This window comes from Pantoea stewartii, from assembly GCF_011044475.1.
Taxonomy (GTDB): Bacteria; Pseudomonadota; Gammaproteobacteria; order Enterobacterales; family Enterobacteriaceae; genus Pantoea; species Pantoea stewartii.
The window spans coordinates 115,343-230,685 of the sequence record NZ_CP049116.1 but is presented as its reverse complement, the minus strand read 5'-3'; the positions used below and the strand labels follow the sequence as shown (position 1 = coordinate 230,685).

The following is a 115,343-nucleotide window of genomic DNA, read 5'->3' as shown; positions in this document are numbered from 1 at the left end:
CGCTGTTGCAGAAGATTAAATCACCGGTCATTGCGGGTTTCCTGTTAAGCAAAATTAATCGTGTGACGGATGAAGGCCATCAGCTAATCCTGAGCGAAGCCAGCTACCTGCCAGACAGCGGCAGTGAACAGCAAATTGCCGCATTAATAACGGTGCTGGGTAACCTGATCGAAAACGCCCTTGAGGCGCTTGACCCGGATATGGACGGTGAAATTCACGTCATGCTGCACTACCAAAACGGCTGGTTGTCATGTGAGGTCAGCGACGATGGTCCCGGCATTCCTGCCGATCAGCTGGCAACCATTTTCGAACGTGGCGTTTCCACCAAAGGTGAAGATCGTGGCGTTGGACTGTTTTTACTCAAGCAACAAACGGAAAGTCTGGGCGGTAACGTCAGCGTCGAATCCGAGCCAGGCGTGTACACGCAGTTTTTAGTACAGCTTCCGTGGGAAAGAGGAAATATTAACGAATGATCAATGTGTTAGTTGTAGACGATGATGCCATGGTGGCCGAGCTGAACCGATGCTACATCGGTCAGATAGACGGTTTTACCTGTTGTGGCACTGCGTCCACGTTACTGCAAGCCAAAGAACGCCTGTTGCAGACCGATCCGGCCGTTGATCTTATTTTGCTGGATATCTATATGCAGCAGGAAAACGGACTGGATTTGCTGCCGGAGCTGCGCAGCGCCGGTCGTCCGATTGACGTGATTATCATCTCGTCAGCAGCGGATGCGGCAACCATCAAAACCTCGCTGAATTATGGTGTTGTGGATTACCTGATTAAACCGTTTCAGTTTTCGCGCTTTGAAGAAGCATTGACCGGCTGGCGACAAAAAAAACGGCTCATGGATAATCATCAGTTTTATCAACAATCTGATGTCGACCAGTTGCTGCACGGCAACCCGGCGAACGCCAACGAGACAAAACGTCTGCCTAAAGGACTGACACCGCAAACACTGCGTACGCTTTGCCTGTGGATTGATGCGCATCCCGGAACGGAATTTTCCACCGATGAGCTGGCAACGGAGGTCAATATTTCTCGTGTATCTTGCCGCAAATACCTGATTTGGCTGGCGCAAAGCAATATTTTATTTACGAGCATTCATTACGGTGTGACAGGTCGTCCGGTTTATCGTTACCGTCTCCAGCCTGAGTATCACGCACTTTTACGTCAGTACTGCCAGTGATGTAGCGGAAGCTGTGATCCAGCAATGTAAAATCAAAGTGACGTTGTGACGAGCAGATGATGCGTTTGTCGCGCGTCACGAAGATAGCCTCTATGCCGGGATAGGCTTTCAGATAGTCGCTCCCCTTTTCAATGCCCATGCCATAGATCAGCGTGGTAAAAATATCCCCATCAATTGAGTGATCTGAAACGATGGTTACGCTGAGTAGCGCGTTATCCAGCGGATAGCCGGTATGCCTGTCCAGGATATGGTGGTAGCAGACCCCTTCCTGTTCAAAGTAACGTTCGTAAATCCCGGAAGTCACTACGGATTTATTCGTTACGTTAATCACCCCAAGCAGCGCGTCCGAAGCGGCAAAGGGTTTTTTTAAACCAATTGCCCAGCCTTCCTGCGGTGCATCAGGCGGCGCGCCGAGCGTTTGCACATTGCCGCCAAGATTGATGAGCGCGCTGTCCACACCATGCTCATGTAAAAATGCCTGCACCCGATCGGCAATATAGCCCTTGGCAATCGCACCCAGATCAATCTCCATGCCCGCTTGCTTCAGAAAGACCGAACGGTTCGCCGCATCAAGTTCAATGTTCTCAGGATGGGTTAAAGCGAGTTTTGCCTGTATCTCTGCCCGCGCCGGCACGCTTTTCCCCTGAAAGCCGATCTTCCAGCATTTGACCAGCGGTCCGATGGCCAGATTAAAACTACTTTCAGGCAGCAGGCTGACCGCAAGTGCACGCTCGATTAGCGTAAACACGGGCTGGCTGACGCTGACGGGACGCTGACCGGCCGCATGATTAATCGCCATCACTTCGGAGTGCTCGCGATTGACGGTAAGCACATTCTCATACTGTTTGATCAAGCGAAAAACCTGACCTGCCAGCGCCTCATTATGCTCATACAGCTTAAGCAGAATGGGCGAGCCCATCAGGACGGCGGAATAGGCGTACACGTGTGAATCAGTTTGCATAAGCGACAGGACTCGGGGAGAAAGAAGAACCGGCATCCGATGTTATACGGATGCCGGATATCACGGCTTAGCGTTTGGCAAAAGCCGCTGCGTTTGCGCCAGCAAGAATACCAAAGATGATGATATCGGCAACCGCGTTTCCACCGATACGGTTTGCACCGTGGATACCACCGACGACCTCACCACAAGCCCAGGCACCGTTAATAACCTGCTTATTGGTGTCCAGTACTGCAGTCGCCGTGTTGATAGTCACGCCGCCCATTGTGTGATGGACGCCGGGCGCGATGCGAATGGCATAGAAAGGCCCTTCGCTTAACGGATGACGCAGCGCGGTTTGACGGCCAAAATCCTCGTCTTTCTGTTTAATCACAAAACCGTTGTAGCGTTGCAGTGTCTCTTCCAGCGTACGGTGTTCCATATTCAGCTTAACCGCCAGCTCCGCTACGCTCGGGGCGCTGATCACAAAGCCTTTCGCAATATATTCATCAGCGGCCTTGTTGTTCATACGGACCTGCTCGTCAAAGATAATCCAGGCACTTTTTTCTGGCAGCGCAATAATCTGCGCCGAAACTTTATCGCGAGTTTCCATTTCGTTGTAGAAGCGCTGGCCTGCCTGGCTGACCAGGATCGCCCCGCCACCGCGAATCGATTCTGAGACCAGGTAAGATGTCGTCTGCTCGACTGTCGGGTGAATCTGAATCTCGCCCATATCGACTGTATCCGCCCCAATTTTTTGCAGCATTGCAATGCCTGCACCGGTAGCGCCTTTATGGTTGGTGGTGACAAAACCATCCAGTTCCGGGCGATATTTCACCACCATTTCCCGGTTAGCACTGAAACCGCCTGTCGCCACAATCACGCTTTTTGCGTTCAGAATACGGCTGTCATTGTATTCATCCACCACCTTCACGCCGCTGACCGCGCCATTTTCAAACAGGATCTCTTCAACTGCGGTTTCAAGCAGCACGTCGATATTACGGCTGTTGATATTTTTCACCAGACCACTAATCAGGAAGCCGCCGACAGCGGAGCGGTCTGCAGGGCGATGCGTACGGTCGATACTCATACCGCCTGTGATAGTGATATCGTTAAGCTCAATGCCGTGATCTGCCAGCCAGTCGATGGCTTCCGGCGCTAAGTCAACAAACTCACGCAACAGCGCGGGATTATTTTTAAATTTACCGCCTTTGAGGGTTTCTTCATAAAACAGCTCCTTGCTGTCCTGAATCCCTTTCAGCTTCTGAAAACGCGTTTCTGCGGCGTTCATCCCGACAGAGGCTTTAATGGTGTTGCCGCCAATGGTCGGCATCTTCTCAATGACCACCACTTTAGCGCCTTCATCGTGGGCCTGAATGGCGGCGGCCAGCCCTGCACCACCACTGCCAACAACCACAACGTCATACTGCTGTGGCGCGTTGGGATTGCCGCCCTCTTCAATGACGTGTGCTTTGTTCGATGTGGTCATTGCGCGTGAGACCGCTTTTTTCAGCGCTTCACTCTGTGTCGTCGCACCGGTAATCGCGTCAACATGTGGGCTGTTTGCCACCAGAATACGATTACGCAGACTTTCAAACGTGGTGGTGAAGTCCACATCCAGCGTGTCATCAGGAACCAGGGAAATATCGGTAATACGATCGGTATCCAGCGTAACGTTGATTTTCAGCTTCAGTGCTTCAGCCTCAACTTTCTCCTGATAAACGCCCGCTTTGTATTTACGACCGGTTTCGCTCATGTCACGAATCATGGCGTCAACCAGTGAGAAACGCCACAGAGGCTCGGGGATGAGTAAAGCTTCACGTTTGTTGCTGTCGATATAGAGTTCAAGGTGCTCGTTATTGATGATGCGGTCAGTCCAGTCTGGATAAGCGATGCAGGCTTTACCGACGGCGACCAGGTCATAGCCTTTTTCCAGTGCCTTTTCTGCATCCTCTTTGTTAACCACGCCGCCGACACCTATTACCGGGACCTTCGCCAGGGTTTCTGACCGCATGGCAATAAACTTCTCAATAAGCGGTGTAGGATCGGTGGTATCCACGATGGATGGGCGCATCAACTGCCCGACAGAGAAGTGCACATAATCCAGGCCCCGTGCTGCAAGTTTCTCCAGTAAGTACATTGTGTCGTCAAAGCGGATGCCGGGCACTTCGAGTTCTTCAGGCGAAAAACGATAACCGATGATGAACGAGTTATGCGCAAAGCGCTCGGCCATCTTATGCGTGATATCCAGCACTTCCAGCGGGAAGCGGGCGCGGTTATCACGACTGCCGCCCCATTTGTCTTCACGCTGATTTGAGTTAGGTGAGTAGAATTGCTGAATAAGATAGGTGTTAGCGCCATGGATTTCTACGCCATCGAAACCCGCTTTGATGGCGCGGTTAACGGCATCACCAAATTTGGTGATCATGGTATCCACTTCTTCTGCCGTTAAGGCGCGGGGCGTCGTTGCCCCTTCACGGGGTGCCGCAATTGCGCTGGGCGCGATAGGGGTTTTACCGCCAATCAGTTCAGGCTCAACCATGCGTCCGCCGTGATAGATTTGAAGAATCGCGGTGGATCCTTTTTCCTTGATGGCGTCAGCGATGCGTTTTAAGCCGGGTATTTTGTTGTCGCTGTCGATGGCGATCGCACCCGGAAAAGCCGGGCCTTTTGGATCGATAAAGCAGCACTCAACAATCACTGTTCCGATACTGCCCGCACGTGCACGGTAATATTCAACCAACTCGCTGGTCACCGTACCATCATAAAATCCGGTACAGGTTGTCATTGGTGCCATGATCAGACGATTTTTTAAAACTGCACCACGCGGCAAGGTGAGGGGATTAAGAATTGGGGTGAGTGTATTCATTGCGATTAACTCCAAAATATCAAAAACCGGGAATTCTTTCTGGACGTTTTTAATTTAATTTAAGTGGTCCGATGTCATGCTTCTAATATATCAGTTAATTTAGTTTCATAAGATATAATTTTAATTATTTAACTTTTAAATATCTTTAGACTTTTTGTTTTATTGGAGTGATTTCGTGATGTATGGTTATTGTTAATCAATAGTTACCAAAAAGCAATAGTGAAACAGCAGTAAAATAAACACAATAAAAACAATAATTTAAAATTAACGCTCTGTGTTTTTTCTTCCTGATGTGGTTGCAAAAAGTATTCAATGCTATCTTACTCACCTGTTCCTCATTGATTATCGTTTAATTTGTTAAAACATAAAAAATACAATTTAACTTGTTTGATCCAGATCAAAATTTTATTTTCCAGAAGTCGCATCATATTCACATGGTTTCTTAAATTTTCTGCATCGCACGAGTAGAAACGTTAAAAGAATATAAAACACCACGGGTTATTCTTATAATGTAGAATAAATAAAATGTCTTGAAGAATTCGCCGGGGCGTTAATCGTATTATCCTTAACTCGTAGAAAAACACTATGAAAACACTCTCAAACATGAAAGAGCCCCCTAAAGCAGCCCCTGCAGCTGCGGGCAAAAAAAATAAAGCACTGATGCTAGCCCTGCCTGTCATCGTCGCAGTGCTTTTATTACTTGTCCCCGTACCGTCCGGTCTTGAACCCTATGCATGGCATTTCTTCGCCATCTTTGTTGGGGTGATTGTAGGCTTGATTTTTGAGCCGCTGCCCGGTGCCGTAATTGGTCTGACAGGCGTCGTCGTCATCGCCCTCTTCAGTCAGTTTTTGCTTTTTAGCCCGACAGAACTGGCCAATCCGACATTTAAACTGGCAACGGAGTCCTTTAAATGGGCCGTCAGCGGCTTTGGTAATTCAACCGTGTGGCTGATCTTTGGCGCATTCATGTTTGCTGCTGGCTACGATAAAACGCAGTTTGGTCGTCGTCTGGCCCTGATTCTGGTGAAATATCTGGGCCGCCGCAGCTTAACATTAGGTTATGCCATCACTTTTGCTGACCTGCTTTTAGCACCCTTTACTCCGTCTAACACCGCGCGCAGTGGCGGTACCATCTACCCGATTATCGCCAACCTGCCACCGCTGTATGGCTCTAAACCCAACGATCCCAGCGCGCGCAAAATCGGATCCTACTTAATGTGGGTTGCCATCACGGCGGCCTGTATTACCAGCTCCATGTTCCTGTCTGCACTGGCGCCGAATCTGTTAGCCCTTGCTTTAGTCAAAAGCGTCATTGGCTTCGATATTTCCTGGGGAATGTGGTTTCTTGCCTTTATTCCTTTAGGTCTGCTGCTGATTCTGACCATGCCGCTGCTGGCTTACTGGTTCTATCCACCTGAAGTCAAAGTGAATGATGAGGTGCCACGCTGGGCGATGGCAGAGCTTGAAAAACTGGGTAAACTGACCCGCAATGAAATCCTGTTACTGGTGTTTGTGGTCTGTGCGCTGTTGATGTGGATTTTTGCTACTGCCTGGATCGAACCGGCCATGGCGGCACTGTTAGTCATCATCCTGATGCTGTGGACTGGTGTGCTTAACTGGAATGATATCACCAGCAACAAAGCGGCCTGGAACACTTTTGCCTGGTTTGCCACGCTGGTAGCCCTGGCTGACGGTCTGGCCAGAGTGGGCTTTATCGCCTGGCTGGGTAAAGAAGGAGGAATATTACTGCAAGGCTATGATCCACAGATCTCGGCGGTCGTGTTGTTAATTGCCTTTTTCCTGCTGCATTACCTGTTCGCCAGTACCACCGCGCACACAACGGCGTTACTGCCTGCCATGTTGACGATTGCCGCCTCGATTCCTGGCATCAATATGCCCGTGTTCTGTCTGATGCTGTGTACCTCTCTGGGCGTGATGGGCATCATCACACCTTACGGTACAGGTCCAAGCCCTATTTATTACGGCAGCGGCTACTTACCCACTAAGGATTACTGGCGACTGGGAACTATCTTCGGCGCTATCTTCCTGATTGCAATGATGCTGATTGCTTATCCCTGGATGGTGTGGATGTTCTGACCGCGCCCTGTGCAATCCAGCGCGTCATACGATAACATGCCATTACTTGCCAGCCTGCGCTTACGGCTGGCAAGCATAATAAACAACGAATTCGCCTGTGATGTTGCTCCTGTCAGCCTGTCTCAAAAGGAGCCAGCACGTCATTAAGTGAGATACCATGTCGAACAAACCTTTTTATTATCAGAACCCCTTCCCTCTTACCCACGAGGATACCGAATACTACCTGCTCAGCCCTGACTATGTTTCCGTTGCTGAATTTGACGGGCAGGAGGTGCTGAAAGTAGAACCTCAGGCGTTAACCTTACTCGCGCAACAGGCTTTTCATGATGCTTCCTTTATGTTGCGCCCGGCCCACCAGCAGCAGGTGGCCTCTATTCTTGATGATCCTGAAGCCAGCGATAACGACAAGTATGTGGCACTCCAGTTCCTGCGCAATTCAGAAATCGCGGCCAAAGGTGTGCTGCCAACCTGCCAGGACACCGGTACAGCCATCATTATGGGGAAAAAAGGTCAGCGCGTGTGGACAGGTGGAGGTGATGAGGCCGCCCTGTCAAAGGGGATTTACAATACCTATATCGAAGACAATCTGCGTTACTCACAGAACGCGGCGCTGGACATGTATAAAGAGGTCAACACCGGGACTAACCTGCCCGCCCAGATCGATCTCTACAGCGTGGATGGTGACGAATACAAATTTCTCTGCATCGCCAAAGGGGGCGGTTCAGCCAACAAAACCTATCTGTACCAGGAAACCAAAGCCCTGCTCAGCCCGGGTAAGCTGAAGAATTATCTTGTCGATAAAATGCGCACCCTGGGCACCGCCGCCTGTCCGCCTTACCATATCGCCTTTGTCATTGGCGGTACCTCTGCTGAAAGCACGCTGAAAACCGTGAAGCTGGCGTCAACGCACTACTACGATGGCTTGCCAACAGAAGGCAACGAGCATGGCCAGGCATTCCGCGATGTTCAGCTGGAACAGGAATTACTTGAAGCCGCACAGCAGTTAGGGCTGGGCGCACAGTTTGGCGGAAAATATTTCGCCCACGATATCCGCGTTATCCGTCTGCCACGCCACGGCGCATCCTGCCCCGTCGGTATGGGCGTCTCCTGCTCCGCTGACCGCAATATCAAAGCCAAAATCAACCGCGACGGTATCTGGATTGAGAAGCTGGAAGCCAATCCTGGACGCTATATTCCTGAAGCGCTGCGCAAACAGGGTGAGGGCGAGGTGGTGCATATTGACCTGAATCGCCCAATGAATGAGATTCTTGCACAGCTTTCTGAGTATCCGGTGTCCACCCGTCTGTCCCTGACCGGCACCATTATCGTGGCCCGCGATATTGCGCATGCGAAATTGAAAGAACGTATTGATAACGGCGAAGGCCTGCCGCAGTACATCAAGGATCACCCGGTATACTATGCCGGACCGGCAAAAACGCCTGAAGGCTATGCATCGGGTTCACTGGGCCCGACAACAGCAGGCCGCATGGATTCCTATGTTGACCTTCTGCAGGCAAATGGTGGCAGCAAAGTGATGCTGGCAAAAGGCAACCGCAGCCAGCAGGTTACTGATGCCTGTCATAAACACGGCGGGTTTTACCTGGGCAGTATTGGCGGACCCGCGGCAGTTCTGGCGCAACAGAGCATCAAGAGCCTGGAGTGTGTGGAATACGCTGAGTTAGGAATGGAAGCAATCTGGAAAATCGAAGTAGAAAATTTCCCGGCCTTCATTCTGGTCGATGACAAAGGAAATGACTTTTTCCAGCATATCGAACGTGAACACTGCTCGCGCTGTGTAAAATAAGCTGGCAGTAACAGAAAACGGCCCCCTGACAGGGGCCGTTTTTTTTAGCGCTGCAAACGTTGCAGAGCGTGACTGATGCTTTCATCACCTGCGGTCAGTTCAATGATTTTGTGATTCAGTTGCGGTGTTTCAACGAGCGCCACCAGCGTGGCGGCAACGTCTTCACGTGGAACCGCTCCGTAGGGGATGGCGTAACCGGCTCGTACGGTGCCACTGCCCGCCGTATCCGTTAACGTCCCGGGACGCAGGATTACCCAGTCAAGCTGACTTTCCACCAGGCGAACATCCGCCAGCCGCTTCACATGCATGTAGTTCTCGAAGCCTTCAGACGTTTTTTCGCCCCGCGCCGCATCCGGAAAAACCGACACCAGCAAAAAACGGTTAACCCCCGCCTTCTCTGCTGCAGCAACCGCCAGCGCCAGACCCTGACCATCAATAGCATTGGTGAGTTCAATGCCAGCACCACCCGCCCCTGCGCTGAAAATCACCACCTCATGACCGGTCATTTTCTGCGCCAGCGTCTCAACACTGAGTTTTTGAAGATCGCCCATGATCGGTGTCGCGCCCACAGCGGTGATGGCTTCGGCCTGCTCCGGTTTACGGTGCAGCGCCGAGACCGCATGCTGTCTGGCGCAGAGCTGTTTCGTCAGGTGAGTGCCCACTTTTCCCGCCGCGCCAATGATAAAACACGTTGCCATCGTCCTGATCCTTATTTCACGTCAGTCAGACTACAAGTATAACCCTTAGCGCAGCGGCGATGGCCTTGCGCTGACAGGGCCGAATCCCGTTACTGCGGGATGATTTTTTCCTGCTTCAGCTTATCGAACAGCTGGATGAATGAATCCAGCGTGCTGCGGTAGCCGGTAAACCCCGCTTTACGGCTTTTACTCATATCGGTAAAGGCTTCCATTGGACGGCCCAGATCGGCGTCAGTGTGCCACCATGACGCCAGTCGGGTGACGTCGCTCTCGCGCAGGTTTTCGCGCCCGGCAATGGCCTGCCATACGCTGGCAGCGTCCTGCATACGGCCATCGAGCGGCATCATTTTTGCCGGATAAGCAGCGGCTTCAATACCAAAATATTCAGCCAGTTTCGGCCACATCCAGTTCCAGCGGAACACATCACCATTGACAGCGTTAAAATCCTGATTGGCCGCGTCTGGACTGGTTGCCGCCCACTCAAGTTGTTCAGCCAGGAGATCCGCATCGGTCATATCCACAACGCCGTTCCACTGTTCAGGTGAGCCCGGGAAGATAAACGGCCAGCCTTTTTCTTTACACAAGGTCGCGTAAACGGCCAGCGTCTGCCCCATGTTCATGGCATTGCCGAGCGCATAGCCAATGATGGTATGGGGACGATGGACACTCCAGCGGTAGCCGTACTTGTCAGCGCCTGCAAAAACCTCATCTTCCTGCGCGTAATAAAAGTTATCAACGGGCTGACGACCTTGTTCTTCACGGAAAGGCGTAACCGGCACCGCACCTTTACCGTAAGCCTCGAACGGCCCCAGATAGTGCTTCAGTCCGGTGACAAGGGCAACATGCGCCCCCTGTAAGCGCTCGCCGAGTGCCTCAATGACATTACGGATCATCCCGCCATTGACGCGGATATTCTCTTTTTCGGTGTCCTGACGCGCCCACACGCTGAAGAATACCGCATCGGGTTTCGTATCTTTCAGGGTAGCGCGCACCGCATCGGGATCGGTCAAATCGGCCGTCAGACTGTGGCAGCCTTGCGGAACAGCGCCGCGACCGCGGGATAATCCGCTGACCTGCCATCCGTCTTTCATTAACCTTTCAGCCAGCGCTCGTCCGATAACCCCGCTGATTCCGACAATCAAAGCCTGTTTTTGCATGTTAATTCTCCTCGTTTTGCGTAATGCTAAGCGTAATAGAGAATTTAATTCCTATTATTGGTAATTATTCACAGCATTCTCAACCTGAGTTCATCAATCATGCACGATCAACGTCTTAAGGATATTGTTCCCTTTGTTGCCAGTGTTGAAAGCGGCAGTTTTACTGCTGCGGCAGCACGTCTGCATGTCACCGGCTCCGCCGTCAGTAAAAGCGTCAGTCGGCTGGAAGCGCGGCTGGGCTCGCGCCTGCTGGAGCGCACAACACGCAGGCTGCAGCTCACCGATGCCGGTAACGCCTATTACCAAACCTGCATACGCATCATGGAGGAGCTTGCTGAAGCTGAGTCAGTTCTGGCAGCACAACGTATTATTCCGTCAGGACGCCTGCGACTCGCTGTGCCGCATACGTATGGTCGCCTGAATGTGATGCCGTTGCTGATTCCGTTTTGCCAGCAGCATCCCGAGCTTGAGCTCAGAGTGAGCTTTTCAGATCGTTTTATTGATCTCTTCGACGAAGGTATTGATGTCGCGGTCAGGATTGGCGGATCCGCCGATTTACCAGCCTCAATGGGTAGTCGCTACCTGGGACGAGAGAGAATGGTGTTTTGTGCATCGCCAGCCTGGCTGGATCGCGAAGGCCGGCCACAGGACGAACAGGCGCTGATGCAACATCGGGCCATTCTTTACGAACGCGCGGATAACACGCCCAAACCCTGGTTATTCCCCCGTGAAGAAGGACATGTCCAGTGGCGAGATATGCCGTTTCGGATGGCATTGGGTGATGTAGATGCGCAACTCCAGGCGGTCATAGCCGGACTTGGCATAGCGCAAATGCCCTCCTGGCTGGTAAACAGTGCCGTAGCTAAAGGCGAACTGGAGATTATCCTGCCACAATTACAGCCTGATGGTCTGGCCCTGAGCGTCATCTGGCCACGCCGTAAGCAACTGCTGCCGAAGGTAGATGCCTTGTTATCCGCACTGACACAGCTGGTGATTCGCTAAGTGATCAAAGATCTCACCTCTGCGGCCGATGGGCGTTCGGCACGGCCAGCGCAGAAACACGCGCGGGATGATCTTCTGTCACACACGCTGTGGCCTTTATTGTGGCGTGGCGCTAATTTATTGTGTAGCCGGTGGAACGGATAAGCCTGTAAGGACAAATAAGGTATGGCATTTCAGAACGCGAACACTTCGGATTATGCACATAGCACGGCGCCACGCGGCACGTTAACACCGGCGGCAGTCTGATGGCTCTCCTGCCCCTTCTGTGCCGTCTGTGTATTCTGGCAGGGATAGCTTTTGCGCTGTCAGGCTGTGCGCGCCAGGATGTGTTGTGGATGGTGACGAACGACGTTTGCAGGGTGAACTACGCGTACACTGGCTATCCTGCCCCCTGCCAGCAAGTCTATCTTGCAAAAGGGGAACAGCAGGGCTTCAGCGTTATTCAAAATCCACGTTATCCGTATCATTTTATTCTGGTGCCCACACTTTTGTTATCTGGTATCGAAAGCCCCTTATTGTCGTATACGACCCGCACAGACTATTTCGGTTATGCGTGGCTGATGCGTTATCGCGTAATGGCGGCGTATGGCGGAACGGTGCCGGAAGACAGGCTGGGCATGGCTGTCAATTCCGCCTGGGGGCGCAGCCAGAATCAACTGCATATTCATCTCACCTGCCTGCGGGAAGATGTCTATCGCCAGTTACAGGCTGAACGCCCTTATATTCTGGATGACTGGCATCCCCTGCCAGACAAATTGTTAACGCACACTTATTATGCGCGACGCGTCCTGCAGCCCAGTGTGATGGGCATTTATCCTGTTGCATCCGTTGCCCGCGATTTTCATCTGTCTCCGACTCAGTTGGCGGAATACGGGATTGCCGTTGTTCCTGCCACGTTTTCAGGAAAAAACGGCTTTATCCTGCTGGTGACGCGACGAGGCTGGGATAAAGGGAACCGGGCATCCGTCGAATCGCTTCTGGATAAAAATTGTGAAATTCTGCACGACCCAACACTGCTCCCTCCGCAGGCCTCCCCAGTGGCAACGATGAAGACAGTGCCGCATCAATAAGGGGATGGCACGCTATGGCATAAAGCCTGACCGCTGGCAGCCTCAGAGCCCCTCACACAGTCAGCCAGTCATTAGACTAAATTACACAAAACGTGAATTTTTTCATTTTGTAACTTTAACGTTATGTTACTGAGTATTTTTACTGCCATGATGCATTGCGTTACGCATTGAAATGTGGTCGTTACCCACACCTTCTTATCAGCTACAGGGAAAAGCACATGTCACAACGGTCACTTCAGGCGCTGTGCCTGATGAGTTTTTTTCTGGCCGACGTCAGAGACGGCCTTGGGCCCTTTTTAGGCATTTTTTTGACAGAACGCCACTGGAGCCCGGATGAAATAGGCCTGGTGATGACCTCAGGCGGTATCGCCGGACTGCTCTCAACGTTACCGGCGGGTGTGGTTGCCGACGCCACACGTTACAAACGCTTTATTATCCTGGCGGGTTGTGTCGTGATTACGGTCGCTACCTTACTGCTCTGGTACAGCAATCAGTCATGGACGGCGATTATTTCGCAAATCGTCGCGGGCATCGCTGCCGCCTTCATCGGTCCGACGGTGGCAGGTATAACGCTGGGCCTGACCGGGCAAAAAGGTTTCAACCGTCAGATGGGACGCAACGAAGCCTATAACCATGCGGGTAATACGCTGGCGGCTGTCCTTGCAGGTTTTGCCGCCTGGAAATGGGGGCTGGGTGCGGTGTTCATCCTGATGATGGTCATGGCGGTATTTGCGGCTATCGCCACCCTGGCTATTCGTGCAGACGATATTGACCATGATGTGGCGCGCGGCCTGGACGATAAATCGTCGGATAAACCTACGCTCAGCCTGTGGATACTGGCGCGCAAACCGGCGTTGCTGGTGGCCGGATTGACGCTGCTGCTGTTCCATCTGGCTAACGCTGCGCTGTTGCCCATGCTGAGCATGCGTGTGGCCTCCTCAACCGGACCTGATACGGTGGATCCCGGCCTGTATGCTGCCGCAACGGTCGTAATTTCCCAGTTAGTGATGATCCCTGTCGCGATCTTTGTCTCTAAACGTGTCGATCACATTGGCTATCGCCGTTTAATCATGACCGCACTGTTAATGATGCCACTGCGCGCGGTTATTGCAGCAGAATTTCCGGAGACCTTTTTCGTGGTTCCCGTACAAATCCTGGACGGTATTGCGGCCGGGATACTGGGCGTCGCCGTGCCGGGCTATATCGTGTCGCTGTTGCGCGGCAGTGGGCACGTGAACGCTGGCCAAAGTGTGGTAATGCTGATGCAGGGCGTTGGGGCGTCCATGAGCCCAGCCATGACAGGCCTGATTGTGGCCCGTTACTCTTACAGTATTGCCTTTAGCGCATTAGGCTGCATTGCCCTGGTAGCCTTGATGTTGTGGTGGTTCTCGGGCCGGACACCCGAGGCGAAGCCTGCCTGATGTGCCCTTCTCTGCCAGCCCTGGCTGGCAGAGAGTCTTCGCGCACCACTTTTAACGGGCTCCCGGGTCACTCTCAGTGCCTTTTCGAAAACATGGCAAAATGTAAATAAAAGTAAAAACTCATTTTCTGCTATCTCATTTATAAGACAGTCTTTTTTCCCAGAGACTTGCAAAAAATGACATTCATCGACTATGTTTCTACGCTGCGGTTAAGAACGCTCTATCATTAAAGTTACTGGCCTCTTATAGCTTTCACTTCCTTCTCTTCCGTTAACCTCGCTGACTGGCTGCGAAAGCTATAGGTCGTCCCATTTAAGTCGTATGAGGAAAATATGGATACTAACCATTCATCGTCAACCAGGCCAAAAAAGCATTTCTGGAATAAAAGGCCAAAAAAACTCACTGTTGATGATATTACCGTTATTGATAATGACATGCTGAAGCGGGCAGTAGGGGCCGCGGCATTAGGCAATGCCATGGAGTGGTTCGACTTCGGGGTTTACAGCTATCTGGCGGTGATCATCGGTAAGGTTTTCTTTCCCGATGCCAATAACGCGATTCAGCTTATCGCCACCTTTGGTACTTTTGCGGCCGCCTTTTTAGTGCGTCCACTGGGTGGGATGGTCTTTGGTCCACTTGGCGATCGGATTGGACGCCAGAAGGTGTTGGCGATAACGATGATCATGATGTCGATTGGCACATTTTGTATCGGCATTATCCCTTCTTATGCCTCTATCGGGATCATGGCACCCATCCTCTTGTTGGTCGCCCGCCTGGTGCAGGGGTTCTCAACGGGTGGCGAATACGGCGGTGCAGCCACCTTCATCGCAGAATATTCAACAGACAAACGTCGCGGTTTCATGGGCAGCTTCCTGGAGTTTGGAACGCTTGGCGGTTACCTGCTGGGCGCGTGTCTGGTGACGGTCATGACTTCGGTAATCTCGTCCGAGGCGATGATGTCGTGGGGCTGGCGCGTGCCTTTTTTTATCGCCGCACCGTTGGGCTTGTTCGGCCTGTATGTGCGTCTGAAACTGGAAGAAACGCCGGCCTTCAAACAGCATATGCAAAAGCAGGAGGAACTGGAGCAAAGCAAACCGCGCCTGAGCCTGTTTAAGATGCTAAGTAAGCATCGTGTCCCGATGATGAAATGTATCGGCCTGGTCCTGTTATTTAACGTGTCGAACTATATGCTGACGTCATATATGCCCAGCTATCTGACCGGCGTGCTGGGTTTACCTGAACTGAGCGGTCTGTTACTGGTCATGGTTGTCATGTTTGTGATGATGCCGCTCACGCTGATGTGGGGCCGCTGGACCGATCGCATTGGGCGCCGCCCGGTGATTGGTTTCGGTGCGGTAGGGCTGATTTTGCTCTCCATCCCCTGCTTTATGTTGATCGGGACACATAATATGTGGGCCGTATTTGCGGGACTGTTGATTCTGGGCGTGCTCCATACCTGCTTCAGCGGCACAATGCCCTCGACATTACCGGCACTGTTTACCACGGATATTCGTTACAGTGCGCTCGCCATCGGCTTTAATCTGTCTGTATCGTTGTTTGGCGGGACAACCCCGTTACTGACAGCATGGCTGGTCGATACCACGCAGAATACCATGATGCCAGCGTACTATATGATGGTGGCGGGTGTGATTGGATTACTGACGATTCTGACGGTCAGGGAAACCGCCCGTAAGCCGTTAAGCGGTTCATCCCCCGCTGTGGCAACTGAAGCTGAAGCGCATAGCCTGATTAGAAAACTGGATAAAAGCGCAGAACCAGTGCCACCCTCACCAGCCGACGCGAAATAAAGCAAACTAACCAAAAACACCCTGCACATGCAGGGTGTTTTTTTGATCGCATAGCACGTTAGTCATTGCCGAAACGGGCGACGGTGCTTGCAGCAGCCAGCGCATGCCCTTTAAGTTTACTCAGCAGTTGATCATGCGTTAAACCGGCTTTGAGCGCAGACGGCGGCAGGTCTGTGGCAATAAGCACAAAGTTGTAGTGATGAAGCCCAGATCCCACAGGGGGACAAGGACCATAATAGTGCGCCGTACCCGGTGAATTCTTACCGCCGGTATAGCCTTTCCCCTGCGTCAGTTCGCCCTGAGCAAATGCGCTGCGTTCAGCGGCAATATTGTATGCCACCATATGCGTAACCCCGAGCCCTTTTGCGCCAACAGGATCGGTCATCAGCAAGGCAAAGCTTTTTGTTCCCGCCGGTGTTTCGGACCAGTTGAGTTCAGGAGAAACATTCTGCCCGGTACAGGCTGGCTTACTTTTATCTGCGCCCGCGAACTTCTTATCCAGCACGCCATTATCACTAAAATCTTTTGACTGCAGCGTCAAAGCCAATGCCGCAGGACTCAAACAAATTAATAGCAGAGAAATCAGTTTATTCACCGGGTACTCCTGTGCGAAACCGTATTGAGAGGAGGTAAGCGTGAGGCACGTTGCCGTAAACAGTATATGTCGCAAAGCCTGGCTGTGCAGAAGCATGAGGCGCTATGAAAGCGAGGGCTGTCATTAGCCTGAAGGCTTACGGTAAGCGCGAGCATGCTGTTACATAATCGCCTGAACTTTCGACGATTTCAGCATGAAATCGCCAGCTCACCTTGTCTGCTCTACGGTTTACCTTCTTAGAAAGGCATTGTTTTTTTATTTACACAAAAGGTCTGATACTTGATCTAAGTCACAAAAAACCGCATGATCGTAACAAATCATGAATCAGGGATAAGGGCTCAAATGACACTTTATCAACACATGTTGGTTTTCTACGGCGTGGTTGCTTTTGTTGCCGCGCTCATTACGTTTTTTATCGCCCGCGACAAACTCAGCATTAAATTACTGAGTGCCTTTCTGGTGGGTGCAACCTGGCCGATGAGTTTCCCCGTCGCCCTTATGTTCGCGTTGTTTTAAGGCCTTTCTCCTGCCCGTGCCGGCTGGCTTTTCCTGATCGCTTTTCTCTCTGCCAGACGTTTCCCTGCACAAGCCTGCGTGATATCGCACCTGTTCCGCGCAGTCTGCTTTACATACGGACGCCATCCTTTTACAGATGGCGCGCGCCCTGCCTGCCGTAATCGGGATGCTTTTACCGCGCCGTTGCCCCCTCCTCCTGAGGTTGTTGTTTTGCCAGCGTACGTGCCAGTATCGTTGAATACAGCGGTGTACCGCCGAAATACTGTGCAGAGAGTGTCGCACCGAGACAGGTAATAATCATCGGCAGGATCAACTGATAATTGTTGGTCATCTCCAGTACCAGAATAATTCCGGTGAGCGGTGCCCGAACAGAAGCGGCAAACAAGGCGCCCATGCCTGCTACGGCAAACGTCGCGGCTTCAAGATGATAGGCTGGGAACAGGTTAACGCACAGTTGCCCCACGCAGGTACCCAGTAAGGTGCCCAGCGTCAGCATGGGGGCGAAAATGCCCCCTGGGGCGCCAGAGGCAAAACACAGTAGCGTGACGACCGCCCGCAATAAAAATAAGGACAGTAAGGCAATCGACGTATAGTTTCCTGCGGTAAAGTCGGGGATGAGCGTAATCCCGCCGGTTACGCCCTGGGGCAATATCAGCCCCAGTAAGCCACATAAGCCGCCCAATAACGCCCCACCCAGGACCCAGCGTGATGTCCGTCCCTGATGCAGCCTTTGAAACAGATCCTGAAGGGTAAATATCAGGCGATTAAAAGCGACGCCACAACCGCCAAATAAAATCCCCAGCAGTAAATATAACCAGAGCGTCTGGATCGGAGCGTCTTTTAACTGACCAATATTGATAATGGGCTGATTACCGTTCAGCGCAAGAAAAACGATGCTTGACGTACTGACGCCCACAAACACGGCTTTAATGGAGATAAGGCTAAAGCGGAACTGCAGGCGCATTTCTTCAATGATAAACAGAATGCCCGCCAGCGGTGCATTAAAGGCTGCGGCCAGACCTGATGCGGCCCCGGTAGCCAAAATAGTGTGGCGGGATTCAGAGGAGCGCATGCGAAAGATATCGAGGCACATACGCCCGATGTTACCACCAATCTGAACCGTCGGGCCTTCACGACCCAGCACCATGCCAGAACCAATTGCGCCAAGTCCGCCAAAGAATTTAACCGGCAACACGCGCCACCAGCGCACCGGCCTCAGTTCTTCCAGCGCACCTTCGATTTCAGGAATGCCCGAACCGCCTGCTTCCGGCGCAAAGCGCCTGACAAGAAAATAGCCTGTCGCGGCCAGCACGGCGGAAAAAATAAAAGCGTAGCAGCCAAGAAGAAAGACATTATTTTCATGCTGGCTCAGCCAGTTGACCCGCGAATGAATCACCCAGCCAACGGCTTTATCAAACGCCACCGCGGTCAGGCCAGTCAGCACACCCACCAGCGCGGCCATCAGCAGCAACGCGGCCGGTGTTTTGTCTCGACGTATAATATATTGCAACAGACGGAGCCGACGAGGCCGAAAAATCCCGTGTCGGTTTGAAACAGAAGCGCGCATGCCTGACCTCAAATATCCTGCTGAAAACTGACCACCCAAATTAAATCGAGAGGTTAGCGTATTTGCAGCATTATTCCTCGCTTTTATTTATCTCTGGATTTTACTACGCCAGCAACGCCTGCTGTTCTGCCGCTCGCCACCCGCGAAGAACATGATTTGAGGATGTGCACGGCAATTTTATCCATAAACCATTGATTTGCGCCTGAAGGGCGCTCATCATCCTGCGCCATCATCGCTTATTCTGGAGTGAAACGTGTGACCACGCTGAGTAATGCCTTGCTGGAAGAGGTTCTTGAACAGGTTCGTCCCTTAATTCATCGCGGTAAGGTAGCCGATTATATTCCGGCACTGGCCGACGTGGCTGCCGATCATTTAGGTATTGCCGTCTGTCTGCGTGACGGCACAGTCTTTCAGGCGGGTGATGCTGAAACGCGCTTTTCCATCCAGTCGATTTCTAAAGTCCTCTCCTTAACTGTTGCACTGACGCGCTATGAGGATGCGGAGATCTGGCAACGCGTGGGTAAAGAGCCCTCAGGTCAGCCGTTCAATTCACTGGTTCAGCTTGAACTTGAACAGGGAAAACCGCGTAATCCTTTTATTAACGCCGGCGCGCTGGTGATCTGTGATTTGCTTGAAACGCGTCTTACAGCACCGCGCCAGCGTATGCTTGAGATTATCCGTCAACTGAGCCAGCAACCTGATATTCAGTACGATCGTCATGTCGCGCGTTCAGAGTTTGAACACTCAGCCCGCAACGCGGCTATTGCCTGGTTAATGAAGTCATTTGGCAATTTTGACAACGACGTGACCAACGTGATGCAGACCTACTTTCACTACTGCTCATTGTCCATGAACTGTATTGAACTGGCCCGCAGTTTTATTTACCTGGCAAACCAGGGAAAAACGCTTGACGGCTCGGCGCTCATCACCTCCCGTCAGGCCCGGCAAATCAATGCCTTGATGATCACCAGTGGCATGTACGATGGGGCGGGTGAATTTGCCTGGCGTGTCGGCATGCCCGCAAAATCGGGCGTTGGTGGCGGTATTATTGCCGTGGTCCCGGGCGAAATGAGTATAGCGGTATGGTCACCCGGGCTGGACAGTGCAGGCAACTCGCTGGCAGGCACTGCTGCGCTGGAGTGCCTGACTGACAGGCTGGGCCGCTCAATATTCTGACTCAGCTGACAACATTTACAGGCCGGTTTTGCTCAAAGCCAGCCAGATTGACCATGATGCCTTGCAACAAATTGTGCATACCACTTTTGCTTGCCCAGGCAATATGCGGCGTGACAAGCAGATTCGGCACATCGGCCTGAAGCAGAGGATGATCGGCTGGCGGCGGCTCACTGCTCAGTACATCCAGTGCCGCTCCGGCTATCGTGCCCTGTTGCAATGCCTCCGCCAAATCAGCTTCATGAATCAGACCGCCACGCGCTGTGTTGATCAACAGCGCATGGGGTTGCATCTTATTCAGGGTTTCACTGTAAATCAGATGCCGGGTTTGTTCGCTCAGGGGACAATGCAGCGAAATCACATCGCTTGCGGCCAGCATCTCGTCAAAACTTACATAGCCCTCACGCACCCTGGTGCTGCCCCTGCGTTCGGCAAAGCACACCTTCATGCCGAGCGCCTGTGCCAGCCTGCCCACGGCGATACCAATGTCTCCTTTTCCCACAATGCCTAATGTTGCCCCCGCAATATCCTGAATGGGTGAACGGTGAAAACAAAAATGAGAAGAGGCAGGCCATACTTCACGCGTGAGCGTCGCGTATTCCACTATCTGGCGACGCAACGCAAAAATAAAGGCGATCACGCATTCTGAAACGCTTTGCGTTGAATAGCCGGGGATATTACTCACGACGATTCCACGTTCCCGACACGCCGGAATATCAATGCAATCAAAGCCCGTGGCGGTGACGCAGATGTAGCGCAGGTCAGGAAGGTGCGCCAGCGTCGCCGCACGCAGCGGGACTTTATTAGTGATGGCAATCGTTGCGCCCTTTAACGCCTCAATAATCTCATTGTCGTGCGTTTCTTCACGAAAACACCAGTCGCTGCACCAGTCAGGTTGAGAAGGAGGGACGGGCAGCGTGCCGCCATCAAGCGTTACGATTTTCATGACGTATCCTTTATCACGTTTTGCGGATGAATAATGTTGCTCAAATGTATGGCAGCAGTAACAGATAAGTTATTCTTAATATCTAATTAAGTGAAGGTGTTCAAAAGGTGCTAATTTTTTGGGGCAAAAAGGCATTTCTTTTAACCCTAAACTCTCTGACGCGTTACACTGCCGCCTCTATCGTGTACCCGACTACCGCCGTTCAGATGATTAACGCCACCCATTATAATCGACAACGTTTTACCGCCTGTCTTGCGATACTGGCGGTGCTGCTGTTGTTCATTGCACCGATGGTATCCAAAAATCTGGCTGAAAATCGTGACGCGATGGCGATGTCCGACATGACGATGCTGGATCAGCATAACGATATGATCATGGCCGACATGCCGATGGGGGATCACCATAGCGATATGGCCATGGGCGATCACAGCATGATGATGAGTGCCTGTGGTTATTGCGATCTGCTGGTCCATATCCCCTTTATGCTGTGGGTGTTTATTCCGTTCATCTGGTTAATGTGTTTAATTAGCCGGGCCCCACCGACTCCCGATACGTTTTGCCCTCTGTTACCGCGCCACAAGCGGGTTTACCGGCAGCGCGCCCCACCATTGCAAATGCGCGCCTCAGCTTAATGTGATCTTTTCTTCTTCGTCATCCACGAAGAAGAAAAGCCCGGTATTCTCGAAATATGGAATCGCTATGAGTGTTTCACAAGAAATAACATCGCCGCCGCGCGGCACGGTACTGAATGTTTTGCGCCGTTTGCATTTTTACATTGGCCTGTTTATTGCGCCGTTTATTTTTATTGCGGCATTAACCGGCACGCTTTATGTCCTGACGCCACAGATAGAAAACGTAATTTATAAAGATGCGTTAACCGCGGAACCTGTGGGTGCCGCTCAGCCGCTGTCCGCTCAGATTGCTGCGGCGCGGCGATATGTTGGTGATGCGCGGATTTATGCGGTACGGCCTGCGCCCGGCGCTCATGACACCACTCGCGTGCAATTTACGGATGCACAGTCAGGCCCCTCAGAGTCACGCTCTGTTTTCATCGATCCTTATACGCTTCGCGTCAAAGGTGATATGACCGTATACGGCACCAGCGGCGTGTTACCTCTGCGGATGTGGCTTGACCAGATGCATCGTGGACTGCTGCTGGGGGATGTTGGCCGCAACTACAGTGAACTCGCGGCGTCGTGGTTGTGGGTAGCGGCGCTGGGCGGGATCGTGTTGTGGTCTGGTACCCGGCCCCGGCGTCAGGTAAAAACGCGCAAGACGGGTTTTGCACTGACACGATACTGGCATATTACGCTGGGCCTGGTGTTATCTCTGGGGTTGATCTTTTTCTCCGTTACGGGATTGACCTGGTCGCAGTGGGCCGGGAGCAATATTGATAAAATGCGTAGCGATCTTGGCTGGCTGACACCGCAGGTCAGAACGGCGTTAAACGGGGCTGCACCCTCTGCGCCTGCCGATCCCCACGCCGATCATCATCCCGACATGGACGGCATGGTGATGGAGACTTCAATGCCGGGTCATCATGCCAGTATGCCCGCCGTATTCAATCAGCCGGACGCGGACTGGGACAGCGTTGAACACGCCGCGCGCCTGGCCGGTTTACACGCTGCCAAAATTGAGCTGCGCCAGCCCAAAAACCCTGACCAGGCCTGGACGGTCAGTGAGATAGATCGTCGCTGGCCGACGCAGGTCGACTCGGTATCCGTAAATCCGCATGACTTCAGCATTGTTGATCACGTTGAGTTTGCCCGTTTCCCGCTGGTCGCAAAACTTACGCGCTGGGGCGTGGATGCGCATATGGGCGTGCTGTTTGGCTTACCCAATCAGTTGCTTCTCGCGTTCTTTGGTTTTGGTTTGTGCGCCATGATCGTGCTCGGCTACCGCATGTGGTGGATTCGACGCCCGGCACTGCCGCAGGCCAATCCAGTGCAAACGCTGCTCGCGGCCTGGCTGGCGTTACCCCGCTATCTTCAGGGCTCAAGCCTGATTCTCGCCCTGGCTCTGGGTTATGCGTTGCCGCTGATGGGCGTCAGTTTAGTGGTCTTTGTGCTGCTGGATCTGCAACGCTGGCGTAAAGCGCAGCGTGCGGTACGCCAGGTGGTCGCTACGCCGGAAGATCAACAATCGCCGCTGGCGATTGTGCAGTCCCGTTTTGCAGTAAAGCGTAAAGAGATGCGCTATTTCCTGCGCAGTGTCGCCATTCTCGCCATTATTGTCGGAACGGTGATGGCTCGCGCCATGGTGAGTGGTGTAATTGAGCAATACAATATTCCGTTCAGCGACTGGACCGCGATGATGTATATCACGCAGGCCTTGATGATTTTGCTTTATACAACAGTGTTTACAGGCTTAATGTCCATTCCGCTCTGGTACTTCTTCCTGGGTGAAAGCGACGAGCAAGGTAAATAAACAATGTCGCCCGCTAAAAGCGGGCGACAGTGCTGTCAGGCATAATAACGTTTTGTCCGTTCAGTGATGATGGATAACATGGGCACGTTGTAGCGCATGTTTAAACTGCCGCACATCCTCGCGTAACCAGTGACGCTGCGTCAAAGGCAGATGCTCCAGCCCCTCAGGCAATGGTACCCCATATAACGCCCCACGATTGCAAAGCGCTCTGACCAGGCTTGTTTGCGAAATACCCAGATAGGTCGCCATTTCGGGTAATGTCATAAACTCTGCATGCATGTTCACCTCCCAACCTGTCGTTAATGCTGCATTTTTGTTCAATTCAGGGCAGTTCTTATTGATCTGCGTCATATACACGCATTAAACAGACGAAAGAGGGAGAAAGTTGCTAAGCTGGAAGTTCTCCTGAATACAACATGAGAAGACCACGTGCAACGTTATGGATTGATGGTGCTTTTTCTTGTTTCCTGTTGGTCTGATGCTCACACATTTACGATGGGCAAACCTGTTCCGGCCGTTTCTGTCGCAGATAAAGGTGAAATGCAGTTACGCAACGGTCAAATTCACTACCAAACCTGGAACAGTCAGTCACTTACAGGAAAAGCCCGTTTACTTATTCATGTGGCTGGCCGGTTATCGGCTAAAGAGCAGTCCGCAGGCCTCATCAGCGCCATTCAGCAGGCCAGTCTGCCGGAAAAGACCTTTCAGACAACCACCATCGTTAATACCGACGATGCGCTGCCGGGCAGCAGTATTTTTGTGGTTAACAGCATTCGCGCCAGTAAAAAAGCGTCGCCGTGGCAGCAGTTCATCATTGACAGCAGTGGCCTTGCCCGCCATCGCTGGCAGCTTAAACCGGGCGGGGCGGCGGCAATTGTTCTTGACGCACAAGGCAATGTGCAATTTGCCAAAGACACTCCCCTGAGCGCGGATGACATTTCGCAGATTATTTCGCTATTACGGGTGCTGACGCGCTGAAGAACGATCCAGGTGATTAAGGCCAGTCCGGCAGAGGGCAGTGACGGAGGTTGATGAATTTCCCCTCTTTTCTTAAAGCTCAACTAGTATTAATTATATGGGTTTAGCCCAATAAAAACTGAAAACCCGAACGGTAAAAAAACGGGTAGCCCTGCCAACGATGCTCTGGCAGTTAAAGTGTCTTTTAAAATGGCATCGCACGTTTTAGCGTTGTCGTAAATGTATCCGTTAATAAGGACAGCCCGAATGACGGTCTGCGCAAAAAAACACGTTCACCTTACTGGCATTTCGGCTGAGCAGTTGCTGGCTGATATTGATAGCCGCCTTGATCAGTTACTGCCGGTTCAGGGTGAGCGGGATTGTGTGGGTGCCGCGATGCGTGAAGGCACGCTGGCACCGGGCAAACGTATTCGTCCGATGCTGCTGTTATTAACAGCGCGCGATCTTGGCTGTGCGATCAGTCACGGGGGATTACTGGATTTAGCCTGCGCGGTTGAAATGGTGCATGCTGCCTCGCTGATTCTGGATGATATGCCCTGCATGGACGATGCGCAGATGCGTCGGGGGCGTCCCACCATTCACACGCAGTACGGTGAACATGTGGCGATTCTGGCGGCGGTCGCTTTACTCAGCAAAGCGTTTGGGGTGATTGCCGAGGCTGAAGGTCTGACGCCGATAGCCAAAACTCGCGCGGTGTCGGAGCTGTCCACTGCGATTGGCATGCAGGGTCTGGTTCAGGGCCAGTTTAAGGACCTCTCGGAAGGCGATAAACCCCGCAGCGCCGATGCCATACTGCTAACCAATCAGTTTAAAACCAGCACGCTGTTTTGCGCTTCAACGCAAATGGCGTCCATTGCGGCCAACGCGTCCTGCGAAGCGCGTGAGAACCTGCATCGTTTCTCGCTCGATCTCGGCCAGGCCTTTCAGTTGCTTGACGATCTTACCGATGGCATGACCGATACCGGCAAAGACATCAATCAGGATGCAGGTAAATCAACGCTGGTCAATTTATTAGGCTCAGGCGCGGTCGAAGAACGCCTGCGACAGCATTTGCGCCTGGCCAGTGAACACCTTTCCGCGGCATGCCAAAACGGCCATTCCACCACCCAACTTTTTATTCAGGCCTGGTTTGACAAAAAACTCGCTGCCGTCAGTTAAGGATGCTGCATGAGCCATTTTGCGGTGATCGCACCGCCCTTTTTCAGCCATGTTCGCGCTCTGCAAAACCTTGCTCAGGAATTAGTGGCCCGCGGTCATCGTGTTACGTTTTTTCAGCAACATGACTGCAAAGCGCTGGTAACGGGCAGCGATATCGGATTCCAGACCGTCGGACTGCAAACGCATCCTCCCGGTTCCTTATCGCACCTGCTGCACCTGGCCGCGCACCCGCTCGGACCCTCGATGTTACGACTGATCAATGAAATGGCACGTACCAGCGATATGCTTTGCCGGGAACTGCCCGCCGCTTTTCATGCGTTGCAGATAGAGGGCGTGATCGTTGATCAAATGGAACCGGCAGGTGCAGTAATCGCAGAAGCGTCAGGCCTGCCGTTTGTTTCGGTGGCCTGCGCGCTGCCGCTCAACCGCGAACCGGGTTTGCCTCTGGCGGTGATGCCTTTCGAATACGGCACCAGCGATGCGGCTCGGGAACGCTATACCACCAGCGAAAAAATTTATGACTGGCTGATGCGACGTCACGATCGTGTGATCGCGCATCATGCCTGCAGAATGGGTTTAGCCCCGCGTGAAAAACTGCATCACTGCTTTTCTCCACTGGCACAAATCAGCCAGTTGATCCCCGAACTGGATTTTCCCCGCAAAGCGCTGCCCGACTGCTTTCATGCGGTTGGACCGTTACGGCAACCTCAGGGGAGGCCGGGGTCATCAACTTCTTATTTTCCGTCCCCGGACAAACCCCGTATTTTTGCCTCGCTGGGCACCCTGCAGGGGCATCGTTATGGCCTGTTCAGGACCATCGCCAAAGCCTGCGAAGAAGTGGATGCGCAGTTACTGTTGGCACACTGTGGCGGCCTCTCAGCCACGCAGGCAGGTGAACTGGCCCGGGGCGGGGACATTCAGGTTGTGGATTTTGCCGATCAATCCGCAGCACTTTCACAGGCACAGTTGGCAATCACACATGGTGGGATGAATACGGTACTGGATGCTATTGCTTCCCGCACACCGCTACTGGCGCTGCCGCTGGCATTTGATCAACCTGGCGTGGCATCACGAATTGTTTATCATGGCATCGGCAAGCGTGCGTCTCGGTTTACCACCAGCCATGCGCTGGCGCGGCAGATTCGATCGCTGCTGACTAACACCGATTACCCGCAGCGTATGACAAAAATTCAGGCCGCATTGCGTCTGGCAGGCGGCACACCAGCCGCCGCCGATATTGTTGAACAGGCGATGCGGACCTGTCAGCCAGTACTCAGTGGGCAGGATTATGCAACCGCACTATGATCTCATTCTGGTCGGTGCCGGTCTGGCTAACGGCCTTATCGCGCTCCGGCTTCAGCAACAGCATCCGGATATGCGGATCTTGCTTATTGAGGCGGGTCCTGAGGCGGGAGGGAACCATACCTGGTCCTTTCACGAAGAGGATTTAACGCTGAACCAGCATCGCTGGATAGCGCCGCTTGTGGTCCATCACTGGCCCGACTACCAGGTTCGTTTCCCCCAACGCCGTCGCCATGTGAACAGTGGCTACTACTGCGTGACCTCCCGGCATTTCGCCGGGATACTCCGGCAACAGTTTGGACAACATTTATGGCTGCATACCGCGGTTTCAGCCGTTCATGCTGAATCGGTCCAGTTAGCGGATGGCCGGATTATTCATGCCAGTACAGTGATCGACGGACGGGGTTACACGCCTGATTCTGCACTACGCGTAGGATTCCAGGCATTTATCGGTCAGGAGTGGCAACTGAGCGCGCCGCATGGTTTATCGTCACCGATTATCATGGATGCGACGGTCGATCAGCAAAATGGCTACCGCTTTGTTTATACCCTGCCGCTTTCCGCAACCGCACTGCTGATCGAAGACACACACTACATTGACAAGGCTAATCTTCAGGCCGAACGGGCGCGTCAGAACATTCGCGATTATGCTGCGCGACAGGGTTGGCCGTTACAGACGTTGCTGCGGGAAGAACAGGGTGCATTGCCCATTACGTTAACGGGCGATAATCGTCAGTTTTGGCAACAGCAACCACAAGCCTGTAGCGGATTACGCGCCGGGCTGTTTCATCCGACAACCGGCTACTCCCTACCGCTCGCGGTGGCACTCGCCGATCGTCTCAGCGCGCTGGATGTGTTTACCTCTTCCTCTGTTCACCAGACGATTGCTCACTTCGCCCAGCAACGTTGGCAGCAACAGGGGTTTTTCCGCATGCTGAATCGCATGTTGTTTTTAGCCGGACCGGCCGAGTCACGCTGGCGTGTGATGCAGCGTTTCTATGGCTTACCCGAGGATTTGATTGCCCGCTTTTATGCGGGAAAACTCACCGTGACCGATCGGCTACGCATTCTGAGCGGCAAGCCGCCCGTTCCCGTTTTCGCGGCATTGCAGGCAATTATGACGACTCATCGTTGAAGAGCGACTACATGAAACCAACTACGGTAATTGGTGCGGGCTTTGGTGGCCTGGCACTGGCAATTCGTTTACAGGCCGCAGGTATTCCTGTTTTGCTGCTTGAGCAGCGCGACAAGCCGGGTGGCCGGGCTTATGTTTATCAGGAGCAGGGCTTTACTTTTGATGCAGGCCCTACCGTTATCACCGATCCCAGCGCGATTGAAGAACTGTTTGCTCTGGCCGGTAAACAGCTTAAGGATTACGTCGAGCTGTTGCCGGTCACGCCGTTTTATCGCCTGTGCTGGGAGTCCGGCAAGGTCTTCAATTACGATAACGACCAGGCCCAGTTAGAAGCGCAGATACAGCAGTTTAATCCGCGCGATGTTGCGGGTTATCGAGCGTTCCTTGACTATTCGCGTGCCGTATTCAATGAGGGCTATCTGAAGCTCGGCACTGTGCCTTTTTTATCGTTCAAAGACATGCTTCGGGCCGCGCCCCAGTTGGCAAAGCTGCAGGCGTGGCGTAGCGTTTACAGTAAAGTTGCCGGCTACATTGAGGATGAGCATCTTCGGCAGGCGTTTTCTTTTCACTCGCTCTTAGTGGGGGGGAATCCGTTTGCAACCTCGTCCATTTATACGCTGATTCACGCGTTAGAACGGGAATGGGGCGTCTGGTTTCCACGCGGTGGCACCGGTGCGCTGGTCAATGGCATGATCAAGCTGTTTCAGGATCTGGGCGGCGAAGTCGTGCTTAACGCCCGGGTCAGTCATATGGAAACCGTTGGGGACAAGATTCAGGCCGTGCAGTTGGAAGACGGCAGACGGTTTGAAACCTGCGCGGTGGCGTCGAACGCTGATGTTGTACATACCTATCGCGATCTGCTGTCTCAGCATCCCGCAGCCGCTAAGCAGGCGAAAAAACTGCAATCCAAGCGTATGAGTAACTCACTGTTTGTACTCTATTTTGGTCTCAACCATCATCACGATCAACTCGCCCATCATACCGTCTGTTTTGGGCCACGCTACCGTGAACTGATTCACGAAATTTTTAACCATGATGGTCTGGCTGAGGATTTTTCGCTTTATTTACACGCACCTTGTGTCACGGATCCGTCACTGGCACCGGAAGGTTGCGGCAGCTATTATGTGCTGGCGCCTGTTCCACACTTAGGCACGGCGAACCTCGACTGGGCGGTAGAAGGACCCCGACTGCGCGATCGTATTTTTGACTACCTTGAGCAACATTACATGCCTGGCTTGCGAAGCCAGTTGGTGACGCACCGTATGTTTACGCCGTTCGATTTCCGCGACGAGCTCAATGCCTGGCAAGGTTCGGCCTTCTCGGTTGAACCTATTCTGACCCAGAGCGCCTGGTTCCGACCACATAACCGCGATAAGCACATTGATAATCTTTATCTGGTTGGCGCAGGCACCCATCCTGGCGCGGGCATTCCCGGCGTAATCGGCTCGGCGAAGGCGACGGCAGGCTTAATGCTGGAGGACCTGATTTGACGAATACGTCATTACTGAATCATGCCGTCGAAACCATGGCGGTTGGCTCGAAAAGCTTTGCGACTGCATCGTCGCTTTTCGACGCCAAAACCCGTCGCAGCGTGCTGATGCTTTACGCATGGTGCCGCCACTGCGACGACGTCATTGACGATCAAACACTGGGCTTTCATGCCGACCAGCCCTCTTCGCAGATGCCTGAGCAGCGCCTGCAGCAGCTTGAAATGAAAACGCGTCAGGCCTACGCCGGTTCGCAAATGCACGAGCCCGCTTTTGCCGCGTTTCAGGAGGTCGCGATGGCGCATGATATCGCTCCCGCCTACGCGTTCGACCATCTGGAAGGTTTTGCCATGGATGTGCGCGAAACGCGCTACCTTACACTGGACGATACGCTGCGTTATTGCTATCACGTCGCCGGTGTTGTGGGCCTGATGATGGCGCAAATTATGGGCGTTCGCGATAACGCCACGCTCGATCGCGCCTGCGATCTCGGGCTGGCTTTCCAGCTGACCAACATTGCGCGTGATATTGTCGACGATGCTCAGGTGGGCCGCTGTTATCTGCCTGAAAGCTGGCTGGAACAGGAAGGACTGACGAAAGCGAATTATGCTGCGCCAGAAAACCGGCAGGCCTTAAGCCGTATCGCCGGGCGACTGGTACGGGAAGCGGAACCCTATTACGTCTCATCAATGGCCGGTCTGGCACAATTACCCTTACGCTCGGCCTGGGCCATCGCGACAGCGAAGCAGGTGTACCGTAAAATTGGCGTGAAAGTTGAACTGGCCGGTAAGCAGGCCTGGGATCATCGCCAGTCCACGTCCACCGCCGAAAAATTAACGCTTTTGCTGACGGCATCCGGTCAGGCAGTTACTTCCCGGATGAAGACGTATCCACCCCGTCCTGCTCATCTCTGGCAGCGCCCGATCTAGCCGCATGCCTTTCTCTCAGCGTCGCCTGAAGTTTAGATAACGGTGGCGCGTACAGAAAACCAAAGGACACGCAGCCCTCTTTTCCCCTTACAGCATGATGCATACGGTGGGCCATGTATAACCGTTTCAGGTAGCCTTTGCGCGGTATGTAGCGGAACGGCCAGCGCTGGTGTACCAGTCCGTCGTGGACCATAAAATACAGTAAACCATAAGCGGTCATGCCTGCACCAATCCACTGGAGCGGCCAGATTCCTGTACTGCCGAAGTAAATCAGGGCAATCGACACAATGGCGAATACCACGGCATAGAGATCGTTAACTTCAAATGCGCCTTTACGCGGTTCATGATGTGAAAGATGCCAGCCCCAACCCCAGCCGTGCATGATGTATTTATGTGCCAGTGCAGCAACCACTTCCATGCCGACCACGGTGATAAACACGATCAGGGCATTCCAAATCCACAACATAATCTCTCCAGTACAGACGTCCGGCATCAAGCGTGAGGAGTTAATTTTAACAGAGATTAGCCCGTCTACTTACGGGAAAGAGAAAAGGCGCGCCAGAAAGGCGCGCCTGGCATCAGAAATCCGCCTTCAGAACCACGCGGTAATTGGCTTTACCCGCGCGTACGTGCGCCAGCGCATCGTTAATTTTGGACATTGGGAAGTACTCTACCGTCGGGGCGATATCTGCACGACCAGCCAGCTTCAGCAGTGAACGTAACTGAGCCGGAGAACCCGTTGACGAGCCAGTAACGGCACGGTCGCCCAGAATCAGACTAAAAGCCGGGACATCGAAAGGTTTCAGCACCGCGCCGACCGTATGGAACTTGCCGCGAGGAGCCAGTGCCGCAAAGTACGGCTGCCAGTCAAGATCGACCGCGACAGTGCTGATAATCAGATCGAACTGACCGGCCAGCGCTTTCAGCGCCTCGGGATCGCGACTGTTCACCACATGGTCTGCCCCCATGTCGAGGATAGCCTGCTTTTTGCTTTCAGATGAACTGAACGCCGTTACTTCCGCCCCCATGGCATGCAGGATTTTAATGGCGATATGACCCAGTCCACCAATTCCGATCACACCAACCCGGCTCATCGCCGTGATGTTGTGCATCAGCAGAGGCTTAAATACCGTGATACCGCCGCAGAGCAGTGGGCCTGCCGTGGCAGGATCCAGTTTTTCCGGCAGCGGAATGACCCATTGCCAGTTAGCACGCAGCTTCTCAGCGAAACCGCCGTGGTTGCCGATGGTCGTCGTCGTACCCTGTGCACAGTTAACGTGATCGCCACTGATGCAGGGATCGCAGTGCTGGCAGCTCTTGGCCGTCCAGCCAATGCCCACGCGCTGACCGACTTTCAGCCCTTTATTTTTTGCACTGTCGCCCAGTGCGGCTACGCGTCCGATGACCTCATGGCCAGCAACCACGGGATAAGCCGAAATTCCCCACTCGTTATCGATCATCGACAGGTCGGAGTGACAGACACCACAATACTCAACCTCGACTTCAACATCTTCAGCGTCCAACGGGCCGGGATCATAGTCGTAACGCTCCAGCGCTTGTCCCGCCTGCATGGCTGCGTAACTCTTAATTGTCATTCTGTACCTCTTTTAACGCGTTGATTTGGCAGTCAGCGTATTCGCAACGGTCACGAACTGACCACCGCCAAGATGATGTAATGTATGGAGCGCGGGATCCACGGCCTCGAAATGCCAGCGGCCGTCATAAAATACCCGGCTGTCAGCCGCCGCAGTGAGCACCTCACCAAACAGCGTGTCATAGGCCTGCTGCGCTTCCGTTTCAGGCAGCAGACGGCACTCCATCCACGCGACACAGCTCTCTTCCAGCAACGGCACGCCATAGTGCAGACTTTCGTGTGCCTGAATAGCGAAGTCGGCAAACTTGTCCTGATCGCGCCCGGACGTGCTGCCCACCGCATAAGCCATATCAACAAAACCCGCCGCCGGTACACAAATGCCAAATGCCCCGCTGGCTTCAATGATCTCACGTGACAATGTGGATTTATCCACAACGATAGCCATTCTTGCTGGTGTGAACTCAACGGGTACCGACCAGGCTGCGGCCATGATGTTGCGGCGCTTTGACTGACTGTCGCGACTGGTAATTAACACCGTGGGACCGTGATTAAGCAGACGGCTTGCGTGTTCCAGCGCTACCGGACGAAAATGCGACATGCAGTGTTCCTCAGACCTGAACCAGGCATAAATGACGCGACTGAACCCCAATATCAGGGAATAAAGCGCGTTACCTTAGCGGCTTTTATTTCGCTTCAGTTTGCCGCTTTGTGCCTTAACGTTAAAAATAATGTTTAATATCATGATTTAACATTGATGAAATCTGATAGTGCTGGCCTTTAAAGCGAAACCGCCGGATAGCTAATTCTAGTTTGGTTTGGTTTGATGTGGGAGAAATGAGATTAATCCTTATCAGTTTAAAATAAGGTCTGCACTGGCAGAACCTGGCTAAGTTTGTCACAGTCATTGAAGCCAACTTTCATGCTTTACAACAGGAGCCGCTATGAACACTGAAACACTACGGGCAGAACCACTGACCTGGGGTCATGGGCCTCATCTTTTTGAAGTTTTTATCGAGCCCACCTGCCCTTTCTCCGTTCGGGCTTTCAATAAGCTGGATGCGCTCCTGAGCCTGGTCGGAGAAGATAAGATGACGCTTAAAGTCCATCTTCAGTCCCAGCCCTGGCATATGTATTCCGGGGTTATTGTGCGCTATATTCTTGCCGCCTCAGTACAAGGTAAAGCGGCGGCTAAAGCCGTCCTCCAGGCGGTGGCCGATCACCGCGAAGCGTTTGAGTTCACTGACCACTGCCGTGGTCCTAACATGGACACCACGCCTAACCAACTCCTGGCACGGCTCAGGGATTACAGCGGCATTGATGCTTATGCGGCTTTCGATCGCCCTGACTTACAAAATCTGGTGAAATGGCACTGTAAGTATGCCCGTCAGAACGGGATTCATGTTTCGCCAACCTTCATGATTAATGGTCTGGTCCAGCCCGATATCGGCAGCGGCGATTCGGTTGAACAGTGGGCAGAACGCCTTCTGGCCTGATATTCCCCTGCGATGCACACAAACTGAGTGGATAACCCATAAACGGACGTAATATTCCCATGACAATGAATGTGGAACAATTAAAGGCTAAATATCCTGGCGCACTGTCGTGGTCATTTGGCGATTCACCTGAGCTGGCGAATGAACTGGCGACCCTGGTCCTGACCGGGAAGAAAATTGCCACCTGCAGCTCGTTGCAGGGCTGGTACGATGACGACGTCAGGCCGCTGCCTGGCGGTTACAACATTATTTTAGATGGCGAGAAAAAACCGCTGTGCGTCGTCAGAACGACCGGGCTTTTTCTGACGCGCTTTGATCGCGTCACGCCGGAAATGGCCATGATGGAAGGAGAAGGCGACCTGAGTCTTGAATACTGGCAGCGTGAACATCAACGCTTCTTCCAGCGCAACGGCGGATTCAGTCCCGAAATGGAGCTGATCTTTGAAACCTTCCAGCTGGTGGAAGTCATCTGACAAACCGCCCGTTCGCGCCCGTATTACATCCGAACGGGCGTTTTCATTCCGGGGCAGCAGGCCAAATCAACGGTGCAGCGCCATTGACCATCACGGTCCCGGCGAAACACATAGGTGGCGCGCCGGGTCGTTTCAACATGGTTTTCTGCTGACAGGAATAACGCAGCACGGTTTCCATGATCACCAGCGCCGTTTCCCCCCTCAGTGACCGCCATTCTGCCCTGCTCAACCACCCGCTTATCCTGAACAATGGCCTTAAAAGCACGACGCATGGCGGCCTTGCCCGTTACCGTCATTCCCGGCTTTATCATCAGGCCGGCATCCTCTGCATAGTGCTGCATAATCACGGGAAGTCATCGCCCTGTCGCTTCGTCTGACAACCTGTAAAACAGGTAGCTCATTCATCAGCTCTTCCGCACGCATTGCGGGTATGTTAAGTATATGCTTACCGATGTTAAAAGGAGTTAATCATGTTTAGTCATATGGTTGTTGGTACAGACGATATTGAGCAGACAAAAAAATTCTATGACGCCATTTTTGCCGTAATAGCGTGTGAAGAGCAGGGAATTGATGCCATAGGCCGCCCTTTTTATTCGAAAAATAACCAGCGTTTTATTGTCACTAAGCCCATTAATGGTCAACCCGCCACCTTTGCCAATGGCGGAACCATTGGCTTTGCGATGCCCTCATCTGACGCCGTCTTCCGCTGGCATCAGCAGGGTCTCGAAAACGGCGGAACCTCGGCTGAATCCCCACCGCATATCAGAGAAACCGATGGTCGCTGTGTCGCTTATCTCAGAGATCCCACCGGTAATAAGCTGTGTGCTTTTTACAATCCGTCATAGTGTATGACCGGTTCTGTACACGCAGCGAAAAAGCCTTGTAAACGGAGAGCCGTTGGATATTAATCTCGCTGGCTTTCTGCCTGCACTGTTGCCGATTGCGCTGTCACCTGGGGCGAGTTTCACTCTGGCGATGAACAGTGCACTTACATCAGGCTACAGAGGCTTGTTTAAAACACTGTTCGGCACTGCGCTGGGTATTTACACGCACGCGCTGCTGATTGGACTGGGGCTGTCGACGGCGCTGGTGGCGTCATCCACACTGTTCACCTGGTTAAAAATCGTGGGGGGCGTTTATTTACTGTGGCTTGGCGGACTGCTGTTTATCACCGGGATAAAGACAAAAACCTTTACGCTGAACGCCATGGACAGCGCGGTTACGATAAAAGGCGCCTGGCTGGCCAACGTCATTAACCCTAAAGCTATCCTGTTTTACCTGACGGTGGTTTCCCAGTTTACAGGCGACAGAACCGATTTGGCTGCCTTCCTGAGCCTGGCCACCGTGCACATTGTAGTGATGTGTCTCTGGCTCACGCTTATCAGCCAGCTACTGGTTTTTTCAGCGCAAAGCGTGAATCCCGTTGTTCTGAAACGCTATGTAAACATGGCAGGGGGTCTTTTGCTGATAGTGATTGCCGTACACAACCTGGTATCCTGATCGTGCGTTCAACGCGGTCATCATAACTTTCATTCATATCGGAAGGCAGGGGAAAACAGATGGTAACCGTTCAGCAATGGTATAAAGACGATTATCTGATCACGACAGATCGCGCAAGAATGGATATTGAGGCGATTCATCGCTATCTTACCCGCTCAACATGAGCAGCCGGTTGAAATATCGCGAATGGATGTGGCCGTACGTCTCTATCCAGTTGTTTGCGGCGTGTAACGTTCAGTGCCAGTCATTCTCGTACAAGGTCGAGTGCACTGAGTGTGTAGCGGCCTTCGCTGTTGCACTTAACAGCCTGGCGAAAGGTAACCATGATTTCGTAGTCTCGGGGCATCAATCTGCCCTTCAATTTTTGCTATGTGTAATTACAGTAATATCAGTACGTGATAATGATCAAGCCGCTACGGTTGGGAATTTGTAAAACCTATGAAAAATAATTATTTTTATTGACAAGACTTTTATCAAGACAATTTTCCGATTTACTTAATAAGTTAATAGCATTACATTGTACCTGGTTAAACATTTCTCGTTAATCTCGCGTTTCATCAGTGACGATGAACCGTTAAAACAAACATGAAAGGACGTCGAAAAGGATAGAAGGATGTATTACAGGGAAGAGATAATAAATTATTTTCAAGCCAATAACATATTAGCTTCTAAATTAGATCGTGCGTTAACAGGTGTCATGGATTTAGTTTCAAACCAGATAGATACGATTGGCGCTGGTGCCAGGCGTGCGCTTTATTATACCTCGTATTTTACCGATGAATATAACGATGTTTGCCAGCAGCAAAAAAACGAAGATGTTCGATTCAAAAATGGCGTCATTTATCTTTTGCGACATGAAAATATTGCTTATCAAATGCTAAAGATATATTTCGAAGAAATATTTAAGGATAAGACCTCCGAACAACTTGAACACATCAAGCAAAAGCTAATGACTGTTAACATACATATTGCCGCCAGCTCACTGACAAACGTTGGATTTGCTTTAGCAACAGCAACTTCTGTTGCAGCAGGCATGAATCTGAGTTTTCAACTCAGCGCGCTGGTGGGACGTAGGGCGGGACAGTTAGCCGGAGCGATTGGCATATATGGCATAGTCCAGAAAGCGGCAGATAGCGCATACCGTCTTCACGTGTCTAATCCGGTTTATTATTCAGCGCTATACACCCAAGAGCTCGAAATGATGTATTTCCTGATAGAACCTTTATTCGAGCGGGCGGAGGCATTTAATGCTCATTGGGCATCAGATAATAAAATTGCAGATATCATTACTAAGATGATTAGATAAATGACGACTTTAACTAAAAGGGTTTTCAGCCGTATATTCAGATCATTAATTTCGGTTTATGGCCCGGCAGCATTGACCATAGCATTTGCTGTCATTCAGGGCTTATTTTTCCCGAATAGTCCAATCTGGCTAATCCCCTTATTCTTTATATTCGTGATGGTTGGTTTATCAATATATGAAATTGTGAAGTTCAAACGAAAGCAATAACACAGATTTATAAGGAAATAATATGTCTACACCAGCTCATTTATGGCTTGAAGATGAAAACGGTTCGCCTATTATTGGTGGCTGCACAATGCCAATGCGTTTGGGTTCTATAGAGTTAAAAAATTTTTCTCACGCCGTGACAATTCCGGTTGATCCCAGCTGGGGAAAATTAACAGGAACACGTATTCACCGACCCATTACTGTAGTGAAAGAATTCGACAGAACTACACCCATTTTATATCGTGCCGTATGTCAGGGCCGTCCTATGAAGAAGGCTACGATTAAAATGTATCATATACTGGAGTCTGGTACAGAGGCCGAATATTTCAATATTATTTTAGAAAATGTCAAAATAACGACTATTTCGCCTTATCTTACACCTAATGGGATGAGCAGCACTCACCAGGAAACGCTGGAGATTCGATATGAAGCGATTACATGGAAATATATAGATGGCAATATTATCTTCCGCGACTCATGGAATGATCGCGCAACTGCTTAAATGAAAAAAGCCTGGTCTTGCCGGGCTTGCTGGTGTTGGCGTTAACATTCACATTAAAATCATGTTAAAAACTTTATTAAATAAGCCATTATTAATTTCCAGGCACTCATGCATCCAGCTTACATCCCTAACCATACATTTCTCCTTTTCATCATCAATTAACTCCCGGCATTTGTAATAAAAGTACACCGTGTTTGATGCTGTCTCTCATTGGCTGTTCCGATCAATTCGCCCTGATTGTCTGGAGAAGCAGACAGACGTGCTTAAGCCATTAATTGCTATAAGATATAAACTGATCTTGCCATTGAAAATGTTGGTGCACAACTAGCCAGTGCAATCTTCGGTCTCAATGCCACACTGCAAAGCATCATCGCTGTTAACACCAGCGTTAGTTATCCTGCATGGTGGCAACATCAAATCCGGCGCTATGGTTGGCCGCATCCATAGCGCGCTGCCGTATACGGACAACTTCAGGATCAAAATTGCATTTACCCTTTCTGGTTTAGAAAAATATTTAACGACGTCTCTGTAAACGGTTTTATAAATCATCTGCTTTTTGCGGTGGATACTGCAGCGTTTTTTCGAAAGCCAGCATGAAGGTGGTCGCGCGTTCGCGTTTCATCTGAGCCTGTTGATTCAGCTTATCGGCATGTTCATACCAGCCGGCCCGATTACGCCTGGACGATTACCCGACCCGATATCTATCAGGCCCGTCGTTCAGACCGGGCCTGATAAGCCTGCTTTTCCGTCAGATTTAGCGGTCGGCGATGATGGCCAGCCGCTCACAGCCACGCGCCTCCAGTGCCTGCGCGGCCTGAGCGGCACGCATGCCGCTGGCGCAGACCAGAACAATGCGCTTATCCGCGGGCGGCTGCCAGCAGGCAATATCCTGTGGCAGTAGCCTCTCAGCATTCGTGCTGACGCTCACGGGGGCTTCATCCATCCCACGTAGCTCCACCACGCAGTCGTCTGGCGTCAACAAGGCAGGGTCAATAAACGGAATCCCGGGTTTTTCCGGTTCCGGTGCCGCGTCAAAGCGGAACTGACGCAGTTGCCATGACACAAAATCACAGTTAATCATGCACCCTAACGGTGACGGCGACAGCGTTAGCAGTATGCTGAGCGCCATCTGAGCCTGCATTGCGCCTAAGGTGGCGACCGCCGGGCCTAAAACCCCCGCAGTGTTGCAGTTGCCTGATGCTTTGGGTAAACGGGGAAACAGCGCGCGATAGCTGGGCGCTCCGCCGCAGAATCCGCCAACATAGCCTTGTCTTCCCAGCACTGAGGCACTCACCAGGGGAATTCGTCGGGCATAGCAGTTGTCGGAGAGCAGATAGGTCACTGCAAAATTGTCTGCGGCGTCAATGACCAAATCAATCCCTGCCATTGCCGTATCGATAATGCTGGCACGCAGGGCATCAACATGCGGCTCGATGAGTATGTCAGGATTGCGTTGCGCCAGCGCACGCTGCGCGCAGAAAACCTTGGGCTCGCCAATGTCGGCAACGGTAAACAACGTCTGGCGATGCAAATTATGCAGCGTCACGACATCATGATCATACAGCCGGATATAGCCCACGCCGGCACCTGCGAGCAGGGGCAACAGGGTTGACGCGAGTCCACCCGCGCCCACGACCAGAACGCGGGCTGCAGCCAGCGCCTGCTGCCCCTCATCCCCGACTTCGGGCAACATAGTCTGTCGTTGATATCGCGACATTTTCGCTCCTTAACTGAACTGCGCCAGACCAAAAACGGGCGTGGAGGCGACCGCCATATCCCGACGTTCCATCATGCCGGCCAACCGCGCCTGATGTCCTGACTGAATGGCACTGGCAAACGCTCCCGCCATGCGTACCGGATCGTGGGATTTCGCGACGGCGGTATTCAGCAACACGGCATCAAAGCCCAGCTCCATCGCCTGCGCCGCCTGGCTGGGAGCACCGATCCCCGCGTCAATGATCAGCGGAACGTCTTTAAACCAGGCACGCATGGTGCGTAAACCGTCAATATTGCGTAGCCCCTGCCCCGAGCCAATGGGCGCGCCCCAGGGCATCAGCACCTGACAGCCCGCTTCCAGCAGTTTTTCGCCCACAATCAGATCTTCTGTGGTGTAAGGAAAAACATAAAAACCTTCGGCACATAAAATACGGGCGGCCTCCACCAGGGCGAAAGGATCCGGTTGCAGGGTATCCGCGTGCCCGATCACTTCCAGTTTGATCCACGGCGTGGCAAACAGTTCGCGCGCCATATGCGCCGTCGTGACGGCTTCCCTGACGGTATGGCAACCCGCCGTATTGGGTAACACGCGCTTATTCAGCGTTTTCAGTAAATCGCGAAAGGCCCCACCCTGACTTCCTTCCCGACGCAGACTGACCGTGATGATATCCGCACCGGAGGCCACAACAGCCTGCTGAAGAATATCCGGTGAGGGATAACCGGCCGTACCCAGTAAAAAACGGGAGTCGCCCTTGTAGTCGTAAAACATGATCAACCTCCCTGCATTGGCGACAGCACTTCCAGACGGCAGTTGGCCTCAAGCAACTGTGAGGCATAGCGCTCTCTGGGAACAAAGGTTCCATCGAGGGCACTGGCCACACAGCCAGCGTCAATGCCCTGCTCTTCTAACAACTCCGCAAGCGTCCCGGCTTTCGTCTCGATAGCACGACCATTTAGTTCGATTCGCATAGTAGTCTCTCTGTTGCAAGTTGATGCATGAGCTTTTCGGCCATAACCGGTGCCAGCAAAAAGCCATGGCGATACATGCCGTTAATGGAAAAGACACCGTTTTCATAACGCACGTCGGGCAGGTTGTCGTGATAAGCAGGACGTAACCCCGTCCCGCTTTCGATAATGCGCGCTTCGGCAAGCGCAGGATGAATGCTGTAAGCAGCGCTCAGCAGCTCCATCATGGCGCGCGCGCTGATGGGGCTGGTATCCTGACTCTCAACCATGGTGGCCCCGAGCATAAAGTGCCCCTGCGCCCGGGGAACCAGATAGCAAGGAAAACGGGGATGCAGCAGGCGTAAAGGTCGGGAAAACGTGATCTCATCCGTTTGCAGGATTAGCATTTCGCCCCGCACCGCACGCAAGGCTGGCTGTGCCTCACGCGCATGAATACCGCGGCAATCAATAATGCGTCCGCTGGGATTGCCAGCGTGAATACTGACGCCCGCGCTGACCAGACGTGCACGTAACTGTTGCATTGCCTGACGCGGATCGAGATGCGCTTCAGCCGGGAAAAATAATCCCCGGGCGAAGCGGTTTTCCAGCGCGGGTTCGATGTCACCTGGCGCAACCCACTGATGCGCTAGGGTCATGCTGGCAAACCGGGTAAGTTCGGCGCTGTCACGCGGTGGCGTGAGTACGAGTGTGCCCTGCTGTTCAACGCCACTTACGCGGGCTGCCCACCACGCTGCAGCGTGCTGTCCCCATTCAACGACCTGCTGAGGCGCACTTTCTGCCTCACACCAGGGTGCCAGCATGCCGCCAGCCCAGTAGGACGCCGCCTGACAATTCGGTTGCGTAATGACTTCAACCTTTTCGCCGTGTTCGGCCAGTAACGTCGCGATACAGAGTCCGGATACACCGCTGCCCAGCACTGACCAGCGGCTCATTGTCCGCCATCCTGATGGGGTAAAAACGGAATAAGGATAGTCACATTGGCCTCTCTGTTAGCTCTCAGAGACCCGCGATACAAGAAGGGAAAAAGCACAAGCCTGACAGAAACAGGCTCTGCGGCAAGCATCTACGCGATGCGCAGATGCCCGTCTTCCTACGCCAGTATCAACTGGGTCAGGTTCTAAGGGTCGCTAAGCCGCGCATGGCGCTATTAGCCTCTCAGTCTCTCTGGCGAGACTCCCCTGACGGGTTCTAGTTGTATTTTAAGCGACGCTGTTCGTCAAGGCTGACACGCAATTTATCGCCGGGTCCGGCAAGATAAATAGCGCATTCAGGGTACACCCATATAGCGCAACAACGCCGTCATGCAGGCCGCGCCCAGAATAATGAAAATCAGCGGAGCTCTACGCCAGGCAAGGAACAGGGCAAACCCGACGCCCAGCACTCTGGCCATCCCTGCAAAATGCTGGCCTTCAAACAGCGTGGTGGTTGCCGCAACCGCAAGCAGCAGTACAGTGGCAGCATCGGATAACATATTTTGGGTTCGTTCACTGACGGGCAGACGATTGCCGAGTTTAACACCCGCGAAACGGATGGCGTAGGTGCCAGCAGCCAGCAACGCAATACCTGCAATAATCATGGCGTGATTCATTTGCGCGATCTCCATGTAAAGAGGCCAAGCAAGGAAAACAATACGGGCATACCGGCAGGTACGAAAGGCGTGACCACCAGCGACAAAAACGCACCAGTCATAGCAGGAATGCGGGTGCGCGCTTTGCGTAAGGCAGGAAAGATTAGCGCAATCAGGATCGCGGGAAAGACCGCATCCAGGCCGATAGCAGACACATTCGGAATAAACTGCCCTATCGCCGCGCCAGCCATTACGGTCACAGGCCAGATTACGCCAATACTGATGCCGCATATCCAGAATGCCTGGCGACGTTGCGCCAGCGTAGGCTGGGAAATGCCAAACACGACACTTTCATCATTCATGATGTGGCATCCTAGCAGACCCCGTCTGCCCTGACCGACCAAATCCTTGACAGTGATACCAAAAGGAAGATGACGCGCATTGACCAACAGCCCCGCCGCTGCCGCCGTGAGAGGACTGCCACCGCCCGCCACGATACCGATAAACAGGAACTCCGACGCCCCCGCCAGCACCAGCGTCGATAACGCCAGCGGCACCCAAAACGGAAAACCCTCTGCAAGAGCGAGCGAACCATATGACAGGCCAACAATGCCATCGGCAAGACAGACAAGGAAAATGGCTTTTATCACGCCCTTGTCCAGCGTCTCTTTTTTATCCAGCATCACGATTAGATCCCATAACGAACGATATACCCATTATAATGAACGGACCGCAGCAGCATTACAAGATGAACGATATGTTCGCTATAACTAACAGGATGCAGGATGAGTACACCCATTGATATTATCGCCAGCAGTTTAGTCAGAGAGCGCCAGCGGGCAGGACTGACACTTGCAGAAGTCGCGCGTCGGGCCGGCATAGCAAAATCGACCCTCTCTCAACTTGAGGCGGGGAACGGTAATCCTGGCATTGAGACGTTGTGGTCACTTTGCGTTGCCCTGAATATTCCGTTTGCCCGCCTGATGGAGCCGGAAGCGAACCGCCTGCAGGTTATTCGTCGCGGTGAAGGCCCTGCCGTTGCCGCCGAGCAGGCGGATTATAAAGCCGTCCTGCTGGCAACCTGTCCGCCCGGCGCGCGACGGGATATCTATCTGCTAAACATCCAGCCCGGCAGCGAGCGCCGCTCGCAACCGCATTCGCCGAACACCATTGAGCATCTCATCTTGACTCAGGGACGCGCGCTGGTCGGGCCCACAGACTCGCCCGTCGAACTGGCACCGGGCGACTACATCAGCTATCCCGGCGACACTGAACATATTTTTCGTGCGCTGGAGCCGGATACGCTGGCCGTGCTGGTCATGGAGCACATCTGAGGGTGCTCTGCCTCAGTCATCAGGCAGGCTAATCGCATCAAGGGAAATGACCCGATGTGCACTCCTCTCAAGTAGCGTGAGATCATGACTGACCAGCAGAATGGCGCAGCGTTGCTGCATGGCCAGATCAGTCAGTAAGGCCAGCGTCTGTTGCTGAACCACAGGATCGAGACGCGACGTGGGTTCATCGGCAAACAGGAACACGGGATTCAGCAACATCGCCCGAAGCAGCGAAAACCGCTGAAGTTCACCGCCTGACAATCCTGAAGCCGGACGGTGTAACAACGCCTGTCCGAGCCCCAATTGCCGCATCCGCTCATCACGTCGCCTCACCGGGATTGTGTGGCGCTGCAGCAGATCGTCGATGATCTGGGCCATAGTGATATCCGGTGGAAAAACCGCAGAAGGATCCTGGTACAGTTTTTGATAACGCAACGGATGAAACCTGCCCGGTCGGGTTATCGTTCCCTTATCGGGCTTAATCAAGCCCGATAGCGTATCTCCCAGGCTGCTTTTGCCACTGCCGCTCTCACCATAAAGCCCAACGATTTCACCGGCGCGAAAGCATAAATTTACATTGCGGAACAACGTTTTCCCGGCGCGTTTCAGAGTAAGCCCTTCGGCCCGTAATACGAGGGTGTCATCACAGGGCAACAACGTGGCCGGTGGCCAGGCATGGGGTTCGGCGGCCAGCAACTGTTTCGTATAAGCCTTCTGCGGCGCATTCAGGACTTGCGTGGCATTGCCCTGCTCAATCACCTTTCCCTTATGCATCACGACAATGTCACCGCCTAACTGCCTGGCCAGCGCGATATCATGGGTGATGGTCAGCAAGGCTTCGCCGCGGGCTACGGCCAGGTTGAGCATGTCACCAATTTCGTCCCGTCGCGCCACATCCAGTCCTTTCGTCGGTTCATCCGCGATAAGCAGAGTGGCACCGCCCGCCCGCGCAGCGGCAAAGCACACCCGTTGGGCCATTCCACCGGAAAGCTGCCAGGGGAAACGCTCTGCCGCGTGGGCCAGCCCCAGCGAGTCCAGCGCCAAACCTGCCGCCTGCTGCGCGCCCTGACGCGTGAACCCCCGTATGTACCGATAACCCTCTTCTGTCTGGCTTTTCACACGCATCGTCGGATCAAGCGCCAGTAAGGGCTCCTGAGGTAGAGCGGCAATACGGTGTCCCCACAGCGCGCGGAGTGCTGTCAGATCGGTTTGCAGATTATATTGCTGCCCGTCAATGACTACCGTTCCTTCAGCGCGCACTCCGTCGGGTAAGGCGCCGAAAATGGCCTGCGCAAACAAACTTTTTCCCGATCCTGTCTCACCAATGAAGGTGACGGGCCTGCCGGGATGGATGATCAGACTTACAGGCTCAACAATGCAGGTATCCGCGAAGACGGCAACCTGTTTGATTACGATGCTTGCCATTTGCGCTCCTTGTTGACCAACAAATTCAGCCCCACCAGCAGGATAAACAGCACAACCACAGGCTGCAGTAATAGCCAGGGCGCTTCCCAGGCATAGGGGAACAGCTCCGTCATCATCAGGCCCAGCTCAGGTGTGGGTGGACGAACGCCAACACTGATAAATCCCAGCGCCGATACGGCCATAATGGCATTGCTGAATGCATAGACGGTCAGTGTCAGCAATAACGGAGACAGGGCCGGCCAAAGATGTCGGCGAAAGAGATAAACAATGGAGAAGCCAAGCAGTGAAGATGACTGAACGGCTGGCGACATGACCACGGGCCGCAGCGTGGCGCGTGTCACACGGAAAAATTCCACCCACAGTACCAGTGAAAGTCCCAGCCATAACATGAGGGGCGCGTCAGGTGCGATTGCGGCGAGCAGCAGGACTAACAGCAGGCCCGGCAGCGCCAGACACATGTCGGCCAGCATACCGAAAAGTCGATCGACCCATCCGCCGTACCAGGCGCTGGCTATTCCCGCCAGCAGCCCCATGAGCATTGCTGTAATCACACACAGGGCCGCCAGCCCCAGTGACAATCGCAGCGCCGCACTCAGGCGCGCCAGCATTGAGCGCCCTAAATGGTCATAACCCAGCCACGCGTTACCCGAGGGCGGCGTTAACATCTGCAACAAATCCTGCTGCAGGGGATCGTTCTGATCAAACAACGGCATCAGCCACGCAAAGGCCAGCAGGGTTAAAATTATCACCAGCCCCGTTTTTTGGCGGTACGTCATACGCGTTTACCTCGGGGATCCAGGACATAACACACGGCATCGACAAGCATATTTAAGGTGACAAAGGTCAATCCCAGTACCACCGCACTGGCCTGAATCACCGGAACATCCCGGGCAAAAATCGCATGTACCAGCGCGTGTCCGACACCTGGCCAGGCAAAAAGAGTTTCGATCACCACCACACCTTCCACTAACCAGACGAACTGCATGCCGATCCAGGTGACGACAGGGACACTGAGATTGCGCAAACCATGTCGCAAAAACAGGTGCGGCGCGGAAAGGCCCTTTTGCGCTCCCCAGCGATACCAGCCTGCTTTCACTGCCTGACAGGTTGCCTCACGGACAACACGCGCCCCTACCGCGCTCAGCGTTAATGCCAGCGTCAGCGCCGGCAGGATGACATGTTGCCCTTCCCCATGCCCCGCACTGGGTAGCCAGTTCAGGCGCAGCGAAAACAACATAATCAGAAGTAAACCCAGGGCAAAATGTGGAATCGATTTAAACGTGGGTGCCAGCACGTTAATGAGCCGATCAACAACACCGCCCGGCCGACATCCTGCCCAGATCCCCGCAGGAATAATGAGAATCAACATCATCAGCAGTGCTACACCGGCCAGAGCAAGGGTTTGTGTTAACTGCCAGCCCAGCTCACTGCTGACCGGCTCGCCTGAGACGAGAGATCGCCCGAAATCGAAGCGCAGCAGATCCCACATCCAGTGCCATAGTGCATTTCCCTGAGCGGAAAAGTCCGTCAGCTGTTGCTGCACGCGGGTAACCGCCGCCAGGTCGACCCGGTCATAACCATATCGTCCCGACGCAATGCGCCAGGCCATATCGCCCGGTAACGCCTGTACTAAAACGAACGTTAAAATACCGACGGCAAAAATCACAAAGGCAGCCTGACCCAGGCGCCAGACGAGTTGTTTAAGCATTATTCCGCCCATTTCATTTCACGCAGGCCAAAATGGCGTTCAAAGGGATCCAGTTTTACGGCGGCGAGCTTCGCGTTTACTGCTGCTGACTGCTGGTACCAGGCAACCGGAATAACCGGTAAATCACGCTGTAATGCGGCGGTGATGACCGCTCTTGCCTGCTGTCGTTGATCGGGATCGTTGCTACGTGAAAGCGTGCTGAGCGCCTTATCAAACGCGTTGTCGTGCCAGTTCATTGCGCCCCAGTCACCTCCCTGCGAACCGTAATCCTGAAGTAGCGTGCCGCTTGGATCCGGCGTCAGGGCGAAATTACGGGCATAGAGCGCCATTTGCAGGCTGCCATCATGATGACGCGCGGGTATCTCACTGGAATTGGTTGAATTGATGATGACCTCGATCCCGACCTCTCGCAGTTGTTGCTGAATGACCATGGCGATTAAGGGCAGCTCGGGGCGATCGGGATATGTCAGCAGCGTGAGGGTAAAGCGCTGGCCAGCGCGGGTTAACATGCCGTCCCGGCCGGACATCCATCCGGACTGTGCCAGTAAGGCGGCGGCACGCTGAGGAGCATAATCCAGAGGCTGTAAAGACGCGTTGTGCCACCCGGCCATAGAGGGCGGGAACATCTGTGTTGCCGCACCGGGAGAGCGTAATATGGCCGCAGACAGCGCATTCCGATTGATCGCCAGGCTGAGCGCTTCGCGCGTGGTTTGTTCCTTCAGGAACGGATGAGCGACGTTCAGCTTCAGCATCACCGTACGGGGTACGGAAACGGTAAGCACCTGTAGTGAACTTTTGTGTGACAAGCGCTGACGGCTGGCGGCGTCCAGATTAAAGACGTAATCCGCATCACCACTTTCTGCAAGTAATGCGCGCGTTTCGGCCCGGCCCGCGGACAAATAACGGGCACGTTCAATGCTGGGTTTCTCTCCCCAGTATCCTTCAAACCGTTTTACACTCAGTGACTGAGGTGGCTGGAAACTGACGAGCTGGAAAGGGCCACTGCCGATGACGCGCGTAATGGTATTGGTATCGTCCCAGGAACTCAGCGCGAGGATTTGCGAACGGCTTTCAGCCAGCACCGCCAGCAGCGGCGTGAAAGGCTCGCTCAGCGTGACCGTCACACGCCGATCTTCTCCGCTGACCGACGTAATGGGTGCTTTGTCGAGTAAACCTGGCTTACTGCGGGCGGTATTCAGCGATTTTACGACGCTCTCAGCAGTAACAGGCGATCCATCATGAAAATGGGCGTTGCTCCGCAGCGTAAAATGCCATTGCAGCCCATCGGGCGAAATGTCCCAGCTTTCGGCTAACGCAGGTACCGCCTTGCCTTTCTCATCTGTTTCCACCAGCGTTTCCACCACATCCATACGAAGCAGAATGTCGCCTGAAAGGGCGGGATCGGGACCTTTAATCTCGAAAGGCGCAGCAATGCGAACGGGCTGATTGCGATCGGCGTAAGCACTTAATGACGCAAACAGCAGGCCAGTAAGCGTACCGAAAAACCAGTATTTGAATTGTGTCATGATATGTCTGTTTACCACATAATGTTTCCCAGAATTAATTATGTTATAACATAACAATTAAAATATGAACCCGTTTAACGCTCAGCCAGTCGCATCAGCCTGCTCGCTTTCAGTCTTAACAGCAAAGAAATGGAAACCCTGAATCCAACTAAGCATATTGAAAATGGCCGCTATTTTGTTATGTTATAACATAATATATTCGCCATTTAAGGATCACTTCATGTCAGGCCACTCTCTTTCATCGCCCACAGACAAACGTTTGCCCGTTTCCGTGCTGTCCGGCTTTCTCGGGGCAGGCAAAACCACCCTTCTCAACCATATCCTCAATAACCGTGAAGGCAGGCGCATCGCCGTGATTGTCAATGACATGTCGGAAGTCAACATTGATGCAGCCTTAGTACGTAATGGCGGTGCGGCACTGTCTCGTACGGATGAAAAGCTGGTGGAAATGAGTAACGGCTGCATCTGCTGCACGCTACGTGAGGATCTTTTGCTGGAGGTGAAACGGCTGGCGTCGGAAGGTCGTTTCGACCATCTGGTCATTGAATCAACCGGCATTTCCGAACCGCTGCCCGTTGCCGAAACGTTTACCTTTGCCGATGAAGAAGGTGAAAGCCTGTCGACGGTGGCAAGGCTGGATACCATGATCACTGTTGTGGATGGTTATAACTTTCTTCGTGACTACCGTTCACTGGACTCCTTACAGGCGCGTGGCGAATCACTGGGCGAAGAGGATGAGCGCTCGGTTGTGGATTTGCTGATCGATCAGATTGAATTTTGCGATGTTTTGATTGTGAACAAAACCGATCTTATCAGCCATGAGGATCAACGCACGCTCAAAGCGATGCTGCACAGGTTGAATCCACGGGCGCGCATTATCACCAGCCATTTTGGTAATGTTCCGCTCGATCAGGTACTGGATACCGGCCTGTTTGACTTTGACCAGGCCGCTCAGGCACCAGGCTGGCTAAAAGAACTTCGCGGCGAGCATCAGCCAGAAACAGAAGAGTACGGTATTCGTAGCTTTGTCTATCGCGCAAGACGTCCGTTTCATCCTGAACGATTCTGGCATGCGGTTAATCATCAGCTTGAGGGGGTGATCCGTTCGAAAGGTTATTTCTGGCTGGCCAGCCGTCCTGAATATGCAGCGTCGTGGTCTCAGGCGGGTGCGATAGCCCGGCATGGCTATGCAGGCAGCTGGTGGGCCAGTATCCCGCGTGATAAATGGCCACAGGACAGTGAATCCCTCGCGTTTATTGCCGACAACTGGATAGACGGGACAGGCGATGCACGACAGGAACTGGTTTTTATCGGCATCGATATGGATGAAACGGCAGTGCGTGCTGCGCTTGATCACGCCTTGTTAACCCCTCAGGAAATGGCGGCGGGGCCGGGATACTGGGTGACGCTTTCCGATCCCCTGCCCGGCTGGTTCGATGACGCAGAATCGTAACGGATCTTTTTCTGCAAAGGATCCTGTTTTGTGTCAGGCAGAAATCAATGTTGTTATCCGATGGGAAAAGACAGTAAGCCGGCGCACTGCTGCGCCGGTAGACTCAGGGGATAATAAAATACTGGTTAGCGCCGGTTTTTCCAGACTGTCTGAATATTACAGAACTCATGGACGCCAAAGTGCGATAACTCACGACCATAGCCACTCTTCTTCACGCCACCGATAGTCACGCGTGGATCGGATGCACCATTGCCATTGATAAATACAGCACCCACTTCGAGGTTTGCCGTCATCTGCTCAGCACGATCGGTGTTGTTCGTCCATACCGTTGCACTGAGTCCGAATTCGCTGTTATTAGCGATTTCCAGCGCATGATCCGCATCACGGGCGACTGCGATAGCGGCGACAGGCCCAAAGAGCTCTTGCCTGAAGGCTGTCATGTCACTTGTTACATCAGACAGGATCGTCGGTGCATAATAATTGCCCTGCCCTGCTATTTTTTCGCCACCTAACACCAGACGTGCACCTTCACGCAGACTCGCTTTGACCTGGTCATCCAGTTCATCGCGGAGATCGTAACGGGCCATTGGGCCAATGTACGTTTGTTCATCCAGCGGATCGCCAATTTTAAGCGCCTTAACGGCTTCAACAAAACGCATTTCAAACGCTTCCGCAATCGGCGCTTCAACGATAAAGCGTTTCGCTGCCATACAAACCTGCCCGGTGTTCTGGAAACGGCCTGTGACTGCGGATTTAACGGCTTCATCAAGATCAGCATCAGCCAGCACGATGAAAGGATCTGAACCACCTAACTCCAGCACGGTTTTTTTCAGCGCCGCACCCGCCTGGGCAGCTATAGCGGCACCCGCCCGGACGCTGCCTGTTACTGCAACCGCTGCGATGCGATCATCCCGGATTGCGGTTGAAACGCCTTCGTTATCGACGTTTATCAGGTTAAAACCGCCTTCAGGCAGATCTGTAGCATCGAACAGCTCTGCCATCAGCATTGCGCTTCCCATGACATTAGGGGCGTGTTTAAGCAGATAAGTGTTACCCGCCAGCAGCATCCCTACAGCACCGCGCAGAACCTGCCAGAAGGGGAAATTCCAGGGCATTACCGCCAGAATAGTCCCGATTGGCCGGAATGACTGCCACGCATCGGGAATCTGTGAGGGTTGGTCTTGCAGCATGGCAGGGCCAAATTCAGCGTACCAGTCACACAAACTGGCACATTTCAGGATCTCTGCTCTTGCCTGTGCAACAGGTTTACCCATTTCCAGGGTTATCATTCGCGTCAGTTCTGGCTCACGCTGGCGAAGTTGTTCGCTCAGTTGACGAAGTACGTTGACACGCATGTCCATGCTGCTTTGCCGCCACGCTTTACTGGCCTTGGCACTTGAGTCTAACGTCTGCTCCAGTTCAGAAGCGGTTTGCATTGGATATTTTGCAAGAATTTCACCCGTTGTGGGATTACGCGAAATGGCAAAGTCAGTCATGATCGTGATCCTTAGTAATGACGAAATTCTGTCACCATACGCCGTAGTAATACTGATGAAAAATGAATAATAGTGATGAACTTGTTTCTGAAAAATGAAGGTACAAGTGAGTGCGTTTGTCCGGGACGGGTGGCAGTTACCTTATCTTTTTTAAAAAAACGCTATTCAGAGAAACATCACTATGATCTGTTATCGCTGAGTTATCCACTTATACAGTGAATAGTTCCTATATAACGATCATAGAGAGATCCATAATAGATCCAAAGAGATCCCCGATCGCTGCAGGCCGCACCACACAAGGGCTGAGAGGGGGTTGGTGTTCACTGTAATCAGCAAACTATTCACTGTAATCAGTACTTTATTCACTACACACTGTAGAAAGTTCACTATAATCAGTGCTAATGTTCACTGTAATCAGAAAACGATCCTTTTCATCCACAGAATGAAGATCTTATCCCATGGCAGATAAAGATAGTGAAAACAAAGCGTTACTAGAGCCTTTTCTGTCTGTGACTAAAAACAGCGGTGAAGTTATTCAGCTTCATCCCAATAAAAATAACACTGTTCAGCCTGTTGCCTTGATGCGACTGGGACTGTTTGTACCAACGCTTAAATCCACCGCGCGCGGGATTTCAGGCGCGATGGCGTCCACGGATGCGACGAAAGAACTTAAAAACCTCTCGCTGGTGAAAGCGGAAGGGTATGAAAAGATTACCATCACCGGTGCCAGGCTGGATATGGATAATGATTTCAAGACATGGGCAGGCATCATCCAGTCTTTTTCGCGTTATCCTACTCAGGGCGATACGGTCACGCTGCCCTTTATCGATTTCGTTAAAATGTGTGGAATACCATCAGCAAACTCTTCTGCTGCCTTACGTAAGCGGCTTGATGCATCCCTACGGCGAATTGCGACCAATACGCTGTCCTTTGAAGGAAACGGTAAGGCCTATCACACGCACCTTGTTCAGTCTGCCTACTATGATCGTGAAAAAGATATTGTTCGCATACAAGCTGATCCCAAGCTTTTTGAGCTCTATAACTTCGATCACAAGGTTTTACTTCAGCTACGCGCCATCTCCCGTCTGAAACGTAAAGAATCGGCTCAGGCGCTCTATACGTTCCTTGAGAGCCTTCCCACCAACCCTGCGCCTATATCACTGGCACGCCTGCGTATGCGCCTGAATTTAGGATCTAAAATTACGACGCAGAACCACGTTGTGCGACGCGCAATGGAGCAGCTTAAAGAGATTGGCTATCTCGACTATTCTGAAGTCAAACGCGGACGCTCTGTGTTTTTCATTATCCACAGCAGAACGCCTAAACTGGATGGTATCGGCAATCTTGAAGGCATTGATACCCTTGAAGACATTGAATTTGAAGAATAGCGCGCGCATTTACTGTAATCAGTAAGTTTTGCGTTGCAGTGTCACTTTTAACGAAAAAGTGACACTCTACGCCTGTTAATACACTTCTTTCACTCCTTACCTACAATCATTCACTGTAATCAGCAGCATTCACTATAGTCAGTAACGCCGCTGAAGTTATGCTGTTGGAACGTCTGCCATCTGATTTTATTTTAATATTATTTCAATGACTTATAAGTAAGTGTGCGCTTACTATTATTTTATTAATTTTCTGCTTATCCTTTTTTGCCTCGCCTTGCTGATTACAGTGAATACTGGCTGCGTTTATTCGCGCCCTGCCTTTCACTGATTACAGTGAACGTTTGTGGAGAATGATATAACTGATTATAGTGAATATTGTTATTAATTAATTGATTTTATTTGTATTTTTTTTTGGGTTAGACAACGCAGGGTTGAACACGTTGGCATTAATAAACAATCACAGTAAAAAAGTGACAGGGTTAGTGGTAACGCTGATTACAGTGAATGTTATGACGGGTTAAGCCGACAAAATGCATTTACTGATTCCAGTGAATCTGTCCTCTGTTCGTCACAAGGTTCCTGCTGATTACAGTGAACGTTCCGAAGTTAGATCCAGATTACTGACGGCAGCAGCTACGTTTACTGATTACAGTGAATGCTATCGACGTGTCATGGATGGACCACAATGTCAGGCAGAGGCTGATTCAGAACAGGGCGTTTACTGATTACAGTGAATGTTACAGGGAAGCGTATCATTCTTATAGCCTTCCAGCCTGATGCCATGAGCATTTTCTCCTTCTGAAGGCTGCATGTGTTACTGATTACAGTGAATATTCAGGGGGGCGGGCTGATGAAACCTCTTCCGGACTTCTCTACCCGACAACAAAGACTGCCACGCTGGTATGGGGTTTCTGCTTCTGATTACAGTGAATGTTTACGTCATTCCCCTTCCCTGTTTATTTTTCGCTAAAGGCTCGTCACGGTCTGTATCGCTACGCCTTTATCGCCAGGTCCGGCCTCAAAGCTGGCCCGGCATCACTTACTGATTACAGTGAATGTTTTAGTCGATGCCTTTCCACATCTGTTGCGACAGAAGCAAGTCGTGTGGCAAATAGCGGCATCTCTGTGGTCAGGCTTTTCATCTGCAGGCAACTGGAAGGGATACTGATTATAGTGAACATTGCGGATGTATATGTTCGCTCTGTCTGATTTTTAGAGAGTTAGCATTGAGACACAGCTTGCTTCAGTGAACACAGGATGGGTCCAGAACGCCCCTGCTGAGTCTAAGTAATAGATATTGATGCTGAATCACCTGCTGTGCTGTTTTGGCTGTCTGTCATCCTGATTCTGGCCACACGCTCGGCGCTCATCCGCTACTGAATACAGTGAATCTTTTACTGATTACAGTGAACGAATACAGGTTAAAAGGCACCTGCTGGTCAGATGCCCGTTAAATACATCCGCCAGCAGTGACGCCACAAGCGCAGTAGCTGCTGACCCTTTGCTACGCAGTTTTGCGCCCATGTGATCGGCGGGCTTTACTGATTACAGTGAATGTTCGCTTCTCGTTGTACGTACTGACGTTCTACTTTTCCTGTATAAACCGAGCGAAGATAGCCTCACGGTATCTTTGTCCAGCTGTGTGGGCGAGACGGATTAAGTTCATCCTCCTGTATAGTCCACCTCTGAACGCATCGCAGATGCTTATTACAGTAAATTATGTGTATAGCGTCACATAAATCATAAGTTCAGCATTAAACACAGGATAGCGTTTATAAGATAAATTCTTGCCCGATGTGCAGGATTTAGGTATAAAGTCGTAAATCCTACATATCTGGAGTAAGTATGGCTAACGATGACAGTCAGGTCATGAAAGTTGCTCAGCGTTCTGAACGGATGCTATTGAGCCTTACTGAACAAATTCAGGCGCAAAAGCTTGAGTTACAGGAAAACAGTTATTACCAGATTTATGCGAAGGCTGCGCTGGCTAAACTGCCAAAATTAACCCGCGCCAGTGTGGATTATGCAGTCAATGAGATGGAAGAAAGTGGCTACCAGTTTGATAAGCGCGCTGCGGGAAGTTCGGTCAAATACGCCATGTCCATACAGAATATCATTGATATCTATCACCATCGCGGCGTACCGAAATACCGTGATCGCCATCCTGAAGCCTTTACGTTGTTTGTCGGAAATTTAAAAGGCGGCGTATCTAAAACCGTTTCGACAGTTTCTCTGGCGCATGCGCTTCGCGCTCACCCTCACCTGCTCTATGAAGACCTGCGCATTCTGGTTATCGATCTTGACCCACAATCCTCAGCCACCATGTTTTTAAATCATGAACGCTCAGTCGGTTTGGTTGAGGCTACGGCCGCGCAGGCCATGCTACAGAACGTGAGTCGTGACGAGCTGGTGAATGAGTTTATCGTATCGTCCATCATTCCGGGCGTGGATGTGCTACCCGCCTCCATCGATGATGCGTTTATTGCATCTAGCTGGGATGAGCTCTGTGCCACGCATCTTCCAGGACAGAATGTCCATTCAGTGCTTTATGACAATGTTGTCTCAAAACTCAAAAAAGATTACGACTTTATCTTCATCGACAGTGGTCCCCATCTGGATGCCTTTTTAAAAAACGCGATTGCTGCTTCTGATCTTCTGATGACGCCGGTGCCGCCTGCACAGGTGGATTTTCATTCCACTCTCAAATATCTGACGCGTTTACCTGAGTTGATTGGCATCATTGAAGAATCGGGGGCAGAGTGTCGCCTTCAGGGAAATATCGGCTTTATGTCGAAACTCTCGAATAAAGCTGACCATAAGCTGTGTCATAGTCTTGCTAAAGAAATTTTTGGCGGCGATATGTTAGATGCAACGCTTCCGCGACTGGATGGTTTTGAACGCTGTGGAGAGTCATTTGACACCGTTATATCTGCTAATCCATCCACCTATGTGGGCAGCAGCGAAGCGCTAAAAAATGCGCGTTCTGCCGCTGAAGATTTTGCAAAAGCGGTTTTTGACCGCATCGAATTTATTCGCCTGAACTGAGGTTTTTATGAGTGCAAAAAGAATAACGATTGGTCGAACCTTCAGCCAGACGCCGTTAACTACCGAAAAATCCTCTGAACTCCCCTCACAAACCTTTGTGCTTTCGACGGGGAAACGCGCCGTGTTCAGGTTTAATCATATACCTGCCAGCGAAGTGGCTGCTAAAACCTTCGTAAATATGGAAACCAATGGTCGCGACCAGTCTGGTCTTACACCTGATTCATTACGCGACATTATTCGTACCATCAAACTCCAGCAGTTTTTTCCTGCCATTGGCATCATGCAGGACGAACGTATTGAGATACTGGATGGTTCAAGGCGACGGGCCGCAGCGTTGCACTGTAAAACCGGTCTTGATGTGTTGGTTACCGATGCTGCAATCACGTCCGATGAGGCACGCAAGCTTGCTCAGGATATACAGACGGCGCGCGAACATAATTTACGTGAAGTCGGCATGCGTTTGCTTGCGCTTAAAGAAGGCGGACTTTCACAAAAAGAAATAGCTGAAAATCAGGGGCTGTCTCAGGCTAAAGTGACCCGTGCATTACAGGCGGCGAGTGTGCCTGCCGATCTGATTTCGCTTTTCCCCAATCAATCTGAACTGACTTATCCTGATTATAAAGCTCTGCTCCAGGCTTCAGACAAGCTCAGTGAAACAGGGCAATCAGTTGACGCATTGATTAATGCGATTTCTGCTGAAATCGATGTGGTCAGAGCGCGTGAAAATTTAGCTGAAGATGAGCTAAAGAATAATATTCTTCGCTTAATCCGTCAGGGCAGCCAGACGTTGATTAAAGAGCCCGAAAAAGACAAAACCACTGCCATTGCGCTGTGGTCTTTCGCAGATAAAGATCGTTTTGCGCGTAAAAAAACGCGAGGAAGGATGTTCAGTTATGAATTTAATCGCCAGTCTAAAGAGCTGCAGGATGAGCTGGATAAAGTGATCTCAGAAACCCTGAAAAAATTCATGACACGATGAGCGTCTAACCCTGACCAGGCAAATAGCCTTTGCCTGGTTTCTTTCCTCCCTTCCTGCTTTGTTTATGCTGCTATTTACACTCGCAATTTCAGGCTGAAATCGCCATTTAATAGTCTTCCTTTCCGATATTAATATATTGAAAAATAAGTTCTTTTTAATCTCAGTGCCGTAAAATTTCGCCCGAAATTCTGTTTCGGGTCTTGGTTGTGCTGGTCGAAATTGTGCATGATCTGTAAGACTGTAATGAAAGCCTGACGTTCAGAAATCCGGTCTTATAATCATCTTATGGATGATATTTGTTCAACCGCTTACGCTTTTATCAGCTCTTCGTGCTGTCTCTCGACTGTTCGTACTAAAAGGAAAGTTTGAAGGAGTGATAGAATGCTTTGATGTTACGCTATAACGGCGATAAATTTGCGATTTTCTCTTATATATGCTTGTATTATATAGCTTTTATTTTGGCGATTTCACCCTGAAATTTTTCTAAAACTGCCAGCAATGTAAACCTCATCGATATGAGCTGACACCGTATCCTCACTAAACTTATTTGCCGCGAGAAAATCTGATAAACAATAAAATTATCAATAATGACGATATACAGAAAATATCCCTTAGTTATCCACAGAAAAAGTGGATAACTAAGGCTGTGATGGATAAATCACTCTGTATGATGATGTGCTAACGGGAAAGTATTTGGTAATGAGTAAGCCAAAGTTGTCAATGCATGGCACCATCACGATTTTGCCCGAATCTCTCTCACACGCTGATTAGCGCCCTCATCCCTCCTTTCTTTAAAAGTGAAGCCTGTAGTCGCCCGCACACTGCAGGACTGGGGCCAGCGAGTGAGGAAAGGTGAGACAAATGATATCACCCCTTTTTCTGTAAGGCGCTGTGAATGATGATGCAAATTCTCGTTGTATTAATAAAACCGCTTAAGCCTGCGTGTTGCGTCAGTATCATTGCTGTTGAATCGGCCGCAAAACGTTTCAGGCACCAGAATGCAGGTGACACAATCATTGGCTTTAATCTCACTTTTTGAAACGAAGAAAGGCTTATTACATCTGCTCCGGCTAATCATGTTCAAAAGGACAAAGCGATGGGAGTTCAGGTTTTAATATTGAATTCACTGTAACCAGTATTCTGGTGCCCTGAGCATGTTGCTCAGGCTTTGACGCTTACCGATGCTTCACACTACAGATTACAGTGAATCACTTGCCACGCATTGGTACCGCTGCTAGTCAGGAATATGCCGTTTACTGACGGCGCGGTGCACAGCCTGGGATGAGTATGGCAATGACATGAGATCTCTCGCTTAGTCTGAAGCGGCCATATGTAAAAATGCAGTTGATTACTAATTACTGATTACAGTGAACACCTGCTGCATGTTCACTGTAATCAGTGAGCCAAATGAGTTTGGCGATTTCAGGCTGAAATTTGGTCGTCAACCTTTCCGGGCGGAAGCTAAAAGCTAAGCCGTGAATGCGGTTACGCGCCTGAGTCAATGTTTACAACTCATCACGCTGAAACTGACTCGCATCGTTATTGAAGAAATACAGAATTAATATAATCCGGAAGGCCGCAAAGCGAAATCGGGTAAAAGTTAAACTTAATAAATCACGGCACTATAAAATGCGCGTCCAGCTAAGATGACCGTGACATTTTAGCGGCTTGCTGCATATCGCAAGCCTGCGGTACCCGTATTGCTGTCCGTGATTCATGTTCAGCGCGCTTGTCTTTCAGGCCGGCTCAATGACCTTAATATCAAGTGGTCTAGAGCTGCCACTAGCTTCGATCTTAACATCGCCGCAGCATCGCTGTTAGCCGTCCTTTTTATCTGTTTCTAGAATAAGCGTGCCAATAACGCAGTCATCTGTTCAAGCGAACTGACTACAGTGAATACTCAAACATTCACTGTAGTCAGTGATTCTCTTTGGCGATTTCAGGCTGAAATTCACATGTCATGGGTTTCTGAATGAATCCCTTTTACGAAGGCCCACGCGAAATACGAATTAATTAATCAGGTTCCTTTTGACAGGCACAGCCAGTTTGTCTAAATGAGAAAGCCTTATGCAGATAAACCGCAATTCTGGTTATGACAGGTATGCGACAGATTGATAAGCGAGCTGCGAAACGTCAGCCACTCGGTTTGTTATTCATATAGCAACGACAATGTTGCATATCTGTATGGCATGTCAAAAAGCTTTCGTCAGTATGAATACAAGCGCGATCGCTGCAATGTTAATAGCCAGCCAGCATCTTTCGCGTTGAGCATGCCTGAAAACCAGATAGCCAGGAGGGGAAAGTATAAAAGCCGGCGCCATAAGAGGAATACCACGTCAACGTGCAGAGCAAACATGTACCGCACTTATCTGAAATGATGTGAAGTCAGAAAAGGATGGGAGATGGAAATACATTAAGAACATGCTGTGCGTAAAGCATGTTCTTACCAGTTGGTGATATTACTCATATGAAAAGGGCAGGGCGAACTTTTCTTAAAGTGCAATGATCGCCTCAATCTCAATTAACAATTCAGGAGCAAAGAGGGCGCTAACCTGAACCAGTGAACTGGCTGGGAGAGCGGGGCCATAGCGTTTAAACAATACCTTACGAAGTGCATCAATATCAGTGAATGAAGTAATGAACAGGGTCACCTTTATCAAATTCTCTAACGACGTTTGTTCAGCGCTGGCGATAACCTCAAGCTGATCGAATATCGCTTCTGCCTGAGCTGCTATGTCACGCTGGCTTGCTGTCGTGCCGTGGGCGGTAAGGCCTGAAACATACAGTGTTCCGTTATGGCTGACGGCGTGAACATATGGCGCTGTTATTTGGCCCAGCGCAGCGTAATTTTTTCGTTGCAGCATGATTAAGTGACCTTTTGCGCAGCTATTTATTGTGGGTGAGCAAGTGCTGGCACTGCGTATTATTACTGGCGGCGAGTTGCTGCTGGTCGGGCGTCAGATTTTTCCAGACAGTAATGACACGTTTAGCCAGTCCCGGGATAAAATGGATTTTTTGCAATGCATAATCAGAGTTACTGCCTTCGATAACATTATTCATTGCATTGTATATCTGATGTTCATTTTGCTGAGGCACTGCACAGAGCACTGATACATAATAAGCTTTCTCTTCCGCATCATAATGCGGAACGAGCCACCAGGCCAGGCAAGCCAGCACAATAATTACAAGAACAATAAATTTAGGACCAACTTTTGCCATGATACAACCTTAAAAATATGACTGACAGTCTGCACAGTTACGAGTTTGGTTGCGTATCCTGCCATAAACATGAAGGGTTGTTAAAGCACATGGCTGGGGAAACAAGCGAAACAGTCTTTCGTTGTTTTATTAAATCAACTGCGAACACCCATTTTTAACATTTTTACGCGCCTTTTCGTTTCCTGTAAATAACTGTAAATATCAATATAATTAGGGTGTTATCTGTCCAGACTAGTCTGTATTTACCGTTACGTTTCTTAAAACCGACTATGCTAAAAAATCTACAACAGGCGAAATCATAAATGGTGCGGAAAAACAGTAACAGGGGAATCATATGCTGATAAAAAAGAAGAAATTGCGTTCACATACCGAAGACCGTTATCTTGCTCAGGCATTAGCGACAACGGCAGGTATTCTTAATGCCATGGCGCTTGGTGCGTTTGGTTTTTTTCCGTCACATATGAGTGGAAATACCTCTCAAATTTCAACTGAAGTTTTTACATCCGATTTTGACAGCCTCATCTTTCTTGCTGGATTAATTATGGCGTTTGTTGTTGGATGCACGTCGGCAAGATTATTTATCATTGCCGGAGAAAGGCGGAAAATAAGGACGGTTTTTTGTCAGATTATCCTGGCTGAAGGAATTGCTCTGACGTCTGCTTCGCTGTTTGAGAAAATGTTTTATTCTCCTGAGTATAATGGTGAAGTGTTATTGATGCTGGCTTTCCTGATGGGATTGCATAATGCGACGTCTACTCAACTCTCAAATGGTCGTGTTCGATCTACACATATCACAGGTACGCTTACTGATGCCGGAATTGCACTTGGCACGTACGTTTCTTCGTTCGTTTCTCGTGCCGAACCCTGCGACAGACGTTTTGCACAGAAACAGTTGCATACCCATCTGACCACCGTCTTTTCATTTTTGTCCGGGTGTATCGCCGGTTTAATGCTTTTTAAAGGTTATGGATTTAATGCGATGATTGCATTAGGTATTTTCCTTATCACCCTCGCGACAAGCGCCATAATAATCACCCTGAATAATGCAAAAAAGGTAAGCGTACAGCGCAAACCGTCTGCTCATAATCTGAAGCATCCGACAAAGTGATGTTCACCAAATAAGTAGTGGGAACCGAAGCGTCAGATATGCAGAAAAATATGACTCCCGGCAGGCGTAAAGACTGCCCTGATTATTCTCCTGAATTTAAACAGCAGCGCGTTGCTGCCCCCTGCGAACCCGGGAAATTCATTTAAAAGCTGGCGCTTGCAATGGCACTTACGCCAATCTGTTGTTTAAATGGCACCAACAATAGCGTGAGGGAAAGCTGCTATTACCCTCTTCAGAGAGTCCTCAGCTACTTCCTGTGACTCTCGATGCAGCTGCCGTATAGTCAGAGCCACTCGCAGAGGACCCGGGAACCCTTAATATTGGCTGTGAGGTAACGTTCCGGCACGGAACGCTCTGTCTCAAGGGCACTGTCAGCAAAAACCTGTTGACCCTGCTGATACAGGCGTTCAAACGGTAATCCCGTTACCAACAGGCACCAAAATCTGGCTGGTTGCCAGTATCACCGACATGCGTAACGGTTTCAATGGCCTCGCCACAAAAGTGCAGACGACGCTGAAAGACGATCCGATGTCCGGCCACGTCTTCATCTTCCCGGGCCGCAGCGGCAGTCAGATCATACGGCTGTGGTCTGCCAGTGACGGGCTGTGCCTGCTGGCCAAACGGCTGGAGCGCGGCCGCTTCGCCTGGCCGTCAGTCCGCGATGGCGCTGATGTGCAGCCTGATAGGGACGTGCAAACTGAACGATGTGGAACCTGAAAGCGATTTCCGGCATGTCCAGGACGTTATTGCTGACTGGCCGATAAACCGGGCGCATCGTCCTGCCAACCGAGTCGTCCTTGTTCGTCATTACGGTTCTCTCTGTACGCCTACATTTCTGTAAATTTCTCGCCCTTAAACCTTCTTCACTTTCACCTCTCCATTATCATAGATTCTGACGGGGTGGCTTTGGGGGCTTATTTCATATTGTCCAGTTACATACTTATTAATTGCAACTGGAGTAACTAATACGGCGCTAATAATCTCAGGGTTTTAAGTTTTAAAAGGAAATTTATTGGGATGTAAACTCAGTTTATCTTTCAAATGAAAATAATGTGGCTCCAATTGCTGTCTTCCTGGAAGGAGTGTGTATTTTCCATTATCAAAATGAAAAGGATTAAATTGGTGCCGCAACGTAAATATTGTCATATATCAAATAAAATTTTTTTTTGCGGAACCATTTTTCCCTGAGAATTTCACATACATCCAAACGCTATGCCCATAAATGCAGCAGGTGCGTGCTAAATATCATCTTTATTTTCAATATGATATGTGTTTATTTGCATAATCCACTAGCTGTGGAAAACGATCAATACTTGTTTTTTTGATAGTTGATAACTATCAGATGCCTTTTTATGATCGGGTTTGACGTCGGTGTGTCGTTGTGCATAATGCGCTTGATTTTATTTTTACGGAAAGTTCTTACCCCCGCGGGGTATTGCCGTATCTGTTAAAAAATATTTATCCATCTGATAAGGGCGGCAGGATGCTTATTTATGCTAAAGGAATGAAGGGGATAAATCCGGTACGGCAAGTTGGCTTCAGTCATCACTGATGCGCAGTATTCTTAAAGACAGGATTAGGATTTACGGATTTATTCAGTGGGGACAAAAATATATCTTTTTTGACTATGTATGCGATACATACCCCAGGGAGGCAGAACTGAAATAGGTTCAGGGAAAGTTAGTTGAGTGTCTTGTCGGGCATGATGATGGGAGTATGTTTTTTCCGGGATGAATACTCTGTGACAGGAAGTTAACTCCGCTCTGGTCTGTTGTTCCGCAGCAAATGATCTCTGACTTTTAAGTTGACGCCTGAAAGAACGTTTTTATCCAGAGCGACTGATGCAGTCACAGGTTTCTGTTTCCCGTGCAGGTCTCGTTGCGCCGTCAATATGGTTATATGCCATCATAAAGGGCCGGGGCCATTTATTTCCGCTCTCAGTCATGTTGGGTCTGAAATTATTTTAATCTGAATGTTGACGGTTCAGATAAATGAACATTAATGCCAGTGAGGTTTGTCATGCAGCTTCGTTCACTTATTTTCGGTGTGACTGCGATTTATTGTTTTTTTATAACCGCAGATGCTGCCGCGGCCATGTACGTCTACCCGATGGAAGTCTCTCTGAATGACAAAGGCACCAGGCAACTCACGCTTTTATCAAAAGATGATGATGTACAATTTGTTAAAGTGACGCTGAAACGGATAGAAAATCCCGGCACGCCGCAGGAGCGTGAGGTTGTGTCTGATATTGGTGGTGATACCGGTATTGCTGTTGTGCCCTCAAAAATTGCGCTGGCAGCCGGTAGCGAAAGGATTGTCCGCATTGTATCAATGCTGCCACCAGAGAAAGAAACAACCTGGCGTATTTACTTTGAATCTGTGGATAACAATACCTTCAATTCAGAAATTACCGGGGAAAAATCAAATAAAGATATTTCCACCCGGGTGGGTGTCAATATTATCTGGGGTGTTTTATTGCATGTTCCACCTGAGAATGTAGTTGTCAGCATGAAATACCGTCCGGGCTCATCTGAAATCGTAAATGATGGCACGGTCAGGTTGCCTTTAAAGGAAATCGGCATTTGTGATAAGCAGGGGCGCTGTAAATGGCAAAGCAAAGTGAAAACAATTTATCCAGACATGCATGTCATCCTTAAAGATTTTACGTTCAGACCAGGCGAACATTACAAGTTTAAATATACAGACGTTACAACCGGCAATATTAAGGAGATTGCGCCTGAGGTATTGCCATAACACTTTTAATAACAGTTGATTTAAGGGTATCTGATGAAAAAAATTCTTTCCTGTTCACTGCTTTCTGCAGCCATGCTGACGTTCGCATCCGCGCATGCTGTGACAAAAAACATCACCGTCACGGCATCGATTGATCCGACTGTGGACATCACGCTGGCCGATGGCACTGTTTTACCTGACACCATTGCCATGCAGTATGTTGTGGGTTCTGGACTCGGTACAGTCTCAAAAGATGTTAAGCTCTGGTCCAACTCAACCACTGCCGACCTGAACGTTGCCCTGGCCAGTTCACCGGAACTGAGCGCATCCACGACTACCACCACCATTCCGCTGACGGTGACGCTGAACGGTACCGCGCTTAGCACAACTAAGTCGACGCTGTCATATGCCACCTATTTCCCGAACGGAATTACTAACGGTTCAATCACAATTCCCCTGGCGATATCCCAGACAACCAAGGGGGTTGTCAGTACTGCCGGTGAGTACAGCGGGACCGTCTCCCTGATTCTGTCCCAGGCTACAAGTTCCTGATTCATTAATTCATACCTGACGGTAACCCCGTCAGGTATCTTCTGTGCGGGTGTGACGTGAACCGATTTCCCTCTTGGGCTATTTTCTTTCCTTTTGCAGTCATCATTCCTGTGATGTCTCAGGCCGCTATGCGTGTTCCGGCTGGGTTTGAAGAATTGATTCAGGGCCAGGAATTTCAGTCAGAGGTTCAGATATACGGTCAGTCTCTGGGAATGGCCCGTGTGCGGGTGGACCTTGAAAATATAACCTTTCTTGAGCCTGATAAATTATCGCAGGCCATCGCGAAACTTTATGGTTATCCCTCCGGACTTGATTCCCTGCTGACAAAAAATCTTCATCTGCCATTGAGCAGGAATGGCCAGCTGTCATGCAGTGCCCACCGGGGGCGTGTCGGCTGTGATTATCTCAAAACAGACAGCCTCAGTGTCATTTATGATGAAAACAATAATGTAGTCAGACTGTTTCTCAGTGATCTTTACACTCTTCACGTGCCTGAAGACAGTGGTTATTACCAGGCCACTCCGGCAGGCAGAAACGCCTTTATTCACCAGCAGGCTTTGAATCTGGCCACGACGGGTCAGTATCAGTCACTGACCTTAAGAGGTAACGGCACGCTCGGGCTTGGAGAAACCAGCTATGCCAGTGTGGACTGGAGCTGGCTGAGTCAGCGCTCTGGACATTCCGGCACCCAGGAGGCAGAAGCCTCTAATGCGTATTTCAGGCAAGATTTTCTGAAGCGCATCTATATCCAGGCCGGACTGATGAATTCTCAGGATATTTTTACGAATGCAGGGGGGAATATAGTCCTGAATCAGCTGCCGATAGAGCGTATTCGCGGCGTTCGCATGGGGTCGACTCTGGCGTGGGCAAATAAAAGTAAAATGTCAGCAGGCACGCCCGTAAACCTGTTTTTACCCCGGGATGCGCGAGTGGATGCCTACCGGGATAATCAGTTGCTCAATACGTTTTACCTCAAAGCCGGCATGCAGCTGCTCGATACCAGTATGTTACCGGCCGGCAGTTACACGCTGACCTTGCGTATTTATGAGAATAACCAGCTCGTGCGAACCGAATCACAACTCTACACCCGCCAGGAGATGGGGTGGGGGAACGGATTTCAGTGGTTCCTGCAGGCGGGCTCACCGGACAGTGAGCGTTCCTCCATGACTACTGATGCTTCACATGAGCATTTTGTCATGCATGCCGGCGGCCGCCTCCCTTTGACAGACACGCTGGCGCTGACGGCCGGAACAGCTGTGCTCAGTGACTCTGAATATGCCGAAGCGGCAGCCGACTGGCTTCACGGATTTGACTCAGGAGTACTGGACGGGCAGCTAAGCACACGGGTCAGCTGGCTGCAGGGCAGCGATGGCTCTCGGGGGAATACCCAGCAGGTGAGTTACAACGATGGTTTCGCTCTCAGCTTTTACCGCACATCCCGGACAGCGGATGACTGTAATGTTCAGCGATCGCATATTTACGGCTTCACGGGCTGCTACAAAAATACCAACGTGATGCTGTCTGTTCCCGTAATGAGCTGGCAGGCCTCTGTGGGTTATACCCTTAGCGATAATCAGGGGCGTTATGTTTACCGTCAGGACCTGGATGAAAGCAGTGCTGAATATAATGCCGGTGCCCCCTGGGAGCAGATTTATCAGTCCAGTTCCCGTAGCGAGAGCTGGCAGCTGGGTCTGAATCGTAGCTTTTCCGTCAATAGCCTCAATATAAACATGCGGCTGAGCGCTTATGTCAGAAATGTCAGTACCTACAGCAGCCCCGACAAAGGCGGGTACATCGGGGTGTCAATATTCCGCAGTACGAAACTTTCAGACGGCGCCCGACTGACAACCAGTGCGGGCATGAACTGGCAGTCTGAACGGTCGGGTGGGGCGCTTGGGTACAGTACCTCAATGACTCACTATGGCGAAGATAACGGAAATAACCGTGCAGGTGTGGCGTTGTCAGGCATCAATACGGATACGGTGAATGGCTCTGTCACCGGAAGTGCCGGCGGTCAGTACGGTGACGGGACGCTGACGATAAGTGATGCATGGGACCGTTCAGGAAGCCGCCGGCACACGTTTGGCAGCAGCGGAGCCTACAACTCCTCCCTGGTGGTGGACCGGTCAGGCGTGGCGTTGGGACGCTGGAGCAATGACGGCGCGGCCTCAGCCTTTGGTGTCTCCGTCGGGCGGAGTGATGATGAGACCGGCTCCCGGGTCAGTATCTCCGGTCTTGGGGGGCGGACGGATATCACCAGCGGGCGGCGGGCTGTGTTCACGACGCAGGGGTATCAGGAAAGCACGTTCAGAATCCACGAGTCGGGCGTCTCCTCTGACGGGGTGGCGGCTGAAATCACCCGGGGCGCAGGCACGACCACAGCCTTTATGGCTCCCGGCAAAATACTTAACAAAGAGGTTACCGTCAGTCCGCGCTATATCTGGCTTGGGCGGTTGCTTGATGGTTCACGTCAGCCTCTTGAGAACGTCATTCCTCTCAATGTGACGTCATGGACGTCAGTCGGTGACGGCGGTTTTACCATGGAGACGGAGTCACGTATGGACCAGCTGTACGTCATGCGGGCAGACCAGTTCTGGGTGTGTGCACTCAGGGTACAGAAAGTGCGCGAGGTCGTTCGCTATCTGGGTGCGACCACGTGCCAGAATACCGATATGGCACGCCTGCCGTCAGCAGAGCGTCGTCAGGTTACCCTGATGACCGCCGGGTCAGAGCGTGCAGACAGCCCGGTAGCGATGACAGATTAATACGTTTATACCAATAATTCAGACCGTGAGAGACCATGAAAACAAACATCTATTGCTGGCTGACCGCCCTGTGCTGGCTGGTATCGCTGCCTGTCCTGGCCGACCTGCCGACAAGTAGCACGACGACCGTGACGGAGACGATAGACACCAGTTCGCTGCCCGCTCCGCTGTACATCTGGAATAAGGTTACCGCTGGCAGTATTAGTGGAACATCCTCCTCCCAGGTAGGAATGGTCTGTAAAAGTAGCACGGACTCCACAAATGGGGCCTGTGATACTGCTCTTTCCTGGAAGCCTGAAGCCCCGGGCAGAATCACGCTGACCTTCACTCAGGACCGCACCGGGCAGACAAAGCCCCTGACTGTGCTAGGAACGCGCTCTTATAATGGTGCCTACGACCGGGTACCCTGGAGCAGTATAAATATGGATACACCAACCGCTCCTGCCTTTACTTATTCTATCGCACAGAGTGAGTTAAGCAGTCTGACTGACGGAGTCTGGCGTGCCACACTGGTGATGGATTACTACACATGGGAATCTACGTATGTGGCTACCTGGACTGCCGACATCACCCTGACTGTCACCACTGCCAGTGCCCAGCAGGTGTATTTTCCTGCCTTTACGTCCTCGGATGCAACAGTCGACCTGGGCGTTTCCGGTTTCTGGCCAACCACAAGCGGTTCGGCCTCGCTGGATATGTGCCTGTATGACGGTGCAAATGCGGCGGGAAAAAAGATAATCCTGTCACTGAGCGATGCAGGGGGGAGTCCCTCTGACCGGACATCGGGTCTTTTCTCTGTTCACCGGATCGGAGGGAGTGAGACTAATCCGGCTGACCGTGTTGACTTCGCCATCAGCGTGAGGAATCCGGTTACCAGCGCTGCGCAGACGGTGAAGAATGGGGAAGCCATCACCTGGGTAGCACCCGATAGAGGGTTCACCGGCCGCCTGGTCACCCTGCCGGGTTACACAACCTCCACGTATTGCGTTCCGGCGCCGCTGACATTTACCACCCCGACTTTTAAGCCATCAGCTAAAAACAGCGGCGAGTATACCGGGACGGTAACGGTCACCTATACCCCCAGCACCAGTTGAGAAGTCGCGCTTACTATGACCGCAGGAATTTTTTACTTTTCCGACGGGCGCTCAAAGGCGATGATATACAGGTTACCTGGTGGACAATATTGAGAAGGTGCATTTGCCTTTACTTTAAGTATGACGGGTGAAGCTGCCCAGGTAGTATCAGGTCGTGCTGCTATTTAAAATGATGCTAATGCAACATTCTTCCATTCTGCAACAGCCAGTTCTGCTGTTATTTAAAGCATGAGGATGCAGACTGGTAAGGTAGGTAATTTTCAATAAAAGCACCAGAGCTAGCAGCGTGTGACGTTAATAAAAATAATTCACCAATTGGTAATATTGTGTCAGGTACTACATCAAAAAATCCGAGCTTCGCTTTAACCCTCTCTGATACTGCCGCTCTGTATTATCATTCATTTCATAATCGAATATTCAGACAGGTTGCAAGTCTGACTCTGGTGTAGGCTCGAACAGGTCAGGGAAGGTGTTGAATTGATTATATCAGGTGGTCGATAAAGTGACGCTGCTGGCGTCCCGGATATGAGTAGTGATATTCATTATTTAAATCATGTTGATTACTGAATGTTAAATTAATCGTGTGGATCAAATCTCTTATTTTTGGTTAGTTTAATCCTTAATGGGGTTTATTTTAAACTCCTTTTCGTGCAGGTGAGTGGACATGAATGAAATTGTAAAAATACAGAGCTCGCATCCCTCTGGAAGAAGACTTTGCATAATAGATGACTGTAACTTCTTTTCGTTGGCAGTTAAACAATTGTCAGGCGCGAAATATGACGATATAGCGCATATCCGTTTGCCTGTCGCCGGTAAGTGCGGTTTATTTCCTGAAATGCATTATGATGCTGTCATAATAAATCTTCACTACAGTATCAGCATACAATTCAGTATCCTTCGTTCACTTGTTCGGAGGTGTGTCAGAGGAAAGTTTAAGGGACCGGTTATCATACTTACTGATATGTCTGCTAACTGTATTCAGGTGCTCCTGCGTTTAGCCGGCCTGCCTTATGTCTCAGGTGATAATTTTTACGCAATACCCTCCAGACTTTCACCTCAGCAGATGAAATGCGCATTACAGGACATCATCACGGGTTCCACTGAGTTAAAACCCGTAACTGCACAAGCATTCAATCTCACCCCTCTGCGTCGGGCTTCTCTCATGGCAATGATTGAAGGCGTTCCGGAAAAGCAGCAGGCGCGCAATCAGAACTGTCAGATTAAATCCGTCTATAACCTTCGCCATGTTGTTATCCAGCACCTGGCAGGCGTATCCCAGCATGCGTTCCTCTGTGGGGCCTTTACGCATCGTTTTTCTCATTACCAGGAAAATATGGCTGCATGCTGAAAGTTAACAAGAAACAAAAAGGTAAAGTCATCCAGCCGCCGGGTATGAGGGATGCATCCCGGGTTTTACCCGCGGAGGTGTGCTGGCAGTATCCTGGTGGGCCAGGTTTTCAGGGCGACCCGTATCCGTCACAGAAATCTCCTGCGCATTCAGGATAAGTACTCAAAGGGCAGGCGATGCAGTAAGTTACATGCTTACTGGTTGTAAAAAACAATGTGATAGCCGAAGGTTTTGTTCAGGGTGCACCGGGCGGTGGAGGTACGCGTTTCATTCAGATTCATGACGATGACATCAGGTTTTCAGACTCGGGACAGTGTTTTCTCACTGCATGGCTGGGTCGATACACGTGCCGGATTAAAGGAAGATCATGCGTTTTTGTCAGCGCTGGGCCGTTTTTTCCTGCTCGGGGGCAAAAAGACAGAGAATGTATTTTCCGGTTTCTGAAATTTTTCTGAGTAACTACCTGACAGCTTCCAGCGCTGTTTTTCTGTGTTTGCCATATCAGGTAAAACAACTGATATTCGCTCTATGATTGGTCGATTTATTTCATCGGGTAGTCGGTGCCTGCCAGGTAAATATCATCGCCAGTCGTTAGTAATCGCAACAGGCGGCAACGGCTTGACGCAGACGAAAAAAGAGTTGAAGTCGTATTTTATCGGGTGGCGTTATCTGAAAAGCCGCTCTGATTTTTATGATACATCCGCAATATCGGTCAACATATAAAGTATGGATTGTTAAATTTTCTTCACGTATTGCTCTTTCAGGAAATATAAATTTACTTTTTATCGTATTTCGTCAATTTATCCTGTACCAGGAATCTCGCTATTTACGCACGCTTAGTGATAAATAATCCAGAATAAAATCAAGAGCATAACTTAATGTCACCGCTCCGCTTACCATAAATTTTCATTATCTTCTTTGTTTTTAAGATGATAAAGATGTTAGTCTGTATATACATACACCAGTTGGAGGTTATGTGAATAACCATGAAGACAACGATATTCGTGCGTTGATTGGAGAGGTGGTGAGTGAGCTTTTGAAGATGGGGGAGCCCGTTCAGTTTCATCAGATCACGGATGCACTGTTTCGAATGGGCGAGGATAGCCGGGACAAAAGAGTCAAACATCTGTGCAAGCGCGCCATTCATTTTTTTATGCGTAAAATGCATTAGCCTTATCCTGCAATACAAAGGTGTTGCAGGATAAAGAGGGCAGCCAGGAAATATCGTTGTTTTATTTCCTGGTGATAATATCAAATGCCCGCGTCGTCCGGGGTTCGGCCTACCACAATTTCCAGCGTATTGCGTAACAGTTCAATCTGAGATGCATCGTCAGTGCACTCCAGTTCAGCAATTAAGTACAGAATAATGGCTTTATTCGTCACCCGCTTCTTATCGCTGACAATGTTTCTGATCACCCGACCAAGCAATTCAGTTTCTTTGGCGAGGTGATCGCCCTCACTGCGGAAAAATTCGATGATGGCTAAATCTGATGTGCTCTGTTGCATAGTCTCAATTCTCTAAGAAAATTGTCAGTTGAATAGCAGGAAGTCAGCCGACAGTATTATTATTTATCAGGGTTAATCAGGTAACTTACCTGTCTGCAATCACACCGCATCATCGCCTGATGACCAGCCACAAACATTAAGCTCAGTGCTTTTTAGAACCTTCAGGCGGACCATCATTGTTTAAACGGTGCTTATCACGTTCTGAAAGATCCACTCTTCGACGACTGTTTGCAGAAGCCATTCCTTTTTGCACTTCAACGATGGCAACTTTAATCGCACGCAGTCGTGTTGCATCTTCCGTTTCGCCCGCCATCACCTCAAGCTGGGCGATTAATGCATTGCTGGAAATCGGACTTTCGGACTTGAGTAAGGTCAGCACGGCCTCACCTATCATCACATCCGTTATTTTTTCTTCTTCACTTCTGTACATACTGGCTTCTCTGATTACGAATGTGTGGCCATAGTCCGGTCACGATGACGGGGACAGCTAACCTTCCCGCGTCAGCTGTGGACAGTACACTCCCTGTGACTAAACGCAGTACTGTCCGATCAGAATTTACTTTAAAAACGAATTAACGATTAATGCAAAATTTATCAGCCTTCACGGCTAAACAGCAAACCAATCAGGGCCTGATAATGCTGCTGTTGTTCTGATGAAGCGCACCCATCAAGACGATGGAGAAGTTTACTGCAGATAGCTTTACGAGAGAGCGTTTGACCAGCGCGCAGGAGTTCCACAACAATTTCGCCCAATGTTTCCTGCTGAGAGGGCTGGCTGGCCTGGTTAAAATAACGGGCAATGTCGCTGGTATTATCCGGTGCATGTCCGTTCTGACGCATGCTCATATCCTCAAGTGGTTAAAATATACTTCGCCGCTAAGCGAAAGTTATACATGTTTTAAAAACTTGTACAGAATTTTGATGATCTTGAAGGAATATTTTTGTGCAAAAAGTGCTAATTGAGGTAAAACAGAGGGTTATAGAGGTTGGCGTTTAAACTTTTTTAACAATTATGGCGTACGGTTCAGCTTGTTTCCCACCATCAGGGATGAAAAACAAGCTTATTACTATTTAAAGAAAATATCATCATAGTCATTGTCAGAAGACGCTGAAAAAGGGTGCTTGCGTGCAGACCAGCCTGTGCCGGGAGACGAGCGTGCACCGATTTTTCTGAATCCCATGAGCCACTTTGTTGCATCGGCCAGTTGCAGAAGTCGTTTTTCATCAACTTCAGATTCTTTCATTACCCTGAGCTCATCCACCAGGGACTCAACACTTACGTCCTGATTAATTGCTATCAGGTTCAGAGCGGCCTCGCCAATGATAGTGTTAGTCAGATACTGTTGTGAAAGTAGCAAAATAACCTCCTTTGGCATGTGTTCCACATTCGTAATTTTAGCAAAGAATACAATCCGCCTTACCGTACAGCGCTGTTTGTACGCTTACACGAATTCACGGCACCTGTTTAGACAGAAAATCTGCATTAGCTGGAGAGGGGTGGATCTATTTTTTACTCTTTAAAATAACGAATTACATACCTCCTGTCAGAAAAAATGAAACTTCCATTCATTTCATTATAAAACTTCACAAAGTGTTTCTGTCCCTGATTTATAGCTTGTGCTATACAAGTTAGCACGAGCTATATTTGCGCATTAAGCTGAGGACAGTACGATGAACAGGTTTAAAAGGTATTGGATAACCGCGCTGAGTGTCATGCTCGGTGTTGCAATGACAACAAACAGCCATGCCGCTGAAAAATTTAAAGTTGTAACGACATTTACCGTCATTGCCGATATGGCAAAAAATGTGGCGGGGGAGGCGGCTGAAGTAACATCCATCACTAAGCCCGGAGCCGAAATTCATGATTATCAGCCGACGCCCGGAGACATAAAGCGGGCTCAGGGGGCGCAACTGGTGATGGCTAACGGCCTGAATCTTGAGCTATGGTTCCAGCGCTTTTATCAGCACCTGAAAGGCGTACCTGACGTTGTCGTTTCTGCCGGAATCGAGCCCATGGGGATAGGGGAGGGGCCTTACAATGGCAAACCCAATCCTCATGCGTGGATGTCGCCCGATAATGCACTTATCTATGTCGACAATATTCGTGACGCGCTGAGTAAATATGATCCGACCAATGCCCAGATCTATGCACAGAACGCCGCTGCCTATAAGCAGAAAATCATCGCATCGCTTGAGCCTTTCCGAAAACAAATCGCCGACATCCCTGAGAACAAACGCTGGCTCGTGACCAGCGAGGGGGCATTTTCCTACCTTGCGCGCGATTTGGGGCTTAAGGAACGTTATCTCTGGCCTGTCAATGCCGATCAGCAGGGGACGCCTCAACAGGTACGCCAGGTTATTGACCAGATGAAGAAACATGCCATTCCCGTTATTTTCAGTGAAAGCACCGTATCGGATAAACCGGCTCGTCAGGTAGCACGTGAAACACAGGCGCACTATGGCGGCGTTCTGTATGTCGATTCTCTCAGTACCGCCAGTGGACCCGTACCAACGTATCTGGACTTACTTAAGGTCACCACTCAGACATTGGTGAAAGGCATTAATGATGGGATGAAAAAACAATGACGCCGACAATTGATGTTTCTGACCTCTCGGTAATCTACCGCAATGGCCATATTGCCCTCGACAAGGCCAGTTTTTGCGTGCCAGCCGGTTCCATTGCCGCATTGCTTGGCGTCAATGGCTCGGGGAAATCAACGCTTTTTAAAGCGCTGATGGGGTTCGTTCCTGTCCGTGCAGGTACGGTCAGTATCCTCGGTATGACAACGCGACAGGCCTTACGCCGTAGTCTGGTGGCTTATGTGCCGCAGGCAGAAGAGGTCGACTGGTCTTTTCCTGTCCGGGTTGAGGATGTTGTCATGATGGGGCGTTATGGTCACATGGGTCTGATGCGCAGGCCCAGACAACAGGATCGTGACAAAGTCATGGCTGCGCTCGGACGGGTAGATATGCTCGAATACCGGGAGCGGCAAATCGGCGAGCTCTCAGGCGGTCAGAAAAAACGTGTCTTTCTCGCCCGGGCCATTGCTCAGCAGGGAGAGGTAATTTTACTGGACGAACCTTTTACAGGCGTCGATGTAAAAACCGAAGCCAAAATCATTAGTCTGTTGCGTGAACTGCGCGATGAAGGGAAAACCCTGCTGGTCTCAACGCACAACCTCAGTTCGGTGATGGCGTTTTGCGACTACACCGTGATGGTCAAAGGTACCGTTCTGGCCAGCGGGCCGACGCGCACCACCTTTACACAGGCAAATCTCGAACGGGCATTTAGCGGTGTACTTCGCCATGCGATGGTTGAGGGTGAGCTGCGTGAGGTCATGGATGATAAGCCTCTTTTACCCGCATCGCCTGACAGGCGTTCAGTACGAGGTCAGCCATGACGCTATTATTTGAACCCTTCAGTTATCAATATATGTTGAACGCCATGTGGATTGCCGCAATGGTGGGTGGATTGTGTGCCTTCCTTTCATGCTACCTGATGCTAAAAGGCTGGTCGCTTATCGGCGATGCGCTGTCGCACGCTATCGTGCCGGGCGTGGCAGGCGCGTACATGCTGGGGCTTCCGTTTGCCTTTGGTGCATTCCTGTCGGGGGGATTAGCGGCGGGGAGCATGCTAGTGCTGAATCAGCGTACACGTTTAAAAGAAGATGCCATTATTGGTCTGGTATTTTCTTCGTTTTTCGGGTTAGGGCTGTTTATGGTTTCACTGAATCCCCTGTCGGTGAATATTCAAACCATCATACTGGGCAATATTCTGGCTATCGCCCCCGCGGATATTGTTCAGTTGGCTGTTATCGGGATCACGTCTGCCACGATTTTATTTTTCAAATGGAAAGATTTAATGGTGGCTTTCTTCGATGAGAACCATGCTCGCGCCGTGGGGTTACAGCCGGGACGGCTCAAAATACTGTTTTTCACCTTACTTGCAGTTTCAACCGTAGCGGCATTACAAACGGTTGGGGCTTTTTTAGTCATCAGTCTGGTGGTAACACCGGGTGCAACCGCATGGCTGCTGACCGATCGCTTTCCACGTTTACTGGCTATTGCTGTCGCCATCGGCAGCCTGACCAGCTTTGCGGGTGCCTGGGCAAGTTATTATCTCGATGGTGCGACAGGAGGAATCATTGTGGTGGCCCAGACGTTGCTGTTTCTGCTGACTTTTGTGTTTGCACCTAAGCACGGTTTACTCGCGAACCATCGGCGTCGCCGGATGCAGGAGATATGATGATGTGGCTGGAACCTTTTCAGTTTGGTTTTATGAACCACGCCCTGTTAATTGCCTGTATCGTTGCTATTCCCTGTGCGCTGTTGTCTGTCTTTCTGGTTCTGAAAGGGTGGGCGCTAATGGGGGATGCCATGAGCCATGCCGTGTTTCCCGGTGTTGTGCTGGCATGGATGCTGTCATTACCGCTTGCCACAGGCGCTTTCAGCGCGGGTTTTTTCTGCGCGATTGCCAGCGGCTATCTTAAAGATAACAGCAGAATCAAACAGGATACGGTACTGGGGATTGTTTTTTCGGGCATGTTTGCCACCGGCCTGATTATGTTTGTTGCGTTAAAACCCGCGATTCATCTCGACCATATTCTCTTTGGCGATATGCTGGGAATCAGCCGTGATGACATTATTCAGACAGGGGCGATGGCTGCGACAGTGGTAATACTTGTTATCCTGAAATGGCGTGACCTGATGGTATTCAGTTTCGATGTCCAGCAGGCGCGGGCTTGTGGCCTGGCGGTGCGCTGGCTGCATTATGGCTTGTTAGCCATGGTTTCTCTGACGATTGTAGCGACGTTAAAAGCGGTGGGCATCATTCTTTCCATTTCTTTGTTGATTGCGCCCGGCGCGATTGCTGTCTTACTGACACGTCGTTTTTCACATGCGTTGATTCTGGCCGCTCTCATTTCCGTAATGGTATCGCTCAGCGGTGTATATTTGTCATTTTTTATCGACAGTGCCCCAGCACCGACCATCGTTGTCTTATTCGCTTTCGTTTTTATGATCAGTTTGTTGATCGCGCACGTTAAAGGCCCACGTTTACCTGCCCATTAATCTTCGCTGTTTCGCTGACCGTCACCCTTGTCTGGACGGTCAGCGTCAAGCACAGCAGACATTCTTCTCGTTTTTATCTCCGACCCGAAAAATAAGTGCTAAACCTAATGACGGACATACGCATGTAAACATCAGGGTTATCCGCGCTTCACGTTTTTAATTTCGCCCGTTAGCGATAAGCCTCACATCACGTAACCGGCACTGCAACCATGGGAAACAGATAATGTCAGAAAAAATACCACTCGCGATGCAGGTCAATGGTGAGACCCGGCAGTTAACGGTCGATCCTCGCGTCACATTATTAGATGCACTGCGCGATCATCTTGATCTGACCGGCACTAAAAAAGGATGCGATCAGGGCCAGTGCGGCGCCTGTACAGTGCTGGTGAACGGTCAGCGTGTCCTGAGTTGCCTGACGCTGGCTGTTCAGACGCAAGAAAAAGCCGTCACCACGATTGAAGGTCTGGAACAGGCATCGGGTGAGCTGCACCCGGTACAGCGCTGTTTTATTGAACATGACGGTTTTCAGTGCGGCTACTGCACGCCCGGGCAGATTATGTCTGCGGTCGCCTGTATTAAAGAAGGTCATACAGGCTCAGACGACGAGATTCGCGAATACATGAGCGGTAATCTCTGCCGCTGTGGCGCGTATCCTTTTATCATTGATGCGATAAAGCAGGCTGCAGCTGAAATGGCGGAGGACGTACGATGAACGAATTTCGCTGGCAGGTTGCCCGGTCAGTAACGGATGCAGCAGGCGCTAAACAGCACGCTGACAATCAGCTTATCGCGGGCGGAACGACGCAACTTGATTTGATGAAATGTGGCGTACTGACTCCCTCACTTCTCACCGATATTGCCGGCTTGTCGGATCTGTCAACGATCGAATTCGGCGACGATAAAATCACCATTGGGGCGCTGGTCACCATGAGTGAACTGGCCAGTCATCCTGATTGTGAGGCCCTGGCCCCCGCTCTGTATGGCAGTCTGTGGCAGGCGGCGTCGCCTCAAATCCGCAATATGGCAACCATCGGCGGCAATCTCTGCCAGCGTACCCGTTGCGCCTACTACCGCGATCCGGCCACCTTTTCCGCCTGCAATAAACGTACGCCGGGCTCCGGATGTGCAGCGCTGCACGGCATCAATGCGAGTCACGCCATTCTGGGCGGCAGTGAACAATGTGTGGCGGTCTATCCTGGTGATCTGGCCGTCGCGCTGACGGCCTTTGACGCGACGATTATTGTCCAAAACAGCCATCAGGATATGCGGCGCATTCCGGTTGACGACTTTTTTCTGTTGCCCGGCGAGACGCCGCAGCATGAGCACGCCTTACAACCCGATGAAATTATCGTCGCCATCGAGATTCCCCGTTCTTTAGCATTAAAACAGTCCCATTACCTGAAAGTACGCGATCGGACTTCTTACGAATTCGCCAGCGCGAGTGCGGCCGTGGGATTAACGCTTGCGCAGGGACGGATAGAGACCGTTCATATCGCGTTAGGTGGTGTCGCAACCAAGCCCTGGCGTGCCCGTCATGTGGAGCATGCGTTAACCGGACAGCGGTTTGAGGAGCAAAGCCTGTATAAGGCCGCAGAGTTAATCACTCAGGAAACGCGCGCGCTGGCGCACAACGCTTACAAAATAACGTTAACGCCGCGCGTGATTGCCCGCGCGCTGCTGGCTGCGGGGGAGCAGGCATGACAAAACATAACAACGGCTTGACGCGGTCCGACAACGATGTGCTGTCCGCGGATAAGCAAAGCGTCAATCCTCACCGTCGCGCCGCTGCCAGCCCTTCCGGTCTTGGCACACCGCGAACCCGCGGTGAGGGCAAGGTCAAAGTCACGGGAAAAGCCCGTTATGCTGTAGAGCATAAGCCCGACCGCGTGCTGCATGGCGTCGTCCTGCAATCGACAATTGCCAGTGGCCGCATCTCACATATCGATACGGCCAAAGCGGAACGTGCGACAGGTGTGATTGCCGTTTATACACATCTTAATTCACTCAGAATCAATAAGCCGACGGCTATCGCTGATGGCGGTGCGGCGCAGACAACCTATACGCCCATTCAGGACGATGTGATTATTCACAATGGTCAGAACATTGGCCTGGTCGTAGCAGAGACATTTGAACAGGCAACTTATGCCGCTTCCCTGGTCGATATCCACTATGAGACGACGCCTGCTCTGATCTCGGCGACGGATGAAGGGGTGGAGCCTAAGCCGACTACAAAGCAGGACATCGATTTAGGTGAGGCTCAGGCCGCCATGGAACGTGCAGACGTGCGGATTAATCAGCGTTATACCACGCCACGCGAATATAACATGCCGATGGAGCCCCATGCCTGTATTGCACACTGGGAGCAGGGCCGCATAACCGTCTGGGAACCCAGCCAGTGGGTGGCAGGGGCGCAGGTTGAAATCGCCGAATGGATGGGGATCTCGCCAAAAGATGTTCACGTCATCTCGCCCTATGTGGGGGGAGGTTTTGGCTCTAAGCCGGTGCCTTATACGCACGTAGCGCTGGCCTGCGTGGCCTCGCGCGCGCTTAATCGTCCGGTTCGCGTTTCACTGACGCGGCCACAAACCTTCACCGGCTTGGGGGGGCGTCCTGCCACGTCACAGCAGCTGGAGATGGGAGCGACACGCGACGGGAAAATTCAGTCGGTGATTTTGCGCAGCTTCAGTGAAACGTCACTGATTGATGTCTTCGCTGAAAACTGCAGTAAGGTGACGGGGCGCATGTACGCTATTGAAAATCTCTCGGCGCAGCACCAGGTCAGGCCCATCAATACCGTCACGCCAGGCTGGATGCGCGCACCGGGTGAGAATCCCAGTGCATTCGGGCTTGAGGTGGCGATGGATGAAATGGCTTATGCGCTAAATCTCGATCCGCTGGCCTTTCGCTTACGCAACTGGGCAGATCACGATTATCAGTTGGGGTTGCCCTGGAGCTCACGTCATCTGAAAGAAGCCTATGAAAAAGGGGCGGAAGCCTTCGGCTGGGATAAACGCATTATGGCGCCTCGTTCGATGCGCGAAGGACGTGAATTAATTGGCTGGGGCATGGCATCGGGCACGTATCCGGTTAATACCATGCCGGCTGAGGCAAAAATCCTGCTTTCCTCTCAGGGGCAGATTGTTGTGCAGTGCGCGGGAGCTGACATCGGCACCGGGACGTACACGATTCTGGCGCAAACCGCCGCTGATATCTTAGGGGTGGATTCACACTGCATTGAAGTTGAACTGGGCGATACGCAACTGCCACGAGCCGGCGTTGCGGGGGGCTCTCAGCTGGCAGGAAACCTGACGGCTGCGGTTGATGACACCGCCAAAAAAATGCGCGTGCGCTTAGTCACGCTCGCAAGCGAATTAACGGGCTCGCCTCTGAGAGGCATCCCTCCGCATGAACTCAGCCTGGCGAACGGGGCGATTTGTGTTACCGCTAACCCTTCTCAGACTGTTTCTTTTGGTGCACTGGTCAGCCTGACGAATGCATCCGTGCTGTGCGTCGAAGGCGGCACGTTCTCAGCGGATATGTCTGCCGAGGAACGGGACAGTGTGACCGGTAGCCTGGGTGAAATGAGCCGCCCGGAAGACGTCTCTGCACACAGCTGGAGTGCACAGTTTGTCGAAGTGAGAGTGGACGAGGACTTTGGCACCATCCGGGTTAAACGTATGGTCGCGGCGTTTGACAGCGGCCGGCTTTATAACCCCAAACTGGCCCGCAGTCAGTGGGTTGGCGGCATGATTATGGGCGTGGGACAGGCCTTGCTTGAGGAAGGCATTATCGATCCGCGCAACGGCAGAGTGCTGAACAACAATCTTGCCGATTATCTGATTCCCGTGAACGCGGATATCCCGGCGATTACCACGATTGATGTTGGCCTGCCGGATTATAAAGCGACCCGGATGGGCGGCAAAACGGTGGGTGAACTGGGCATCGTGGGCGTGGCGGCCGCGATCAGTAACGCGGTTTACCATGCTACGGGCAAGCGGGTTCGCGATCTGCCCATCACGCTGGATAAGATTCTCTAAACATGCGAAGGAACGCGCTGAGATGAAAACGGCCATTGTATTAACGGCGGCAGGGATGGGCCGCCGGTTTCGGCATGCCAGTGGCGAACATAAGCTACTGACGGCGTTGAATGGCAAAGCCGTGCTGAAACATACGCTTGATAAGGCGAGGGCGAGCGGAATGGAGGTGGTCGTGGTATCGCGTCCCGAAGACGTGGCCATTCATTCTCTGCTAGGTGATGCGATGCGGGTGTTATGTGCCAGCGCAGGGCTGGGCGAGTCGATAGCGGCGGGCGTCAGTGCCTGCACGGATTATGATGGCGTGATCGTGGCGCTGGGCGATATGCCGTGGCTTACCGCTGCAAGCTACAGGGCGGTAAACAGGGCGTTAACCACGTATCCGCTGGTGCGTCCCTGGGTTGACGACCGTGCTGGTCATCCCGTGGGTTTTTCGGCCGCTTTTTTCCCCGCGCTGCGCCAGCTGACCGGTGATACTGGTGCGCAGCAACTGTTACAACATCATCCTGTACATTACGTGCCACTTCGGGATCGCGGTTGCCTGGAGGATGTTGATTATCCGGATGATTTACGGCGAATGAGGTGCAGCCCATGATGACGTTAGATCAACGAGTGATTGAAACGGCATTAGGCTGGCATCATGCGGGACGGGCCGTCTGGCTGTGCACTGTGTTGCAGACCTGGGGCTCTTCACCGCGCGCACCTGGCACGATGATGGTGATCAGTGACAGTGGAGAAGGATGCGGCTCGCTTTCCGGCGGCTGTATAGAAGAAGACTTTCTGGCACGGCTGGCTGAGGGGCATTACCGCATCCACAGTCAGATTGTCCGTTATGGTGAAGGCGGAAGGCAAACGCAGGTGCAGTTGCCCTGTGGCGGTAGCCTCGACGTGCTGGTGGAATATTTGGTTGCCGATAACGACAGCGGCCAGATGTTACAAGCGATGCATCAGGCGTTGCGTGGCAAAACACGACTGCTCAAAACGGTCACTGTAAGCAAACGTGCCACCTGGCAAACTGTGGCGATGACGGCGGCGCTGCCGGTGCTTCGTTATCAGCATCCAGAGGTCGTGTTACCGGTTGGTGCCGTCCCGGAATTGCTGGTGGCAGGTTACTCTACCGTGGCCTTTGAGTGCATCCGGCTGGCACAAATCCTGGGCTTTCATGTTCGGGTATGTGAGCATCGCTCAGAGATGTTAAGTGAGCTGGAAGGTCATTTTACGGGCCAGGATACGATTACGATCGTCCCTCAGCATCCCGCGCGCTGGCTGGAGCTCAACGGTGCGCATGCTGCGGTAGCCATCGTCTCATTAACTCACGATCCGCGCATAGATGAGCTAACCATGATGGAAGCGGTCAACACTCATGCGTTTTACATTGGCATTATGGGGTCGGCTAAAAATACGGCCAGGCGCAAGACGCGTTTACAGACCATTGCAGGGTTGGATAACGATGAGCTCGCACGGATCATTGCGCCTGTTGGTCTGGCTATCGGAAGTAAAACCCCCGCGGAAATCGCGCTGTCTGTCATGGCCGACATCGTACGGGTAAAAAATCACTGTTAAGACGTTGCGTTGACCGGCGTCACCATTACGACGCCGGTCAATCCGTGATCAGGTATTGGGCGTCAGCTCACAGAAATAGGTGCCGGAATACGGAACCGGCAGAAAATCAGTAAACAGCTGGCGCAGCGTTTTTTCAGGATCAATATCGTTAAAGAGCGCGGGATGAAGCGTTTTGGCAAAAAATTCTGCCGCGACAACGTGCCAGGGGCTGAGGTAAAAATTATGCCACAGGGCCGCCGCGTGGCCGTCCTGCAACGCACGCAACGACTTCAGGCCCGTTTGTTGCGCGGTCAGTTGCCGCAGCGAGGCGCGCGTTTCAGCCTGCGTGATGGCAGGGCCAATACGCAAATCGGACGTATCATTACGATCGCCGCTGCCCGTTGCAAAATAGAAGTCCGGATGTGACGCAATCACCGTTTCTTCATTCAACCGGCCGAAAACGCCGGAAACCGTTTTGCTGGCAATGTTTTCGCCGCCGGCAAACGCCAGTATCTCACCAAGGCTGCCGTTTACCGACGTCACACAGCATTCATTTCGACGTCCCAGATGCAACTGCAGAAGTACGGTGGGCTTCTTCCCGCGAAACTGAGCGAGGCGCTGCGCAAGGGTCTGCATATGTTGCTGATAAAACGCATTCAAAGCCGAGGCTCGCTCACCCTGATCGAGCACCTCTCCCAGAATGGCTACGCTGCGGGTCGTATTTTCAAGGAGATGCACCCGCAGGTCGATTTTCACGACCGGGATATGCGCGGATTTCAGGACGCGCTCCAGCCGTTGTCCGGCCTCACTGCTGCGCGCCAGTGCCGGCAAAATTACCACATCGGGTTGTAATGCGATCACCTTCTCAGGGTTGATGTCATTTGATCCCTCCTGACCTAATGACGCGATATGCTGCATTTCAGGAAACTGACGCGCGAAAATATCCCATGTCTGACGATCGTACTTTTTCAGATCCTCGGGCCAGCCGACCAGCCTTTTGAAAGGGTTGCCGGGTTCCAGCAGTGCGTAGGTGTAAAGCACCCGGCTTTCGCCCAGCACAATACGCACAGGATGATCGGGAACGGTGACCTTATCGCCGTTGATATCGGTGATGGTTTTGCCCCAGCCCAGGCTACTGAAGGTCAAAGCCAACAGCAGGAGCGTTCGTAGCAGGCTGCGTTTACAGAAATCAGAATTCAACACGGGCTTGTACCATCAGGTTGCGGGTTTCACCTTCACGTACGCGCAGGTTTCCGCCGCTCGACGTGTAATAGTGTTTATTAAACAGGTTATTCAGATTCAGTCGTATCTGTGTTTTCTTGCCCAGCAACGCGTTGTTCCAGGCAATAAAGCTGTCCGCTACGACATAATCCGGTAAGGTAAAACTGTTGTCAGGATCGCCAGCACGACTGCCAACATAGCGGGCGCCGCCGCCGACACGAAAATCACCGGGCACGTTGCTGACGATCAGATTATGGCTCAGGTAAAGCGCACCGGACTGCTCTGGTGCGTTCTGTAAGCGATTGCCATTATTCGCCGGGTTAATCCGGTCATCGACAATTTCAGCGTTGTCATAGCTGTAACTGGCACTGACATCCCAGTCCTGGACCACTTCACCATTAAGCTCAACCTCAACGCCCTGCGAGCGCGCCTTGTTGATCGGACGGTTAGTACCGTTGATGTTTAGTGTCATCCGCTTTTCATCGATTCTGTACAGCGCCAGCGAGGCAAAGAGGCGCGGAGAAAGTTGCCATTTGCTGCCAACCTCCCAGGTGGTGCCCTGCTCAGGCTTACTGACGTTTCCTTCATCGTCGACATCCGTCGATGGGGTGAACGATTTACTCATGCTGGCATAGAGCGAAACATCCGGTGTGATTTTATAAATCAGCCCGGTTTGTGGCAGGAAGGTATTTCCCTCATCATTCAGCGTTTCAACGACCGGATTAAATCCTTTTGACGCGCGTTGTTCGTAATGTTGATAACGTCCGCCAATGACCGCAATCCAGTCTGGAGTAAGCGAAATACTGTCTTTTAAATAAACCGAACGGCTGTGGATACGGTTAAGGTTGTTAGCATTTGCCGTATTTTCGGTTGTGCTGTCGGTTACCGGTGACAGCAGGTCATAAGTGGGGTTGAGGTAGTTAAAGCGGCGGTCATTTTTGCCCTGATACTGGTGCGCCCGGTACGTCTGGTTCATTTCATAATCCGTACCGAAGACCAGCGCATGCGCCATGCCGAATATCTCCGGATTCCCCAGGACGTCCCATGACAGATATTTGGTTTGCTGATTAAATCCGCGATTGGCATCAGCGCGCCGGGTAACCACGCCGGTAGCAGGATTAATCGCCGTGACCCGAACTTCGTTATTGTCATAACGGCGCTGATTCCAGCCAAGCGTCAGGCGCGTGCTCCAGCTGTCGTTGAACTGCCAGTCGTAATGCGCGTTCAGTGCCTGATTATGTCCCCAGGCATGATTCGCTTTGTCATCCAGTCGCTGTTTATAACCGACATCGAGTGGTGCGCCATTAATAAAAGCGGTACCGCGATCGTAAGGAATGTCATAACGATAGTCGCTGTAGCTGACCAACAGGCTGGCTTTCTCACCGTACCATTGCAATGACGGTGCGAGCAGAGAATGCGCATCACTGCCAAAATTGCGCCAGTAATCCTGACGCTGCTTCTCTGCGATGAGCCTGAAAGCAAAACCATTACCCAGCGGGCCGGTGACATCGAGCGTACCGGCTCCACCGCCTTCACTTGCGTAGCGCCCACTGACGGAAGACTCCCATGAATAGCGTGGTTTTTTGCTGATGACATTGATGATACCGCCCGGATTTTGAATGCCATAGAGCAGAGATGCCGATCCCTTGAGTACCTCAACCCGCTCCGTGGTCGCATCCAGATTTAACCCCTGGCTGCTTCGTATACCATCGCGATATATCGAGCCATCAGAATTGCTACCGAAGGCACGGCGAACGAAACCGTCCTCTGTTCCTGCCAACGTGTTGGCTTCCGCAACACCACTGACGAAGCGCATCGCATCGCTCAGATTGCTGACCTGATAATCATTAAGCTGCTGTTGTGTCACGGTACTGACAGACTGGGCCTCGTCGAGACGCGCCGTCGGCATTTTACTGCCAACGCTGCTGGTGGTGGCTGCATAGCCCTCTTCACGGTCAGCATCGCTGGTGACGGTGACGGTATCATCCCCGGTGGCGGCAATGCTGTTACCGGCCGGAAGCCAGGCGCTGGAACAGATCGCCACTATTAAAGCCTGCTGAAATCTGAGGTTCTTACTCTCGCCTGGACGTGTTTTCATTATATTTTTTCGCTGATCATCAAAAACAAAATAAACGTAAAGGCCACGTTAAACGTGGGGGTTTTTCGCCTTCAGGCGGAGGTTTTTGCGTCCGTCCTGGTAGGCTGTTTTGTAATTGAGAATCATTCAATCATTGAGTAATGTAGTAGTAAATATAAAAACATTTATTTTTACTACATTTTCAGGAGAGTGTATTAACGATGATTTAACTGTTTTTATATTGTTAAATCATTAATTTTCATGAATTAAAAAAGTTATTCTGGCGAAGTGTATCCATGAGAAGAAGCATAACCTTGCTGTTCGTGAGGGAGAAAAGGCTTGCTGACTACAGCCGGGCGAGACATGCTTAGCGCAGGCGAAGCAAGAACAGTATCGTCGAAGGGGCTTACCCTGTCAGGTTCACACATTATCGTTCAGGATTTAACGGGGGCGTGAGAGTGTTTCATCTCATCGGTGTTTTTAACAGTAATCAGCGTGACAGGCTTCCTTGATGCAGGCCAGAAGTCGTACAGATATATTGGGCGAGCGTTTGCGTTCGCGGGAACAGCAACTCTCACCCCGCCTGCTGGCTGTTGCACATTATCTTCACACCAACCGGGAAACGGTTCTGGACAGCACTGCCATGGATATCGCCCGCGCGAACAACACATCGGATGCGACCGTGATTCGCGCCATTCAGGCACTGGGTTTTTCAGGACTGCGCGATTTGAAAAACGTCCTTCAGGCCTGGTTTGGTCCCGGCCTCTCTTCAGAAGAGAAAATGCTGAGCACCGTCAATGCTATGACGCATGATGTTTCGTCGTCGATAGACTTCGTATTGCAGGGGCATCTCCATGCGTGTCAGGTACTGGCCTCTGAGCAAAACCGCCAGGCGCTGGCCGAAGCGACGGGGTTACTGAGTGAAGCCCGCCAGGTGGCCGTTTTCGGGATTAACGCCTCGGGTATTCTGGCTGACTACACCGTCCGCCTGTTAAATCGCATCGGTTTGCCAGCCTTCTCACTTAACCGTTCATGTATTGCGCTGGCGGAACAGATGCTGGCGCTGCAACGGGGCGATGTGCTGATCATGATGGCACAAAAGTCGGCACATCGCGAAGGAACAACAGTGGTGCGTGAGGCCAAAAGGCTGGGCATTCCGATAATTCTTCTCACCCATGCGACCGACGCCTTCTTTGCCCGGGAAGCGGATGTGGTTATTGACGTGCCACGCGGCGGGGAAAAAGGGCGCATCCCGTTACACGGCACAGTGATGGTTTGCCTTGAAATGTTGATTCTCTCGGTGGCCGCTTCCCTGCCAGATCGTACGACTAAGACCATGAAACGGCTACAGGATTTCTACCGTGGTCTTAAGCCTGCCATAAAAAAATAAATCCTTCGTTCAGATGTCACACGACAAGAGGAGAGTTGAGCCAGTACATGGCTGGCGCAGCTTAACGCTTTCGCTCACCCTGCAACGCCTGGATGTGTTTCCTCAATACCTGGCGTGATCGGGTTTGCAAAAGTGGCTGACACTTTTCGGAATGGCTTAAAAATTTTTCGTTTTTGCGAACTCACGTCAGCTTTCGTCTGGAGCGTTCTTCAATCTGCGGCTATTACTCAGCCGTGATGTTTATTTGCTGTTCTTTTGATTTATCCATCCTTGTTATTTCCTGAATGGAGCTGGTCATGAAGAAAAATCGTGCATGGTTTCCTGTGTCGTTCGTCGCGCTTGCCATCCTGGTAAGCCCACCAGCGGTGATGGCCTGGGACAGTCTTACCGTATTTGGCGACAGCCTGAGTGATACAGGTAACGTCGGCCGTTTTACCTACGATTCTGCCAGTCATCCACTCTATGATGAAATCATCGCCCGTGACGCGGGACTGATGCTGCAGCCGTCCTCTCAGGGCGGGAGTAATTACGCGGCAGGCGGTGCTGTGGCGGTGCCCGCTCTCAATCCGCAGTTTAATACCCAGGATCAGGTTGCCCGCTATCTGTCGTCAACGAATGGCCGGGCCGATTCCAACGGGCTCTATATTCACTGGATCGGCGGGAATGACCTGGCCGCTGCCACGCTCATTCCCAGCCCCTCGCTGGCGCTTTCTCTGGTTGACAACAGCGCCGGTGCGGCCGCCAGCCAGGTCAGCGCGTTACTGAATGCGGGCGCTAGTACGGTGATAGTGCCAACCGTGCCTAATGTCGGTGCGACGCCTGCCCTGATAGAAGGAATACTTCAGGGGGCCGGTTCCGCAGCGGTGGCGGCGGCGTTTCAGTCACTGAACGCGGCGACCATGTTCACTACGGCGGAACGGCAGCAGGCTATCCAGACGGCTTTCGGTCAGGCCGCTGCGCAGCTCTCTGCCATACCGGCGGTTCGTGACCTGATCGCACAACAGCTGTTCGCCACCTGGCAGCAGTTAAGCGATCAGGCGGCTTCTCTGACGGCCCGTTACAATCAGCAGGAAGAAAACGCGCTGGCGGCTGCACAGGGGAATATTGTTCGGGTCGATATTAATGGGCTTTTTAATGAAGTGATCGCCAGTCCGGCGCTTTATGGTCTTACTAACACCGCAGGCATGGCCTGTCCACCGGGCACCTCTTCCGCCGTCTGTACTTCGTCGACAGCGGGTTTCTCATCGCAACAGACTTTTTTGTTTGCCGATCGTCTTCATCCCAGCCCTGCGGTGCATGCCCTGATTGCTGACTACATTCAGTCAATCCTGGATGCACCAGCCCAGGTCGCGGTACTGACGCAGGCACCGCTGACGATGCTGCAGGATGTGCATAACACGCTGGACAGTCATCTCCAGCAGCAGCGCAGGCAACCCGCTGAAGCCGGAGAATTCACCGTGTTTGGCGGTTACGCCGGTCAGCACGCGCGCAACAAACGTGATGTTTTTAATGATGGCGACACAGATACTGCAAACCTGTCAGCCGGCATGGGTTATCAGCTGACCGACAACCTGCAGGCAGGGGCGTTGCTGTCAACGGCCAGCCAACGACAGCATCCCTCTGAACGTTATGATTACCGGCTGCACGGCAACATGGTGGCACTCTGGAGCCAGCTACAACTGATGGACAGACTGTGGGTCAACGCCGATATCCATTATGCGGATCTGGATTACGACAGCATTGAACGTCAGATAAAACTTGGCCCTGCGGTCCGCACTGAACAGGGCAGCAGTAGTGGAAAGCTGATGGGCACGCGGGTTCAAACCGGTTGGGATTTTCCCTTAAACGAGACGATTACCACGGGGCCTGTTGTCAGCTATGCGCTGGATTATGTGCGGGCCGACGGTTATCAGGAACGCGGCGACAGCAGCAGTGCGATGCGTTTCTCCGATCAAACACGGCATTCACAAACTGGCGCAGTGGGGTGGCGCATTGATACCCAGGGATTAGGAATCAATCCCTGGGCACAGGTCAGTTATAACCATCAGTTTGGCGACACGGATACATCGGTGAGTGCAGGTCTGAAATCGACACGAACGGCTTTCCGACAAAGCCGTTCGAATCAGGATAAAGACTGGGCGGATATAGCTGTAGGGGCCAATGTCCCCATCGGCGACGCGGTTAGCGCTTTTGCCGCTGTGTCGACGGTGGCGAGCGCACGTGATTATCATGAGGTCACCTGGAACCTTGGCATGAGCGCGCGGTTTTAGTACCTGCCCGGTGCAGAGCTATGGGCGTCGCATCGATCAGGCCCGGGTCAGCGCCATCGAAAAAGGCGCGGGACGAGACTGATGTGTCACGTCGTCTGCCTGCACTTTCAGGTTCAAAACGCAGAGGATATGGCCTGATTTTACTGGCCGATGAAGGGGCCAAAAGTTTAATGCCTTCTGCTTCGCAAGCGAGAGCGGGTAAGGTATAGTGCGCGTTTTTGGAGGAACCATGCTGACGCATTCATCAACACGACTCAATAAATACATCAGTGAGAGCGGAATCTGCTCCCGCCGCGATGCTGATCGCTTTATCGAACAGGGCAACGTTTTTATCAATGGTAAACGCGCAGCCGTTGGTGCCCAGGTTTTTGCTGGCGATGTCGTAAAAGTGAATGGTCAGCTGATTGAGCCTCGTGATGAAGGTGATTTGGTGCTGATCGCGCTGAATAAACCCACAGGCATTATCACCACAATGGAAGAGGGCGAACGCGATAACATCAGTGATTTTGTTAATCACAGTAAACGCGTTTTTCCCATCGGTCGTCTCGATAAAGATTCGCAGGGACTTATTTTCCTGACCAATCATGGCGATCTGGTCAATAAAATTTTGCGTGCAGGCAATAACCACGAAAAAGAATATGTCGTCACTGTTGATAAGCCCGTTACCGATGAATTTATTGCCGGTATGGCAGCCGGCGTTCCCATGTTGGGCACGGTAACCAAAAAGTGCAAAGTGAAGAAAGAAGCATCCTACGTGTTTCGTATTACGCTGGTACAGGGGCTTAATCGGCAGATCCGTCGTATGTGCAAACACTTTGGGTATGAAGTCACCAAACTGGAACGCACGCGCATTATGAATGTAAATCTCAAAGGTATTCCTTTGGGTGAATGGCGCGATCTGACGGATGATGAATTAATCGAACTGTTTAAGCTGCTCGAAAATTCCACTTCTGATGACAAATCGGCAAAAAAGACGCCGCAGAAAAAATCTCCTGCAAAAAAACCAGGGAATAGCCAACCTAAATCGAGCGTAAAAGCTGATGATAAGCCCGCTTCACGCAAGCGATTTACGCAGCCGGGTCGCAAGAAAAAAGGGCGCTAAAAAGCGAAATGATAAACGGGCGTCAGATAATCGTGAGTGAGTATTGTCCTGAATGGGCGAATCATTTCTCTGCTGAGGCGGCTGTGTTAGCGGCAAGATTGGGTAAACACCTTGTCGCTATTCATCATATTGGTAGCACTGCGGTGCCAGGATTAGCGGCCAAACCGATCATCGATATTTTGCTGGAAGTGATTACTCATGATTCGTCTGACATTACGTCAGCGTTGTGCGCCTCTGGCTATCAGGCGCGTGGCGAAAACGGTATGCCAGGAAGACGCTATTATACCAAGAGCCTTCAGGGCCGCCGTACGCATCACGTCCATGCTTTTATCCAGGGCAGTCCAGATATCATCCGGCATCTGGCGTTTCGGGATTATTTGCGAAAATATCCAGACATCCGCGACAGCTATGCGGCAGTGAAATACGCCGCGCAACGTGACTGCCGGGGGGAGAGTAACGTTTACTGTGAATTAAAAAATGCGTTTGTTCAGACCCATCAGCAACGCGCACTAGCCCTCTATCCCTTCTGAATTATCTCTCTTTATTTTCCTTTTGCAAAATTTAGCCTTGCCTTGTCTGCACATTCAATGATGCAGCCTGATGCTTATGGCTACAGACGGCATCACAGAACGATAAGTAAGACGGTGCCCAAAAGGAAAGCGCAACGTCGCATAATCAGATGACGGCACCTTTTCAGTAGTAAAATGGCATGGCAGGATACGCTAAATTACAAAGGAGTGGGCCTGATGTTACTGAAAGGTATGAATGATCCGTTGTTCAAAGCGTATCAGCATCCCAAAGCAAGGCTAATGATAAGTCGTTTCAGAGGATTAGCCGGTGACCGGCGGCTTAGCGACTGGCAGGTATTTTGTATTCTGGTCAACGGTTTTACTAACTACTGGTATGTGCATTCAGGCAATTTCACCATCAATGTCACCTTAACCAAGACGCGTCAGTTCGATTTTATGCAGGATTTTTTGCATTTCACGGTGACGCTGGATGGTCTGTTAAGCGACGAGAATTTCCGCTGTCCCGACTTTATTTTGCCCCATTATGATGTGCCTTATGAATTTTGCCGTTGGCGGAGTAAACGTGGCTACGATTCGCAAACCACCTATGTGGGCAAACATGGTGTGAAGTCCCACAAAGGCCTGTTCATTGCAACTCATGATCCGATCAGAGATGAATATCAGATGAAATGGGAAGGCATTATTACGGTTTTTGATAAAGCCTTTTTTAAAATGGGAAACTTCAACACCACCTGCGATTTTTTAATCAACGATATTACCAAGACTATCCATGAGGGCGTGGTGAAACATCTGAGCCTGTATCGCGATCTGTACCATTATCTGTTTCCCTCACCCACAGAAGCGCGTATCCAGGCTCGTGATACGAAACGCCATCTGGCCAGAAAATAAATACCAGCAGGATAGTCCACGAGTACAGAACGGGGAGAAAACGCTTATCCCGGTAACTTCCATTTCAGCCAGGGATCGAGTTCCGTTTCTGTCATAGGTTTAATGTTGAAATATTCATAGGTAGCCTCACTGTTATCTGAGGTGACCACAGAGGCGGGACGATCGCTGTGGGCTAAAACAAGGAGGTTGAGCTCTTTGAGCGTCGTAAAAATACTGTGTGCGATAAGTCGGGAAGTAATATTTGCATGAATTTGGTTGGCCAGTGTTTTATCCAGTTTTATAACATCAGGCGGCATCCCGCGCAGATAGCGTATTTTGCGATAGCCTTTCGCGATATATTCCCATGTCATTGTGAATCCCATACGTCTTAGCATTTCCAGGCCCAGCATGGCTGAGGGGCTGTCAATGATATGCTCTTTTTGAACGATTTTGATGACCAGCATTGACACAGGTAAGGTTGCCTTAAGCATTTTTTCCGCCAGCTTTTCTGCAAACGCCCGATCTGTCACATCCCGCTCATGAATACTGATTGTGACAGGTAACTGAATAGGATGATTACGTAGACGTTTAAGCCGGGCAATGGTGCTGTCAATCAGCCAGGTCGTGAGTGTTGTGCCCAGCTCAGTCCCAACGGCCAGTGAAGTAAAGTTATCGGCTGCCAGCTCTCCACGTTGGGGATGATGCCAACGGATCTGCGCTTCGAGGCTAACCGGTTTACCACTGAGCAAGCAAACGTTGGGCTGGAATACCAGATACAGTCCCTGGTTGCGCCGCAGCGCGTCTGCAAGATCACGCATTAAGGTGAAATCAGCGGGGGAACTCGCGTCTTTAATTCCATCACTAACAGCATCACACAGACGAACGGACGGACCGCTCACGCGTTCCAGCGCATTGACTGCCCGTCTGAGAGCGTCCTGGGGGAAGGTCTGGCCGGCGATAAAGTCGATCTGCGCGGTACAGGTCGCCAACGCCATAGTGAGGCCGTCGCCCATATCGGCATGAATTCCGTTTAACCGTTCCTCAACCCATTTTGCGCTAACGTGGCTTTCTGCACGGGTCAAAATCGCAAAACGGCCAGTCGCGATCGTGTAAATCGACTCACCACTGGCAGGCCGAAGACGTAACCTTAACAGGGTGGCGACATCCTTAAGCAAGGACTCCAGCGACGCCATGCCCAGTGACCGGGACAGGTCGTAGGCGCGTGACATATCAATACAGTCGATAAGCACCAGACGGCGCAGTGCCGTGTCATTCAGCGTGGCAAGATGCAGAATGTCGCGAAAGAGACGTTCCCGATTGGCCATGCCGGTAACAGGTTCGATAAAGGCCGCCGAATGCCAGGCTTCAAGAAAGGCAACAACCAATCCAGCCAGTGACTCTATGATCTGTTTCTGCTGGTGGCTAAAAGTCCGTGGCACCGTATCCGTCAGGCATAGCGTTCCCAGTATCTGTCCATGAGCGTTTTTCAGCGGCGTACCGACATAAAAGCGAATATAAGGGGCATGGACAATCAAAGGGTGATGGGCATAACGCGGATCAAGTCGGGTATCAGGTGCAATGACCGTCGCATCACTTTCGACAACATGCCGGCATAAGGCCTGTTCGCGCGTCGTGTCACTCAGCTCAATATTGTAATTGGCACGCACACTATGCTTATCGTCATTTAAGACAGCGATATAACTTCCATTAATACCAACTAACTGACAGGCCAGACGTAAAAACTTTTTCAGCACCTCATCCCGGCCTCTGTCTGAGAAGCGCAGTGACTGTGTTGTTCTGGTGCGGTGATATTCCTTGTCGCCAGGTTCCTGAGCCATTGCCGCTCCTGCCCATATGCTGAATGATATTGCAAAAAATAATTGTACGTTGATTTTAAAAAATAAAAGCCAATCACTATAAAAGGCGAAAGCAATTAATGCGTTGCGATATTAAACCGTCATGGAATAACCGTTTACGTCCCGGATGAAGGCCGTTTATTTTTTGAGTTAATGCGTATTGATTAATACGGCAGGTGAGGAAAGAACAGAAACCCTGGAGCCTCGAACGAAGATTTTATTTTCGCTTACGCTTTTTTATAAGGCAAATTTCTGGCTGCGATACATTTCCCGACGTGCTCCGTGCGGCATGTCGGGCCGGCTTCAGGTGGATAAATCTGCAAACCCAGAAGCGCGAGTCATCGGCAGGTGGGTTAAAACCTTTTAAAACATAGAGTTAAAAATAAATAAAAGCGCACTCATTCGCAGTTAAGAAAATATCTCTTTTAAAAGAGGTCAGGGCAGCAATCGTTCCCCGCTGAAAAAGTAACGATAATTAATGAGAAGTTGTTCCGGATTTACCTTGTGTTATTTTGTCTCGCGCGCCATCACCGTTCATCCCTGATGCAATTTAATGTAAATTATTGCGTCAGTCCGCCACCGAGACCTGCATGTTAAAGGAATAACTGATAAGCTGACGACTACAATCACGTTGATGTTGGAGATGCCCTTTGCTGACCACAATAATTTATCGCAGCCATATCTCGGATGACGTTCCTGTTAAGACGCTACCCGGAATGGTGGATGATGCCAGCATACTGAATGCGTCTCATGATGTGACCGGTATTCTGTTGTTCAATGGCACGCACTTTTTCCAGTTACTGGAAGGCCCGGAAGAGGGCGTGCTTGCCATTTATCAGCGCATTTGTGCTGATCGACGTCACCATAACCTGGTCGAGTTGATGCGTGATTATGCGCCCTCGCGTCGGTTCGGTAATGCCGGCATGGAATTGTTTGATTTACGTGAGCATGATCGTTCCACTGTGCTTCAGGCGGTGCTGGATAAAGGCACGTCGAAGTACCAGTTAACTTATGCTGACCGCGCGTTGCAGTTCCTGCGTACCTTTGTAGAGGCGCGTGAGAAAGAGAATTACTTCGAGGTATTGCCCTCCGAATACTGGGAATTCATTCCGGAAAGCACCACTGCCAGCAAGGTGACGCCTTCGGTATCGGGTATTACTTTCCGTCCCGTCGTCGATCCGCTTGCCCGTCAAGTGACGGCGATTGAGGCGATAGCGGACGCACGGCTTCGTCGTACTGAACAGCGCGATTCGTCAAAGCAGTTACATGATGCCGATCTTGACGCGGTGATTACAGCGTTCAGGATGGCCGGGCGGGCCTGCCCGGACGAGATGACGCTGTATGTCAGTCTGCTGCCTATGACGCTGGTTGTCGTACCTGATGCGGTTCAGACCATTGTTGCGGCCATAAATGCTGCAGGACTGGTCCCTGAGCAGGTGGTCATTGGTGTCAGCGAAACGGAAGTTATTTCACGCGTGGAAGCTTTTTCGGTTGCCGTCAGGGAGCTTAAGGCTGCGGGCATCAGTCTGTCCGTCGATAATTTTGGTGCCGGTTCCGCCGGGCTCTCGTTATTGACACATATTCAGCCCGACCGGATTCGCATTGACTCAAGTATCACTTCCGATGTTCACCGCAGTGGTCCGAAACAAGCCGTGGTTCAGGCCATTATAAAATGTTGCTCTGCCTTAGAGATTACGGTCATTGCTGCCGGCATCGTGAAAGCGGAGGAGTGGATGTGGCTGGAAGCAGCGGGCGTGATTAATTTCCAGGGCAGTTTATTTGCTCCTTCAGGTGCGCTTCATTCAGACGCGGTGGCCTGGCCGGAATATCGAAGCGCGATGTAAGGTCCGGTTAATATTATATGTCACGATAAAGACATCGTATCACTCGCAGCAGGGACCGCTGCCGTTTTGATTGCGTCAGCAGTGCTCCAGATACCGCATTCAACCTGTCCCGACTTCACGCCTGAATCAGTCATCTCGCCTTTCACATCAAATTTTTACCGTCCTCGTTTCAGACGAAGTGGGACGAAACCTTATATTCATCTAAGAGCATTAATACGCCGTCGCTCGCTGAGAAGTCATGCTGAACAGAATGCTTTCGCGATGAGAGTATGCATGGCGCAGGAAAGCGGATCACCATCATTTCAGTCGTGCAGTGAGGAATCCAAAGGTATTTACTCACCCGTGAGCTGAGTTAATCACCTTCTCAGTATTACCTGGACAGAAAAATCGCACTTTGCGATCATATCTGCATGATCCAAAAAAAGAAAACGCCCTGGTCAATGTGAAGATGAAAGAAAACAGTCGCTTAGAATCGATAATGAATTACCTGAAAGGAAATAATCTGGTAACGGTTGAACAGCTTGTTTCGGTCACAGGCGCTTCTCCTGCCACTATCAGGCGTGATCTGATTAAACTCGATCAGGAAGGAGTGGTCAGCCGCACGCACGGGGGCGTAACGCTTAACCGCTTTATTCCATCGCAGCCCACCACGCTGGAAAAATCGTCACGGAATCAGCCTGAAAAACATGCTATTGCGCGCGTTGCAGCCACCTTCATCAAAGCAGGCGATGCAGTAATCCTTGATGCAGGGACGACGATGTTTGAGCTGGCCCGGCAAATTACCCATATGCCGCTACGTGTGATCACCAATGACTTACATATTGCACTGTTCCTCTCCGAGTTTAAGCAGATTGAAGTAACCATCATTGGTGGGCGAATCGATGAAAGCAGCCAGTCCTGCATTGGCGATCACGGTCGGAAGATGCTGAACAATATCAATCCTGACATTGCTTTCCTGAGTGGTAATGGATGGGATATGACGAAAGGCGTGACATCGCCCACGGAAGAAAAAGCGGCTCTGAAACACGATTTGATCATCAATGCGAGGCGACGTGTTTTGCTGGCAGACAGTTCAAAATACGGTGCCTGGTCTCTTTTCAATGTGGTTCATCTGGATGCGCTGACGGATATTGTCACTGACGCTAATCTGGACGCAGATGTCAGGAAAGCGCTCCTGTCCAGCAGCGTGCCTGCGTTGACTATCGCTCATCCTGCCTGAGTTGCCTGCATTATTTTGCCAGTAACAACTTACAAAAACTGATGGGCGCAGAAGCCGCAACGATGGGGCCCAGAGAAATGCGGTCAACCCGCGTTTTCTGACTCGCCCGGTGGCAGCTGAAAGCGGTGATCGCGTGTTGTGATGATATGGGGTCTCGCTTAAATCACGCGCTTGTCGCATCACATCAGTGATTCAGTAAGTGCAGAGCCGGGACAGATGCCAACAACCACAATGGACGGCATCGGTATGCGTTGACGATGAAAAGTGACCGAATCGCTTATCTTTCTGCAGAGCGTGTGGTCACGCCACACGCATCATGGCAGCGCCAGGCAGTGTCTCGAATCAAACTAAACATGGATAGATGAAGTGTTGATGCTACGGGGTGAAGAGCAGGGCTGACTAAGGGAGGATCAGTGTGTAACATGAGTCTCGCAGCGTTGACATGAATGAAGGTGAACGGGGGCGTGCCAGGACGGGGATTTACAGATGTGTAAGTATGAATACGTCACAACGGTTATTCTTCCATTGATGGTCTGAGGTAGAGCGGCGTATCGCCTTCTTCGTAGTGTTTCGGATGCCACACCATCGCGCCATTTTCATCGCCAATAAACGTCATACCTAATGGTTCAATGATCGCATAGGGCTGTGCGAACGCAGCACGGTAAACCCGTATCTCTTTCGCCATTGCCACAACCTGATCTGAAAATTCGTCGGGGTGGCTGAGAATGTAATTCAGTTGATCGTCAGTCAGCATACTTCTTTTCCTGAGCAACCCAGACCTGCTGGCGCCAACTGGCAGGGTTGTTTAACCTGTTAATCGAGTTCAGCATTGGCATTGTTCCGCCAAGGCAATAAGTGTACCAATTATCAGCGTGTCAGCCCATCATTACCGTCAGGGCGTCGTTTAATAAGCGAAAAGAAAAGCTGTTCAGCATACCGTAGCCGGTGATAGCGGGCTAACGTCCATTTCCTTACGCTTTCAGCCAGAAGTCTGCTGACATTTATCGTTTTTGCAGACACTAAGATGCCTGAACTGTTCTGTATTCCTCGCGCCATCACGAAGCCCCGACCGTGTTTGTTAATCTTTGCTTCCATAACTTTACATTTTGCATTTAATTAACGCCTGTGCTGTCAGGATGTTTTGCCATTATTAAGTTCTTATCTCTTACAGAAAAGCTTAAGTAATATTTCATAACGGCAGTCTTACAGGCTCGCAACAGGTAATAACTGAATGCGCATTCATTACTGAGAGAGGCAGCCTGTGGCAAGATAAAGCGTCGGGAGAAAAAACCGCTTAACGTGGACCAATACCCTTAATGGGGTAAGCGGATCGATTATTGTGCCTGAACATTGACAGCGATGTCGTCTCCTCACCAAAAGTGCCGCCTGTGTGTCGGGCATAATGCAGAACGTTGTGACATTTACGGTTAAAAATGACTTAAAACCTTTTCTTGCATGTTATACAGTCTCGCATGGCCTCTTGTTTGCTATAAATTGTCGGTCAATGTGGCGCTAAATATTTAAAATTAGGCTAAATTGTTTTCTGCGTTTTGCACCCGCACATGGGGAGGCTGTTGTGCACGATAATCAAAGTGGCAATGAAGAAAATCGTCTTAAAGCGGTTAAAGCACTTTTGTCACCTGATGTAACCAGGGATGAGGTGCTGGAAAAATTTGTACAGCTTGCCGCGCAGGCACTCGGCATTTCGGGCAGTTTTATCTCAATTATTGACGACAAAAATCAATACATTAAAGTTTCCCGCAACTTTAATCTTAAGGCGTCGTCACGTGATGTTTCCTTATGTCGACATGTTATTGATGGCGACGGCCAACTGGTCATTCAGGATACACTGCAAGACAATCGGTTCTCTTTCCATCCGTTAGTGGAAGGCGAGCCGCATATCCGCTTCTATGCGGGCGTGTCATTATGTAATGTTGAAGGGTTGGTTCTGGGCACGTTATGCGTCACAGATACGCAACCCCATACCTTTAACGATGCGCAACTCGAAACCTTAAAGTCGTTAGCGAGGCTGGTCACCTCATTTCTGGATGCCTGGAATCTGGCCAGTTTTACTGACCTGATTACGCATCTTCCTAATCGCCCGCGGTTGTTGCGTGATATGCAGCAGCTGGCCGTGAGCAATCCTGATCGACGCTTCCGCCTTATTCTTATCGACTGCATTGATATTCCGCATGCTTATGAACTCTCGCGCACCTTTGGTATCGCGCCGGTAGAAAACCTGCTCCGGCAAATCGCCGGCCTGGTCAGTGCGCGCCTCGAACTTGAGTCCGATGATATGCTTTATTCATTCGCACCGGGTCGGTTTGCCCTCATCCAGCCCTATCTTGAAGGGTACACGGCACAAAGCACGATTGATGTTCTCAAGAATTTGAAGGCGGATTTAGCGGACAATATCACGATCGATATCGACGTTTATGCAGGTGAAACAGAATTTGTCTCCCGAGAGATAGATGCCAATGAAATCGTTCGTCAGGCGGTAAGCGCACTGCATGAATGCATTTATCAGAATTGCGGTGCCATGACCTTCGATCATGCTTATGATTCGCGCCGCACGGATGATTTTCTCATCATGAATGATTTGGCACAGGCGCTGAAAAAAGACGAAGGTCTTTATCTGGCTTATCAGCCCAAAGTGTGTTTAAAAACCGGCAAAACCGTGGGGCTGGAAGCGTTGATCCGGTGGCATCACCCGGAACGAGGCGAGCTGTTCCCTGCCGATTTCGTTCCCCTGGCTGTAAAAACAAACCTGATCTCGGTGCTGACGGACTGGGTCATCGATCGTGTCATCGTTCAACTCAAAACGTGGAAACAGGAATATCAGTTAATTCCTGTCTCAGTTAACGTCAGTGAACGTGACTTTTCACGCCCCGGCTTTGCGGCAGATTTGGCCAGTAAAATGCAGGCTGCTGATTTGCCTACGTCCTTTATGGGCGTGGAGTGCCTTGAAAATGAACTCATTACAGAAAGCCATGTTGCTATAAACGGCCTGGAAGCGCTGAGAACCGAGGGGTTTGTTATCTCTCTGGATGATTTTGGCACAGGCTACAGCAACATCAGCTATTTACAGGAAATTCCCTTAGACGTTATCAAAGTTGATATGTCTCTGATTAACCGCATGGACAACGATCAGGCGTCCAGAGTGATTGTCAGAAGCATTATTCAGATGTTGAAGGAGCTGAATTATACGGTTCTGGCGGAAGGGGTCGAAACCGAAGCGACGCTGAGTCTGCTGAAGCAATATGGTTGCGACCAGATTCAGGGCTACTTTTTTTCTAAACCGCTGCCAGCCAGCGAGATTGAACACTGGCTGCTGCAAAAATAACCGGACCAGAAGGCGACAGTATTATCTGTCGCCTTATCCCTTTAAATGCTTCACCGCCGTCGCGTCTGGCCACGTCTCGTGGCTGCACACCGACTCAATCCAGATCGCGGCCATTGCTGGCGATGACTTTCTTGTACCACCAGAACGATTTTTTCCGGCGTCTTTCCAGCGTCCCGTTACCGTGGTCGTCCCGATCAACATAGACAAAACCATAGCGCTTGCTCATTTCACCGGTTGAAGCCGCCACCAAATCAATGCAGCCCCATGTGGTATAACCCAGTACGGGAATACCGTCGCCAATCGCGTCAGCCATGGCGCGAATATGCTCACGCAGGTAGCTGATACGATAATCGTCTATGATTTCGCCTTCTGGTGTTAACTCGTCACGTGCACCCAGACCGTTCTCGACTAAAAACAGCGGTTTCTGATAGCGGTCGTACATCATATTCATGGTGATGCGAAGTCCAAGCGGATCAATGCCCCAACCCCATTCACTGCGTGCGATGTGCGGATTAGTCAGCGATTTGACGACATTGGCTGCGCTGCTGTTCTGGTCATGCATATCAGCAGATGCGCAGCGAGAGGCGTAATAACTGAATGAAACAAAATCGACAGTGTTTTTAAGGATCTCCGCATCGTCTTCCGCCATAACGATCTCAATGCCTTTCTCTCGAAACAGACGCGCGGAATACGCTGGGTAGGTGCCCCGTGCCTGCACATCGATAAAAAACAGATTTTCACGATCCTTTTGCAGTGCCGCCCAGACATCGTCGGGTTTACTTGACCAGGGATAAAAATTGCCGCCGGCCAGCATGCAGCCTACCTGGTTGGCCGGGTTGACCTCATGAGCAATTTTCGTTACCAGCGCACTGGCAACCAGTTCATGATGGGCAGCCTGATATTTAACCTGCTCGGTATTTTCACCCGGTTCAAACACCAGCCCAGCGCCTGAAAACGGACTATGCAGCATGATGTTAATTTCATTGAAGGTAAGCCAGTATTTCACAAGGCCGTCGAATGCCTCAAAACAGCTTCGTGCATAGCGTGCGAAAAACGCGATCATTTTACGATGACGCCACGATCCATATTCCGTTACCAGATGCATCGGCACGTCAAAATGGCACAGCGTCACCAATGGCTCAATGCCATAGCGACGACATTCGGTAAACAGATCACGGTAAAACGCCAGCCCCTGCTCGTTGGGCGTTAATTCATCCCCTCGAGGGAAAAGTCGGCTCCAGGCGATAGAGGTGCGAAAGACGGTGAATCCCATTTCTGCCATCAGCGCAATATCTTCGCGATAGCGATGATAAAAGTCGATAGCGGTATGGCTGGGATAAAATTCATCATCGCGCAGTGTGACGCGTTTTTCCTGCCCCAGTTTCACCGGCATGCGTGCCGGGCCAAGCGGTAACATGTCAACGGTCGTTAATCCTTTCCCGCCTTCAAGAAAAGCGCCCTCTGACTGGTTTGCGGACAGGGCACCGCCCCATAAAAATCCTTCCGGGAATACTGACTCAGACATGACATCCTCTTTAATACTGTAATCATTAATTAACTGGCGTTAACCGCGTTCGCTTTTTCTGCGGTGACGACGGACGAGGGCGCAGACGGCTGGGTCGTTTCAGGGATATCTTCAAACCCCAGAATGAGAGTAAGAATGAACGACAGCACGACAGAAAGCACCATTACCGCCACGACCCAGACAATCGACAGGGGATTGGACGGATCAAAAAACTGCACGCTGGTAAATAATCCTGGCGAAGCCATTGAATGGCTGGCAAGCCCGCCGATTCCGGCAACGGCACCGCAGATAAAGCCACTCATCAGGCTGGCGATTAATGGGCGTTTCAGGCGCACGGCGACACCGTAAAGAGCAGGCTCAGAAATACCGGCCACAATAGCGGAGGCCGCGGCTGCAAGCGCCGTTTGGCGTAATTCGCGGTTTTTCGTTTTAAAGGCGACGGCCAGCGACGAACCGCCAAGTGATAAGTTGGCCCCAATTTCTGAAGGCATCACCATGCCTTCTTTACCTGTTTCTGCAATCGTCTGGATGATGGTAGGGGTAAAAACCCGGTGCATGCCGGTCATTACCAGTAGCGGCCACAGCCCGCCCATGATGGCCACGGAAAGCCAGCCCAGATAGCCGTGAATGGTGTAGACCAGCGCAGAGATACCGCTGCCGATCCAGATGCCAATGGGACCTATTAATACAATCGCAATCGGTGCCGCAATCAGCACAATCAGCATGGGCTTGAGGAAGTTTTTGGTGACGGCAGGCGTAATTCGATCCACGCCACGTTCGATATGGGACAGAATCCACGTCATCACGAGGGCGGGGATCACTGTATAGGTATATTTCACCGCCGTCACCGGAACAGAAGCAAACTCGACATGCTGGCCTTGAGCTGCTTTGGCCATTAAATCGATGAAAGTGGGGTGCACCAGGACGCCGGCAATAGCAATCGCCAGTGACATATTGGTTTTAAATTTCAGTGCGGCAGAAGCCGCTACCATGACCGGTAAAAAGAAGAATGCCCCATCCCCGATAACGTTCAGGATGGTCAGCGTGGACGAGCCTTTGTCAAAAACGCCCGCCATATCCAGAATCATGGCCAGCAGTTTGACCATCGATCCGCCAATGATCGCCGGAATCAGTGGAGACATGGTACCGACAAGCGCATCGAGAATACCGGCACCAATGCTTTTCAGCGTGATACGACGTTTAACTGGCGAAGCGCTTTCAGCCTGCGGTTGACCGAGGGCCAGAACGGCCTGATAGGCTTTGGCAACATTATTCCCGATGATCACCTGATATTGTGTATCGGTATGCACGACGCCCATGATGCCGTTGACGGCCTTCAGGGCCGCCAGATCGACACTGTCGTCGTCTTTCACGACAAAACGCAGGCGCGTCATACAATGCGTAATGGCGCTAATGTTGTTCAGGCCACCTAAGGCGGTAACGATAGCCTGTGAAATCCCGGCATAATTTCCTGACATGATGTTTCTCTCGTAGGGTAGAGGGAAGTGCGTTCTGGTTTCCGCTCATGACGGCTGCCTTATTGTTTTACGTCTTTCGCCAGGGGAACGTTGCGTGACCACTGACGATCGGCACGGCAAAATAGGAAACCGGTTTCACAAAATCATGAAGCTGTTTTGGGGCTGACACAAGCGCCAATAATCACCCTGTGTTATTTCTGTGATTAAGGTCACTGTCAATGATCTGGCGCGCCCTGTGGGCTGGCGTGTAAATATTTCAAATAATGAAAGACTTAGGTAGACTGCTTTCAGGCTGAGAATTCTGGCGATCCTCATATGACAACGATTTCAGAAGTGGCAAAACGCGCCGGTGTCTCAAAAGCAACGGTTTCCCGGGTGTTGTCGGGCAACGGTTACGTCGGCAAAGAGAAACGTGAACACGTTTTGCAGGCTATCGCTGAAACAGGCTATCGGCCCAATTTACTGGCCCGTAATCTGGCAAATAAAAGTACACAAACCATAGGGCTGGTGGTGACTAACACACTGTACAGCGGCAATATTTTCAGCGAGTTAATGTCGCATTCCGCCAGGATTATGGAGCAGCAGAATCGTCAGTTAATTCTGGCTGACGGGAAGCACACTGCCGCTGAAGAGCGCGCGGCGATTCAGTTTTTGCTCGATCTACGCTGCGATGGCATCATCATCTATCCGCGCTTTCTGAGTATTGATGAACTGGATGCTATTATTTCCGACCACAAACAACCCATTCTGGTAATCAATCGCCGCCTGCGCATTCATGAAAGTTTTTGTGTATTCAGCGACCAGCAGGCAGCAGGGCGGCTGGCTGTCAATCATCTGCTTGAACAGGGGCATCGTGATATCGCGTTTATCACCGGCTCGCTGGATTCTCCTACCAGTCAGGAACGACTTTCCGGTTATCAGGCTGCATTAAGCGCGGCGGGCATTGCGCCTAATCCCCAGTTGATTGTGCAGGGTAAGTGGACCGCACAAAGCGGCATGCTGGCGGTCAAATCCCTGCTCGCCAGCGGCGAGTCTTTCAGCGCTATCGTAGCCAGCAACGATGAAATGGCAATTGGTGCCATTAAACAACTCACGGAAAACAACATTGCCGTACCGGCCAGCGTTTCGGTGATAGGTTTTGATGACATCCCGCTGGCTCCGTATGTGATTCCCTCGCTCTCCAGCATGAAGTTTCCGGTTACCGACATGATCAATGAAACTATCAACCGGCTGGTCGCCATGCTCGATGGCGGCGAGTTAATGCAGCGTAAGCCTTTTATCGCCAGTCTGGTGTCGCGCGATTCTGTCAGCGTCGCACCCTGAAACCGACAGCCACCTTTAAGCGATCGTCACCAGTATCACCTCGGTGCCTTGCTCTGTAAGCCGGTTCACGGTATCCGCGGGCAACCCGTGTTCCGTGATGACATGACGCGGCGCATAACCGGGCGATAAAGGATAGGGATAAAGCTGTCCGAATTTACTGCTGTCTGTCAGGACATAGCTCTCAGCGTTTTTTGCCAGTACAGCGTCCACCACGTCACACCGTAGCATGTCGCGACCGGTAAAACCGGTTTCCGGGTGCCAGCCATCAGCACCAATAAACGCTTTATGAAAGTGGGTCTGCTGAATGCAGTAACGCGTCAGTGGCCCGGTCATCGATTCACTGCTCTTTTGTAACCGGCCTCCCAGCACAATGACCTCACAATCGGCTTCTTTCAGCAGATGAGCGATATAGTGACTGACGGTGATAAGCGTCAGATTTTTTCGACCGGCAAGCGCAAGTGCCAGTAAGGCATTCGTACTGCCGCCCTCGATAAAAACTGATTCGCCCTCATTGACGCGTCCGGCGGCATAACGGGCGAGAGCCTGTTTGATGCTGAAACGTGTGTTCATCCGTGTGCTCACATTATCACTGTCCAGGGCGATGGCTGCACCGTGAACGCGACGTAACACGCGCTGCTGTTCAAGTTGTGTTAAATCCTGCCGTATCGTCACCTCAGACACACTGACAACGCGAGCCAGTTCACTGACGGTGATGCTGCCACGCGCATTGACCAGTTCGATAATTTTTTCCTGGCGCGTATTCATACCGGCTCCCTTTATCCTACTGAACCAAAGCGGGCATTAACCCGCTTACTCTTTTTTATCAGGACTGGCACAGGCTGCGTTTCCCGAGTGGGTTAAGGTCGGCCAGGGTAAAGCGATTCTTCCAGTCAGCTTCGTAATGCTCCGGTGGGAAATCCGCAGGGGAATGGCCTTGCTTCAGCGCATGCGCCACATGATGCGCATACGCACGGTTTTTATCGCACATCGGCGCAGCAGGAATATACATCACATTTCCCCAGCCTTGTTGGTTTTCGACCGGCGCGACCGCGTGAATAAGGTCACAATGCCACCAAACGGAATCGCCGGCGGTAATAGCCGGTACCGGGCATAAGCCCTTCATCAAATGGGGATGCCATTTTTCATTAACAGGCAGGACGCGGCCGGGTGCGACACCGCACAGTTCATCTTCCGGCACATCGGAGAGCAGTGGACGTAACAGAAGATAGGCCATTGCCATGGGGACGGGCACAACGTGAAGTAAACCCTGACCCGGGATCATATCGGACAGCGCGGTCCAGCCCTGGAAAGTGCGGAAGACAGAACATTTTGTGGTGTCCGGTACATCGTATTCATCGACGTCGCTGCGGTGAGCGGCATTCCAGGGATCGTAGCGATCAATATCCCCGTTAAAAACGGCGTGAAAGACGCGTTGATAAGCAGGCAACAGCCACCGTTCCAGCGCGCCTGAATCGGTATGCGCACCCAGTCCCTTTGAGGTGGTGCCCGGTAGCCGTCGACGGATACGGTCTGGATAGAGGATATTCACGTCAGGATCAAACCATCGCTGCCCCTCCGATTCATAGGTCCATAACCGGTTCAGAAACGACTGTACCTGATGCATTTCCGGGCGTTGACTGGCCTGCATTTGAGCCTGAGACCAGTAAATGGGGTAAATTTCTGGACGGGATGCCTCAAGACTGCCGAAAAAATTGTCTCCTGGCCCGCGGTACTGTGCATCAAACTGGTTTTCATCCAGATAGCGCAACATGTCGGCATCCCAGGCCAGTGCCTGCTCACGAGGGAAATGCTGCCGGACGACGACACAGCCGCGCCGCTTGATACGCGCCCGCGTTTCCGGGGAAACCGTGCCTGAGGCTATCGCCTCGCCCGTGACGATGGGCCAGGCGCTCCCGGTTTGAGCCTCTTCCAGCCTGGCTTCGGCAATGGCCTCTTCTGTTTTCTGACAGACTTGCCGAAATACGCGCTCAACGTCGCCGATCTGCTCACGTGCGCGCTGCTTAAAGTTACGGATAGAGGCAGAGACGTCCTCAGGAAGTGGGGTGTAGTGAAGTCCTTCGCGCATAGATTAACCTCTTAACAGATGATGTCATTTCGAATGAAATTTATGTAACCTTCATTCGAAGGTGATGGTCATTATTAACAGAGCTTTAACTTTCAATCTGGGCGCGACGGCACAATTTGCCATAACAGGCGGAAATTCAGCGTTTGTAACTTTCAATAATCCTTACAGCGAGTAAGCTTAACCACACAGTTAGCCTGTTAAGGCCGGGAGCAAAGGGGGAGTAAAATGGCAGTAAGGATGATTGCAGTGGATATGGACGGTACCTTTCTTGATGAAAACAAGCAGTACAATGTCCAGCGCTTTTCACGCCAGTATGCTCTGCTCAAAGAAAAAGGTATTCATTTTGTGGTCGCCAGCGGCAATCAGTATTACCAGTTACAGCGATATTTCCCTGACATCAAAAATGAAATTGCCTTCGTGGCAGAAAACGGTGCGTGGGTGTCGCATGGCGATGAAGTAATATTTTGTGGCGAGCTGGCAAAAGAAAGGGTACACAGCGTACTCGATATTCTGGCCAGAGAACCGGATATCAGCGTCGTTGTTTGTGGCCGCAAAAGTGCTTATGTTCATGCGTCCATGCCGGATAGCGTGATCGGCATGCTAAAAAATCATTATTACCGACTCGAGAAGCGCGACAACCTTTACGATATTGATGACACTGTCTTTAAGTTCTCGCTCAATCTGGCGCACGAAGGGATTGAAAGCCTGATGACGCGTTTGCATACCCAATTGGGCGAAATCGATCACATCATGCATCCCGTTTCCAGCGGTTATGGCTTTATTGACCTGATTATTGCGGGTTGCCATAAAGCGCACGGTATCGCTTTGCTTCAGCAAAAATGGGGCATTAGCGATTGTGAAGTGGTGGCTGTCGGCGACAGCGCGAATGATATCGAGATGTTACGTCAGGCCTGCTTTAGTTTTGCAATGGCCAATGCGGGTGAGGCTGTCTCGGCTGTCGCGCGTTTTAAAACCGAGAGTAATACGGACGAGGGCGCGTTGAATGTGATTGCCCGCGTTCTGGCTCGTGAATTTCCATTCGACTGATTTCACTAATCAGACATCAACCAACCCAAATCACGTCCTGCGGAAACCACAGGTGACGTTGTCACTTGTAGCGATGTTTCAGGGGCTGCTTACGATGAGTGAGCAGCCCCTGGCGAGCCTGAACGTAAGCTGAGCATCAACGAGGCATAATATAGTTACAACATACTTTAAGCGTTTTAAGTTATCCCTAGCATTAACCTATGTGCCTGTTTCGCCTGCCAGATGCAAAGGCTGGCCCGATGCATATCGGGCCATGGAAGGTTAGCGATCGGCTTTATTTTCATCAACACCGGAGGGATCGTTTTCAGCCTCTGACTGCCACGGTTTCAGGAGCTGAATATCCAAAATGACATAAACCATCGTACTGATAAACAGTGAAATGACGCTACCAAACACACCGCTGGTAGTGAAGGTAAGGTAGTTATAGATGATTAACCATGTGAGGCAAATGAACATCGCGAGCGCCAGCATGATGGATGAAAGCGAGTAGTTGCTGGTACCCGCGCCTTGCTGATGCGTCAGTTTAAATACATGACCAGTGGTATACCTTTCCAGAATCAAAAGTGTTCGTTGCCAGTTACGGCGTTGACGTGAACCCGCGCGCACAAGAAACAGGTAAAGCACAGAAATAAAAAAGCCGGAAAAGGCGATAAGCACCGGCACGGCTTCTAACGCGTATTCAATACTTTTGTGACTCGCCCCGGCGGGACTCAGGTCCAGCGTCAGTGATGCACCCAGCGCCGCATAGAGAAAAACGAACAGGGCCAGAAACGTGATCGTCCGTTTCCAGTCTGCCTCAGCCTCATGATTTTTTTGCTGTAGCGCGACAGTATAAGCGCGATCAATGTGTTCAGCGTGGGGAGAGTGCATCTCAATGACGTCAACGGGTTCGTCCAGAAGTGCGGTGATAAATGCTTTATGATCGTCAGGCAGGGGGATTTTCATTATCCAGATTCTCGTTGTTAATTTTCGCTTATTTTAGCTGTCCTGAGACGAAATGATACTCACGTTCCCGGTTAAAATGCGTTAAGAGGCAAGCAAATGCCTTTTATTCATCCGGCTTGTTGTACACTGCCGATGATCCCACGACGAGGAAAGCGACGATGAATGACAAGAAAATGATTTCCATCGATCAGTTCAGCGATGAAGAGCGACTTGCCGTCAATGAAGTGCTTCATCATTTGATTGAAAAATACCGCCAACGTACGGGTAAAGAACCGGACGTCAAAAAAGAGAAAGCGCTTAACCTTGAAGCGCGTCAGCAGGTGATGGCGGATAAATTGCTTAAAGAAAAAGTAAAAGCAGAAAAGGAAAACAAAAAACCTGTCCGAAAAAAGAAACCGTCCTCACTGACTGCCAGTGAAGTCAGCGATTTTAACTGGTCTGCGTCGGTCGCGAAGGGCCGCAGGAGATAGCGGCAATGTATTGCTAAATTGACAGCCTGATGCATGACAATGAGGTGATGTTGCGCGTTGGGCTTAAACGTATTTTTTAAATGCGGGCAGCTAACATTTTTTCTCGTCAGAAAAAATAATAAATAAAGCGGAAAGAATCTTAAAAAGTCATGCGACCTGATCTTTTTGTAGATAAACTGCGTTATATAGACTGCTAATTACGCCTTCGAATGACCTATTACTCACCCGATGATAATCATCTCAAAATGCGATCGACGCGATTTGTTCGTCGCATGTTCGCAATGCGCCAATTAGGGACGATTTTATGTGCCATGCCAATCGCTTCTGTATTAGTCGAACAGGGTCACGGCATCTATATTTTTGCGTTACTGATCGGTAATGTCATCGTCTGGCCGTCTCTGGCCTATCGCCTTGCGGCTTCCGCGCGTGATTCAACCGCGAGGGAAAGAATAAATCTGACGCTTGATGCGGCGTTTGGCGGTATCTGGGTCGCGTTGCTGGCGCTGAGTCCCATGCCGTGTTTTGTGATCATGGCAGTATTAATTTCCGACCGTTACGCAGCAGGCGGCTGGCCACAGCTCTTGTCCGCATTTCAGTCATTTCTTTTTGCCTTTCTTCTGGTCTGGACGTTTGAAGGTGCGCCGGTATCAATGACGTTCAGCCTCCGTACAGCCTGGCTGACATTACCGCTGGCGACCTTTTATATGCTGGCGTTAAGCGTTGTATCCCATAATCTGACGTATATGCTGCGTCAAAAAAATCGCGAACTTGAACGCATTGCATTAATGGATCCGGGTTTGCAAATTCCTAATCGACGTCTTTTTGAGCGCCGACTCGAAAGCGAATTTCTTCGTACCCGCCGTGGAGACAGTAAAGCCTATCTGATTCTGATCGATGTTGACCATTTCAAACATGTTAACGATACCTATGGTCACGAAGCAGGGGATTTTCTTCTGGCGGAAATTTCAGGTTTATTACGCGATAGTGTGGGAATGAAAGACACACCGGCGCGGTTCGGTGGCGATGAGCTGGGCGTCATTGTCCGTGATGCTGATGACGCTGGCATCGTCAAACTCGCTGAGCATATTCAGTGGCGCATTACGCAGTTACGGTTGCCTGCTTCGCCCGATTTTACCTGTTCAGTCAGTATTGGTATTGCCTGTGCAGAAAAAGCCAGTTCGATACACGAATGGTTGCGCCGTGCCGATGAAGCGTTATATGACGTTAAGCGCTCAGGACGTAATGGTTTAAAGTTATGGCGAGGTCTTTAAGCACAGGGCACGATATCTTATACCGCAAAAATAAAGCCGCCTGTTAAGGGCGGCTTTATTGACTCAGATAGCGGGATAATCGCCCGTTCCCTCGGGCCAGGGCGTGAGCAGGTCAAAACCCGTGTCGGTAACGGCAACGGTATGCTCCCACTGTGCGGAGAGTGATCGATCCTTCGTGACTACCGTCCAGCCATCGGAAAGCACGCTGGTGCCCGCTTTTCCGGCATTGATCATCGGCTCGATAGTAAAAATCATACCAGCTTTCAAGGGCATCCCTTCACCGGGCGTACCGTAATGCAAAATTTGTGGGTCGGTATGATAAATCTCGCCGACGCCATGACCGCAATATTCTCTGACAACCGAAAAGCCGGCATTTTCAGCAATGCGCTGAATGGCTGCCCCTATATCGCCTAAGGTCGCGCCAGGACGGACAGTTTTTATACCGGCAACCAGCGACTGGTAAGTGATATCGACCAGGCGTTTGGCGCGCACGGACGGTGTGCCAACAAAATACATGCGGCTTGTGTCGCCATACCAGCCATCTTTGATAATGGCGACATCGATATTCACGATATCACCGTCTTTCAGTTTTTTTGCCGCAGGGATGCCGTGACAGACAACGTGGTTTACAGAGGTGCAGGTGGTTCGCGTATAACCGTGATAACCGATATTAGCCGGCGTCACGTTGAGTTCATTGACAATAAAATCGTGGCAAATATCGTCCAGCTCTTCCGTCGTAATGCCTGGACGAACGTGCGGTGTGATCATGGCCAGCACCTGTGCTGCAGCATGACCTGCCGCGCGAGCTTTTTCGATTTCTTCGGCGGAATGTATTTTCACTGTTCCCATTACACTTCTCCCTGTGGGGCCAGGTCACTCTTATGCAGCACCTGGCGAATATCAGCACCGCCGTTCATTTCTATACGAATGAGCGTTTGCGCCAGTTCATTTTGCGTTAACTGCGGATAGAGCTCGGCCAGCATGCCCAGTTTTAACCAGTGCTCAGCCTGCGAGTTGATCGAGCGGCTCATTGCCTGACTGGCAATACGAAGATTCTCATGCATCACGTCGGATATTTTTACGATGCCCATACTCATCCTGTATATAAAATGTATGCGTTTTATATACAGGGTAATGCCTGCAGTGGAAATTGCAATGAAAATTCATGGGCATCTGAAAATGTGTGAAATTTACGCGACGTTCTTCTGTATTTTTTACACCAACGCCTATTTATATTTTAGTGTGAAACCTCAGAATTTTAGCTATTGGACGATTCAATACATTGCCAGGCAACCTGCAATCGGCGTGATACTCAGTTGGGCACCTGTAATTTTTGCGCCCCTGCCAGCAGTTGCTCCAGCACGTCAATACGATGCCGGTGTGGTGTTGTGATGGCAAAGAAGCGCTCCTGCAGTTCATCTGACTGACCCACGGAGACAAGAATGCCGGCGCGTAGCTCATCCTGAACCACAACCTCGGGCAACACGGTGAGCCAGCCGCTGTCGCGGGCGATCAGACGCAGCATCGCCATGTCGTCCACCTCGGCTCGCAGTCTTGGCGTCACGCCGGCCTTAGAACATAAAGCATCAAGTTGCGCACGCAGGGCATGGCGCGGGCCGGGCAGGGCAATCTCCACGCCATCCAGGTCTTCCGGGATGCGCAGGCTTTGTGACGCCCATTTGCTCGCGGGGCCGACGACGGAGATAGACTGGCTGCCCAGGAACACGCAGCGCAACGGACGATCGGGATCGGCAGGTACCGTCTCATTAGCCAATACCACATCCAGCTTATGCTGCGTCAGCCTGACCAGCAGGCCCTCCAGTAATCCGGACTCCAGTGTCAGTACTATGGCAGGGTCGGTAAGCGCGGGCCGAATCCAGTTTTCCTGATAATTTCGCGACAGCGTTGCCACGCTGCCTACGCGTAACCGTGTAACACCGGCTGACGTGCCTTTTAACCGTCCCAACATCTCCTGGCTCAGACCAAAGATGTTGTCGGCATAGGCCATAACCAGCTGACCTGTATCTGTCAGCATCAGACGGCGACCTTTACGGATTAACAAACTTTCTCCAAGTCGATCCTCCAGTTGCCGAATTTGCACCGAAACGGCCGATTGCGAGGTGGCCAACTCTTCGGCAGCCCGCGTCAGATGCCCAAGCCTGGCCACGCGCCAGAAATAATAAAGGTGATGAAAATTCAACTGGTTGAGGTTCATTGTTCGTTTTTTAATATTGAAATGTGCAAATAAATATATTTTACAGAATAGTTCAGGTCAATGATCATACGGCTAATTAAGCGTATGAGGGAAATACAATGAATATCCTTGATGTTCTGCATCTGGTCTGTTTTTTGGCGCCTGCATTTCTAATGGCCGCATTAGCGGGACTGACGCGGTTTAGTTGGATTACCACGCCGATGCTTTGGCGTGTATTACAGGGAGTCTCGTTGAGTACCATTGCCTTAACCGGACTGTGTCTTGCCGCGGGCATCAGTGGTGCGCAATGGACGGGCGTAATAATGGCAACCTCTTTTGGCCTGGTTTTGGCTTTACTGGTGCAAGTGCTGGGTAAGGTTATCGCTTCATTTTCTGCGCGTTACCTTGAAGGGGAAGCCAACCAGCGAGGCTATATTGGCGCACTGGCCGTTGTGCTGTGCAGCGTGCATCTGCTCGTGATCGCCGATAACTGGCTGCTGCTCATCGCGGCCTGGGCCGCAGTCGGTGTGGCACTTCAGCACTTGCTTTGCTTTTATCCCGATCGGCCTTTTGCGCGGCTTGCGGCACACAAAAAGCACATTGCGGATCGCATGGCTGACGTGATGTTGCTTGGCGCTGCCGCGCTCGCCTGGTGGGATGTAGGTAGTTTCTCGCTGTCAGCTCTGGGGATGCATATCGCTCAGCATGGCATGTCCCTGTCCTTACAGGCGAGCGCCGTTCTGCTCGTAATGGCGGTCATCCTTCGTACGGCCTTGCTACCCGTGCATGGCTGGTTGATACAGGTGATGGAGGCGCCAACACCGGTATCCGCACTCTTGCATGCTGGCGTCGTCAATCTGGGTGGCTTCGTGCTTATTCGCTTCGCACCCATGTTAGATCAGGCAAACGCTGCGCGCATCCTGTTGCTGATTTTCGCGCTGGCGACCGCTGTGCTGGCAGGCATTGTCATGTTGACTCGCATCAGTATTAAAGTGCGGTTGGCCTGGTCGACCGTTGCGCAGATGGGCTTCATGCTGCTCGAATGCGCGCTTGGCCTTTATACGCTGGCGGCACTGCATCTGATTGGCCATTCACTCTATAAAGCCCATGCTTTCCTGTCGGCCTCGGAAGGTGTAAGAGACACTCGCCTGCAGGCTTTGCACCGGGCCGCTTTGCCCAGCACCCTTAGCGTGTTTTTTGCCCCCGTGCTGACAATTACCGCCGTGTTTCTGGTGCTGATGCTCTCAGGTCTTGCCGCCTGGCCCTGGTGGTGGAGTGTGGTGCTTGGTATGGCCTGGGCACCGTTACTGTGGTTACCCGAGGCTTCAGAGGGCGGGTCTGGAAAGTCGGCGCAGCTTCTTTTCGGGTGCGTCACGGTGATCTGTCTGACGACAGTTGCGCTGTCAGCACATGCGCTGCCGCTTGGCCTGCAGGATATGCCGGATGACAGTCTGGGTCTGATCGCGCTGGCAGGCATGGCGGCCCTGTATCTCTGTCAGGTGTTATTGCAAAAGCAGCCGCAACACCTGTCGCGCTTGCGTCAATGGAGCTATGCGGGTTTTTACCTTGACGAAGCCTTCACACGTCTGGCGCTGCGCTTATGGCCAGTTAACCTCACATCCCGGGTTTCTATGCACGTTGAACCTGAAGTACCAACCGCGCCTGTTGCTGACAGGCTGAGCTGAACCACACGAATAAACTGGAGAGCCTACTGATGGATACCTTAGTCAATAACGAAAAAACCGGTTCGGCGAGCCTGACGCAATCGACACAAAACGCCTGTTCCCGGCATGCTGCAATTGAGCAGGCTTGCAGCCAGGCCTGCCAGGCGATTGCACCTACATGGCCGCTGGATCGCGCCATTGCTGTCAACCCTCACTGGTCGCGTATTGGCATGCCGGTACGCAGGGTGGCCGCCCGGATGGCGGTACTCGGCGGTATCCGGGTATTCCCATCGCGCGATCAGCAGTTCCTGGCCTGGCGCGAGGGCCGTATCAGCCTTGCCGATCTCAATCTGGCGCTACATCAGCTGCCCGAAGCACAAGCGACCGGTCTGACGGCTGAACAGTGCCTGGATGCGTTACAGGCAAGAACCTCACCAGTGCAATTGCCGCTGCTAATCGATGTGCTCGACAACGATCCTGATCGGCACCAGAGATTATCCTGGCGGCAGGCTATCACGCACCAGGTTGGTCAAACCTGCGCCGCCTACTTCGATGAAGATCAGGCGAACTGGCAGCCTCAGCGGCAGGGCTTATATGCCTTCTGGCGGGATACGCTGGGGCACGATCAGGGTATCGGTTTGTTAATGGGGTTGCCCCATATCACAAATGCTATCAACGCCTTACCCGATAATGCTACCGATGCGGAGCGTTGGCTTATCGCACGTCTGGGCCTGCCTGAAGCTGTATGGGCGGATTATCTGGAATCGGTACTGCTTACCGTGAATGGGTGGGCTTCCTGGTGTGCCTGTCTGAGCTGGCAGGCGGGACTGGCGGGGGGTAAGGACCCACACCTGCGCGAGTTGCTGACGATTCGCTTAGCCTGGGGCGTAATCCTGTTGGAATGCAAAGATGATGCAGCAACCCGGCACGCGCTTGCTTCGCTTCAGCACGCCTGGAAACAGGCTCACCAGGTGCTGGAGGCGGCGGAACAGGCGATGCTGGTTGACGAAGTATGGCAACTGGCGCTGGAGATTGGCTATCAGCGTGAGTTGGCACATCGGCTGGCCTCGGCAAAAGGTCATGGTACGGAACATCAGGCAATCGAAGCACAGGCTGCTTTCTGCATTGATGTGCGCAGTGAACCGTTGCGCCGTGCGCTTGAGACCGTGAGTGCTGGTATACAGACCATCGGTTGTGCAGGATTCTTTGGCCTTCCCATTGCCTACACACCGCTGGGCACGCAAGCCCGCCGTCCCCAGTTACCCGGCTTACTTGCGCCTTCCCTGGAGGTCGCTGACCGTATCGTGGAGGCGGGTTCGCAATATAAAGCCGATGCGGCACTGCAAAGCCAGGCCAGTCGTTCGCGTCACGCCCGATTTGCCATGGCCGATCAATGGAATGCGATTAGCCGCTGGCCGGGGGCTGCCTTCTCGTTTGTGGAAGCGGTTGGACTGGGCTACTCGGTCAAGCTGGTAAACTGGTTACGCCCGGGCAATAAAGCACGTGCCAGAGATGATCTTGCTGGCTTACCTGCGCGGTTTCGGGAGACGTGCCGCCCACAACTGGTTGGGCTGGATACTGAGGCTAAAGTTAAGCTCGCTGCCGGGGTTCTTCATGCCATGGGCCTGGAACAGCATCTGGCACCTATAGTGCTCCTCGTGGGACATGGCAGCCAGTCAGCTAACAATGCCCACGCAGCGGCACTGGACTGTGGTGCCTGTTGTGGCCAGACCGGTGAAGTGAATGCACGCAGCCTGGCGCAATTGCTTAACGAACCACAGGTTCGCCAGGGGCTGCAAGCGCAAGGAACAGTGATTCCGGACTCTACGACGTTTGTGGCCGCCCTGCATAACACGACTACCGATGAAATCGAGTGGTTTGATCTCGATTTGTTGCCGCAAAGTGCGCGCGCCCGCTGTGAGCGATTGCAACCGATTTTTAATCAAGCCAGTGATCAGGTTCGCCGCGAGCGGGCACCCGCCCTTAAGCTGGACCCGCGTGCGCCCGAAGATGTGTTGCTCGGACAACTACGCCGTCGCGCTAATGACGGGGCACAAACCCGTCCCGAATGGGGTCTTTCGGGCAACGCAGCCTTTCTCATTGCCCCTCGTCACAGAAGTCGTGGCGTAGTCCTGGGCGGGCGCAGCTTTCTGCATGACTACGATGCGAGTCAGGATAGTGATGGCAGTCTACTGGAAGGCCTGATGACCGCACCCATGCTGGTCACACACTGGATCAACTGGCAGTACCACGCGTCAACATGCGATCCGCAAAGGTTGGGGAGCGGCAATAAGGTGCTGCACAACGTAGTGGGGGGCCGCATCGGTGTCTTTGAGGGCAATGGCGGCGATCTGCGGATCGGTTTATCACGTCAGTCGCTCCATGACGGCGAGCACTGGATGCACGAGCCGTTGCGCCTGACCGTTGTTATCGACGCGCCGCAAAGCGCCATTGACACAGTGATTGGTAAGCATGAGGTTATCCGGAAACTGCTCGATAACGGCTGGCTCCATCTCTGGCGCTTTGAAGAGGCCGGTCTGGCACGCTATGCACAGGGTAACTGGCTTTCACTGAATCTGGAGAGTCTATAAGAACGCCTGTGTGCTAAGGCCTTCGCTGAAAAAATGAAGCGACTGTCTGCCAGACACAAAAAAAGTGACAGTGTAACTAATAAGTGATTTTTTATTCTGTACAAAGGGGTAGTTGT

Annotated in this window: 100 protein-coding genes, 3 pseudogenes and 1 riboswitch (1 of these 104 cut by a window edge); of the genes and pseudogenes, 61 read left to right on the top strand and 42 right to left on the bottom strand. The window is 51.4% G+C overall.

The window, feature by feature from the left end:
• On the top strand, positions 1-473 hold the end of the coding sequence (locus G5574_RS22510; protein ID WP_164483387.1) for a sensor histidine kinase. The gene continues 1,159 nt to the left of window position 1, outside the view; 473 of the gene's 1,632 nt are visible here — the last part of the coding sequence; its start codon lies beyond the left edge, outside the window; the stop codon is at positions 471-473.
• A complete protein-coding gene (gene dcuR, locus G5574_RS22505; RefSeq protein ID WP_006122071.1) occupies positions 470-1,189 on the top strand; it encodes a two-component system response regulator DcuR in 720 nt (239 codons plus the stop codon). Before G5574_RS22510 ends, dcuR begins: the two co-directional genes overlap by 4 nt.
• Here dcuR and G5574_RS22500 read toward each other — a convergent pair.
• Positions 1,095-2,150 (bottom strand): FAD:protein FMN transferase, encoded by a 1,056-nt coding sequence (locus G5574_RS22500; RefSeq protein WP_133745722.1) that lies wholly within the window; start codon positions 2,148-2,150, stop codon positions 1,095-1,097. The two genes, dcuR and G5574_RS22500, sit on opposite strands and share 95 nt — an antisense overlap.
• Before the next feature lie 67 nt (positions 2,151-2,217).
• Positions 2,218-4,995: a flavocytochrome c gene (locus G5574_RS22495; protein WP_164483345.1), complete on the bottom strand. Its 2,778-nt coding sequence runs from the start codon at positions 4,993-4,995 to the stop codon at positions 2,218-2,220.
• 585 nt (positions 4,996-5,580) lie between these two features.
• On the opposite strand from G5574_RS22495, the gene G5574_RS22490 reads away from it, so the two are divergent.
• The gene (locus tag G5574_RS22490; RefSeq protein WP_039339314.1) at positions 5,581-7,092 is read left to right on the top strand and encodes a DASS family sodium-coupled anion symporter; all 1,512 of its coding nucleotides are present in this window, start codon (positions 5,581-5,583) and stop codon (positions 7,090-7,092) included.
• Positions 7,093-7,249: 157 nt separating this feature from the next.
• Positions 7,250-8,896, top strand: a complete 1,647-nt coding sequence (fumA, locus tag G5574_RS22485) for a class I fumarate hydratase FumA (protein ID WP_006122067.1) — start codon at positions 7,250-7,252, stop codon at positions 8,894-8,896.
• Between the two features lie 44 nt (positions 8,897-8,940).
• Here fumA and G5574_RS22480 read toward each other — a convergent pair whose 3' ends face one another.
• On the bottom strand, positions 8,941-9,594 hold the full coding sequence (locus tag G5574_RS22480) for an SDR family oxidoreductase (RefSeq protein WP_039339312.1): 654 nt from the start codon (positions 9,592-9,594) through the stop codon (positions 8,941-8,943).
• A gap of 89 nt (positions 9,595-9,683) precedes the next feature.
• Positions 9,684-10,751 carry an SDR family oxidoreductase gene (locus tag G5574_RS22475; protein WP_164483344.1) on the bottom strand — a complete coding sequence of 356 codons (1,068 nt, stop codon included), beginning with the start codon at positions 10,749-10,751 and terminating at the stop codon, positions 9,684-9,686.
• A gap of 99 nt (positions 10,752-10,850) precedes the next feature.
• Here G5574_RS22475 and G5574_RS22470 point away from each other — a divergent pair, with 99 nt between their 5' ends.
• The 4 genes from G5574_RS22470 to proP all read left to right on the top strand — a co-directional run bounded on the left by G5574_RS22470 (position 10,851) and on the right by proP (position 16,052).
• On the top strand, positions 10,851-11,753 hold the full coding sequence (locus tag G5574_RS22470) for a LysR family transcriptional regulator (protein ID WP_006122064.1): 903 nt from the start codon (positions 10,851-10,853) through the stop codon (positions 11,751-11,753).
• Positions 11,754-11,998: 245 nt separating this feature from the next.
• Complete coding sequence (locus G5574_RS22465) at positions 11,999-12,823, top strand: CDP-diacylglycerol diphosphatase (RefSeq protein WP_058702475.1); 825 nt, start codon at positions 11,999-12,001, stop codon at positions 12,821-12,823.
• A gap of 218 nt (positions 12,824-13,041) precedes the next feature.
• Complete coding sequence (locus G5574_RS22460) at positions 13,042-14,244, top strand: MFS transporter (protein WP_039339306.1); 1,203 nt, start codon at positions 13,042-13,044, stop codon at positions 14,242-14,244.
• A gap of 332 nt (positions 14,245-14,576) precedes the next feature.
• The gene (gene proP, locus G5574_RS22455) at positions 14,577-16,052 is read left to right on the top strand and encodes a glycine betaine/L-proline transporter ProP (RefSeq protein ID WP_054687877.1); all 1,476 of its coding nucleotides are present in this window, start codon (positions 14,577-14,579) and stop codon (positions 16,050-16,052) included.
• A 58-nt stretch (positions 16,053-16,110) separates the two neighbouring features.
• Here proP and G5574_RS22450 read toward each other — a convergent pair whose 3' ends face one another.
• Entirely contained in the window at positions 16,111-16,647 is a 537-nt protein-coding gene (locus tag G5574_RS22450) for a YbhB/YbcL family Raf kinase inhibitor-like protein (protein ID WP_054687876.1), read from the bottom strand.
• Positions 16,648-16,989: 342 nt separating this feature from the next.
• Between G5574_RS22450 and G5574_RS22445 the strand changes: the two genes are divergently transcribed.
• Positions 16,990-17,163, top strand: a complete 174-nt coding sequence (locus G5574_RS22445; RefSeq protein ID WP_006122059.1) for a GhoT/OrtT family toxin — start codon at positions 16,990-16,992, stop codon at positions 17,161-17,163.
• A 172-nt stretch (positions 17,164-17,335) separates the two neighbouring features.
• Here the strand turns inward: G5574_RS22445 and clcA are convergent, their stop codons facing one another.
• Both clcA and G5574_RS22435 read right to left on the bottom strand, forming a co-directional pair.
• Positions 17,336-18,730 carry a H(+)/Cl(-) exchange transporter ClcA gene (gene clcA / locus G5574_RS22440; RefSeq protein ID WP_033742298.1) on the bottom strand — a complete coding sequence of 465 codons (1,395 nt, stop codon included), beginning with the start codon at positions 18,728-18,730 and terminating at the stop codon, positions 17,336-17,338.
• An 83-nt stretch (positions 18,731-18,813) separates the two neighbouring features.
• Positions 18,814-18,963: a hypothetical protein gene (locus G5574_RS22435; RefSeq protein ID WP_155489655.1), complete on the bottom strand. Its 150-nt coding sequence runs from the start codon at positions 18,961-18,963 to the stop codon at positions 18,814-18,816.
• A gap of 22 nt (positions 18,964-18,985) precedes the next feature.
• On the opposite strand from G5574_RS22435, the gene glsB reads away from it, so the two are divergent.
• On the top strand, positions 18,986-19,906 hold the full coding sequence (glsB, locus tag G5574_RS22430) for a glutaminase B (protein ID WP_006122057.1): 921 nt from the start codon (positions 18,986-18,988) through the stop codon (positions 19,904-19,906).
• Between the two features lies 1 nt (position 19,907).
• Here glsB and G5574_RS22425 read toward each other — a convergent pair whose 3' ends face one another.
• Entirely contained in the window at positions 19,908-20,849 is a 942-nt protein-coding gene (locus tag G5574_RS22425; protein ID WP_164483343.1) for a D-2-hydroxyacid dehydrogenase, read from the bottom strand.
• 206 nt (positions 20,850-21,055) lie between these two features.
• Between G5574_RS22425 and G5574_RS22420 the strand changes: the two genes are divergently transcribed.
• Positions 21,056-21,481 (top strand): DUF2946 domain-containing protein, encoded by a 426-nt coding sequence (locus G5574_RS22420; protein WP_133745802.1) that lies wholly within the window; start codon positions 21,056-21,058, stop codon positions 21,479-21,481.
• Between the two features lie 67 nt (positions 21,482-21,548).
• A complete protein-coding gene (locus G5574_RS22415; RefSeq protein WP_058702480.1) occupies positions 21,549-23,276 on the top strand; it encodes a DUF2534 family protein in 1,728 nt (575 codons plus the stop codon).
• A 60-nt stretch (positions 23,277-23,336) separates the two neighbouring features.
• On the opposite strand, the gene G5574_RS22410 is transcribed toward G5574_RS22415, so the two are convergent.
• The gene (locus G5574_RS22410) at positions 23,337-23,627 is read right to left on the bottom strand and encodes a hypothetical protein (protein ID WP_375096760.1); all 291 of its coding nucleotides are present in this window, start codon (positions 23,625-23,627) and stop codon (positions 23,337-23,339) included.
• Positions 23,628-23,705: 78 nt separating this feature from the next.
• Here G5574_RS22410 and G5574_RS22405 point away from each other — a divergent pair, with 78 nt between their 5' ends.
• The 6 genes from G5574_RS22405 (at position 23,706) to crtB (ending at position 30,265) form a co-directional block, all read left to right on the top strand.
• Positions 23,706-24,254: a YtfJ family protein gene (locus G5574_RS22405; RefSeq protein ID WP_244964698.1), complete on the top strand. Its 549-nt coding sequence runs from the start codon at positions 23,706-23,708 to the stop codon at positions 24,252-24,254.
• A gap of 246 nt (positions 24,255-24,500) precedes the next feature.
• Positions 24,501-25,412, top strand: a complete 912-nt coding sequence (locus G5574_RS22400) for a polyprenyl synthetase family protein (RefSeq protein WP_033742307.1) — start codon at positions 24,501-24,503, stop codon at positions 25,410-25,412.
• Positions 25,413-25,421: 9 nt separating this feature from the next.
• A complete protein-coding gene (locus tag G5574_RS22395; protein ID WP_033742308.1) occupies positions 25,422-26,717 on the top strand; it encodes a glycosyltransferase in 1,296 nt (431 codons plus the stop codon).
• The gene (crtY, locus tag G5574_RS22390; protein ID WP_006122049.1) at positions 26,701-27,849 is read left to right on the top strand and encodes a lycopene beta-cyclase CrtY; all 1,149 of its coding nucleotides are present in this window, start codon (positions 26,701-26,703) and stop codon (positions 27,847-27,849) included. Before G5574_RS22395 ends, crtY begins: the two co-directional genes overlap by 17 nt.
• A gap of 11 nt (positions 27,850-27,860) precedes the next feature.
• Positions 27,861-29,339, top strand: coding sequence for a phytoene desaturase (locus tag G5574_RS22385; protein WP_006122048.1), 1,479 nt, complete (start codon positions 27,861-27,863; stop codon positions 29,337-29,339).
• Positions 29,336-30,265, top strand: coding sequence for a 15-cis-phytoene synthase CrtB (gene crtB / locus G5574_RS22380; RefSeq protein WP_164483342.1), 930 nt, complete (start codon positions 29,336-29,338; stop codon positions 30,263-30,265). The genes G5574_RS22385 and crtB overlap by 4 nt, the downstream gene beginning before the upstream one ends.
• Here crtB and G5574_RS22375 read toward each other — a convergent pair.
• The 3 genes from G5574_RS22375 to G5574_RS22365 form a co-directional block, all read right to left on the bottom strand.
• Positions 30,204-30,731 (bottom strand): sterol desaturase family protein, encoded by a 528-nt coding sequence (locus tag G5574_RS22375; protein WP_033742309.1) that lies wholly within the window; start codon positions 30,729-30,731, stop codon positions 30,204-30,206. The genes crtB and G5574_RS22375 overlap by 62 nt on opposite strands.
• Positions 30,732-30,843: 112 nt before the next feature.
• Positions 30,844-31,860 carry an NADPH-dependent aldehyde reductase Ahr gene (gene ahr / locus G5574_RS22370; RefSeq protein ID WP_006122045.1) on the bottom strand — a complete coding sequence of 339 codons (1,017 nt, stop codon included), beginning with the start codon at positions 31,858-31,860 and terminating at the stop codon, positions 30,844-30,846.
• Between the two features lie 12 nt (positions 31,861-31,872).
• Entirely contained in the window at positions 31,873-32,457 is a 585-nt protein-coding gene (locus G5574_RS22365; protein ID WP_164483341.1) for a flavin reductase family protein, read from the bottom strand.
• A 343-nt stretch (positions 32,458-32,800) separates the two neighbouring features.
• Here G5574_RS22365 and G5574_RS22360 point away from each other — a divergent pair, with 343 nt between their 5' ends.
• Entirely contained in the window at positions 32,801-33,352 is a 552-nt protein-coding gene (locus G5574_RS22360; protein ID WP_033742311.1) for a DsbA family protein, read from the top strand.
• Positions 33,353-33,411: 59 nt separating this feature from the next.
• A complete protein-coding gene (locus G5574_RS22355; RefSeq protein ID WP_164483340.1) occupies positions 33,412-33,825 on the top strand; it encodes an ASCH domain-containing protein in 414 nt (137 codons plus the stop codon).
• Between the two features lie 23 nt (positions 33,826-33,848).
• Here the strand turns inward: G5574_RS22355 and G5574_RS22350 are convergent.
• Positions 33,849-34,230 (bottom strand): annotated as a pseudogene (locus G5574_RS22350) (YybH family protein).
• Between the two features lie 65 nt (positions 34,231-34,295).
• Here G5574_RS22350 and G5574_RS22345 point away from each other — a divergent pair.
• From G5574_RS22345 to G5574_RS22325, 4 genes are all read left to right on the top strand, one after another.
• Positions 34,296-34,670: a VOC family protein gene (locus G5574_RS22345; RefSeq protein ID WP_164483339.1), complete on the top strand. Its 375-nt coding sequence runs from the start codon at positions 34,296-34,298 to the stop codon at positions 34,668-34,670.
• Between the two features lie 52 nt (positions 34,671-34,722).
• Positions 34,723-35,325, top strand: a complete 603-nt coding sequence (locus tag G5574_RS22340) for a LysE family translocator (protein WP_054634070.1) — start codon at positions 34,723-34,725, stop codon at positions 35,323-35,325.
• A 613-nt stretch (positions 35,326-35,938) separates the two neighbouring features.
• Complete coding sequence (locus tag G5574_RS22330; RefSeq protein WP_164483338.1) at positions 35,939-36,631, top strand: hypothetical protein; 693 nt, start codon at positions 35,939-35,941, stop codon at positions 36,629-36,631.
• Between the two features lie 229 nt (positions 36,632-36,860).
• Positions 36,861-37,340, top strand: a complete 480-nt coding sequence (locus G5574_RS22325) for an Hcp family type VI secretion system effector (RefSeq protein WP_164483337.1) — start codon at positions 36,861-36,863, stop codon at positions 37,338-37,340.
• A 754-nt stretch (positions 37,341-38,094) separates the two neighbouring features.
• On the opposite strand, the gene G5574_RS22320 is transcribed toward G5574_RS22325, so the two are convergent.
• The 6 genes from G5574_RS22320 to G5574_RS22295 form a co-directional block, all read right to left on the bottom strand.
• On the bottom strand, positions 38,095-39,057 hold the full coding sequence (locus tag G5574_RS22320; RefSeq protein ID WP_110268530.1) for a HesA/MoeB/ThiF family protein: 963 nt from the start codon (positions 39,055-39,057) through the stop codon (positions 38,095-38,097).
• Positions 39,058-39,066: 9 nt separating this feature from the next.
• A complete protein-coding gene (locus tag G5574_RS22315) occupies positions 39,067-39,825 on the bottom strand; it encodes a thiazole synthase (protein WP_164483336.1) in 759 nt (252 codons plus the stop codon).
• Between the two features lie 2 nt (positions 39,826-39,827).
• Complete coding sequence (gene thiS, locus G5574_RS22310) at positions 39,828-40,025, bottom strand: sulfur carrier protein ThiS (protein WP_006122036.1); 198 nt, start codon at positions 40,023-40,025, stop codon at positions 39,828-39,830.
• On the bottom strand, positions 40,010-40,954 hold the full coding sequence (locus G5574_RS22305) for an FAD-dependent oxidoreductase (RefSeq protein WP_164483335.1): 945 nt from the start codon (positions 40,952-40,954) through the stop codon (positions 40,010-40,012). Before G5574_RS22305 ends, thiS begins: the two co-directional genes overlap by 16 nt.
• 138 nt (positions 40,955-41,092) lie before the next feature.
• Positions 41,093-41,212: riboswitch (TPP riboswitch) on the bottom strand.
• A 77-nt stretch (positions 41,213-41,289) separates the two neighbouring features.
• Positions 41,290-41,610 (bottom strand): AzlD domain-containing protein, encoded by a 321-nt coding sequence (locus G5574_RS22300; protein WP_006122033.1) that lies wholly within the window; start codon positions 41,608-41,610, stop codon positions 41,290-41,292.
• Positions 41,607-42,272: an AzlC family ABC transporter permease gene (locus tag G5574_RS22295; RefSeq protein WP_039339577.1), complete on the bottom strand. Its 666-nt coding sequence runs from the start codon at positions 42,270-42,272 to the stop codon at positions 41,607-41,609. Before G5574_RS22295 ends, G5574_RS22300 begins: the two co-directional genes overlap by 4 nt.
• 102 nt (positions 42,273-42,374) lie before the next feature.
• On the opposite strand from G5574_RS22295, the gene G5574_RS22290 reads away from it, so the two are divergent.
• The gene (locus G5574_RS22290) at positions 42,375-42,923 is read left to right on the top strand and encodes a helix-turn-helix domain-containing protein (protein ID WP_033742317.1); all 549 of its coding nucleotides are present in this window, start codon (positions 42,375-42,377) and stop codon (positions 42,921-42,923) included.
• A 12-nt stretch (positions 42,924-42,935) separates the two neighbouring features.
• On the opposite strand, the gene G5574_RS22285 is transcribed toward G5574_RS22290, so the two are convergent.
• From G5574_RS22285 to G5574_RS22270, 4 genes are read right to left on the bottom strand one after another with little or no spacing between them, the layout of a single operon-like run.
• The gene (locus G5574_RS22285; protein WP_164483334.1) at positions 42,936-44,348 is read right to left on the bottom strand and encodes an ABC transporter ATP-binding protein; all 1,413 of its coding nucleotides are present in this window, start codon (positions 44,346-44,348) and stop codon (positions 42,936-42,938) included.
• On the bottom strand, positions 44,333-45,124 hold the full coding sequence (locus tag G5574_RS22280) for an ABC transporter permease (RefSeq protein WP_039339572.1): 792 nt from the start codon (positions 45,122-45,124) through the stop codon (positions 44,333-44,335). The genes G5574_RS22285 and G5574_RS22280 overlap by 16 nt, the downstream gene beginning before the upstream one ends.
• Positions 45,121-46,056, bottom strand: a complete 936-nt coding sequence (locus G5574_RS22275; protein WP_164483333.1) for an ABC transporter permease — start codon at positions 46,054-46,056, stop codon at positions 45,121-45,123. The genes G5574_RS22280 and G5574_RS22275 overlap by 4 nt, the downstream gene beginning before the upstream one ends.
• Positions 46,056-47,582 carry an ABC transporter substrate-binding protein gene (locus tag G5574_RS22270; protein WP_164483332.1) on the bottom strand — a complete coding sequence of 509 codons (1,527 nt, stop codon included), beginning with the start codon at positions 47,580-47,582 and terminating at the stop codon, positions 46,056-46,058. The genes G5574_RS22275 and G5574_RS22270 overlap by 1 nt, the downstream gene beginning before the upstream one ends.
• A 220-nt stretch (positions 47,583-47,802) precedes the next feature.
• On the opposite strand from G5574_RS22270, the gene zigA reads away from it, so the two are divergent.
• Positions 47,803-49,035 carry a zinc metallochaperone GTPase ZigA gene (gene zigA / locus G5574_RS22265; RefSeq protein ID WP_054634061.1) on the top strand — a complete coding sequence of 411 codons (1,233 nt, stop codon included), beginning with the start codon at positions 47,803-47,805 and terminating at the stop codon, positions 49,033-49,035.
• A 125-nt stretch (positions 49,036-49,160) separates the two neighbouring features.
• Here zigA and G5574_RS22260 read toward each other — a convergent pair whose 3' ends face one another.
• A complete protein-coding gene (locus tag G5574_RS22260; RefSeq protein WP_058708870.1) occupies positions 49,161-50,531 on the bottom strand; it encodes an aldehyde dehydrogenase family protein in 1,371 nt (456 codons plus the stop codon).
• Between the two features lie 458 nt (positions 50,532-50,989).
• Here G5574_RS22260 and G5574_RS22255 point away from each other — a divergent pair, with 458 nt between their 5' ends.
• The 3 genes from G5574_RS22255 to G5574_RS22245 all read left to right on the top strand — a co-directional run bounded on the left by G5574_RS22255 (position 50,990) and on the right by G5574_RS22245 (position 55,943).
• Positions 50,990-51,919: a RepB family plasmid replication initiator protein gene (locus G5574_RS22255; protein ID WP_006122024.1), complete on the top strand. Its 930-nt coding sequence runs from the start codon at positions 50,990-50,992 to the stop codon at positions 51,917-51,919.
• 1,845 nt (positions 51,920-53,764) lie between these two features.
• On the top strand, positions 53,765-54,964 hold the full coding sequence (locus G5574_RS22250) for an AAA family ATPase (RefSeq protein ID WP_039339560.1): 1,200 nt from the start codon (positions 53,765-53,767) through the stop codon (positions 54,962-54,964).
• 7 nt (positions 54,965-54,971) lie between these two features.
• Entirely contained in the window at positions 54,972-55,943 is a 972-nt protein-coding gene (locus G5574_RS22245; RefSeq protein WP_006122021.1) for a ParB family protein, read from the top strand.
• Positions 55,944-58,435: 2,492 nt separating this feature from the next.
• Here G5574_RS22245 and G5574_RS22240 read toward each other — a convergent pair.
• Complete coding sequence (locus G5574_RS22240) at positions 58,436-58,807, bottom strand: RidA family protein (protein ID WP_164483331.1); 372 nt, start codon at positions 58,805-58,807, stop codon at positions 58,436-58,438.
• 22 nt (positions 58,808-58,829) lie between these two features.
• Positions 58,830-59,162: a hypothetical protein gene (locus tag G5574_RS22235; RefSeq protein ID WP_164483330.1), complete on the bottom strand. Its 333-nt coding sequence runs from the start codon at positions 59,160-59,162 to the stop codon at positions 58,830-58,832.
• Positions 59,163-59,496: 334 nt separating this feature from the next.
• Here G5574_RS22235 and G5574_RS22230 point away from each other — a divergent pair, with 334 nt between their 5' ends.
• The 9 genes and pseudogenes from G5574_RS22230 (at position 59,497) to G5574_RS22190 (ending at position 69,933) form a co-directional block, all read left to right on the top strand.
• Positions 59,497-60,270 carry a YoaK family protein gene (locus G5574_RS22230; protein ID WP_164483329.1) on the top strand — a complete coding sequence of 258 codons (774 nt, stop codon included), beginning with the start codon at positions 59,497-59,499 and terminating at the stop codon, positions 60,268-60,270.
• Between the two features lie 468 nt (positions 60,271-60,738).
• Positions 60,739-60,936 (top strand): annotated as a pseudogene (gene tnpB / locus G5574_RS22225) (IS66 family insertion sequence element accessory protein TnpB); the annotation flags it as partial.
• Positions 60,935-61,111: pseudogene (locus G5574_RS23810) on the top strand (transposase domain-containing protein); the annotation flags it as partial. The pseudogenes tnpB and G5574_RS23810, both read left to right, overlap by 2 nt.
• A 1,178-nt stretch (positions 61,112-62,289) precedes the next feature.
• Positions 62,290-63,024, top strand: coding sequence for a fimbrial protein (locus tag G5574_RS22215; protein ID WP_164483327.1), 735 nt, complete (start codon positions 62,290-62,292; stop codon positions 63,022-63,024).
• A 33-nt stretch (positions 63,025-63,057) separates the two neighbouring features.
• Positions 63,058-63,555: a CS1 type fimbrial major subunit gene (locus G5574_RS22210; protein WP_033742332.1), complete on the top strand. Its 498-nt coding sequence runs from the start codon at positions 63,058-63,060 to the stop codon at positions 63,553-63,555.
• Positions 63,556-64,112: 557 nt separating this feature from the next.
• Positions 64,113-66,320 (top strand): TcfC E-set like domain-containing protein, encoded by a 2,208-nt coding sequence (locus tag G5574_RS22205; RefSeq protein ID WP_244964697.1) that lies wholly within the window; start codon positions 64,113-64,115, stop codon positions 66,318-66,320.
• 35 nt (positions 66,321-66,355) lie between these two features.
• Positions 66,356-67,414, top strand: coding sequence for a CfaE/CblD family pilus tip adhesin (locus G5574_RS22200; RefSeq protein WP_164483325.1), 1,059 nt, complete (start codon positions 66,356-66,358; stop codon positions 67,412-67,414).
• A gap of 664 nt (positions 67,415-68,078) precedes the next feature.
• Positions 68,079-68,762 carry a hypothetical protein gene (locus tag G5574_RS22195; RefSeq protein ID WP_164483324.1) on the top strand — a complete coding sequence of 228 codons (684 nt, stop codon included), beginning with the start codon at positions 68,079-68,081 and terminating at the stop codon, positions 68,760-68,762.
• Positions 68,763-69,738: 976 nt separating this feature from the next.
• Positions 69,739-69,933 (top strand): hypothetical protein, encoded by a 195-nt coding sequence (locus tag G5574_RS22190; RefSeq protein ID WP_072021715.1) that lies wholly within the window; start codon positions 69,739-69,741, stop codon positions 69,931-69,933.
• Positions 69,934-70,013: 80 nt separating this feature from the next.
• Here G5574_RS22190 and G5574_RS22185 read toward each other — a convergent pair whose 3' ends face one another.
• The 4 genes from G5574_RS22185 to G5574_RS22170 all read right to left on the bottom strand — a co-directional run bounded on the left by G5574_RS22185 (position 70,014) and on the right by G5574_RS22170 (position 71,644).
• Complete coding sequence (locus G5574_RS22185; RefSeq protein WP_033742340.1) at positions 70,014-70,268, bottom strand: biofilm/acid-resistance regulator YmgB/AriR; 255 nt, start codon at positions 70,266-70,268, stop codon at positions 70,014-70,016.
• Positions 70,269-70,410: 142 nt separating this feature from the next.
• Positions 70,411-70,698, bottom strand: coding sequence for a hypothetical protein (locus tag G5574_RS22180; RefSeq protein WP_033742341.1), 288 nt, complete (start codon positions 70,696-70,698; stop codon positions 70,411-70,413).
• 164 nt (positions 70,699-70,862) lie between these two features.
• Positions 70,863-71,108: a regulatory protein YcgZ gene (gene ycgZ / locus G5574_RS22175; protein WP_033742343.1), complete on the bottom strand. Its 246-nt coding sequence runs from the start codon at positions 71,106-71,108 to the stop codon at positions 70,863-70,865.
• Between the two features lie 227 nt (positions 71,109-71,335).
• Complete coding sequence (locus G5574_RS22170; protein WP_226374859.1) at positions 71,336-71,644, bottom strand: hypothetical protein; 309 nt, start codon at positions 71,642-71,644, stop codon at positions 71,336-71,338.
• A 352-nt stretch (positions 71,645-71,996) separates the two neighbouring features.
• Between G5574_RS22170 and G5574_RS22165 the strand changes: the two genes are divergently transcribed.
• From G5574_RS22165 to G5574_RS22125, 9 genes are all read left to right on the top strand, one after another.
• Complete coding sequence (locus tag G5574_RS22165; RefSeq protein ID WP_269750711.1) at positions 71,997-72,854, top strand: metal ABC transporter substrate-binding protein; 858 nt, start codon at positions 71,997-71,999, stop codon at positions 72,852-72,854.
• Positions 72,851-73,669: a manganese/iron ABC transporter ATP-binding protein gene (locus G5574_RS22160; protein ID WP_058708871.1), complete on the top strand. Its 819-nt coding sequence runs from the start codon at positions 72,851-72,853 to the stop codon at positions 73,667-73,669. The genes G5574_RS22165 and G5574_RS22160 overlap by 4 nt, the downstream gene beginning before the upstream one ends.
• Positions 73,666-74,514: an iron/manganese ABC transporter permease subunit SitC gene (gene sitC, locus G5574_RS22155; protein ID WP_162286562.1), complete on the top strand. Its 849-nt coding sequence runs from the start codon at positions 73,666-73,668 to the stop codon at positions 74,512-74,514. The genes G5574_RS22160 and sitC overlap by 4 nt, the downstream gene beginning before the upstream one ends.
• Before the next feature lie 2 nt (positions 74,515-74,516).
• Complete coding sequence (locus G5574_RS22150) at positions 74,517-75,338, top strand: metal ABC transporter permease (RefSeq protein ID WP_033742614.1); 822 nt, start codon at positions 74,517-74,519, stop codon at positions 75,336-75,338.
• A gap of 223 nt (positions 75,339-75,561) precedes the next feature.
• A complete protein-coding gene (locus G5574_RS22145) occupies positions 75,562-76,050 on the top strand; it encodes a (2Fe-2S)-binding protein (protein ID WP_164483323.1) in 489 nt (162 codons plus the stop codon).
• Positions 76,047-77,039, top strand: coding sequence for an FAD binding domain-containing protein (locus tag G5574_RS22140; protein WP_164483322.1), 993 nt, complete (start codon positions 76,047-76,049; stop codon positions 77,037-77,039). The genes G5574_RS22145 and G5574_RS22140 overlap by 4 nt, the downstream gene beginning before the upstream one ends.
• Positions 77,036-79,375, top strand: coding sequence for a xanthine dehydrogenase family protein molybdopterin-binding subunit (locus G5574_RS22135; protein ID WP_164483321.1), 2,340 nt, complete (start codon positions 77,036-77,038; stop codon positions 79,373-79,375). Before G5574_RS22140 ends, G5574_RS22135 begins: the two co-directional genes overlap by 4 nt.
• Positions 79,376-79,397: 22 nt before the next feature.
• Entirely contained in the window at positions 79,398-79,967 is a 570-nt protein-coding gene (locus tag G5574_RS22130) for a nucleotidyltransferase family protein (protein ID WP_164483320.1), read from the top strand.
• Positions 79,964-80,935 carry an XdhC family protein gene (locus tag G5574_RS22125; RefSeq protein WP_164483319.1) on the top strand — a complete coding sequence of 324 codons (972 nt, stop codon included), beginning with the start codon at positions 79,964-79,966 and terminating at the stop codon, positions 80,933-80,935. The genes G5574_RS22130 and G5574_RS22125 overlap by 4 nt, the downstream gene beginning before the upstream one ends.
• A 48-nt stretch (positions 80,936-80,983) precedes the next feature.
• Here G5574_RS22125 and G5574_RS22120 read toward each other — a convergent pair whose 3' ends face one another.
• Entirely contained in the window at positions 80,984-82,117 is a 1,134-nt protein-coding gene (locus tag G5574_RS22120; RefSeq protein ID WP_244964701.1) for an ABC transporter substrate-binding protein, read from the bottom strand.
• Positions 82,104-84,233 carry a TonB-dependent siderophore receptor gene (locus tag G5574_RS22115; protein ID WP_164483318.1) on the bottom strand — a complete coding sequence of 710 codons (2,130 nt, stop codon included), beginning with the start codon at positions 84,231-84,233 and terminating at the stop codon, positions 82,104-82,106. The genes G5574_RS22120 and G5574_RS22115 overlap by 14 nt, the downstream gene beginning before the upstream one ends.
• Positions 84,234-84,723: 490 nt before the next feature.
• Here G5574_RS22115 and G5574_RS22110 point away from each other — a divergent pair, with 490 nt between their 5' ends.
• From G5574_RS22110 to G5574_RS22090, 5 genes are all read left to right on the top strand, one after another.
• On the top strand, positions 84,724-85,602 hold the full coding sequence (locus tag G5574_RS22110; protein ID WP_164483317.1) for a MurR/RpiR family transcriptional regulator: 879 nt from the start codon (positions 84,724-84,726) through the stop codon (positions 85,600-85,602).
• A gap of 296 nt (positions 85,603-85,898) precedes the next feature.
• Positions 85,899-87,872 (top strand): autotransporter outer membrane beta-barrel domain-containing protein, encoded by a 1,974-nt coding sequence (locus G5574_RS22105; RefSeq protein ID WP_164483316.1) that lies wholly within the window; start codon positions 85,899-85,901, stop codon positions 87,870-87,872.
• Positions 87,873-88,101: 229 nt separating this feature from the next.
• Entirely contained in the window at positions 88,102-88,974 is an 873-nt protein-coding gene (gene rluF, locus G5574_RS22100) for a 23S rRNA pseudouridine(2604) synthase RluF (protein ID WP_164483315.1), read from the top strand.
• Positions 88,975-88,982: 8 nt separating this feature from the next.
• Complete coding sequence (locus tag G5574_RS22095) at positions 88,983-89,504, top strand: GrpB family protein (RefSeq protein WP_226375663.1); 522 nt, start codon at positions 88,983-88,985, stop codon at positions 89,502-89,504.
• A 216-nt stretch (positions 89,505-89,720) separates the two neighbouring features.
• A complete protein-coding gene (locus G5574_RS22090; protein WP_033742365.1) occupies positions 89,721-90,392 on the top strand; it encodes a hypothetical protein in 672 nt (223 codons plus the stop codon).
• A gap of 44 nt (positions 90,393-90,436) precedes the next feature.
• Here the strand turns inward: G5574_RS22090 and G5574_RS22085 are convergent, their stop codons facing one another.
• Positions 90,437-92,209: an EAL domain-containing protein gene (locus tag G5574_RS22085; protein WP_164483314.1), complete on the bottom strand. Its 1,773-nt coding sequence runs from the start codon at positions 92,207-92,209 to the stop codon at positions 90,437-90,439.
• Between the two features lie 668 nt (positions 92,210-92,877).
• On the opposite strand from G5574_RS22085, the gene G5574_RS22080 reads away from it, so the two are divergent.
• Together G5574_RS22080 and G5574_RS22075 are read left to right on the top strand one after the other, a co-directional pair.
• Entirely contained in the window at positions 92,878-94,071 is a 1,194-nt protein-coding gene (locus tag G5574_RS22080) for a diguanylate phosphodiesterase (RefSeq protein ID WP_054634040.1), read from the top strand.
• 448 nt (positions 94,072-94,519) lie between these two features.
• Positions 94,520-95,290, top strand: a complete 771-nt coding sequence (locus tag G5574_RS22075; protein WP_033742616.1) for a DeoR/GlpR family DNA-binding transcription regulator — start codon at positions 94,520-94,522, stop codon at positions 95,288-95,290.
• A 514-nt stretch (positions 95,291-95,804) separates the two neighbouring features.
• On the opposite strand, the gene G5574_RS22070 is transcribed toward G5574_RS22075, so the two are convergent.
• Complete coding sequence (locus G5574_RS22070; protein WP_006122003.1) at positions 95,805-96,044, bottom strand: hypothetical protein; 240 nt, start codon at positions 96,042-96,044, stop codon at positions 95,805-95,807.
• Positions 96,045-96,866: 822 nt separating this feature from the next.
• On the opposite strand from G5574_RS22070, the gene G5574_RS22065 reads away from it, so the two are divergent.
• The gene (locus G5574_RS22065) at positions 96,867-98,633 is read left to right on the top strand and encodes a sensor domain-containing phosphodiesterase (RefSeq protein WP_058702513.1); all 1,767 of its coding nucleotides are present in this window, start codon (positions 96,867-96,869) and stop codon (positions 98,631-98,633) included.
• A 94-nt stretch (positions 98,634-98,727) separates the two neighbouring features.
• Here the strand turns inward: G5574_RS22065 and G5574_RS22060 are convergent, their stop codons facing one another.
• Positions 98,728-100,158 (bottom strand): 6-phospho-beta-glucosidase, encoded by a 1,431-nt coding sequence (locus G5574_RS22060; RefSeq protein ID WP_164483313.1) that lies wholly within the window; start codon positions 100,156-100,158, stop codon positions 98,728-98,730.
• A gap of 29 nt (positions 100,159-100,187) precedes the next feature.
• Entirely contained in the window at positions 100,188-101,636 is a 1,449-nt protein-coding gene (gene ascF / locus G5574_RS22055) for a PTS cellobiose/arbutin/salicin transporter subunit IIBC (protein WP_110268504.1), read from the bottom strand.
• A 315-nt stretch (positions 101,637-101,951) separates the two neighbouring features.
• On the opposite strand from ascF, the gene G5574_RS22050 reads away from it, so the two are divergent.
• Positions 101,952-102,959 carry a LacI family DNA-binding transcriptional regulator gene (locus G5574_RS22050; RefSeq protein WP_164483312.1) on the top strand — a complete coding sequence of 336 codons (1,008 nt, stop codon included), beginning with the start codon at positions 101,952-101,954 and terminating at the stop codon, positions 102,957-102,959.
• Between the two features lie 15 nt (positions 102,960-102,974).
• Here the strand turns inward: G5574_RS22050 and G5574_RS22045 are convergent, their stop codons facing one another.
• Together G5574_RS22045 and G5574_RS22040 are read right to left on the bottom strand one after the other, a co-directional pair.
• The gene (locus G5574_RS22045) at positions 102,975-103,724 is read right to left on the bottom strand and encodes a DeoR/GlpR family DNA-binding transcription regulator (protein ID WP_164483311.1); all 750 of its coding nucleotides are present in this window, start codon (positions 103,722-103,724) and stop codon (positions 102,975-102,977) included.
• 58 nt (positions 103,725-103,782) lie between these two features.
• The gene (locus tag G5574_RS22040) at positions 103,783-105,045 is read right to left on the bottom strand and encodes a DUF1479 domain-containing protein (RefSeq protein ID WP_164483310.1); all 1,263 of its coding nucleotides are present in this window, start codon (positions 105,043-105,045) and stop codon (positions 103,783-103,785) included.
• 225 nt (positions 105,046-105,270) lie between these two features.
• Between G5574_RS22040 and G5574_RS22035 the strand changes: the two genes are divergently transcribed.
• The gene (locus G5574_RS22035) at positions 105,271-106,092 is read left to right on the top strand and encodes a Cof-type HAD-IIB family hydrolase (protein ID WP_164483309.1); all 822 of its coding nucleotides are present in this window, start codon (positions 105,271-105,273) and stop codon (positions 106,090-106,092) included.
• Between the two features lie 261 nt (positions 106,093-106,353).
• On the opposite strand, the gene G5574_RS22030 is transcribed toward G5574_RS22035, so the two are convergent.
• Positions 106,354-107,037, bottom strand: a complete 684-nt coding sequence (locus tag G5574_RS22030) for a RipA family octameric membrane protein (RefSeq protein ID WP_006121996.1) — start codon at positions 107,035-107,037, stop codon at positions 106,354-106,356.
• 158 nt (positions 107,038-107,195) lie between these two features.
• On the opposite strand from G5574_RS22030, the gene G5574_RS22025 reads away from it, so the two are divergent.
• Together G5574_RS22025 and G5574_RS22020 are read left to right on the top strand one after the other, a co-directional pair.
• Positions 107,196-107,507: a hypothetical protein gene (locus G5574_RS22025; RefSeq protein ID WP_039339500.1), complete on the top strand. Its 312-nt coding sequence runs from the start codon at positions 107,196-107,198 to the stop codon at positions 107,505-107,507.
• Positions 107,508-107,716: 209 nt separating this feature from the next.
• Positions 107,717-108,778 carry a diguanylate cyclase gene (locus G5574_RS22020; RefSeq protein ID WP_164483308.1) on the top strand — a complete coding sequence of 354 codons (1,062 nt, stop codon included), beginning with the start codon at positions 107,717-107,719 and terminating at the stop codon, positions 108,776-108,778.
• A 63-nt stretch (positions 108,779-108,841) separates the two neighbouring features.
• Here the strand turns inward: G5574_RS22020 and map are convergent, their stop codons facing one another.
• The 3 genes from map to G5574_RS22005 all read right to left on the bottom strand — a co-directional run bounded on the left by map (position 108,842) and on the right by G5574_RS22005 (position 110,993).
• A complete protein-coding gene (gene map, locus G5574_RS22015; RefSeq protein ID WP_006121994.1) occupies positions 108,842-109,627 on the bottom strand; it encodes a type I methionyl aminopeptidase in 786 nt (261 codons plus the stop codon).
• Positions 109,627-109,869, bottom strand: coding sequence for a ParD-like family protein (locus G5574_RS22010; RefSeq protein WP_039339494.1), 243 nt, complete (start codon positions 109,867-109,869; stop codon positions 109,627-109,629). The genes map and G5574_RS22010 overlap by 1 nt, the downstream gene beginning before the upstream one ends.
• A 221-nt stretch (positions 109,870-110,090) precedes the next feature.
• Entirely contained in the window at positions 110,091-110,993 is a 903-nt protein-coding gene (locus G5574_RS22005) for a LysR family transcriptional regulator (RefSeq protein WP_164483307.1), read from the bottom strand.
• Positions 110,994-111,091: 98 nt separating this feature from the next.
• Here G5574_RS22005 and G5574_RS22000 point away from each other — a divergent pair, with 98 nt between their 5' ends.
• Complete coding sequence (locus G5574_RS22000) at positions 111,092-112,657, top strand: NADH-quinone oxidoreductase subunit L (protein WP_164483306.1); 1,566 nt, start codon at positions 111,092-111,094, stop codon at positions 112,655-112,657.
• A 29-nt stretch (positions 112,658-112,686) separates the two neighbouring features.
• Complete coding sequence (locus G5574_RS21995) at positions 112,687-115,227, top strand: YbcC family protein (RefSeq protein WP_164483305.1); 2,541 nt, start codon at positions 112,687-112,689, stop codon at positions 115,225-115,227.
• Positions 115,228-115,343: the final 116 nt, after the last annotated feature.

What these genes read in the sequence shown, in the direction of transcription:
- G5574_RS22250 (WP_039339560.1), top strand. Translation starts at nt 53,765, where the DNA reads ATGGCTAACGATGACAGTCAGGTCATGAAAGTTGCTCAGCGTTCTGAA.
- G5574_RS22260 (WP_058708870.1), bottom strand. Translation starts at nt 50,531, where the DNA reads ATGACTGACTTTGCCATTTCGCGTAATCCCACAACGGGTGAAATTCTT.
- G5574_RS22315 (WP_164483336.1), bottom strand. Translation starts at nt 39,825, where the DNA reads ATGTTTTACGACTACAAGGGCGACTCCCGTTTTTTACTGGGTACGGCC.
- G5574_RS22020 (WP_164483308.1), top strand. Translation starts at nt 107,717, where the DNA reads ATGACCTATTACTCACCCGATGATAATCATCTCAAAATGCGATCGACG.
- G5574_RS22400 (WP_033742307.1), top strand. Translation starts at nt 24,501, where the DNA reads ATGACGGTCTGCGCAAAAAAACACGTTCACCTTACTGGCATTTCGGCT.
- G5574_RS22500 (WP_133745722.1), bottom strand. Translation starts at nt 2,150, where the DNA reads ATGCAAACTGATTCACACGTGTACGCCTATTCCGCCGTCCTGATGGGC.
- thiS (WP_006122036.1), bottom strand. Translation starts at nt 40,025, where the DNA reads ATGCGAATCGAACTAAATGGTCGTGCTATCGAGACGAAAGCCGGGACG.
- G5574_RS22280 (WP_039339572.1), bottom strand. Translation starts at nt 45,124, where the DNA reads ATGACGTACCGCCAAAAAACGGGGCTGGTGATAATTTTAACCCTGCTG.
- G5574_RS22215 (WP_164483327.1), top strand. Translation starts at nt 62,290, where the DNA reads ATGCAGCTTCGTTCACTTATTTTCGGTGTGACTGCGATTTATTGTTTT.
- G5574_RS22105 (WP_164483316.1), top strand. Translation starts at nt 85,899, where the DNA reads ATGAAGAAAAATCGTGCATGGTTTCCTGTGTCGTTCGTCGCGCTTGCC.
- fumA (WP_006122067.1), top strand. Translation starts at nt 7,250, where the DNA reads ATGTCGAACAAACCTTTTTATTATCAGAACCCCTTCCCTCTTACCCAC.
- G5574_RS22030 (WP_006121996.1), bottom strand. Translation starts at nt 107,037, where the DNA reads ATGAAAATCCCCCTGCCTGACGATCATAAAGCATTTATCACCGCACTT.
- G5574_RS22305 (WP_164483335.1), bottom strand. Translation starts at nt 40,954, where the DNA reads ATGAGCCGCTGGTCAGTGCTGGGCAGCGGTGTATCCGGACTCTGTATC.
- G5574_RS22425 (WP_164483343.1), bottom strand. Translation starts at nt 20,849, where the DNA reads ATGAAAATCGTAACGCTTGATGGCGGCACGCTGCCCGTCCCTCCTTCT.
- G5574_RS22005 (WP_164483307.1), bottom strand. Translation starts at nt 110,993, where the DNA reads ATGAACCTCAACCAGTTGAATTTTCATCACCTTTATTATTTCTGGCGC.
- G5574_RS22140 (WP_164483322.1), top strand. Translation starts at nt 76,047, where the DNA reads ATGAACGAATTTCGCTGGCAGGTTGCCCGGTCAGTAACGGATGCAGCA.
- G5574_RS22125 (WP_164483319.1), top strand. Translation starts at nt 79,964, where the DNA reads ATGATGACGTTAGATCAACGAGTGATTGAAACGGCATTAGGCTGGCAT.
- G5574_RS22395 (WP_033742308.1), top strand. Translation starts at nt 25,422, where the DNA reads ATGAGCCATTTTGCGGTGATCGCACCGCCCTTTTTCAGCCATGTTCGC.
- G5574_RS22170 (WP_226374859.1), bottom strand. Translation starts at nt 71,644, where the DNA reads ATGCCAAAGGAGGTTATTTTGCTACTTTCACAACAGTATCTGACTAAC.
- G5574_RS22025 (WP_039339500.1), top strand. Translation starts at nt 107,196, where the DNA reads ATGAATGACAAGAAAATGATTTCCATCGATCAGTTCAGCGATGAAGAG.
- G5574_RS22320 (WP_110268530.1), bottom strand. Translation starts at nt 39,057, where the DNA reads ATGTCGCGATATCAACGACAGACTATGTTGCCCGAAGTCGGGGATGAG.
- G5574_RS22180 (WP_033742341.1), bottom strand. Translation starts at nt 70,698, where the DNA reads ATGTACAGAAGTGAAGAAGAAAAAATAACGGATGTGATGATAGGTGAG.
- G5574_RS22460 (WP_039339306.1), top strand. Translation starts at nt 13,042, where the DNA reads ATGTCACAACGGTCACTTCAGGCGCTGTGCCTGATGAGTTTTTTTCTG.
- dcuR (WP_006122071.1), top strand. Translation starts at nt 470, where the DNA reads ATGATCAATGTGTTAGTTGTAGACGATGATGCCATGGTGGCCGAGCTG.
- ascF (WP_110268504.1), bottom strand. Translation starts at nt 101,636, where the DNA reads ATGTCAGGAAATTATGCCGGGATTTCACAGGCTATCGTTACCGCCTTA.
- crtY (WP_006122049.1), top strand. Translation starts at nt 26,701, where the DNA reads ATGCAACCGCACTATGATCTCATTCTGGTCGGTGCCGGTCTGGCTAAC.
- G5574_RS22115 (WP_164483318.1), bottom strand. Translation starts at nt 84,233, where the DNA reads ATGAAAACACGTCCAGGCGAGAGTAAGAACCTCAGATTTCAGCAGGCT.
- G5574_RS22240 (WP_164483331.1), bottom strand. Translation starts at nt 58,807, where the DNA reads ATGCTGCAACGAAAAAATTACGCTGCGCTGGGCCAAATAACAGCGCCA.
- G5574_RS22165 (WP_269750711.1), top strand. Translation starts at nt 71,997, where the DNA reads ATGACAACAAACAGCCATGCCGCTGAAAAATTTAAAGTTGTAACGACA.
- G5574_RS22270 (WP_164483332.1), bottom strand. Translation starts at nt 47,582, where the DNA reads ATGACACAATTCAAATACTGGTTTTTCGGTACGCTTACTGGCCTGCTG.
- G5574_RS22495 (WP_164483345.1), bottom strand. Translation starts at nt 4,995, where the DNA reads ATGAATACACTCACCCCAATTCTTAATCCCCTCACCTTGCCGCGTGGT.
- G5574_RS22040 (WP_164483310.1), bottom strand. Translation starts at nt 105,045, where the DNA reads ATGCGCGAAGGACTTCACTACACCCCACTTCCTGAGGACGTCTCTGCC.
- G5574_RS22410 (WP_375096760.1), bottom strand. Translation starts at nt 23,627, where the DNA reads ATGACGCAGATCAATAAGAACTGCCCTGAATTGAACAAAAATGCAGCA.
- G5574_RS22075 (WP_033742616.1), top strand. Translation starts at nt 94,520, where the DNA reads ATGAAAGAAAACAGTCGCTTAGAATCGATAATGAATTACCTGAAAGGA.
- G5574_RS22200 (WP_164483325.1), top strand. Translation starts at nt 66,356, where the DNA reads ATGAAAACAAACATCTATTGCTGGCTGACCGCCCTGTGCTGGCTGGTA.
- G5574_RS22010 (WP_039339494.1), bottom strand. Translation starts at nt 109,869, where the DNA reads ATGGGCATCGTAAAAATATCCGACGTGATGCATGAGAATCTTCGTATT.
- G5574_RS22490 (WP_039339314.1), top strand. Translation starts at nt 5,581, where the DNA reads ATGAAAACACTCTCAAACATGAAAGAGCCCCCTAAAGCAGCCCCTGCA.
- ahr (WP_006122045.1), bottom strand. Translation starts at nt 31,860, where the DNA reads ATGACAATTAAGAGTTACGCAGCCATGCAGGCGGGACAAGCGCTGGAG.
- G5574_RS22095 (WP_226375663.1), top strand. Translation starts at nt 88,983, where the DNA reads ATGATAAACGGGCGTCAGATAATCGTGAGTGAGTATTGTCCTGAATGG.
- rluF (WP_164483315.1), top strand. Translation starts at nt 88,102, where the DNA reads ATGCTGACGCATTCATCAACACGACTCAATAAATACATCAGTGAGAGC.
- proP (WP_054687877.1), top strand. Translation starts at nt 14,577, where the DNA reads ATGGATACTAACCATTCATCGTCAACCAGGCCAAAAAAGCATTTCTGG.
- G5574_RS22360 (WP_033742311.1), top strand. Translation starts at nt 32,801, where the DNA reads ATGAACACTGAAACACTACGGGCAGAACCACTGACCTGGGGTCATGGG.
- sitC (WP_162286562.1), top strand. Translation starts at nt 73,666, where the DNA reads ATGACGCTATTATTTGAACCCTTCAGTTATCAATATATGTTGAACGCC.
- map (WP_006121994.1), bottom strand. Translation starts at nt 109,627, where the DNA reads ATGGGAACAGTGAAAATACATTCCGCCGAAGAAATCGAAAAAGCTCGC.
- G5574_RS22275 (WP_164483333.1), bottom strand. Translation starts at nt 46,056, where the DNA reads ATGCTTAAACAACTCGTCTGGCGCCTGGGTCAGGCTGCCTTTGTGATT.
- G5574_RS22375 (WP_033742309.1), bottom strand. Translation starts at nt 30,731, where the DNA reads ATGTTGTGGATTTGGAATGCCCTGATCGTGTTTATCACCGTGGTCGGC.
- G5574_RS22345 (WP_164483339.1), top strand. Translation starts at nt 34,296, where the DNA reads ATGTTTAGTCATATGGTTGTTGGTACAGACGATATTGAGCAGACAAAA.
- G5574_RS22045 (WP_164483311.1), bottom strand. Translation starts at nt 103,724, where the DNA reads ATGAATACGCGCCAGGAAAAAATTATCGAACTGGTCAATGCGCGTGGC.
- G5574_RS22060 (WP_164483313.1), bottom strand. Translation starts at nt 100,158, where the DNA reads ATGTCTGAGTCAGTATTCCCGGAAGGATTTTTATGGGGCGGTGCCCTG.
- G5574_RS22325 (WP_164483337.1), top strand. Translation starts at nt 36,861, where the DNA reads ATGTCTACACCAGCTCATTTATGGCTTGAAGATGAAAACGGTTCGCCT.
- G5574_RS22435 (WP_155489655.1), bottom strand. Translation starts at nt 18,963, where the DNA reads ATGATGGCGCAGGATGATGAGCGCCCTTCAGGCGCAAATCAATGGTTT.
- G5574_RS22290 (WP_033742317.1), top strand. Translation starts at nt 42,375, where the DNA reads ATGAGTACACCCATTGATATTATCGCCAGCAGTTTAGTCAGAGAGCGC.
- G5574_RS22035 (WP_164483309.1), top strand. Translation starts at nt 105,271, where the DNA reads ATGGCAGTAAGGATGATTGCAGTGGATATGGACGGTACCTTTCTTGAT.
- G5574_RS22470 (WP_006122064.1), top strand. Translation starts at nt 10,851, where the DNA reads ATGCACGATCAACGTCTTAAGGATATTGTTCCCTTTGTTGCCAGTGTT.
- G5574_RS22415 (WP_058702480.1), top strand. Translation starts at nt 21,549, where the DNA reads ATGAGTGTTTCACAAGAAATAACATCGCCGCCGCGCGGCACGGTACTG.
- G5574_RS22235 (WP_164483330.1), bottom strand. Translation starts at nt 59,162, where the DNA reads ATGGCAAAAGTTGGTCCTAAATTTATTGTTCTTGTAATTATTGTGCTG.
- G5574_RS22465 (WP_058702475.1), top strand. Translation starts at nt 11,999, where the DNA reads ATGGCTCTCCTGCCCCTTCTGTGCCGTCTGTGTATTCTGGCAGGGATA.
- G5574_RS22185 (WP_033742340.1), bottom strand. Translation starts at nt 70,268, where the DNA reads ATGCAACAGAGCACATCAGATTTAGCCATCATCGAATTTTTCCGCAGT.
- clcA (WP_033742298.1), bottom strand. Translation starts at nt 18,730, where the DNA reads ATGCGCGCTTCTGTTTCAAACCGACACGGGATTTTTCGGCCTCGTCGG.
- G5574_RS22480 (WP_039339312.1), bottom strand. Translation starts at nt 9,594, where the DNA reads ATGGCAACGTGTTTTATCATTGGCGCGGCGGGAAAAGTGGGCACTCAC.
- G5574_RS22385 (WP_006122048.1), top strand. Translation starts at nt 27,861, where the DNA reads ATGAAACCAACTACGGTAATTGGTGCGGGCTTTGGTGGCCTGGCACTG.
- G5574_RS22150 (WP_033742614.1), top strand. Translation starts at nt 74,517, where the DNA reads ATGTGGCTGGAACCTTTTCAGTTTGGTTTTATGAACCACGCCCTGTTA.
- G5574_RS22160 (WP_058708871.1), top strand. Translation starts at nt 72,851, where the DNA reads ATGACGCCGACAATTGATGTTTCTGACCTCTCGGTAATCTACCGCAAT.
- G5574_RS22230 (WP_164483329.1), top strand. Translation starts at nt 59,497, where the DNA reads ATGCTGATAAAAAAGAAGAAATTGCGTTCACATACCGAAGACCGTTAT.
- G5574_RS22000 (WP_164483306.1), top strand. Translation starts at nt 111,092, where the DNA reads ATGAATATCCTTGATGTTCTGCATCTGGTCTGTTTTTTGGCGCCTGCA.
- G5574_RS22365 (WP_164483341.1), bottom strand. Translation starts at nt 32,457, where the DNA reads ATGTCGCATTTTCGTCCGGTAGCGCTGGAACACGCAAGCCGTCTGCTT.
- G5574_RS22195 (WP_164483324.1), top strand. Translation starts at nt 68,079, where the DNA reads ATGAATGAAATTGTAAAAATACAGAGCTCGCATCCCTCTGGAAGAAGA.
- G5574_RS22300 (WP_006122033.1), bottom strand. Translation starts at nt 41,610, where the DNA reads ATGAATCACGCCATGATTATTGCAGGTATTGCGTTGCTGGCTGCTGGC.
- G5574_RS22210 (WP_033742332.1), top strand. Translation starts at nt 63,058, where the DNA reads ATGAAAAAAATTCTTTCCTGTTCACTGCTTTCTGCAGCCATGCTGACG.
- G5574_RS22050 (WP_164483312.1), top strand. Translation starts at nt 101,952, where the DNA reads ATGACAACGATTTCAGAAGTGGCAAAACGCGCCGGTGTCTCAAAAGCA.
- G5574_RS22085 (WP_164483314.1), bottom strand. Translation starts at nt 92,209, where the DNA reads ATGGCTCAGGAACCTGGCGACAAGGAATATCACCGCACCAGAACAACA.
- G5574_RS22255 (WP_006122024.1), top strand. Translation starts at nt 50,990, where the DNA reads ATGGCAGATAAAGATAGTGAAAACAAAGCGTTACTAGAGCCTTTTCTG.
- G5574_RS22445 (WP_006122059.1), top strand. Translation starts at nt 16,990, where the DNA reads ATGACACTTTATCAACACATGTTGGTTTTCTACGGCGTGGTTGCTTTT.
- G5574_RS22110 (WP_164483317.1), top strand. Translation starts at nt 84,724, where the DNA reads ATGCAGGCCAGAAGTCGTACAGATATATTGGGCGAGCGTTTGCGTTCG.
- G5574_RS22475 (WP_164483344.1), bottom strand. Translation starts at nt 10,751, where the DNA reads ATGCAAAAACAGGCTTTGATTGTCGGAATCAGCGGGGTTATCGGACGA.
- G5574_RS22295 (WP_039339577.1), bottom strand. Translation starts at nt 42,272, where the DNA reads ATGCTGGATAAAAAAGAGACGCTGGACAAGGGCGTGATAAAAGCCATT.
- G5574_RS22090 (WP_033742365.1), top strand. Translation starts at nt 89,721, where the DNA reads ATGTTACTGAAAGGTATGAATGATCCGTTGTTCAAAGCGTATCAGCAT.
- G5574_RS22135 (WP_164483321.1), top strand. Translation starts at nt 77,036, where the DNA reads ATGACAAAACATAACAACGGCTTGACGCGGTCCGACAACGATGTGCTG.
- G5574_RS21995 (WP_164483305.1), top strand. Translation starts at nt 112,687, where the DNA reads ATGGATACCTTAGTCAATAACGAAAAAACCGGTTCGGCGAGCCTGACG.
- G5574_RS22130 (WP_164483320.1), top strand. Translation starts at nt 79,398, where the DNA reads ATGAAAACGGCCATTGTATTAACGGCGGCAGGGATGGGCCGCCGGTTT.
- ycgZ (WP_033742343.1), bottom strand. Translation starts at nt 71,108, where the DNA reads ATGCGTCAGAACGGACATGCACCGGATAATACCAGCGACATTGCCCGT.
- G5574_RS22330 (WP_164483338.1), top strand. Translation starts at nt 35,939, where the DNA reads ATGTATTACAGGGAAGAGATAATAAATTATTTTCAAGCCAATAACATA.
- zigA (WP_054634061.1), top strand. Translation starts at nt 47,803, where the DNA reads ATGTCAGGCCACTCTCTTTCATCGCCCACAGACAAACGTTTGCCCGTT.
- G5574_RS22070 (WP_006122003.1), bottom strand. Translation starts at nt 96,044, where the DNA reads ATGCTGACTGACGATCAACTGAATTACATTCTCAGCCACCCCGACGAA.
- G5574_RS22355 (WP_164483340.1), top strand. Translation starts at nt 33,412, where the DNA reads ATGACAATGAATGTGGAACAATTAAAGGCTAAATATCCTGGCGCACTG.
- G5574_RS22285 (WP_164483334.1), bottom strand. Translation starts at nt 44,348, where the DNA reads ATGGCAAGCATCGTAATCAAACAGGTTGCCGTCTTCGCGGATACCTGC.
- G5574_RS22420 (WP_133745802.1), top strand. Translation starts at nt 21,056, where the DNA reads ATGATTAACGCCACCCATTATAATCGACAACGTTTTACCGCCTGTCTT.
- G5574_RS22145 (WP_164483323.1), top strand. Translation starts at nt 75,562, where the DNA reads ATGTCAGAAAAAATACCACTCGCGATGCAGGTCAATGGTGAGACCCGG.
- G5574_RS22245 (WP_006122021.1), top strand. Translation starts at nt 54,972, where the DNA reads ATGAGTGCAAAAAGAATAACGATTGGTCGAACCTTCAGCCAGACGCCG.